Raw genomic sequence first — 110749 nt, forward strand, 5'->3', positions numbered from 1 at the left:
AACCACACGGGCGCGCGCGACATGCGCGGCAACTACGGCTCGATCGGCCGGTTCACCTTCGCCCCGCCGGCCGCCGCCGGGCAGCGCTGGCAGGTCACCAAGGCCGAGTTCGTCCCACAGATGATGGACCTGTCCGCGGGCCGGGTCGTGCACCTGCCCGACGCCCTCGCCAAGGACCCCGGCCGCGAGGACTACGAGAGCGCGCGCGACGCCATCAGCGAGGCCGTACTCAGCCGCGGCGCCGCCAAGGACGGCCTGACCATGGGCAAGTAGGGCCGGGGAAGGGAGCGGGGACAGGGACGGGGACAGGGCCGGGCGGGGCCGGGACCCGGGAAACCTACGGAACCACGGTGACGGGCCAGCGGCCCGCCTTGACCAGGCGGATCGCCACCGACCCCACGATGCGGTGGCCCGCCTGTTCGGAGGCGCCGACCACCACCGCGTCCGCCATCAGCTCGTCCGCCGCGCTCACCAGGCCGGCGTACGGGTCGCCGCGGAAGGTGTGGAACTGCCAGCGCACGTCGTAGATGCCCTTGAGCCGCTCCGCCGACGCGCGGATCTCGGCGACCAGGCCCTCCGCGATCTCCCCGGTGGTGTCCGACACCGGCGCGCCCAGCGCGGCGCCGGCCGGGATCACCGGCTGGACGTACACCAGGGCCAGCAGGGCGTTCTGCCGCCGGGCCAGCCCCGCCGCGTAGGCCGCGGCCCGCAGCGAGGACTCCGATCCGTCCACCCCGGCCAGGATCACCTTCGGGCCGTCGGTACCGCGTTCGAATTCCGTGTTCACGTGCTCCGTCACCCTGCCGAGGATAGGCCGTGCCCCGAACGCCCGGGGCAAGGCCCTGGCCTGCGCGTGGACACGGCCCGGGCCGACCGTGGACAGGGCCGGGCGAGCACCCCTCCCGCTCGCCGCGCGCACCGGCGCCGCCCTCCCTACAGTGCGAACCATGAGTGCCACCAGCGCCACCGTGGAGGAGAAGCACGGAACCCGGAACCGCTTCCTGAACCGGGTGCCCGACGGCTTCGGCGCGTTCTTCGGATCGCTCGGCCTGCTCTGCGCCCTGCTCGCGCTCTCTCCCACACTGCGGCGGCTCCTGCGGCCCATCGTGCGTTTCCTCGACCTGATCGTCGTGCCGGTCAGCGCGAACCTCGCCTACGCCGTCTTCCTCTTCCTCCTCGCCGCGGCCCTCGGCACCCGCAAGAAGGTCGCCTGGTGGATCGTCATCACCTATTTGGCCCTGCTGGTCCTCGACGACGTACTGGAGATGGCCGTCGGCGAGTACTGGATCGGCGTTCCCTCCATGGTCATCGCCGTCGCCGCGCTGGCCGTGCTGATCGCCGCCCGCGACGAGTTCTACGCCGCCTCCCGCCCCGGGGCGCTGTGGCACGCCCTGTTCGTGCTCGGCCTCGGCCTGCTCGCCGCCGTGCTCGTGGGCTGGGCGCTCGTCGCCCTCTTCCCCGGCACCCTGCCCAAGGGCCAATGGCTCGACTGGGCCGCCAAGGAGGTCTTCGGCGGCCTCTTCTCGGCCCGGGAGTTCGACGGCCACCCGCCCCGCCCGCTGTCCTTCCTGCTCGGCCTCTTCGGCGCCGTCGCCCTGCTGAACGCGGCCATGACCCTCTTCCGCTCCCAGCGCCTGACCGCCGCCCTGCACGGTGACGAGGAGCCCCGCATCCGCGCCCTCCTGGGCGCCTACGGCCGCAACGACTCCCTCGGCTACTTCGCCACCCGGCGCGACAAGGCCGTCGTCTTCGCCCCCAACGGCAAGGCCGGCGTCACCTACCGCGTCGAGGCCGGCGTCTGCCTCGCCAGCGGGGACCCGGTCGGCGACCCCGCCTCCTGGACCGCCGCCATCGACGCCTGGCTGGCCGTGGCCCGGCGCTACGGCTGGGCGCCCGCCGTCATGGGCGCCTCCGAGAACGGCGCCACCGCCTACGCCCGCTCCGGACTCGGCGCCCTGCAGCTCGGCGACGAGGCCATCCTGCACGTGGGCCGCTTCGACCTCGACGGCCGCGACATGCGCGTCACCCGCCAGGCCGTCAACCGGGTCCGGCGCACCGGTGCCACCACCGTCATCCGCCGCCATTCCGCCCTCTCCGAGGACGAGATGCAGAGGATCGTGGAGAGCGCCGACAAATGGCGCGACACCGAGACCGAACGCGGCTTCTCCATGGCCCTGGACCGGCTCGGCGACCGCGCCGACGGGGACTGCCTGCTGGTCGAGGCCTTCGACGGCCGGGGCGAGCTGATCGCCCTGCTCTCCTTCGTCCCCTGGGGCAAGGACGGCATCTCCCTCGACCTCATGCGCCGCGACCGCACCGCCCCCAACGGGGTCATGGAGTTCATGGTCGCCCAGCTCTGCGCCGCGGCCCCCGGCCTCGGCGTGCACCGGATCTCCCTCAACTTCGCCGTCTTCCGTTCGGCCTTCGAGGAGGGCGGCCGGATCGGCGCCGGCCCCGTCCTCAAACTGTGGCGCAAGCTGCTCCTCTTCTTCTCCCGCTGGTGGCAGCTGGAGGCGCTGTACCGGTCGAACGTCAAGTACGACCCCGAGTGGTACCCGCGGTACCTCTGCTACCAGGACGCCGGCTCGCTCGCCCGGGTCAGCCTTGCCTCCGGCATCGCCGAGGGCTTCGTCTCCGTACCCAGCCTGCGCACCCTCTGGGGCAACGGCCACCCCAAGGGCCTCACCGCCATCGCCTCCACCGAGGGGCTTCCCTCCATCGAATCCCTGGGCCTGAACGCGGTCGAGCAGGAGGAGGCCGGTGCCCCGGTCGAGCGGCTGCCCGAACAGGTCCGCGTCCGCCACGCGAAACTGGACCGCATCCGCGAAGCAGGCACCGACCCCTACCCGGTGGGCATCCGCGCGCGCACCCACACCGTCGCGGAACTGAAGGCCACCCATGAGGGCACCCCCGGCCGCCCCGCCCTCGCACCCGGTTCCCGAACCGGTGAACGGGCCACCCTCGCCGGGCGCGTGATGCTCGTGCGCGACCTCGGCGGCGTGGTCTTCGCCGTCCTGCGCGACTGGTCCGGCGACATCCAGCTGATGCTCACCCGCGACGAGGCCGGGGCCGAGGTGCTGGACTCGTTCACCTCCCAGGTCGACTTCGGCGACCACGTGCTCGTCAGCGGCGAGACCGGCGCCAGCAGGACGGGCGAGCTGTCCCTCGTGGTCCGTTCCTGGCAGCTCACCGGCAAGTGCCTGCGCCCCCTCCCCGACAAGCGCAAGGGCCTCGCCGACCCCGAGGCCCGGGTCCGGCGCCGCTACCTCGACCTCGTCGCCAGCCCCGAGGCCCGGGACGTCGTACGGGCCCGCTCCAGCGCGGTCCAGGCCCTGCGCCAGGGCCTGCTCGACCGCGGCTACCTGGAGGTCGAGACCCCGATGCTCCAGCAGATCCACGGCGGCGCCAACGCCCGGCCCTTCCGCACGCACATCAACGCCTACGACCTCGACCTGTACCTGCGCATCGCGCCCGAGCTCTACCTCAAACGGCTCTGCGTCGGCGGCATGGAGAAGGTCTTCGAGATGGGCCGCACCTTCCGCAACGAGGGCGTCTCCTACAAGCACAACCCCGAGTTCACGATGCTGGAGGCCTACCAGGCCTTCGCCGACTACGACGTGATGCTCGACCTCACCCGCGAACTGATCCAGGGCGCCGCCACCGCCGCCTTCGGCTCGCCCATCGCCCACAAGGCGGGCCCGGACGGGAAGCTCGTCGTCCACGACATCTCCGGAACCTGGCCGGTCAAGACCATGTACGGGGCCATCAGCGAGGCACTCGGCGAGGAGGTGGACGCCGACACCGAGGAAGGGGTGCTGCGCCGGCTGTGCGACCGGGCGTCGGTCCCGCACGGCCCCGAGGACACCCGCGGCGACGTGGTGCTGGAGATGTACGAGCGCCTGGTGGAGGAGCGCACCAAGCTGCCCACCTTCTACAAGGACTTCCCGACCGACGTCTCCCCGCTCACCCGCCAGCACCGCCGGGACCCCAGGCTGGCCGAACGCTGGGACCTGGTCGCCTTCGGGACCGAACTGGGCACCGCGTACTCGGAGCTGACCGACCCGGTGGAACAGCGCCGCCGCCTCACCGCCCAGTCCCTGCTCGCGGCGGGCGGTGACCCGGAGGCGATGGAACTCGACAACGACTTCCTCGACGCCCTGGAGTACGCGATGCCGCCCACCGGCGGCCTCGGCATCGGCGTGGACCGCCTCGTCATGTTCCTCACGGGCCTGACGATCCGCGAGACCCTCCCCTTCCCCCTGGTCCGCCGCGGCTGACCGGCCCGCCCGTCGGCGTGGGCCGAGCGGGTGAGGGGGAGGGGGTGCTTCCGCGCCTCTCGACAACTTCGGCGATGTCGTTGATACGTAGTAATAATGAAAAATGATGAGCCGACAGTAGGGCGGCGCACGGTCCTGCGTACCGCCGTCTTCCTCGGAGTCGCCGCGGCCTCCGGACTGCTCACCGTGGGTGGTGAGAGCGCTACCGGTGGCCAGAACCCGGGGCCGGGCGGTTCCGGGGCGCCGGCCGGGCCGGGGGCGCGCCCCGCTGCGGGTGCGCCGGGGCTGAGGGCGCAGGCGCTGCCCGAGAAGTCGTACCGGCTGCGGCCGATGACCGCCGATGCGCCGGTACGCGCGGCGGCCGTGAAGCCGGCCGTAAGGACCCGGCCCATCCTGGAACTCCCCGCCGCGGAAGCGGCTTCGGCCGGCATGGTGCTCACCTTCGACGACGGCCCGGACCCCCGCTACACCCCCGCCATCCTCGACACCCTCGCCCGCTACGGCGTACGCGCCATGTTCTTCGTCTGCGGGGAGATGGCCGCCGAGAACCGCAACCTCCTGCGCCGGATGGTCGACGAGGGTCATGTCATCGGCAACCACACCTGGACCCACCCGCTCATCCCGAGTCTCAGCCGGCCCGCCCTCGCCTCCGAGATCGGCCGCACGAGCGAAGTCGTACAGCAGACGGTGGGCGAGGCGCCCCTGTGGTTCCGGGCCCCCTACGGGGCCTGGAACCGGGCTGCCTTCGAGATCGGGGCCGAGCTCGGCATGGAGCCGCTCGCCTGGACCGTGGACACCCTGGACTGGAAGGAACCGGGAACCCCGACGATCATCTCCCGGGTGCTGGGCGGCGCGGCCCCCGGCGTGATCGTCCTCTCGCACGACGCCGGCGGCAACCGCTCGCAGAGCGTCCAGGCGATCTCCTCCTACCTTCCCCAGCTGCTCGCGCGGGGCTACCGGATGACCCTCCCGGTGCTGCCGCCCCGCTGAGCCGGGGGCCGGCCGCGGCGGATGCCCTCCGGCTCAGCGGGCCTCCACCATGCGGGCGAAGACGACCACGTTGCCGTCGTAGCCGCGGGCCTTCGAATATCCGCCGCCGCAGGTGATCACCCGGAGTTCCGGGTGCCCGGTGTCCCCGTACACCCGGGCACCGGGGAAGGCCTCCTTGGAGAACACCTCCACCCCGTAGACCTCGAACACCGCCGTGCGGCCGTCGTACCGCTCCACCTCGATGTGGTTGCCCGGCTTGACCGAGCCGAGGCCGTAGAAGACCGCGGGGCCCTGCGCGTTGTCCACGTGCCCGACGATCACCGCCGAGCCCCGCTGGCCGGGCGAGATGCCGTTGAGGTACCAGCCTGCGAGATTGCGGTCCTGCGGGGGCGGCGCGTCGATCCAGCCCTCCGCGTCCAGCCCGACCGTCATCACCGGCGCGTCCACGTTGATCGTGGGAATCCGGATGCGCTGGACCGACGAGTGCTCCAGCACCTCCATGTCCGCCGGGGGCGTGGGTGGATCCGCCGGCAACTGACCGGACGTCATCGCGACGGCCGAGGCCGCGGTGGGCTGCGGCGGCCCGTCGCCGATGTTCACACCGTTGCGCACCATGGCGAGGCCGGTGAGCATGACCAGGGCGAGCACGCCCCACGGTGAGCGTTTGCGCGACTGCCCGGTCTCGTCCTCGCCCATCGTTCTCCCTTCCCGACGCGGGGGTCCCGACCCGCGTTCCTGTCCCGCCCCCGTACGCCCTACTTCACGCACGCTAAGGCCGAGTCGGCGGGACGGCGAGGGGGGAAGGGCGAACGGGTGGCCGCCACCCGGAGGGAGCCGGAAGGGGTGCGCCCATCCAGGTAATCGTCACATAAATGCCTGACGGGTCGTGACCTGCGGATCCGTCAGTTGCATTTCCCGCGCTTCGGCGTGTCGCTCAACCGGGCGGCCCAAAGCCGGAAATGCGGAGATGGCGGGGCGACCCGAGGGTTCGACGTGGGAGGCGTTCTCGTCGATCATCCGGGGCCGACGCTCCGGGGCGCTTCCCGCTGGAGGTTCCACCATGCGTGTCTTGCGCGCTCTTACCGTGACGGCGGCAGCCTGCGCCGTGATCGGCCTCAGTGCCCCGTTCGCCTCCGCGAACCAGGACCCCGGGGGCCGGGGTGGGAATGGGGGTGGGAACGGCCCCAGCAACATCTCCGTCAACCCGTATTCCGTGCACCAGGGTTCCACGATGCAGGTGAGCGCGGCGGGCTGCGGTCACGGCGGTACCGTCACGTCGCACGGCAACTTTCCGCCGGCCAACCTGTCCGCCGGGTCGATCGGCTTCGCGACCGTCCGGATCTTCAACCACGCCTCGCCGGGCCACCACACGCTGTCGGTCAAGTGCAACGACAGCAATCTGGTCGCCACCCACCGCTTCACGATCCTCGAGGGCAACCCCTCGCAGGGCGGCATCGGTGGCTCCTTCGGCCCGTCCACGGCCGAGACCGCAATCGGCGCGGGCCTCGTCGGCGCCGCGGCCCTCGGCGCAGGCGCCCACGTGCTGCGCCGCCGCCGACCGTTGCGCAGCCGGGCCTGACCGGTCGCCCCGGACGCGGATCCCCGCTACCGCAGATCGCCCCGAGTCCTCGTCAGGACTCGGGGCGATCGACGTGGCGGGGGACGGGCGGCGGGTTCAGTGGCTACGGCCGGACCCCCTGCGACGCAGGGCGAACACGGTGCCGCCCGCGGCGGCGAGGAACAGGCCGGCGCCGGCGCCGAGCTCCAGGGGATCCATGCCGGCCACGCTGCCGCCCAGACCGCCGCGGACACCGAGGGCGGAGGACGGGGTCGGGAAGAGGGTCGCACCGGTGCCGGTCCGGGTGGAGCTCGTGGTGGGTGAGGTGGTGCCGCCGGCGATCGTCAGGTCGGCCGAGCCGGTCTCCCCGTTGCAGGTGAAGGAGACGGAGTAAACGGCTCCGCGCCGGGCGTCCCGGTCCACGGTGACCCGTACGGTCTGGCCGCGCGCGATGCTCACGGTGTCGAAGACCCCGGAGGAGGCGGTGGCGTAGGCGGCGTTGCAGCGGCTGACCGCGAGGACCGTCTGCCCCCCGGGGGCGACCGTCGAAGGCGTGAGGGTGAAGCCGAACGAGGTGATGGGCTGGGCCTCGGCAGCGGTCGCGGCGGGCGCGCCGAGGACGCCGAGTGCGAGGACGGCGCCCGTGGCACCGGCGCTCAGCAGGGCGGTGGCGGAGGTACGTATCGCACCCATGGTTGGTTCTCCGGATCCCCGAGGAGCAGCCGCGGAACGGTTTTCCGCACGTGGGGGGTCGTGCGCCTCGATGTCCGACACGCTAGGTCGGGGTGCGGTGACCCGCGATCAGGAACGGGCGAATGGGGCACGGGCCTGGGCCGAACCGGGGACGGGAGGCCCGTCCCCGGTTTGCGGGCGGCCTAGCCGCCGAGGTCCAGGTGGGGGAACTGGGTGAGGAACGGTTCGGCGGTGGCGGAGATGCCCCGCCCGAACGGCGCGTCGAAGTCCCAGATCAGGAACAGCAGGAACGCGATGAGGGCACTGAACAGGCCCGCCAGCAGCATCTCCCGGAACGACCGCCTGATCTGCAGGGTGAAGATCAGGCCCACGGTCACCAGGGCGCCGACGATCAGCCCGAACCACACCACGCCCGGCATGGTGGCCCCGGCACTCGAGCCGCGTGCGCTGCGGGCGTCGTCGACCACCGCGACCTGGTCGACCAGCGGCTGGTAGGCCTGTCCCTCGTGGTCGGTCTGCGGCTCGTAGTCGGTGACGTCCCGGCGGATACGTTCCAGCAGTTCCCCGCCGCGCTCGGTGAGCTCGCCGTGGTCGGCCATCCGCTGCCACTCCGTGTCCACGACGTGGCTCACGTACGCGTCGACATCGGACCGGATCCGCTTCCGCACCTCGACCGGGTAGACCTCGGAGCGGACACTGATCTCGTGCAGGGCCTGGGCCTCCTGGCGCACGTATTCCTGGGCGGCCCCGCGGCCCTCCCAGACGCCGGCGATCGCCAGGCCCAGCACGATCGCGTAGATCACCCCGATCATCATCGTCATGTACTCGATGACGTCCGGGGTCTCGTTCGGATCGTCGTCGTCGCCGATCCTCCTGTGGTTCAAGAAGGCGATGGACAGCACCACGGCACAGGCCGCGGCCATCGCGAGGGACAGGACGAGCCATTCCGACAAGATGACTCCCAATCGGTTACTGGTGGGGCGGAAGAAGCGCTAGCGCGGGCGCAGCGCGACGATCGCGAGCACCGCGGGAGCGGCGGTCATCAAGGTGAAAGTCACCGGTGAGATGTGGTGCTCGACGGGTTTGCGGGCCGCCGCGTGATAGGCGGGGCGGGCCACCGGTTTCGGGGGTACGGGTTTCACCTCTGGGGCGGGTGGTGGAGTTGGGGCGGGTGGTGCTGGTGGTGGCGGTGCGGGAGCCCTGACCACGCGGGGGGCCGCGGGTGCCGGCTTCGGCGGGGGCGGCGCGGCCAGAGCCGGCTTCGGTACGGGTTTCGGCGCCGGTGGCGGCGGCGTTTTCGGCGGTGCGGGCTTCGGAGGCGGTGTCGGCTCGGGCGGTGGCGGCGGGGGAGTCGGCTCGGGCGGCGGCGTGGGCTTCGGGGGTTTCGGCGGCTTCGGCGGCGGTTTCGGCGGGCAGGGCGGAGGGGGCGGCGGCGGTGGGCAGTGGGGGTGGCCGTGACGGCCCCCGCCGTGCCCGCCTCCACGGCGTTTCCCGTGGTCGGAGCCCTGGTCGTCATCGTGATGTCCGCCACGCGGGCCGCGTACGCGGTCGCTGCCACCGGCTGCCGCGGCCACCACGGCGGCGGCCGGGCCGTCGCCGGAGTCGGTCGTCGCGTAGGCGCGGCTATCAGCCACGGCCGGCGTGACGGACAAGGCCGCCCACAGCAGGACCGGGACTGCCAGCAGGCGCCTGGCACAGGCTCTGTTCACCCCGGGAGCATGGGCCCGCGCGCGCCCGGGCACGCGAGGCTCGGCCCCCGGTTCGCCTGAACGGGTGGACTGCCGACCAGAGAGGTTTGAGCCACCTGCGGGTCGGTAGTGTGGTGACTGCGATCGACCCTCGGTCAATTCTCATAAGGGACTTGTCGGTATCGGTCATTCCCTCGTCCGGCGGGACGGTGCCTTTGGTGTGTGACGAAGAACGGATCGCCAATTTCCGCTTTTGCTCGCCCTGTTGGGAAATGATCAGTAGATTCGGCTCGGACAGGAGTCCGACCTCACACGGACGACCGCAGGACCAACGCTTGGAGACCCCGATGGAGCGCCCCGCCTGGGCCCCGCCAGGCATCGACATATCGGTGCCGAGCGTGTCCCGCATCTATGATTACTATCTGGGTGGGTCCCACAATTTCGAGGTCGACCGCGAGACGGCTCGCCGCGCCATGCAATTCATGCCGGGACTGCCCAAGATCATGCAGGCCAACCGGGCATTCATGCGCCGCGCCGTCCGGCACGCCGTGGCCGAGGGCGTCACGCAGTTCCTCGACATCGGCTCCGGCATCCCCACCTTCGGCAATGTCCACGAGGTCGCCCAGGCCGCCAGCCCGCAGGCGCGCGTCGTCTACGTCGACCACGACCCGGTGGCCGTCGCGCACAGCCGGGCCGTCCTCACGGGGGACGACAACAGCGGCATCGTCGCCGCCGACCTGCGCAAGCCCAAGGAGATCCTGGCCGCCCCCGAGGTCGGCCGACTCCTCGACCTCGGCCGCCCGGTCGCCCTCCTGCTCGTCGCCGTCCTGCACTTCCTGGAGGACGCGGACGACCCGTACGGTGCCGTCGCCGAGCTGCGTGACGCGCTGGCCCCCGGCAGCCTGCTGATCCTCACGCACGCCTCGTACGAGGGGATCCCGCTCACCCAGGAAACCGCCGCCGGCACCGTCGGCGTCTACCGGGACATGCGCAACCCCCTCGTCATGCGGACCCGGGAACAGATCAGCGGATTCTTCGACGGGTTCGAGATGCTGGAGCCGGGCCTCGTGTCCATGCCCGACTGGCGGCCGGACCGGCCCGACGGCGGCGAAGAGGCCGAGACACCGGAAGACCCCTACGCCTTCTCGGGCTTCGGCGGCGTGGGACGCAAGGCGTGAGACTTCCGGCACAGACGGCGGGCGCGCCGAAAGCCGCCGCGGCCCCCGCAGCGGCACCGGCCACCGGGTCCGCGGCGGCCCCGCACGGCGGCATCGAGGACCGGATCGCCCGTTTCGCCACGATCTGGGGTCGGGCGATCTTCCCGGTGACGGCGACCTCGCTGACCCGCACCGAGTTCGAACGGCACCTCGTACCCCTCACCCGGACGCTCACCGAGGCCCTGCACGCGAGGCCCTTCGACGCCTCGGTCGCCCAGCAGGTGGGCGCGGAACTCGTCGCCGTGCACTGCACCGACCCCGAGGCCCTGGCGGGCACCCTCGGCGTGATCGAGTCGTACCTGGTGCTCTACTGCGGCCCGGACGGACCCGAGGGCTCCGGCGTGGAGGGCACCGAGGAGTACCGCTCCCGCTGCGCCCGCCTCCAGCACGCCATCGCGGCGGGATACGCCCGCGCGCTGCGCGAGCGCACGCTCAGGGAGCAGGAGGCCATCGCACGCTCCGCGCTCACCGCGCGCACCGACGCGCAGCAGGCCCTGCACGCGAGCGAAGAGCGCTTCCGGGCGGTCTTCGAGGGCGCGGCCGTGGGGATCGGCATCGCCGACCTCGACGGGAACGTCCTGGAGGTCAACGACACCCTGCTGCAGATGTTCGGCGGCCTGGAGGGGCACGTCCGCAGCCGCAACGTCAGTGAATGGGGACACCCCGACGACACCCCGCACGTCTGGCGGATGTACGGCGAGCTGGTGCGCGGCGAGCGCGAGAGCTACCGCGTCGAGAAGCCCTACTACCGGCACGACGGAACCGTGCTCTGGACCAATCTGACGGTGTCGCTGCTGCGTGACGCCGACGGGAAGCCGCAGTACCAGCTGGCGCTGATGGAGGACACCACCGAACGCCGCCTGCTGAACCTGCGCCTGCGCTACGAGGCCACCCACGACGCCCTGACCGGCCTGCCCAACCGGACGCTGTTCTTCGAGCGCCTGGAGAAGGCCCTCGGCGGGGCGGGCGGCGACCGCTACGGGCTGTGCTACCTCGACCTCGACGGATTCAAGGCGGTCAACGACAGCCTCGGGCACTCGGCGGGGGACCGGCTGCTGGTGGAGGTCGCCGACCGGCTGCAGAGCTGCGCGACCGGTCCCGGCGAGGTGGTCGCCCGGCTCGGCGGTGACGAGTTCGTCGCCCTGACCACCGGCTCCGACACGGAGCAGAAGGTGACCGACCTCGCGGTCCGCATACTGACCGCCCTGTCCACACCGATCCGGCTGGAGGGCCGGGAGCTGACGGTCCGGGGCAGCATCGGCATCGTCGAGGGCCGCGCCAAGGAACGCACCCCGGCGGAGGTGCTGCGCAGCGCCGACATCACGATGTACCGGGCCAAGGCGGCCGGCGGCAATCGCTTCGAATTCGCCGACGCCGAGGCCGACGCCCGAGCGATCACCCGCCACGGCCTGACCAACGCCCTGCCCGCGGCGCTGGAACGCGGCGAGTTCTTCATCGAGTACCAGCCGCTGGTCCACATGCGCGACGGCAGCGTGCACGGGGCCGAGGCCCTGGTGCGCTGGTCGCACCCGCAGTACGGGGTCCTCGGCCCGGACCGCTTCATCCCGCTCGCCGAACGCACCGGGCTGATCGTGCCGCTCGGCCGCTGGGTGCTGGAGGAAGCCGTCCGCCAGGCCCGCATCTGGCAGCGCGAGCACGGAGGTGCGGCCCTGCGGATCAACGTCAACCTCTCGCCGACCCAGCTGCACCACCCGGGCCTGGTCGCCGACACCGTGGCGGTGCTGGAGAAGTCCGGCCTCGCCCCGGGCGCGCTGTGCCTGGAGGTCACCGAATCGGCTCTGATAGGGGCCGACGACGAACTCCTGGAACCGCTGCGCCGGCTCGCGGCCCTCGGCGTGGACATCGCCCTCGACGACTTCGGCACCGGCTACTCGAACCTGGCCAACCTGCGGCGGCTGCCGGTCAGTGTCCTGAAGCTCGACCGCTCCTTCACCCAGGGGATGCAGCAGCAGCCGGCCAACCCGGTCGACGTCAAGATCGTGGAGGGGATCGTCGCCCTGGCGCACAGCCTCGAACTCGCCGTCACCGTCGAGGGGGTGGAGACCGGAGCCCAGGCCGCCCAGCTGCGCGCCCTCGGCTGCGACACCGCTCAGGGCTGGTACTACGCCCGGCCCGGGGCCCCGGACCGGATCCACACCCTCTCCCTCTCGGACGCGGTGCCCGCACCCTCCTGACGCACGTCCCGGTCGGGAGCCGGAGCCCGAACCCGGGCCCGCCGCCCGAACCCGAGCCGGGTGCCGGAGCCGGGGCCCGGTGCGGCCCGGGACACCTCGGGCTCCGGCGGCGCGGCACCGGTCACTCCAGGCCGACCTCCGTTCCCCGGCCGGGGGTCCGGACGGCGTCCACGACCCGCTCGTAGCGCTCAGCCGTGTCGGCGAGGACCGCCGCGGCCACCGGCAGCCGCTCCGCCTGGTACCCGTCGAGCACCTCCTCCCCGGCGGGTTCCGTGAGGGCGGCGGCCAGCGTCCGGCCGAGGGCGGCCGCGTCCTGGATGCCGGTGTTCATGCCCAGCCCGCCGGCTATGGGATGTACGTGCGCGGCGTCTCCGGCGAGGAAGACCCGGCCCTCCCGTATCCGCGTGGCCATCCGGACGTTGACCCGCCACGCCGAGACCCAGGTGGCGTCTTCGAGCCGGATGCCCGGCACCCCCGCATGGCGGTCGAAGATCCGCTGGAAGCCCTCCAGGGAGGGCGGCAGGGGTTCGCCCCGCTCGTCCCGCTCGGGCGAGGCCTGCAGCTGGAAGCTGTCCGTCCCCGGCATCGGGCAGAGCAGGATCCCGCCGCCCTCCGAGGTGAACCACTGGTGCCAGACGTCCCGGCCGAGGCCGGGTGCCCGCACATCCCCGATCACCATCGCGGTCTCCGTCTCCCCGCTCCCCTCGAAAGGGATGCCGAGCAGCTTGCGGGTCGTGCTGCGTCCGCCGTCGCACCCGGCGAGATAGCGGGCCGCGATGACCGTGCCGTCCGCCAGCTCCGCATGCACCCCGGTCTCGTCCTGGGTGATTCCGGTGAGCTCGGATCCGTACTCGACCCGCACGTCCAGTGCCGCGAGCCGGTCGCGCAGGGCCGCTTCGATCTGCCACTGCCCGATCAGCAGGCCGCCGTCCGTGGGGGTGTCGTTGATGTGTTCCCCGTCGAAGTACTTGCGCAGGGTCACGCTCGCTTCGCCGATGGCGGCCAGGGGCTCGAGCACGCCGAGCTCGCGGAAGATCTCGAGACTGCCCGGCCGCAGTCCCTTGCCCCGGGACTCGTGATGCGGTTCGGTGCGCCGTTCGATGACGCGGACGGAGATTCCGCGCTGTGCGAGGTCGCAGGCGAGCGTCAGTCCGGTCGGACCGGAGCCGGTGATCAGTACGTCGGTCATGGGATGTCCCCTCCTCGTCGATGCCTCAAGGAAAGCGCCCTCCGACAGAAAAAGCAACCCGGTTAAAAAAATAACTCGGTCACTAATTCGTGCTACGCTGTGCGCATGGAGAACACGACGGGCCTGCGCGAGAACAAGAAGCTCCGTACGCGTCACCGGCTGGCGGCGACGGCGTTGGAGCTCTTCCTGGAACGGGGCTTCGATGCCGTGTCGGTGGCGGATGTCGCCGCCGCGGCCGAGGTCTCCAAACCCACCCTCTTCCGGTACTTTCCGAGCAAGGAGGACCTGCTGCTCGACCGGTTCGCCGACCATCAGGACGAGGTGGCACGGATCGTGCGCGAGCGGGCCCCCGGCCGCACGCCGGTGGGTGCGGTGCACGCCCACTTCCTGGCGGCCCTGGCCGAGCGGGATCCGATCACCGGGCTGTGCGACCACCCGAACGTGATGGCCTTCCAGCAGCTGATCTACAGCACCGCAAGTCTGAAGAGCCGGCTCAACCGCTACACCGAGCTCGAGGTGGAACTGCTCACCGCCGGGCTGGAGGCGGAGGCGGTGTCCCCGCTCGCCGCCCGGCTCGCGGCGACGCATCTCGTGGCGGTCCGCCACGAGCTGGGCCGGGTGAACTGGCTGCGGATCGAGGCGGGGCAGAGCGCGGACGAGGCCCATGCGGCGGCGGTGGCCGATGCCGATGAGGCCTTCGGGATGCTCGCCGAAGGCCTCGACAGAGCCCTGCCGAAGGCTTCCACCCCGCCGATATCCCCGGCCCCGGCCCCGGCCCCGGCTCCGGTCGCGCACTGACGGCCGTCCCGGCCGGGGGCTCCCGGCCGGGGCGGGATCAGCCGGTCAGTATGCGCTGCAGTTCCCGGGCCGCACGCGGCGGAGCCACGTCGGTCCGGTGGGCCAGGGCGATCGTGCGGCGCAGCGGGGAGCCGGCCAGCGGGGTCACCCGCAGGCCCGGACCGGCGCGCTCCACCACCATCGCCGGGACCACCGCGACACCGAGCCCCGCCCGGACGAAGCCCAGGACCGCGTCCATCTCGCCGCCCTCCACGGTGAAGACCGGCTCGAATCCCTCCGCCCGGCAGGCCGTCACCGTGAGTTCCCGCAGGTCGTAGCCGTGCCGGAACATCACCATCGGCTCGTCCCGCAGCCCGGGAATGGTCAGCTCGCCGCCCCCGCCCGGCGCCGGCCGTTCCGCCGAGGAGACCACCACGAGGTCCTCCGTCAGCAGTTCCACCGTGGTCAGGGCCGGGGCCGACGGGGGCAGCGGCAGTGCGATCAGGGCCAGGTCCAGGGCTCCGCGCGCGAGTTCCCGTACGAGGTCGAGCGAGCCGCTCTCCTCGATCAGCAATTCGATCCCGGGATGGGCGTCGTGGAAGGCCCGCAGTACGTCCGGCAGCAGGCCCGTGCAGATGCTGGGCGTGGCGCCGAGCCGGACGCGGCCGCGCCGGAGCTGCGCCAGTTCCTGCACCTCCAGCCGGGCGGTGTCGGCGTCCGCCAGGATCCGCCGGGCCAGCGGCAGCAAGGCCTCACCCGCGTCGGTGAGCGCGATGTTTCCCCGTGCCCGGCTGAACAGTTCGGCCCCGAGTTCCCGTTCGAGCGCCTTGATCTGCTGCGAGAGCGAGGGCTGGGCCACGTGCACACGCTCCGCGGCCCGGGTGAAGTGCAGGGTCTCGGCGACCGCCACGAAGTACAGGAGCTGCTGGAACTGCATTCGCCCAGGCTATCGCCCTCGATAGACATTCCCTATCGATATCAGCTCCATCATGTCTTGGACCTTTCGGGATCCCCGTCCGTACCGTCGGGGACATGGCTCTGGCAACGCGGACGGATCGACGGCCGTCCATCACACGCACGATCTGGGACTCCTCCGTCGGCAAGAAGTCCGTGATGGCCGTCTCCGGCCTGATCATGCTCGGCTACCTCGTCGTGCACATGCTCGGAAACCTCAAGATCTTCTTCGGGGCGGACGAGTTCAACGGCTACGCCCACTGGCTGCGCACCCTCGGCTCACCCTTCCTGCACCACGAGTGGGCCCTGTGGCTCGTCCGCTTGGGACTGCTCGCCGCGGTCGTCGCCCACGCCGTGTCCGCGTACCAGCTCAGCCGCCGCGACATCAAGGCCCGCCCGGTCAAGTACGCCCACAAGCGCCGCCGCGCGAGCTACGCCACCCGCACCATGCGCTGGGGCGGCATCATCCTCGGCCTGTTCATCGTCTGGCACCTGCTCGACCTCACCACGCTCACCGTCAACGAGCGCGCCTGGTCCGGCCACCCGTACGAGAACGTCCTGTCCACTTTCTCCACCTGGTACGGGAACACGATCTACATCGTGGCCATGGCCGCCCTCGGCCTGCACGTCCGCCACGGCTTCTGGAGCGCCGCGCAGACCCTCGGCGCGGGCAGCGCCCGCCGCGAGCGGACGCTGAAGTTCCTGGCCAACGGCCTGGCCCTCGTCCTCTTCGCCGGCTTCGTGTCCGTCCCCGTAGCCGTCATGACCGGAGTGGTGAACTGACCATGAGCGCACCCCTGCACCACCGCGACCAGCACGAACCCAAGCAGCACCCCCACTACGCGGCCTACACCACCGGTGAGCCCGTGGCCGACACCAAGGCCCCCGAAGGCCCGATCGCGGACCGCTGGGACCGGCGCCGCTTCGAGGCCAGGCTCGTCAACCCGGCGAACCGCCGCAAGCACACAGTGATCGTCGTCGGCACCGGCCTGGCGGGCGGTGCCGCCGGCGCGACTCTCGCCGAGCAGGGCTACCACGTGGTCCAGTTCTGCTTCAGCGACTCGCCGCGCCGTGCCCACTCCATCGCCGCCCAGGGCGGCATCAACGCCGCGAAGAACTACCGCAACGACGGTGACTCCGTGCACCGCCTCTTCTACGACACCGTCAAGGGCGGCGACTTCCGCGCCCGCGAGTCCAACGTCCACCGCCTCGCCCAGATCTCCGTGGAGATCATCGACCAGTGCGTGGCCCAGGGCGTCCCCTTCGCCCGCGAGTACGGCGGCCTCCTCGACACCCGCTCCTTCGGCGGCGTCCAGGTCTCCCGCACTTTCTACGCCCGCGGCCAGACCGGCCAGCAGCTCCTGCTCGGCGCCTACCAGGCACTCTCCCGGCAGATCGCCGCGGGCAACGTCGAGATGCACGCCCGCACCGAGATGCTCGACCTGATCGTCGTGGACGGAGTGGCCCGCGGCATCGTCGCCCGCGACCTGATCACCGGCGGGATCTCCACGTACTACGCCGACGCCGTGGTCCTGGCGAGCGGCGGCTACGGCAACGTCTTCTACCTCTCCACCAACGCCATGAACTCCAACGCGACCGCCGTCTGGCGGGCGCACCGGCGCGGCGCGTATTTCGCCAACCCCTGTTTCACCCAGATCCACCCCACCTGCATCCCGCGCACCGGCGACCACCAGTCCAAGCTCACCCTCATGAGCGAGTCCCTGCGCAACGACGGACGCATCTGGGTCCCCAAGGCCCAGGGCGACACCCGCGCCGCGGCCGACATCCCCGAGGCGGAGCGCGACTACTACCTGGAGCGGATCTACCCCTCCTTCGGCAACCTGGTGCCCCGCGACATCGCCTCCCGCGCCGCGAAGAACGTCTGCGACGAGGGCCGCGGCGTGGGCCCCGGCGGCCAGGGCGTCTACCTCGACTTCGCGGACGCCATCCGCCGCATGGGCCGGGACAAGGTCGCCGAGAAGTACGGCAACCTCTTCGAGATGTACGAGCGGATCACCGCGGAGAACCCGTACGAGGTCCCCATGCGGATCTACCCCGCCGTCCACTACACGATGGGCGGCCTGTGGGTCGACTACGACCTCCAGACCACCGTCCCCGGGCTCTTCGCCATCGGCGAAGCCAACTTCTCCGACCACGGAGCCAACCGCCTCGGCGCCTCCGCGCTGATGCAGGGCCTCGCCGACGGCTACTTCGTGCTCCCCTCCACCATCAACGACTACCTCGCCCGCCACCCCCACCAGGACACCGTCGACGACAGCCACCCCGAGGCCGCCGCCGCCGTACGGGAGGTCCGCGACTGCCTCGCCCAGCTGCTGGCCGTCGACGGCGACCGCACCCCGGACTCCTTCCACCGCGAGATCGGCGAGCTCATGTGGGAGTACTGCGGCATGTCGCGCACCGAGGAGGGGCTGCGCAAGGCCCTGACGCGGATCCCGGAGATCCGCGAGGAGTTCTGGCAGCGCATCAAGGTCCCCGGAAGCGGCGAGGAGTTCAACCAGTCGCTGGAGAAGGCCAACCGCGTCGTCGACTACCTCGAACTCGCCGAGCTGATGTGCCTCGACGCCCTCGACCGCGCCGAATCCTGCGGCGGCCACTTCCGCGAGGAGTCCCAGACCCCGGACGGCGAGGCCGCCCGCCGCGACGAGGAGTTCGCCTACGCCGCCGCCTGGGAGTACCAGGGCACCGGCGCCGCCCCCGTCCTGCACAAGGAAGACCTCGTCTTCGAGTACGTCCACCCCACCCAGCGGAGCTACGCATGAAGCTCACCCTGCGCGTCTGGCGCCAGCGCGGCGCCGACGCCCCCGGTCACATGGTCTCCTACGAGGTCGACGGCATCTCGAAGGACATGTCCTTCCTGGAGATGCTCGACACCCTCAACGAAGACCTCATCCTGCGCGGCGAGGACCCGGTCGCCTTCGACCACGACTGCCGCGAGGGCATCTGCGGCGCCTGCAGCCTCGTCATCAACGGCGACGCCCACGGCCCGGAACGCACCACCACCTGCCAGCTCCACATGCGGTCCTTCGCCGACGGCGACACCATCGACGTCGAGCCGTGGCGCGCCTCCGCCTTCCCCGTGGTCAAGGACCTCGTCGTCGACCGCAGCGCCTTCGACCGGATCATCCAGGCCGGCGGCTACATCACCGCCCCCACCGGCGCCGCCCCCGAGGCGCACGCCACCGCCGTCCCCAAGGCAGATGCCGACTTCGCCTTCGAGCACGCCGAGTGCATCGGCTGCGGCGCGTGCGTGGCGGCCTGCCCCAACGGCTCCGCGATGCTCTTCACCTCCGCCAAGGTCAACCATCTGAACGTCCTCCCGCAGGGTTCGCCGGAGCGCGAGACCCGCGTGCTGGACATGGTGGCCCGGATGGACGACGAGGGCTTCGGCGGCTGCACCCTGACCGGCGAGTGCGCCACGGCCTGCCCGAAGGGCATCCCGCTGCCGTCGATCGCCGCGATGAACAAGGAGTGGCTGCGGGCGGTGCGCAAGAGCCCCCGCTGACCCCGGGGTCCAGGGACCCCGCCACCGCCCCCGGTGCCTGCGCCGATCGGCTGACCGGCGCGGCGCCGGACCGCGCCGCGTCCCGGCGCCGCCCGGAGCGTGGGGGACAGTGGCGCCATGCCAGAAGCCCCCGCCGGGTCCGGGCCGCGTCGCCGAGCCGTCCTGGCCGCCGCCCTCGCCCCGCTGGCCGGAGCCGGGGCCGGATGCATGGGCGGGCAAGCCTGGCGCACCCCCGCGCCCGGTGCGCCGGCCCGGCCCGAGGACGCCCTGATCATGCTGATCCGGCACGCGGAGAAGCCGTACGCCGGCGGCGTCGGCCGGGACGCGGAGGGCGAGGACGACCCCGGTTCGCTGGCGGGCCGCGGCTGGCGCCGGGCGGAGCGGCTCCCGCGCCTGTTCCCGCCGGCCCCCGGCTCCTCGCTGCCCCGCCCCGCGGCGGTCTTCGCGGCGGGCGGGAAGGGGGACGCCGCCCCCGCGCGGTGCCGGCAGACGGTGGCGGCGCTCGCCACCGCCCTGCGCACACCCGTCCGCGCCGAGTTCGCCGTCGGCGCCGAAGCCGCCCTCGCGCAGGCCGTGTCGGCCGCGCCCATGCCCGTACTCGTCTGCTGGGAGCACAGCGGGATCCCACACCTGATCCGGTCCCTCGGCGCCGACCGGGCTCCCGGCATCCCGGCGACCTGGCCCGACCGGCACGACCTCGTCTGGATCCTCGACCGCCGCCTGGGGCGGTGGAGCTTCCGCGAACTGCCGCAGCACCTGCTCCCCGGCGACGTCTGAGCCGCACCGGAGGCGAGCGGCCCGCCGATGACGCGCCGCTGCTCAGACCGCCGTCCGCTCCACGGGGATCCACAGCTGCGCAGTTGCCTCCGTCCCGTCCCCGGACAGCCGGGTGCGCAGGATCTCGGGCCCCGGCCGGCTCCGGTAGGGGTTGGACGGGAACCACTGCGTGAACACGTCCCGCCACAGGTACTGGAGCGTCGTCGGGAACGGGCCGGAGCTCTCGAAGACCGCCCAGGTGCCCGCCGGGACGGTGAGCGCGTCCATGTCCTCGGGCACCGCGGCACGGGTCACCACCCCGTGGTAATAGTCGAGTTCGGTCCCCTCCGCGCGGCTGTCGTCCAGGTCGTCGCTCGCCGAGATGATCCCCTCCGGCTCCTGGTCGGACAGGCCCTGGATGCGCTGCAGCGTCTCCTGCCCGATCCCCCGGACGAAGGCGGCGATGGCCGGGTTCATCCCCTCGTGCACGAGGGGGACCCGCGCCTTCCTGCCGACCACACGGAACTCGTCCTTCTCCACGACCTTGTACTCCATGCTGCTGTTCCCTTCGACGACGAGGCGGAAGGACATCCGTGGCTGGGACCGCAGGATCGCACCCGTGCGCCTGGCCTCGCCCGGACCGACGCCGTGCACGGCCCGGAACGCACGGGCGAAGGCCTCTCCCGAGGTGTAGCCGTAGCGCACCGCGATCTCCAGGAGCGTCCGCTCCCTGCCCAGCACCTCGGCGCCCGCGACCGTCAGCCGCCTGCGGCGGATGTACTCCGACAGCGGTATCCCGGCCAGGGCGGAGAACAGCCGCCGGAAGTGGTACTCCGACGTCATCGCGATCCGCGCCAGGTCGGCGGCCTCGATCGGCTGATCGAGGCGGTGCTCGATGTGCTCCATGGCCTGGTTCAACCGGTCCAGCATCCTGTGTCCTTCCCTTTCGATCGCTCACGTTAGGAGGGACCCGCCCCGGCGCACCCGACATCCTGTGCCCGGTCCGGTCGGGTCCGGTCGGGTCCTGACGCGGAGCCCGGAACGATCCACCGGCCCCCGCCCGGCGCACCGTCAGAAGGCGTACCGGATCCGCAGCCACGGGGCCCGGGCGGCGACGAGTTCGCGCATCGTCCCGACGGCCCCGGCCTTCACCCCGTTGCGGTAGCGGACGTTCCAGCTGCCGTTCTCGGAGCGCTTGGGCTGCTGGAGATCCGGCCGCCACAGCGCCTCCTCCGCGCGGGGGTGCCAGCCGAGGTTGAGCTCGTGCAGGTCCTCGTTGTGCGTCAGCATGATGATCTCCGCGGCTGCCTGGTCCTTGACCGGACCGGGCAGCACGTCGTCCATGTGCTCCAGCAGGAGGGCCCAGTCCCGCTGCCAGCCCGGGCGCAGGACGACGGGGGAGAGGTTGAAGTGGACCTCGTACCCCGCTTCCAGGAAGTCGCCGGCAGCGGCGATGCGGCTCTCCACCGGGCTGGTGCGGATGTCCAGCAGCCTGGAGTCCTCCTGCGGCATGACGGAGAACCGCACCCGGGTACGGCCCCGCGGATCCAGCAGGAGGAGGTCGGGGTTGACGAACTTGGTGGCGAAGGAGGCCTTCGCGGAGGGCCACCGGGCGAAGGCCCGGACCAGGTCCGCCACGTTGTCGCTGATCAGGGCGTCGACGGAGCAGTCGCTGTTCTCGCCGATGTCGTAGACCCACGCGGTCGGGTCGCACTGGTTCGCCTCCGCCTTGGGGCCCAGGCGCGCGACGTGCCGGGAGAGGTGGGCGATGACGCGGTCGGTGTTGGTGAAGACGGTGATCGGGTTGGCGTACCCCTTGCGGCGCGGCACGTAGCAGTAGGCGCACGCCATGGCGCAGCCGTTGGCCGTTCCGGGGGCGATCCAGTCCGCGGAACGTCCGTTGGGGCGGGTGGTGAGCGTCTTCTTCACGCCCAGGACCAGGACCTCGCTCTTGATCCGGACCCACCGGTCGACGTTGCCCTCGTTGCCGTGCAGGTGCGGGATCCGCCAGTGCGAGTCCACGGGGACGACCTCGGCACCGGGGAAGCGGGCGATGATCTGCCGGCCGCGCGGGGAGGCCGCGGCGGCCGGTTCGGCGTGGATCGTCCGTACGGACAGCAGCCGGCGAGCGGTCGCGCCGTCGCGGAACAGCGGGCCGGCGGCGCCGCCGGCGGCCGGGACGGGTGCCCCCGTGCCGATGTCCTCCAGGCCGAACAGGGCGTCCTGCTGCTCGGCGTCCGGCCGCTCGGCCGGCCGGCCCCCGTGTGGCTGGGCAGCCATCTGCGTCTCCTGTGCGTTCCGGTCGGGCCCACTCTAGGCCGGGCGTCGTCAGGGCGGTGTGTCACCCGCGGCGCGGTGCGCCCGGGCGACCTGCGCCACGTCGCCCAGCCGGTCCAGCCCGCGCACCGCCCGGGCCATCCGCGGATTGGCCTCCAGCCGGTCCCGGTGCCGGTCCAGGAAGGCCCAGTAGCCGACGGTGTACGGGCAGGCGCGTTCGCCGGTGCGGTCGCCGGGCCGGTACCGGCAGCCCCCGCACAGGTCGCTCATCCGGTGGATGTAGGCGCCGCCCGAGGTGTAGGGCTTGGTGGTCATCAGCCCGCCGTCCGCGTACTGGGACATGCCCACCACGTTGGGCAGCATCACCCAGTCGTAGCCGTCCACGAAGCACCGGTGGAACCAGTCCGTCACCTGCGCCGGGTCCCAGCCCCGCTGGAGGGCATGGCTGCCGAGGACCATCAGGCGGGGGATGTGGTGCGTCCATCCCGTGTCCCGGACCTGCGCGAGCACGGTGGACAGGCAGCGGGCCGCGGGCGCCTCCGCGTCCAGCTCCGCGAACCACGCGGGCACCGGAGCGGTGTGGCGCAGGTCGTTGCGGTGCCGGTAGTCCTCGCCGAGGTGCCAGTAGAGGCTCCACACGTACTCGCGCCAGCCGCACACCTGCCGGATGAACCCCTCCGCGCTGTTGAGCGGCACGTGCCCGGCCCGCCAGGCCTCCTCGGCCCGCACCACGCATTCCCGGGGGTCGAGGAGCCCGAGGTTGAGGGAGGACGACAGCAGGCTGTGGCTCATCACGGGGTCCCCGGCCAGCATGGCGTCCTCGTGCGCGCCGAAGCCGGCGAGGCGGTGGGTGACGAAGTGGTCGAGCGCGGCCAGTGCCTCCCGGCGGCTCGCGGGGAACAGCCGGGGGCCGTCGCGGCCCACGAAGGTGATCCCCTCCTCGCGTTCCCAGCGGTCCAGGTCACGCCGGACCCCTTCGTCGATCTCGTCCTCCCGGGGCCGGTACGGGGGTGGGGCGCCCAGGGTGTCCCGGTCGCGGGGCGGGGGCTCGCGGTTGTCGTGGTCCAGGTTCCAGCGCCCGCCCGTCGGCCGGTCGCCGTCCATCAGGATGCCGTGGGTGAGCCGGGTGTGTTCGTAGAGGTTCTCCTGGAGCAGCCGGTGACCCTTCTGCCGTGCGGCCCAGTCCGCGAACTCCTGGTGGCCCACGAGGAACCCGCGGGCCGGGTGGACCGTGACCTGCGGCAGTGAGGCCACGAGGGCGAGGGCGGCGCGGGAGGTCGGGTGGTGCACGGAGACGGGTGCGTCGCCCACGGCCCGTACGAGGCCTTCCCGGTAGGTCTCCGCCGCGATGTACCGCGCCCCCGCGCCGAGGTCCGCCGCCCGGTGGCGCATGGCGCTCAGGACCAGATGGGCCTTGGCCCGGTGGAACCGGCGGCGGCGGAAGACGGCCCGCGACTCGATCAGCAGCCACCGGGTGTTCCGCGGCGTCCCGCCGGCGGCGGTGGCCGTGAAGTGCGGGCCGAGCTGGTCACCGAACAGCCAGTGCACTGGACTCATACCGGCATCCAACCAACCCGGCACGGGGCGACGGCGGCCGACGCGACCGTACCGCGGGGTTCGAACGCCCGTACCGCCTCTCCCTCCGACCGCGGCCTGCCCGGCTCGATCCGTACACGGGCAGGACCACAAGGCCCTGCGCCGCCCAGGTATAGAACTGCCGGACCCGCGGCGCCCGGCACCGCACCCGGCCGCATTGCCGGGTACGGCACCGGACGCCGCGGGCCCGGCCGACAAGATCCGAAAGAGACGGCCTAGGCCCGGCCGAGGGCGCGCGCCAGGTACGGGGCCGTGCGGCTGTCCGGTGCGGCGGCCACTTCCGACGGCGTGCCCGCGGCGACCACGCGGCCGCCCGCGGTGCCGCCGCCCGGACCCAGGTCGATGACCCAGTCCGCGCCCGCGACCACCTCCATGTCGTGCTCCACGACCACCACCGAGTGCCCGGCGTCCACCAGCCCGTGCAACTGCCGCATCAGAACCCGGACATCGGCCGGATGCAGCCCGGTCGTCGGTTCGTCCAGCAGGTACAGCGTGTGGTCCCGGCGCAGCCGCTGCAGTTCCGTCGCCAGCTTGATCCGCTGGGCCTCGCCGCCGGACAGCTCGGTGGCCGGCTGTCCCAGCCGCAGGTAGCCCAGGCCGATCTCCTCCAGCGCCCGCAGGCTGCGCGCCGCCGCCGGGACATCGGCGAAGAAGGCGGCCGCCGACTCCACCGTCAGGCCCAGCACCTCCGCGATGTTCAGGCCCTCGTACCGGACCTCCAGGGTCTCGGCGTTGTACCGGGCACCCGCGCACTCGGGGCACGGGGCGTACGTGCTCGGCAGGAACATCAGCTCCACCGAGACGAAGCCCTCGCCCTGGCAGGTCTCGCAGCGGCCGCCCGGCACGTTGAAGGAGAACCGGCCCGCCTTCCAGCCGCGCGCCCGCGCCTCGGGGGCCGCGGTGAAGAGCCTGCGCACCACGTCGAACAGGCCGGTGTACGTGGCCAGGTTGGACCGCGGCGTCCGGCCGATCGGTTTCTGGTCCACCTCCACCAGCCGCCGCACGGGGAAGTCCGCCTCCGCGAGCCGCTCGCCGACCTCCCGCGCCAGCACCTGCCCCACCAGCGTGGACTTGCCCGACCCCGACACCCCGGTGACGGCCGTGAACACACCGAGCGGGAACCGTGCGTCCAGCTCCCGCAGGTTGTGCCGGTCCACCCCGGTCAGCCGCACCGCCCCGGTCTCCCGGCGCACCCGCCGGGGTGCCGCGGCGGGCTCCCGGGCCGCGAACAGGTGCCGGGCCGTCGCCGATCCCGCCACCCCGGCCAGTTCCTGCGGCGGCCCGCTGTGGAGCACCTGCCCGCCGTGCTCCCCGGCCAGCGGGCCCACGTCCACCAGCCAGTCCGCGTGCCGCACCACGTCGAGGTGGTGTTCCACGACGAAGACCGTGTTCCCGGACTCCTTCAGCCGGTCCAGTACGCCGAGCAGCGCCTCGGTGTCGGCCGGGTGCAGACCGGCCGACGGCTCGTCCAGTACGTACACGACCCCGAAGAGCCCCGACCGCAGCTGCGTCGCCAGCCGCAACCGCTGCAGCTCGCCCGCCGACAGGGTCGGTGCCGTCCGGTCCAGGCTCAGATAGCCCAGCCCCAGTTCCGTGACGGGCCCGATCCGCGAGCGCAGGTCCTCGGCGAGCACCCGCGCCGCCTCCCCGTCCAGGTCTGCGGAGGCCAGTACGCCGTCCAGGTCGGTCAGCGGCAGCGCGGCCAGCTCCGCGATGGTCCGCCCGGCGAAGGTGACGGCGAGGGCCTCCGGGCGCAGCCGCCGGCCCTCGCACACCGGGCACGGCGAGTCGGCGAGGAACTTCTCGGCGCGGGCCCGCAGGGTGGCGCTCTTGCTGTCGGCGAAGGTCCGCATGACGTAGCGGTGGGCACTCATGTACGTGCCCTGGTAGGGCCGTTGGATCCGCTCGGCGTCCCGCACCGGGTGCACGGTCACCACCGGCTGCTCCTCGGTGAACAGGATCCACTCGCGGTCCTTCGCCGGCAGCTCCCGCCAGGGCCGGTCCACGTCGTGGCCGAGGGTCTCCAGGATGTCCCGCAGGTTCTTGCCCTGCCAGGCACCCGGCCAGGCGGCGATCGCGCCCTGCCGGATCGACAGCTCCGGGTCGGGGACGAGGAGTTCCTCGCCGGTGCGGTGGATCCGGCCGAGCCCGTGACAGGACGGGCAGGCCCCGGCGGCGGTGTTGGGCGAGAAGGCGTCGGAGTCGAGCCGCCCGGCACCCGGAGGGTAGGTCCCGGCCCGCGAGTACAGCATCCGCAGGGAGTTGGACAGCAGGGTCACCGTGCCGACCGAGGAGCGCGAGCCGGGGGAGGAGCGGCGCTGCTCCAGCGAGACGGCCGGCGGCAGCCCGGTGACGGAGTCCACCTTCGGCGCGCCGATCTGGTGGATCAGGCGCCGGGCGTACGGGGCCACGGACTCGAAGTACCGGCGCTGGGCCTCGGCGTAGAGGGTGCCGAAGGCCAGCGAGCTCTTCCCGGAGCCGGAGACCCCGGTGAACACGGTCAGCGCGTCGCGCGGGATGTCCACGTCGACGCCGCGCAGATTGTGCTCCCGGGCGCCCCGGACCCTCACGCAGGGGTCGAGGGAGGCGGGGGGAGGGGCGGGGGTACCGGCGGCCTGATGCATTCGTCCTATTTTAGAGGCTCGCTCTCAGGGGCCCGCGATCCGGAGAGGCCCGCGATCCGGGCCAGGCGCGCGTAGGAGTCCAGCAGTGCCGTGCGGTCGTACGTGGAGGTGGTGACCAGCAGTTCGTCCGCGCCGGTCCGCTCCGCGACCTCCGACAGCTGCGCCGCCACCTGGTCCTCCGTGCCGTGGAGGTGGCCGGCGAGGGCGCCCTCGTAGAGCTCGCGCTCCTTCGGGGTCATCTCCAGCGCCTCGATCTCCTCCGCCGGGCGCAGCGGCGGGAAGCTGCCCCGGGTGCGGGAGTGCGCGAGGGCCCAGGCCTCCGGGACCAGGACGCGGCGGGCCTCCTCCTCGGTGGCGGCGACCGCCACCGTGCCGGAGACCACGACGTACGGCCGCGCGCCCCGGGCGGAGGGCCGGAACTCCTTGCGGTAGCCCTCGACGATCGCGCCCACCCGGTCGCGTGCCCGCAGGTCGCCCACGACCAGCGGCAGTCCGGCCCGGGCTGCGATCCCGGCGCCCTCGCCGGTGGCCAGGACGTAGGCGGGGATGCTCAGGCCTTCCGCGGGGCGGGCGTGCACCTCGGGGTGGGCCCGCTGGGTGCCGTCGAGCCAGCCGAGCAGCTCGTCCAGCTGTTCCTCGAAGCGGTCGGCGTCGCCGGTGTCGCGGCCCAGGGCCCGCCGGATGCCGCCCGTGAAGCCGACCGAACGTCCGAGGCCCATGTCGATCCGGCCGGGGAACAGCGACTCCAGGACCCCGAACTGTTCCGCCACCACCATCGGCTGGTGGTTGGGCAGCATGACCCCGCCCGTGCCGACCCGGATCCGGTGCGTCGCCGCGGCGACGGCGGCGGCCAGCACCGTCGGCGCCGAGCCCGCGACACCGGGCACGCTGTGGTGCTCCGAGACCCAGAAGCGGTGGTAGCCGAGCTCCTCGGCCGTCCGGGCCAGTGCCACGGTGTCGCGCAGGGCCTGCGGGGCCGGGTGGCCCCGGCGGGTGCGCGACCGGTCGAGTATGGAGAGTTTTCGGATCACACAGGTCTCAACGCCCGGCGGCCGTGAGGATTCCCCGTACGGCTCTCCTACGCTGGCGGGATGAGTGAGCACACCACCCGGCCGCTGGCCGTCTTCGACCTCGACAACACCCTGGCGGACACCGGCCATCGCCAGCGGTTCCTGGAGCGCCGGCCCCGGGACTGGGCCGGCTTCTTCGCCGCCGCCCCGGCCGATCCGCCGCTCGCGCGCGGGGTGGCGCTGGCCGCGGAGAGCGCGGCCGAGTGTGAGGTGGTGTACCTGACCGGGCGCCCGGAGCGGTGCCGCGCGGACACGCTCGACTGGCTCACCCGGCACGGTCTGCCGGAGGGACGGCTGTTCATGCGCGGCAACCAGGACCGGCGGCCGGCCCGCACGACCAAGCTGGAGGTGCTGCGGCGGATCTCCCGGGGCCGGGAGGTGCGGATGCTCGTCGACGACGACGAGCTCGTCTGCCGGGCCGCGCGCGCCGCCGGATTCCGGGTGGTGCTCGCCGACTGGGCGGCGGACGCGCCCGAGCTGGAGACCGCCCAGGAGGTCGAGGGCCGGACCTGATCCGGGGAGCCGGGGGCGCGGTCCCGCGGGTCGGGGCCGGGGCCGTTCCGGGGCTCAGTCCTCGCCTTCGAGGCGGAAGCCGACCTTCAGCCCCACCTGGTAGTGGGCGATCTCCCCGTTCTCGATGTGGCCGCGTACCTGAACCACCTCGAACCAGTCCAGGTTCCGCACGGTCTGGCCCGCGCGGGCGATCCCGTTGCGGATGGCCTGATCGATGCCCTCGTGGGAGGTGCCGACGATCTCGGTCACCCGGTACGTGTGATTGGACATGGAGGTCTCCCGACGGTGGGTGGCTTTTGCCTGGTTCTACGGTGCCCCAGTAAGTGCGGGTCCGCGAACTTTGGGCGAACAATCCCGAGCGAAAGGCCCTTGACCGGCCTATTGGTCTATGCCAATTTCGAGCCATCCGAGACCGATCCCGGAAGGTGACCCTCTTGAAGATGCGCTTCCTCGCCGTGTGCACCGCCCTCGCGGCAGCCACCGCCCTCACGGGCTGCAGCGGGTCGGCCGACCCGGCCGGAGGGTCGCAGAAGGTCACGCTCTGGCTGATGAAGGGCAGCGCCTCGGAGGACTTCATCGCCCGGTTCACCGCGGAGTTCGAGACGGAACACCCCGGCACCGACCTCGACGTCAGGATCCAGGAGTGGACGGGCATCGGCGACAAGGTCAACGCCGTCCTCGACGGCACGAGCAAGGAGAGCGCCGACGTCATCGAGGTCGGCAACACCCAGGTCGCCACGTACATCGAGAACGGCGGCCTCGAGGAACTCACCCTCGAAGGCCTGCGCGAATGGGGCAGCAAGGACTGGCTCAAGGGCCTCGCCGACCCGGGAACCATCAACGGCGCCCAGTACGGAGTCCCCTGGTACGCCGCCAACCGGGTGGTCATCTACCACAAGGACCTCTTCGCGAACGCCGGCATCAAGACCCCGCCCAGGAACCGCCAGGAGTGGATCCAGGCCACCCAGAAGCTCGACAAGGGCGACCAGCAGGGCATCTACCTCGCGGGCCAGAACTGGTACGTCCTCGCCGGCTTCATCTGGGACGAGGGCGGCGAACTCGCCGTCGAGACCAACGGCAAGTGGGTCGGCGCGCTCGACGACGACAAGGCCCTGGCCGGCATGGACTTCTACAAGCAGCTCCAGGCCCTCGGCGACGGACCCAAGAACGCCGACGAGGAGACGCCCCCGCAGTCGCAGGTCTTCGCCCGCGGCCAGGTCGCCCAGATCATCGCCCCGCCCGGCCAGGCCGCCGAGATCGAGGCGGCCAACCCCGCCCTGAAGGGCAAGCTCGGCTTCTTCCCCATCCCCGGCAAGACCTCCGACCGGGCGGGGGCCGTCTTCACCGGCGGCTCCGACCTGATCATCCCGGCGCGGACCGGACAGCGGAAGGGCGCCGTGGACGTGATCACGGCCCTCGTCAGCGAGAAGTGGCAGACCGAACTCGCCCGCACGATGAGCTACGTGCCCAACAAGACCAGCCTCGCGCGCGCCGTCGAGGGCAACGAGGGCGCGGCCGCCATGGCCCCCGGCGCCGCCCAGGGCCGTGCCACCCCCACCTCCGCCCGCTGGGCCGAGGTCGAGGCGAAGAACCCGATCAAGCCCTTCATGACGGCCGTGCTCACCGGCCGGGACCCCAAGCAGGCCGCCCGGGCCGCCTCCGAGGAGATGGGCAAGGTCCTCAGCGCCGACCGCTGAGCCGGTGCCCCGGCCGCCGCCGGGGGCGGGGGTACCGCCGAGTTCAGCGTCCGCACATCCGCGGGCCGCTGAGCGGTCATGTCGAATCCAGCCGGTCACGGAAGAAGTAAAGGAGCCAGGCCACGCACCTGCGGGCCCGGCCCCACGTGCCCGGATCAGGAGCCGCCATGACGATCGCACCCCTGTCCCCGTCCCCCCTCACCGCCCCGGCGCCGACCCCCTCACCCGCGCCCGCCACCCGCCTCACCCCCGTCGGGAACCGGGCCGCCGCACCCGGCGCGCCCGCCGAAGGGCCTCGCTACGCCGTCCGCCTCGCCCGCGACGAGGACGAGGTGCGCGCCGCCCAGCGGCTGCGCCACCAGGTCTTCGCCGGCGAGCTCGGCGCCCGCCTGGACGGGCCCGAGCCCGGCCTCGACGCCGACGCCTTCGACGCGTACTGCGACCACCTCCTCGTCATCGACGAGGACGCCGAGCAGGTCGTCGGCACCTACCGGCTGCTGCCGCCGGAACGCGCCGCCGTCGCCGGCCGCCTCTACTCCGAGGGGGAATTCGACCTCTCGGCCCTCGCCCCCATCCGCCCCGACCTCGTCGAGGTCGGCCGCTCCTGCGTCCACCCCGACCACCGCAACGGCGCCGTCATCGCCCTCATCTGGGCCGGCCTCGCCCACTACATGGACCGCACCGGGCACAACTGGCTCGCCGGCTGCTGCTCGATACCGCTCGCCGACGGCGGGGTCCTGGCCGCCGCCACCCGGGAGACCGCCCTCACCCGCAGCCTCGCCCCCGAGGAGTACCGGGTCACCCCGCACCTCCCCTGGAGCCCCGCGGGCATCACCTTCCCCGACCGCATGGAACTGCCCCCGCTGCTGCGCGGCTACCTCCGCCTCGGCGCCTGGGTGTGCGGCGAGCCCGCCCTCGACGCCGAGTTCGGCTGCGCCGACCTCTACGTCCTGCTCTCGCTGCGCCGGACCAACCCGCGCTACCTCAAGCACTTCCGCTCGCTCGTCCCGGGCGCATGAGCGTCTGGCTGCCCACCTCGCCCTGTACCCCCGAGGCCTGTGCCGGGCACGAGGGGGACACCGCGAGCGTTCCGCGGGCGGTGTTCAGACTCGCCGCCGCCGTGACCCTGATCCTGCTGGGGATCCTGGGCGCCCCGCCGGTCCGGCTGCTGCCGGCCGGCCCCCGGCACGCGGTGGTACGGGCCTGGTCGGCCGCGCTCGTACGGGCCTTCGGCATCCGGATCACCGTGCACGGCACCCCGGGTCCGGACGGCGGCCGACTGCTGGTCGCCAACCACATCTCCTGGCTGGACATCCCGCTGGTGGCCGCCGCGCTGCCCTGCCGGATGCTGGCCAAGAGCGACATCCGGGCCTGGCCGGTGCTCGGCCGCCTCGCCGGACGGGCCGGCACCCTGTTCATCGAGCGCGACCGGATCCGCGCCCTGCCCGCCACCGTGGAGACCATCGCCGGGGCGCTGCTCGCCGGGGACCGGGTCACGGTCTTCCCCGAGGGCTCCACGTGGTGCGGGCGGGCCCAGGGCACCTTCCGCCGGGCCGCGTTCCAGGCCGCCCTGGACGCGCGGGTCCCCGTACAGCCGCTGCGCCTCGCCTACCTGCGCCGCGACGGGAGTCCGGCCGGGGCGCCCGCCTTCGTCGGGGACGACCCGCTGACCGCCTCGCTGTGGCGGATCGCCCGGGCCCGCGGGGTGCGGGCCGAGGTCAGGCTGCTGCCGCGGATCCCGCCGGGCCGGTACGCGCACCGGCGGGACCTCGCGGCGGCGGCTCAGCGGGCCGTCACCGGGGCGTGGACCGCGACCCCCGCCCCGGACCCGCTACCGGGCGTCCCCGCTCAGCCGGCCACGCCGTCGGCGACCGACAGGGACAGCGCGAACCGGCCCGCCGCGTCCGTCCACCACTGGGTCAGCTCCAGTCCGGCCGCCGCCAGCTCCTTGCGCACGCCCTCCTGACGGAACTTCGCGGAGACCTCCGTCAGGATCTCCTCACCCGCCGCGAACGGCACCACCAGATCCAGCGCCCGGATCTTCACCACCAGTTCCGACCGGGCCCGCAGCCGCATCTCGATCCACTCCTGCTCCTCGTTCCACACCGCAACGTGTGCGAAGTCGGCCGTGTGGAAGTCCGCCCCCAGCTCCCGGTTGATGACCGCCAGCACGTTCTTGTTGAACTCGGCCGTCACCCCCCGCGCGTCGTCGTAGGCCGACACCAGCACGGCCTCGTCCTTCACCAGGTCCGTCCCCATCAGCAGCGCGTCCCCGGGCGAGAGCATCGCCCGTACGGACGCCAGGAACACCGCCCGCTCCGGCGGCAGCAGGTTCCCGATCGTGCCGCCCAGGAACACCACCAGCCGGGGCCCGGGGGAGTCCGGCAGGCGCAGCGCACGCGTGAAGTCGGCCAGCAGGGCGTGCACCCGCAGCCCCGGATGCTCCGCCAGCAGCGTCTCGGCCGCCCCCCGCAGCGCGCTCTCGCTCACGTCCACCGGCACGTACGTGTCCAGCGCGGGCATCGCCTCGATGAGGTGCCGGGTCTTCTCCGAGGACCCGGAGCCCAGCTCCACCAGGGTGCGGGCGCCGCTCTCGGTGGCGATCTCCCGCGCCCGCTCCAGCAGGATCTCCCGTTCCGCGCGCGTCGGGTAGTACTCCGGCAACCGGGTGATCTCCTCGAAGAGCTCGCTGCCCCGCGCGTCGTAGAACCACTTGGGCGGCAGCACCTTCGGCGCCTGCGTCAGCCCGTGCAGCACATCCGCGCGCAGCGCCGTCTCCGCGGCGTGCTCGTCCAGCGTCCGGGTCAACTGAAAGTCGTTCACAGGGAGTTCTCCTTGAGCGGGGTCAGTTCGACCCTGGTGCGGGTGGCGGTCAGGAGGGTCCGGTCGGGCACTTCGCGCCACCGGGTGTCGTCGTCGTACGGCTCGGAGGCCACCACGGTGCGCCGCCGTTCCGCGTCGGCCAGGTACCAGAGCGAATCGCCCCAGGCCGTCGCGGCGATCGTGACGCCGTCCGTGAGCAGCAGGTTCAGCCGGGAGCCGGGAGCCGCCGAGGCCAGTTCCCGGACCGGCTCGGCGAGCGCCGTGCCCAGGTCGTCCCCGGCCCGCAGCCGGTGCAGGACCAGTGCCCAGACCAGCGCCGAGTCGGTGCGCGCGGCCAACCGGAGCAGTGCCGCTGCCGGCAGCCCGGCGGCGAGCGGGGCGGCGGAGTCCGGCCAGTTCCGCACCGAGCCGTTGTGGCTGAACAGCCACGGCCCGTCCGCGAACGGCGCCGCGGCCGCCTCACCGTCGGCCCCGGGGTCCGTGGCGTCCCGTACGGCGGCCAGGACGGCCCCGCTGCGGACCACCCGGGCGAGGTCGGCGAAGGTCAGGTCGCCCCAGATCGGACCGGACCGCCGGTAGCGGGCGGGCACCGGGTCGCCCTCCGCGTACCAGCCGACGCCGAAGCCGTCGGCGTTGACCGTCCCGGACACCTGGCGGCGGGGCTCCCAGGACTGGCGCACCAGCGAGTGCTCCGGCTCGCCCAGCAGCTCCCCGAGCGCCACCACCGGCCCCAGGTAGGCCAGATGGCGGCACATCAGAGGTCCCTCGCGGTCCGGAAGCCGGCGAAGATCTGCCGCCGCACCGGAAGGTCCCAGTTGCGGAAGGTGCCCCGGCAGGCCACCGGGTCCACGGCGAACGAGCCGCCGCGCAGCACCTTGTGCTCCGGGCCGAAGAACACCTCCGAGTACTCCCGGTACGGGAAGGCCCGGAAGCCCGGGTACGGCAGGAAGTCGGAGGCGGTCCACTCCCACACGTCGCCGATCAGCTGGCGCACCCCGAGCGGGGAGGCCCCGGCCGGGTAGCTGCCCGCGCGCGCCGGGCGCAGGTGGCGCTGCCCGAGGTTGGCGTGTGCGGGGGTCGGGTCGGCGTCGCCCCACGGGTAGCGGGTGGAGCGGCCCGTCACCGGGTCGTGCCGGGCGGCCTTCTCCCACTCCGTCTCCGTGGGCAGCCGCCGCCCCGCCCAGCGGGCGTAGGCGTCCGCCTCGTACCAGCTGACGTGCAGAACCGGTTCTTCGGCGGGTACCGGCTCGATCACCCCGAAGCGGCGGCGCAGCCACTGGCCGGCCTCCCGGTGCCAGAACAGCGGGGCCTCGATGGAGTGCTCGCGGATCTGCTCCCAGCCCGGCGCCGCCCACCAGCGCGGATCGCGGTATCCGCCGTCGGCGATGAACGCCAGGTACGCGGCGTTGGTCACGGGAAGGGTGTCGATCCAGAAGGGTGCGGTGTCCCGGACGTGCGCGGGGCGTTCGTTGTCCAGCGACCACGGCTCGGCCGAGGTGCCCATCGTGAACGGGCCCCCGGGCACGAGGACTTCGGCGGCGGTCGGTGGATCGTAGGGACCGTCCGGCTCGGGGGCGGTCAGTACCGGCGCGCCCCGGCGGAGCTGGTGGGTGATCAGCATGGTCTCGTCGTGCTGCTGCTCGTGCTGGGCGATCATTCCGAAGGCGAATCCGTCGTCGAGGAGCGTGCTGCCCTCCAGCGGCGTCCGCTCCAGCAGGTCGAAGACCCGGCCGCGCACCTCGGCCGCGTACCGGCGGGCCTCCGAGGGTCCGAGCAGCGGCAGCTTGGGCCGCTCGGCGCGGGGGTGCTGGAAGGCGTCGTAGAGGGGCTCGATCTCGGGGCGCATCGACTCGCGTCCGGCGACGCGCTGGAGCAGCCAGAGCTCTTCCTGGTTCCCGATGTGCGCCAGGTCCCAGACCAGCGGCGACATGAGCGGGGAGTGCTGGGCGGTGAGGTCCTCGTCGGTCACCGCGTCGGTGAGGCCTGCCGTGCGTATGCGTGCCGCGGTCAGGGCGGCGGCCGCCCGCTCCCGCAGGCGGGAGTCGGAGCCGGAGGCGGGGACCGGGGGCGATCCGGTGGTCATCGGCGGACCTCTTTTCCGGTGAGCACCTGCGTGGACGGGTCGTCGGCCGGACATCGGCCGCGCAGTACGTAGCGTTCGGTGAAGGCGCCGACCGTGTCCCGGACGTGCGTGCTCGCGCCGAGCCGGGGCAGGGCCTCGGCCGCGGCCCGGAAGCAGGCCTTCGCGGACGCCCGCAGCTCCGGATCGGCCAGCCCGTGCCGGGCGGCCGACCGCCAGAGCGGATTGCGGGGTGCGGGGTGGCCGCCGTAGGAGTCGGCCAGCCCCTTGGCCACCCGGTACGCGGTCTCGGTGGCCTCCGGATCGTCGAACAGTGCGTGCACGACGGCCACGGGGACCAGCCAGCCGTCGTCGCCGGGCTGTGCGTCGATCATCCGCAGCTCCAGGTGGCCGCGCGGCCGGACCGGCGGGAAGAGCGTGGTCAGGTGGTAGTCCAGGTCCTCGGCGGTGGGCGGCCGCAGCGCGGGGTGCCCGCCCGTGCGCAGCCAGTCGCGGAAGGTCGTGCCCGGCGGGGTCTCCCACGGGCCGTCGTCCTCGTAGGAGCGGACGCACATCACCTCGGTGTCCAGGGCCTGCCGGGTCCACGCGGCGCGCGGCTGCGCGTCCAGCGGCGGGGCGAGCGCGCGCCCGGAGTCCAGGTCGCTCCAGATCCCCTGCCGGGCACAGCGCCACCCGGCGTACGGGCCCTCGTCCGCGGGGGAATTGGCGAAGGCGGCCACCAGGACGGCGCCCAGCAGGTGCGCCAGCCGCCAGCGCCGGCCGTGGCCGAGCACGCCCGGCTCCTCGTACCCGGCGTCCACGCAGACCTGCACGGAGGCGGAGGCGCACATCATGGCGCGCCCGGCCGGGCCGGTGCGGTCGAAGTAGGCCTCCATGGCGTCGTAGCGCGGGCTGCTGAGCAGCCGGCGGTACGGGAGGCGGGGGTCGCGGCCGAGGCCGCGCAGGACCAGGCCCTGGGCCAGCAGGGCGGCGCGGACGGCGGTGAGATCGGCCTGCAGGCCGTCCACGCAGCCGCTGAGGGAGGTGGCGGGGGCCGAGCTGAGTTCGAGCTGGCCGCCCGGCTCGACGGTCACCCGGGAGTGCAGGGGCAGTGCGCGGGCCGCGGTGTGGGCGGCCCGGAGCCGCTCGGGCGGCAGGGGCTGCTCCGGACGCTCGGCGTCCAGGACCAGCCATTCGAGTTCGGCGCCGAGGAGGCGGGGCGGGCCGGTCTTGAAACAGATGCCGTGGATCAGGTCCTCGGCCTGCGTCTCGCTGATCGAGGGCACGGGGGTCGGGCCGGGCGCGGGTGGGGGAGCGGTTGAGTCCTGGGACATGACCGGGTCCTCGTCTCCTGTCGTCGGTCGTGACATCACCCGTGCCTACCCCTCCTCGGGGCACAAAACCCTTTGCCGCCGGGAATCGGGGTGCGGAAGATGGCGGCGTGAGCAGCAGATTGCGCGAGATCGCGCGGGAGAACGCGGAGATCCTGGCGGCCGGGGGGTACCGGACGCGGTCGGGACGGCAGGTTCCGCTGGCCGCCGCCCTGGCGGACGCCAAGGCCGGAACCAGGATATATGGACCAAACCGGGTCATTCCAGACGGGAAGATCGCTTCCGGCGGCCGCGCGACCGCTGTCGAGGTCACGGCGGAGAGCAGCACGGTCGCCGCCCGCAGGCTCGCGACCGCCACCCCGGCCCCACCGGATCCGTCCCCCGTCGCGGTCCTGAACTTCGCCTCGGCCCGTAACCCCGGGGGCGGTTACGTCCGCGGGGCCAAGGCGCAGGAGGAGGCACTGTGCCGCGCCTCGGCCCTGTACGAGACCCTGCTCGAGGCCCCGGAGTACTACGAGGTCCACCGCGCGGAGCGGAGCACCTTCTACACCGACCGGGTGATTCACTCGCCCGGGGTCCCCGTCTTCCGCGACGACCGGGGCGATCTGCTGGAGGTCCCGTTCCGGGTGGGCTTCCTCACCTCGCCCGCGCCGAACGCCGGCACCATCCGGCGGCAGGAGCCCGAGCGCGCCGCCGAGATCCCGGCGGCGCTGGCGCGGCGCGCGGAGCTCGTACTGGAAGTGGCGGCGCTGCACGGGTACCGGCGGCTGGTGCTGGGCGCGTGGGGCTGCGGGGTGTTCCGCAACGACCCGGCCCAGGTGGCCGAGGCCTTCCGGGGACTGCTCGCGGACCGGTTCGCCGGGGTCTTCGAGCAGGTCGTGTTCGCCGTCCTCGATCGCGACCCCACCTCCCGGGAGGCCTTCGAGCGGGCCTTCCCGGCCTGAGGGGCCCGGTCGGCCCGGTCGGCCCGGGCAGTGTCAGAACGGCTGCGCCGCTCCCAGCAGGATCTCCGGCAGGTAGGGCGAGGAGACGCGGATCCGCCAGCCCCGGCGGCGCGCGTGGCAGGCCAGGGCCAGGATGTCGAAGTCGACCGCGGCGTCGGCCCCGGCACCGAAGAGCCGGTCGCCCACGGAGTGGTAGTCGCGGTGCGCCTCCAGGGCATCGGCCAGGGCCAGGTTGAAGCTCTCCTCGTCGCCCTCCACCAGCTGGGAGAAGAGCACGGCCGGCGCCGGGAGGAAGCCCCAGTCCAGGGCCTTCGCGACCTCGGCGACGGCCCGGTCCGTGGCGGGCTCCGGGTCCTCGCCCCGCAGGTAGTCGTGCAGGGCCTGCCGGTACGCGGCGGACGCGGAACGGTCTTCCTCCAGGGCGGTGGGGCCGCTGAGGACGAGCGGGGCGAGCTCCGCGCGGCTGCCGGTGATCAGGGCGCGCTTCACCGCCTCGTACCAGTACCCGGGGCCGAGCGGGCGGTCCGGACGGGCGGAGTCCTCGGACGCGCCCCCCGTGCGGACGGCCTCGTACAGCTCGCGCACGAGGTAGTCGGCGTGCCCCGCGGCATCCGGCATCTCGGGGCGCTCGACGACCAGCGGGCCCGCGGCCAGCGCCGCGACGGCGTCCGCCCGCCGCTCGCGTCCGTACGGGCCCACGCGCGGCGGCGGCGTCTCGAAGCCGGTGACCAGCGCCCACGGCAGGTAGCCCGACTGGACGGGCGGCCGCCAGCCCTCGCGGCGGTAGCCGAGCGCGGCCAGTGCCAGCGGCAGCAGGGGCAGCAGGGTGCGCGGCTCGGCCCGGGGATCGTCCAGATGGGAGTGGGGGAGCAGCAGTGCGGCCAGCTCGGCTCCGAAGGCCTCCCGGTCCCGGGCGGCCAGCGCGCGCAGGGCGCGCAGCGCGCCGGTGGCGGGGTCGGCCGCCCCGGACCCGGCACCGGCCCGGGCGTGCCGGTCGTCGATCCGGGCGAGCGCGGCATCCAGCGCGGCGAGCCTCTCCTGCTGGGAGGGCGGGACATTCTGGTACTCGACCCCGATGTCCCCGCTGACGTACGCCAGCAGGCCGTTGATCAGCTCCACCGGGGGGAGCCCCGGCCCGCCGGCCCGCTGCGGCGCCAGGCGGGCGAAGTGGAAGGCCTCGCCGTGCCGTTCGGTCTTGTCGGCGAGGATGGCGACACAGAACGCGTCGATCCAGCGGACGGCCGTGACCGGCTGCGGGGTGCCGTCCGGGTCGGCCTCGTAGTCGAGTCCGAGGTTGACGTAGTTGAGGAAGACGTGGAAGAACGCCTTCGGGTAGTAGGCGGCGAACGACACGGTGCCGACGGCCGCTTCGGCCGCGTCGCTCAGGATCGCCTTCGCCTCGGGGGTGTCGAGGTCGGGGTTCACCGCGGAGAACGCGCCGAGGCCGTCGAGGAACCGCAGTGTGATGTCCCACCAGTCGTACGCGTCGATCCGGCCGGCCCGGGACCTGGAGTACACGTCCGAGATCATCTTGTTCGCGAAGTCCTCGCGCACCGCAGCCAGGGCCGTCTCGCTCACCCTGTGTCGTTCTATTCGCATGTCCGCTACTCCCTGTGTCCGCCTACGGGGCTCACCTTAGGAGATCGCCGGGACGGTCGGGGCCAGGGACACGGGAGGCCGGGGCCGGTCCCGGACGGTGGCCGCGGGCCTCGCCGCGACCACCCCCCGGGCCCTCGGGTCACTGCCAGCCGTAGCGTTCGCGCAACCGGTCCACGACCAGGCCGAAGCGGCCGCGGTCGAGCGCGCAGGCCTCGCGGCGCATCCCCGACTCGTGCACCCGCAGCACCCGGTCCACGTCCACCCAGGACTCGCGCCCGGCGCTGTCCCACGGGCCCGTCCCGATCGCCACCCACTCCCGGTCGTGGTCGTGCCGCTTGCTCGACAGCTGCACGGCGAGCAGGGTCCGCCCACCGGGCTCCCGGGCCACGACCAGCACCGGACGGTCCTTGCCGCGCCCGTCGTTCTCCTCGAAGGGGACCCAGGTCCACACGATCTCGCCGGGGTCGGGATCGCCGTCGGGATCCGGGGCGTACTCGGTCCGCACGGGCCCGATCGCGCGCGGATCGGCCTCGACGGTGGCCGTGTCCCCGTCCCGGCCGGGCTGCTCGATGGGACCGCTGCTCTGATGCGAAAGTGCCGTCATCCGGGTGAGGCTACTGGTTGCCGGGGCCCCGGTGGAGGAGGCGTGCGCCCGCGCCCGCGCCGGGGGTCAGTCGGTGACCAGGGCCAGGATCAGCCCGTCGTAGCCCTTGCTGCCGACGGTCTGCAGGGCGGTGGCGGTCAACCGCGGGTGTTCGGAGATGAGTTCGGCGAACCGGCGCACGCCCTGGACGCGGGGGTCGGAGCTGTCCGGGTCGACGACGGCGCCGTCGCGGACGACGTTGTCGCCGATGATGACGCTGCCGGGGCGGGTGAGCTTCAGGGCCCACTCCAGGTACGCGGGGTTGGAGGGCTTGTCGGCGTCGATGAAGACCAGGTCGAAGGGTGCTTCGCCGACGAGGTCGGGCAGCAGGTCGACGGCGCGGCCGCGCCGGATCTCGACGACGTGCTCCAGCCCGGCCCGGGCGATGTTGGCGGCCGCGACCTCGGCGCACCGCTCGTCGACCTCCAGCGTGACCAACCGGCCGTCGGCCGGGAGAGCGCGGGCCAGCCAGATGGTGCTGTAGCCCCCCAGGGTGCCGATCTCCAGGATGCGGCGGGCGCCGCGGACGCGGGCGAGGAGGTTCAGCAGCTTGCCCTGGTTGGGGGCCACCTGGTGGGCGGGCAGTCCGGCGGTCTCGGTGGTGGCGGCCGCGGCGACCAGGGCCTCGTCCTCCTCGACCAGCAGTCCGTCGAAGTAGTCGTCAACGGCCGTCCACGTCTGCTGAACCATGGGTCGCGTCTGCCTTCCGGTTGTGTCCCACTCTATAGTTCCTTATGGGAACTTACATGCTCGGCGTCCGGATCCGCCACCTGCCCCGGGCAGTTCAACGCCCGGGGCGGGTACGCCGCGTCCCGCGTTCCGGCCTCGCCGTGCGTACTGCTCAGGTCGCAGTGCCGAGGGTCGGAAATCATCATCGGGACGCACCCGTCGCATGGGCCGACGCCGCCATGATGAACGGCATGGCACAAGAACTCGCAGCGCTGGCCCGGCGGACCGCGGACCGGCTGGCCGAGCAGCATCTCGGCGTCGTCGTGGCCGCGGTGGCGGACGACGCCGTGGAGATACGGGGCGCCGGCACCACCGGCGCCCACCACGGACGCGTCCCCGGTCCCGACACCCTGTTCGAGATCGGCTCGGTGACCAAGGTGTTCACGGCCCTGGCCCTGGCGCGCCTGGCAGTCGCCGGAACGGTGGACCTCGACGAGCCGCTCCGTGATCTGCTGCCCGCCGGAACGGCCGTTCCCTCACGGGGCGGACGACCGATCTCGCTGCAGCATCTGGCCACCCATACCTCCGGCCTCCCGCGACTGCCGAAAGGCATGTTGCTCCCGGCCCTGCTGCACCCGTCGAAGCCGGATCCGTACGCCGGCTGCACGGCCGGCGTCCTGCTGTCCGGGCTGGCCGGGACCCGGCTGCGGGCCACTCCGGGGCGACGGTTCCGGTACTCCAACCTCGGAGCCGGGCTGCTGGGACTGGCCCTGGCCCGCCGGGCGGGCACGGAGTACGAGACCCTCATCACCCGTGAGATCTGCGCCCCCCTGGGCATGACCGACACCGTCGTGACGGTGGACGCCACCCGCGCGCAGCGCTCCGCGCTGGGCCATGACCGCCGCGGCCGGCCCACCGCACCGTGGCACCTCGCCGACCTTGCGGGGGCGGGGGGCCTGCACTCCAGCGCGACCGATCTGGTGGCCTTCGTACGGGCCCAGCTGGACGGCGGCCCCGCAGGGCTCGCCGAGGCGATCCGGCTGAGCCGTGCCGTCGAGTACCGCAGGAACTCCTTCGCCCGGGTGCACCTCGGCTGGATGGCCCACCGCCTGCACCCCCGGCAGGGCGGCCACCTCCAGATCTGGCACAACGGAGGAACGGGGGGCTTCTCCTCCTTCGTGGGGTTCGATCCGGAGAAGCGCCTCGCCGTCATCGCCCTCGGCAACACCCGGCGCCCGGTGGACGGCCCTGCCGCCGACCTCCTGCGCACCCTCCAGGCCGAGCGTGCGGCCGAGTCGCACTGACCGCGGATCCGGGCCTCGCGGGCCCGGCAAGATCCGGAAGAGACGGCCTAGCGGCCCGGCCGCAGCGCCGCCCAGCCCTCCGCCGCCTCCACCTGCGCGGCCAGCCCCAGCAGCAGCGGCTCCGAGTCCGCCGGGCCCAGCAGCTGGGCGCCCATCGGCAGTCCGCCGGCCGTGAGGCCCGCCGGGATGTTCACCCCCGGCCAGCCCAGCACGTTCCACGTCCAGGCGTACGGGCAGGCCGCTATCATCGCCCGGTCCGTGGCCATGGCCCCCAGCCCGGCCAGGGCGCCGATCCGCAGGGGCGGGGTGGCCGTCGTCGGGGTCAGCACCACGTCGAAGCGGTCGAAGACCTCGCCGACCCGCCGCCGCAGGACCGCCTCCGCCCGGCGGGAGGCCCGCAGGGCGAGCCCGCCCAGGACGCGGCCCGTCCGCACGGCCTCGTGCGTGCGCGGGTCCAGCAGCGCGGGATCGGGCACCCGCGCCACCCAGTCCCGTACGCCACTGGTCGCGCGGGGTACGAAGGTCAGACCGATCGGGCCGTAACGCGGGTCCTCCGGGATCACCTCGTGGCCCAGCGACTCCAGCCGCGCGGCCAGCCGCTCCACCGCGGAACGGACCTCCGGGTCCAGGGACTTGGGCGTCGCCGTGAACGCCATCGCGAAGGAGAGGGCGATCCGCAGCCGACGGGGCGCGCGGCGGGTCGCCTCGACGGCCGAGATCCGCGCCGGGCGGTGCAGGTCCTCGGGGTGCGGGCCGCTCGCGGCGTCCAGCAGGAGCGCCGCGTCGGCGACCGTGCGCGCCAGGACGCCGTTGACCGTGAGTCCGTGGAAGGACTCCGGCTCCGGCCAGGTGGAGATGCGCCCGCGCTGGGGCTTCACGCCCACCAGATGGGTCCAGGCCGCCGGGATCCGGACCGAGCCGGCCCCGTCCGAGCCCAGCGCGGCCGGGACCAGGCCCGCCGCCACGGCGGCCGCCGAGCCGCCCGAGGAGCCGCCGGGCGTATAGGCCGGGTTCCACGGGTTGCGCGTCTCTCCGAAGGCCTCGCCCTCGGTGACGGGCCACTGCCCCAGCTCCGGTGTCTGGGTCTTGCCCACGATCACGGCGCCGGCCGCCCGCAGCCTCCGTACCGCCTCGCTGTCGGCCGTCTTCGGGGCGAAGGCTCCCGCGCAGCCGAAGGCGGTCGGCTCTCCGGTGACGTCCATGTCGTCCTTGACCGCCAGCGGTACGCCCAGCAGCGGCAGCCGCTCGCCCGCGGCCAGGCGCCGGTCCGCCGCGTCCGCCTCCGCGAGCGCGGCCTCGGCGCGTACGGTCCGGAAGGCGTTGAGCTCCGGCTGGGCCGCGGCGATCCGGCGCAGCGCCTCCTCGGTCAACCGCCGCGCCGACACGGTTCCTTCGGCGAGTGCGCCGACCATGTCGACCAGGCCGGAAGCCGTCGGAACAGCTGAATCGAGCATCGCGTACCACTCCCCATTACCGGTCGGTAGGGAAGACCGTAACGGGGAGCGGCAGGGGAGTTCTAGAGCCAGCCCGCCAGGGAGGCCATGAACCCGTCGAAGTCGTCGCGGTGGATGGTGTGTCCCGCGCCGGCGACCGAACGCACCTCGAAACCGCGGGTCTTGAGCAACTGCGCCCGCTCCTCGTCGATCAGGACGCTCGGATCGGCGAGCTGCACGAGGGAGGGGACCACCGGCGCGGGCGGCATCAGGTCGGTGCCGACCAGCGGCGCGAGGCTCAGCGCGGTCCGTTCGTCCCAGAGCGCCAGGGTCTCCAGCTCGATGTCGACGTCCACCTCCTCCCAGCGCGGGTTCATCGCCCGTATCTGCTCCCTGGTCGCCGTCCTGAACTGCGCGAGCACCTCGGGACCGATGCCGTCGGCGGGGGCGGCCAGGTGGAACGCGGGGTCGCAGAACACGGCACGGGCCGGCCGCAGCCGGTCCACCGCGAGCGACAGGGTCAGGCCGCCGAGGGAGTGGCCGATGGCGAGTTCGGCGCCGGCCGGGAGGGTCTCGACCACGTCGTCCGCGAAGAGCTCGGGGCTGTACGCGCCGCGGCCGCTGGCGCCGTGGCCCCGCAGGTCGACGGCGATGACGCGGTAGCCGTGGTCGGCGAGGGCGGGGCCGACCCGGCGCCAGGTCCGGTGGTCGGCCATGATGCCGTGGATCAGGAGGGCGACGCGGTCGCCCTCGCCCCAGGTTCGGGTGTGCAGGTGCACGGTGTGCCTTTCTCGGCGGTGGATTTCGGTCGGGTGGGGAGGCGCGAAAGGTGCGGAGGGCGCGGCCCCCGGTGCGGGGCGCCGGGGCACGCCGCGGATCGGCTTCGCGGCGAGGGCCCCCGCCGCGGCCGGGCCACCGCCGGGGATCCAGGGGTCGCGCCGTCCGCTGCGGTCGGAGAGGGCGCCGGCGACGGGGTCGAAGACCGTGGCGAAGACCGCCGAGACCCCTGCGATCAGGCCGAAGTTCGCCCCCTTGTCCGCCGGATCGATGTCCTCTGCCCGGAGCGCGAGCAGCACCCCGGCCGCGCCGGCGAACAGGGCGTACATGGCGCTGTTGCCGACGAGCAGCAGGGGCGGCGGACCGCGCCGCGCGGCTCCGGGGCCGGAGCCGGAGCCGGGTCCGGCGCAGGCCCCGGGGGGACGCGTCGGTGGAGGCGGCGGAGCCGGCCCCGGGGGAGGAAAGGGCCACGGTGCCCTCCTGGGCGGATGCGGGTGGACGGTGAGGAGGAGCTGCGGCGGGGGCGAGGAGGGGTGCGCGCCGCCCTGACGCGACGGCGGGGGTGCGACGGAGCGCGGCAGGACGGCGGCACGGCGGGGCGCGGCGTCGACACTTCGGCCGGAGTGGGATGTGACGCCGCAGTTACACGTGTCAATGACTCGTGTAATCACTGTGTAGCATCCGTTTCCGGCCATCCGCCAGCCCTCGGGCGTGATCGGTCTGGAAAAATGCCACGGCAATGTCTCAGTCATCGAAATCGCCGAAGCCGCCCGCCCCGGCCTCCGGACCGGCCACCCCGCCGCCGCCCCCCGTTCCGACGAGTGCCGACGTGGCCCGCCTCGCCGGTGTCTCGCGCGCGACGGTCTCGTACGTGCTGAACAACGCGGAAGCCGTACGCATCAGCGAGCCGACCCGCCGCAAGGTCCGCGAGGCCGCCGAGGAGCTCGGGTACGTCCCGCACGCCGCCGCCCGCAGCCTGCGCGCCGGGCACACCAGGATCGTGCTGCTGCCCACCTCCCACGTGCCGGCCGGGCCGCTCTACAGCACCTTCCTCAACGAACTCCAGTGGGCGCTGCGCCGGCTCGACTACACGGTGGTGCAGTACGGGAGCCTCGGACTCAGCGGCGACGAGGCCGTGCGGGCCTGGGCGGAACTGCGTCCGGTGGCCGTGATCTCCCTCGGCGAGATCACCCTCTCCGCGCGCAACGTCGCCACCCTCAAGCGGGCCGGAGCCCGCGCGGTGATCACGATGGGCCCCGTCGGCGTGCCCGGTGCGCACGCGCTCGTCATGGACCAGCAGGAGGTCGGCGTCCGGGCCGCCGCCCATCTCGTGGAACGCGGCCGCCGGCGGATCGGGGTGGTCGTCCCGGAGGAGGAGGGCCTGGAGCTGTTCTCCGTGCCCCGGCTCGCCGGTGCCCGGTCGGTGGCGGGCGCCGAGGTCACGGCCCTGCCGATGGCCTACTCCGAGGAATCGGCCGCGGCCCTCGCGGCCCGCTGGCGCGGGCTGGGGCTGGACGCGGCGTTCGCGTACAACGACGAGTACGCGATGCTGCTGATGCGGGCCCTCCAGGACGAGGGGCTCCGCGTCCCCGAGGACGTCGCCGTCATCGGGGCCGACGACCTGCTGATCGGGCGACTGCTGCGGCCCCGGCTGAGCACCGTACGACTGGAGATGCCGACCGGCGAGCATCTGGCCTCGCTGGTGGACCACGCGGTGCGCGAGCCGTCGGAGGTCACGGAGCGGCACGATCTGATGGCGGCCGCCGCCATCGGCCGGGAGTCGACCTGACGGTGCCGGGGTCCGGGTCCGGGGAGCCGTTGACAGGCGGTGACGTGCGGACGGAGACTGCGGGCGCGCCCCACCGGGCGTGCCCGGCGGCGTGCCCCGGTGTCCACACCGGCACCGACGCGCCACCGCCCGTACGGATCCGCCCAGGAGAGACCCCATGAGCATCCGCACCGTCCGCGACGTCTACGTCGTCGACGCCGTCCGCACCCCGATCGGCAAGTTCGGCGGCGCCCTCGCCGGGGTCCGGCCGGACGACCTGGCCGCGCACGTCGTGCGCGCGCTGGTGGAGCGTACGCCGGACCTCGATCCGGCCCGTATCGACGACGTCGTCTTCGGCGACGCCAACGGCGCGGGCGAGGACAACCGGGACGTGGCCCGGATGGCGGTGCTGCTGGCCGGGCTGCCGGTGAGCGTCCCCGGGGTCACCGTCAACCGGCTCTGCGGGTCGGGCCTCGAAGCCGTGATCCAGGCCGCCCGCGCCATCGCGCTCGGCGACGCCTCCGTGGCCATCGCGGGCGGGGTCGAGTCGATGAGCCGCGCCCCCTGGGTCGTGCAGAAGCCCGAGCGCGCCTTCCCGGCCGGGCACCAGCAGATGTGGTCCACCACGCTGGGCTGGCGCATGACCAACCCGCGCATGCCCGAGGAGTGGACCGGTTCGCTCGGCGAGGGGGCCGAACTCGTCGCGGACAAGCACGGCATCACCCGCGAGGCGCAGGACGCCTTCGCCCTGGAGAGCCACCGCAAGGCGGCGGCCGCCTGGTCCGCCGGGCTGTACGACGGCGAGGTCGTCCCGTACTCCGGTGTGGACCTGGCGCGTGACGAGTGCATCCGGGAGGGTTCCACGCCCGAGGCGCTGGCCCGTCTGAAGCCGGCCTTCCGGACGGACGGCACGGGCACGGTCACGGCCGGCAACGCCTCCCCGCTCAACGACGGCGCCGCGGCGCTGCTGCTGACCGACGAGGAGGGCCTGGCGGCCACCGGCCGGGAGCCGCTCGCCCGGATCAGCGCCTCCGCCGTCACCGGGATCGAGCCCCAGCTCTTCGGCCTGGGGCCGGTGGACGCCGTGCAGCGGGCGCTCGCCAAGTCCGGCCGCGGGTTCGCCGATCTGACCGCCTTCGAGTTGAACGAGGCTTTCGCCGCTCAGGCGTTGGGCTGCCTGGCTGCCTGGCCGGAGCTCGACCCGGCCGTGGTCAACCCGCGGGGCGGCGCCATCGCGATCGGCCATCCGCTCGGTGCCTCGGGCGCCCGGCTGGCCGGTTCGGTCGCGCACCAGCTGGCGGCCGCGGGCTCCGGCACGGGTATGGCGGCCCTGTGCATCGGGGTCGGGCAGGGCATCGCACTCGTCCTGGAGCGCTGACCCGGACCGGTGTGGCGCGCGGGCGTCGATCGTTTCCGGTCACCGCTCGGCGTCAACTGCCCAATAACTGAACAGATGTGGAGCCTCCGGTCTGGCACGATGGCGCGTGCTGCCGCCCCCCGCCCCGCCCATCCCCACCGGAGGCCCCGCGCCATGCCGCTCCTCGATCCGACGCTCTGGCAGGACGGACCCACCTTCACCGGCGGCTCCGCCCCGGTCGTCGAACCCGCCACCGGCCGCACCCTCGCCACGATCGACCTCGCCGCGCCCGCCGATGTGGCGGAGGCCGCCGTACGGGCCCTCGCGGCGCAGCGGGAGTGGGCGCGCACCACCCACCCGGAGCGGGCGGCCGTGCTGCGCCGCGCCGGGGACCTGTTCACCGACCACGCCGACGAGCTGCGGGAGTGGCTGGTCCGGGAGTCCGGCTCGATACCCGGCAAGGCCGACTTCGAGCTGCACGTCGCCGCGCAGGAGTGCTACGAGGCCGCGGCGCTGGCCTCGCGCCCCACGGGGCAGGTGCTGCCGAGCGAGGCGCCCCGGCTGTCCTTCACCCGCAGGGTGCCGGCCGGGGTGGTCGGGGTCGTGGCCCCCTTCAACGCCCCGCTGATCCTGGCGATCCGCTCGGTCGCGCCGGCGCTGGCACTCGGCAACGCGGTGCTGCTCAAGCCGGACCGGCGCACCGCCGTCTGCGGCGGCCTCGCGCTCGCCGCGGTCTTCGCCGCCGCCGGACTGCCGGGCGGGCTGCTGCAGGTCCTGCCCGGCGGCGCCGGGACGGGCGCCGCGGTCGTCGCCGACCCCGGCGTGCGGGTGGTGTCCTTCACCGGGTCCACCGCCGCGGGCCGGTCCGTCGGGGAACTGGCCGGCCGTCACCTCAAGCGCGTCCACCTGGAACTGGGCGGGAACTCCGCCCTCGTCGTGCTCCGCGACGCCGACATCGAGGCCGCCGTGGCCCAGGCCTCCTGGGGCTCCTTCTTCCACCAGGGCCAGATCTGCATGACCGCCGGGCGGCACCTCGTGCACACCTCGCTCTACGACGAGTACGTCGAGCGGCTCGCCGCGCGCGCCGACGAACTGGCCGTGGGGGACCCGTACCGCGAGCGGGTCCACCTGGGCCCGCTGATCGACAGCGCCCAGCTGGACCGCGTCCACGCGCTGGTGGAGGCCAGCACCGGGCAGGGGGCCAAGCTGGTGGCCGGCGGCACGTACCGGGACCTCTTCTACCGGCCGACCGTCCTGGCGGGCGTCGCCGACGACACCCCCGCCTACGCCGAGGAGGTCTTCGGCCCGGTGGCACCCGTACGGTCCTTCGCCACGGAGGAGGAGGCGGTGGCGCTGGCTTCGGCGGGCCCCTACGGCCTCTCCCTCGGGATCGTGACCCGGGACGCGGCGCGCGGGCTCGACCTGGCCGGGCGGATCCCGACCGGGATCGCCCACATCAACGACCAGACGGTCAACGACGAGGCCGTCGCCCCCTTCGGCGGAGTCGGCGCCTCCGGCACCGGCGCCCGCTTCGGCGGCGAGGCGAACCTCGACGCCTTCACGGAACTGCGCTGGACCACGGCCCGCAGCACCCCGGCCGGCCACCCCTTCTAGCACTCGTGCCCCGTACGGGCGGAATGCGGAATGCGGAAGGCACGACGTTCGTTCAACGAGCAGACGGCTCAATCAGGAGGTCTGGACACCGTGGCTACAGTCGAGCTCACCAAGGAAAACTTCGACCAGACGGTCAGCGAGAACCCGTTCGTGCTGATCGACTTCTGGGCGGGCTGGTGCCGGCCGTGCCTGCAGTTCGCACCGGTCTACGAGCGGGCCTCCGAGGCCCACCCCGACCTCGTGTTCGCCAAGGTGGACACCGAGGCCCAGCAGGAGCTGGCCGGGGCCTTCCAGATCACCTCGATCCCGACGCTGATGATCGTCCGGGACCAGGTGGCCATCTTCGCGCAGCCCGGCGCGCTGCCGGAGGCGGCCCTGACGGACCTCATCGGCCAGGCCCGGGCCCTCGACATGGACGAGGTCCGCGCGAAGATCGCCGCGGAGCAGCAGGGCTCCCAGGGTGCGCGCGGCGGGGAGCAGGGCACTGCGGAGGCCTGAGGTCCGCGGTGTGAGGCCCGAGGATCCGCCGGGCCCGCGAGCCCGGCGGATCAGCACCGGCTCCCGGCGCCTCAGCCCGCCGGGCACACCGGCTGCGCCGGGACGCGGACCGGCAGGCTCCTGCGCTCCTCGGCGGTGAACGTCCGGTTGCCGATGGCCTTGCACAGGTCGCGCTGCCATGACCGGGGATCGAGCGACAGGACACCGCCGGGGCCGGAGGGGGCGGCGTGGATCACCGTGCCGGCGTCCTTGGACATGTCCATGAAGGAATACGGGCGTGCCGAGGAGAGGGAGAAGGAGGCCTCGCCGGGCGGCTGACCGAATTCGTACGACTCCAGGAGGGCGCGTTCCTCGATGCCGTAGGTCCGCACGGCGTTGTTGGCGGCGATCAGGAAGTGGCCGTCGCCGTCCCGGAACCGGGTGACGGTAGGGGTGGCGGAATCCTCGGCGGTGCTGCGCAGCGGACCGATCTCCTTGCGCAGCGGGTCGCGCCGCCACAGCTCGACGATCGAGCCCCGGCGCATCAGCCCGAAGTAGCGGCCGCTGGGGTCGAACTGCACGGCGAGGACGTCCTCGGTGGTGCGGACGGTCTCCGTGACGGTGCCCGTGGTGATGTCGACGATGCGCACCGACGGATCGCCCCAGATGGTCACGTTCACCTTGTCCGGGGCCGGGTAGGGGCCGATGGCGGTGTGCGGCACGGTCCCCGTGGTGGGCAGCAGGGCCTTCGCGTCGTAGTGGGCGAGTTCCCGTCCCGTATGCGCGTCCCACTGCTGGACCATGGTCCCGGAGACGGTCAGGACGTTGCCGGCGGCGTCGAAGAAGTGCTGGAAGTCCGGTTCCTCGCCGCCTCCCAGGATCGGTGGCGTGGTGGTGGCCGGGGCCGGCGGCTCGGCCGCGGTGATGGTGGCCAGCCGGCGCAGGGTGGAGGCGTCGAGGACGGCCACCACGTTGGTCCCCTCCAGGTCCGCGAGCAGGCGGCCGTCCTTGCTCAGCCTCATGAGGTCGGTGCTCCTGGGCTTCCGGTACGGCGTCCGGCGCGGGGCCTCGGCGATGAGCTGGTCGTTGGCGCCCGGTGCCGCGGGCCGTACCTGCAGCGCGGAGCCGTCGGCGAGCAGGCTGATCGTCCTGCCGCCGTCGTGGGTGAGGATCTGCTGGCCCACCTGGAGCACGGATTCTCCGGTGGGGAGTTCGGTGTAGGTGATCAGGGAGTCCTGGTGTGCGACGTCGTAGAGCTTGCCGTCGGCCGATGCCAGCTGGTTCGACCGGCTGGTGAAGGCCGAAGGGACGGTGGAGAGCACTTTGTGCTGCAGCAGGTCGACCAGCCGACGCGAGTTGTTGGCCGACAGCGCCACCCGGGTGCCGTCCGTGTTGACCGCATGCGGAAGGCATATTTCGGACCTGTACCGTTTGTCCTGCTCGACGTAAGGCTTCCCCTGTGGGGTGCCGTCGGAGATCCGCAGCAGGCTCACAGCCGCGCCGTCGCCGTGCTCGGTGCACGCCACGGCTGCCGTCCGGTCTCCGGAGAGCTCGATGACGTCCACCCCGTCGGCGACGACGCGGCTCGCGTCGGTCGCCGGGTCGTAGACGAGCAGGCCCGTGTTGTTGGTGCCCGATCTGTGCCGCCGCAGCAACAGGGTCCGGTTGTCCGCGCCGATCCACAGGTCGTCCATACTGCCGCCGGGCTGGTCCTCGGGCGCACGCGTGGAGCGGGCGATGGCGCCGCTGTCCAGGTCCCACCAGACCAGGTGGTCCAGCACCCGGTGGACGATCAGTGTCCCGTCCGCCGACATGGTGGGGGCGAGCCCTTTGTCCGTGCCGATGGCCGCTCCCGGAGCGGGGGCGAGCTTGTGCAGCTCGCCCATCGGCTCCGCACGGTCGGCGTGCACCGGGAACCACGCGGAGACCCCGTCCTCCTGCACGTAGCCGGCCCGCTTCCCGTCGGCCGAGACCAACGGAAACTTCACCTGCCCGACCGAGGGAACCTGAGCGCTGCGGACCCGGCCGGTCGTGACGCCCGTGAAGAGCGTCGCCCTGCCGTTCCTGGAGGTGGCCAGCACCACGTTGCCGTCGAGGCTGCTCTGCATGCCCAGTACCGTTCCCAGCAGGCCCGAGACGACCCGGCTCTTGTCCGCGTACGCCAGGTGCTGGCGCAGCAGTTGGTTGCGCCTCCTGGGTCGGAGACGTCCGGTACGCCGCGAGCGCGAGCATCACGGACTGGGCGGGGTCGGTGGCCGCGACGTCCTGCGCCGCCTGCGTCAGGGCGCGCGAGGTGGCGAGCGCGTCGCGTTCGCGGCTCTCCCGCCGCGCGACCAGGAACAGTGACCCCAGCAGCACGGCCAGGACCACGATGAAGGAGACCGCGGACCAGGCGCCGCGCACCCGGCGGGTCCGGGAGCGCTGGTGGGCGCGGCCGGCATCCAGGTAGGCGCGTTCCCCGGGGCTCAGGTCGGCGGCGCGCCGGGGCAGCCACTGCGCGCCGCCCGCGAGGGCCACTTTCGTCGGCAGCAGCTCGGAGGTGCGCTCGGCCCGCTCCCAGCGGTCCATGTCGTGGCGCAGGGACTCCCGCCACACCAGGAAGGACCGGTCGGTCTCGACCCACCGCTCCAGCTTCTCCCAGCCGCCGATGAGGGCCTCGTGCGTGAGCTCGACGGTCTCGCCGCCCTCGGCGCTGCGGCCGGTCACCAGGAGCCGGGTGGCGGCGAGCCGCTGGGCCACGCGCCACTGCTCCTCGTCCAGGTCGGCGCGCAGGGCCAGCCGGCGCGTCGCGGCCGGTGATCCCACGGGGACCCGGACGAGCTGGGTGAACAGCCGTCTGGCCGCCGGTTCGTCCGCTTCGGGGACGTATTCGGCCCAGACCCGGTCGGCGTGCAGGCTGAGCGCCCCGGTGACGCCGCCGAGGCCCTGGTAGGCCTCGTAGGTGAGCAGCCCCCCGCGCTGTTCGCGCCACAGCAGGTCGAGGGTGAACCCCAGCAGGGGCAGTGCGCCCGGCTCGGTGCCGGTGTCCTGCAGGATGCGGTCCACGAGGCCGGTCTCGTAGCGCACCCCGGGTACGGCGTCCACGGGTGCGGTGACGACCTCGCGCAGCCGTTCCGGGCCCAGGGGGCCGAGGGCGTGGACGCGGCGGCCGATGACGGCGCCGAGCCGGGGATGCGCCAGCGCCATCTCGAGGAAGTCGGCCCGTAGCGTCGTGAGCACCCGGACCGGCTGCGGCAGGGCGTCGTCGAACAGGACATCGGCGAGTTCGTCGACGGCTTCCGGGTCGAGGGCGAGGAGTTCCTCGAACTGGTCGACCACGACGAGCAGCCGACGGCTGCCGGACAGGTCCAGTACCCGGGCCACGACGTCGGCGAGGCCGCCGCGGCGCAGTACCCCGGCGAGTTCGGAGATCTGCGCGAGGCGCCCCGCCTCGGACAGCCCGGACTCCAGCAGCGGCAGCAGCGCGGCGGCGAGGACGGCCAGGGGACTGCTGCCGTGGGTCGGCCGGACGGCGACGGCCGCGGCCCCCGATCGCCGCAGCCGGGGGAGGACTCCGGCCAGGGCCAGGGAGGACTTGCCGGATCCGGAGGCGCCGACGATGGTCACCCACCGCTCGCCGGCCAGCGCGAGGTCCAGTTCGTCGCTCTCGGCCCGTCGGCCGTAGAAGTGCGGGGCGTCGCTCTCCCGGAACGCCGTGAGGCTGCGGAACGGTGACGGCGGGAGGGTCAGCGGGCGCAGCTCGGGGAAGGCCTGGAGGATGCCGGCCGTCGGGATCAGATAGCTGACCGGGGGCCGGCCCGACTCGGCGACGGCGATCATGCCGACCACACCGACGCCGTTCTCGTCCCAGACCGGCGTGCCGCTGAAGCCCCGGGAGACGGGATAGCCGCCGTCGGCCAGGTCCGCCTGTATCCATCCGTAGGCCTGCGCTTCCCGGAGGACTCCGGAGTGCCAGACGCCGCCCGGGCGGCCGGCGGGGAAGCCGAAGGCCCGGACCGGATGCCCCCACACCCGCTCGGTCTCGATCAGCCGCACCGGGTGGGCGCCGGGCAGCGGGGCGTCCAGCCGGAGGACCGCCATGTCGCCGCCGCCCGGTTCGCGCGGCGGCAGCCAGCGTTCGACGCTCGCGCCGACTCCGGCGGCGGTGTCCGGGGCGGAGCCGGACGCCGGGCCGGACATCGGGCCGGACATCAGGGGAAGGTCGACGCGGATCCGGGAGGCGGGCGCGGGCTCCTCGTCCTGCGGCGTGCCGAGCGCCGCGGACACCACGTGGGCGCACGTGAGGGCGAGCTCGGGGGAGATCAGGAAGCCCAGGCCGACAGGATCCCCGCGCAGGTCGCGGATCCGCAGCACCGCCGCGTTCAGCGCCTTCGGGCCGACGCCCTCCGAAGCCTGAGGCCCCGTCACGACGCGGGCTCCGCCGCGGCGGGGCCGGGCGGCGGGCCCGCGGCCGCGCCGGGCGGCGGGCCGTCGGACGGGGAACGGGTCCAGGTGAGCGAGATCTTGAAGTTGGCCTCGGCCGCCGTGCTCGAGATCACGACGTCGGCCTCGGCGGAGACCGACAGCCCGAACTCCAGGTTCAGTTCGTCGGGAGCCTGGGCCATGCCGCGGAAGCCGTCGACGAAGCTCTGCGCGACCGGCCGGATCCCGGTCACCATCTCCCCCAGCGTCCGTGAGGCGCGCGCCATCACCTGCCCCGGACGGGCCACCCGGACCAGTCCGTCCTCGCCGGTCGCCACGACCTCGACCCGCACCACGTCCTGCGGCCCGGCCGTTCCACCGATCGGTAACTCCACGTGATACACCACGTCTCCCCCTTCTCCGGCACGCGGCCCAGTGTGGACCTCCCGTCCGAAGAATGGAAAGTCTTTCTAGAAAGAAATCTAGTAATGGCGCTTTGGGGCGATCCCGACGAGGATCGACGGGATCCGCCGCAGCTATGAGACCGAGGACGCCTGCCCGATGCCGAAGCAACAACGCGGCGAAGCCACCGTCGAACAGGTCCTGGACGCGGCGCTGCGCCTCTACGCCTCGTCCGGGGAGGCGGGTCTCACCCTCGGAGCCATCACCAGCGCCAGCGGGGTCAGTTCCGGGAGCATCTACCACCACTTCGGCAGCCTGGACGGGGTGGTCGCCGCCCTCGCGCTGGGCGCCCTGGAGCAGCTCCTGGCGGAGCTGGGGGCGGCGCTGCTCCAGGCGGCCGACGCCCGCTCCGGCATCCGGGCCGTCGTCCTGGCCTACCTGGACTTCGTGCAGGCCAATCCCGACGCCGCCCGCCTCGTCCACTCCGTCACCGCGGACCGCCTGGGCATGGCCCACGCGCGCGAGATCCGCGACACCCAGGAGGCCCGGCTGACGCCGATCACCCTCTGGATCCACGCGCACCAGGAGTCGGGCGAACTCGTCCCGCTCTCGGCCCCCTTGGTCGAGTCGCTCGCCATGGGCCCGGTGGTCGGCGTCGTCCGGCGCTGGCTCACCGTGGGGGACGTCGATCTGGAGGAGGCCGCCCGCGAACTGCCCGACCACATCTGGCGGTCGGTCGGCAGGTGACCCGGCCCGGCCGGCACGGCCGACGCGGGGCAGCCACCACGCCGAAGCCGCCCGTCATCCCGGCCACCTCTCGCGGACCACACGTAGAGTGACGGAGCATTAGCCCCGACCGGGATTCCCATGGGTCCTGGTGGACCCTCTGGAACCCTTGGACGGTGTCGGTGTCGGAAGCGGTGGAGTACGACGTGGTGGTCCTCGGTGGGGGGCCGGCCGGTGAGAACATCGTCGACCGGACCCGCGCCGCCGGTCTCAGCACGGCGCTCGTCGAGAGCGAACTGGTGGGCGGCGAGTGCTCGTACTGGGCCTGCGTCCCGAGCAAGGCGCTGCTGCGCCCGGCGCTGGCCCGGGCCGACGCCCGCCGGGTGCCGGGCCTGGCCGGCGCCGTCCGGGGCCCCCTGGACACGGCGGCGGTGCTCGCGCACCGCAACTACTGGACCGGCGACTGGAAGGACCAGGGCCAGATCGACTGGATCGACTCGATCGGCGCCCACGTGTACCGGGGCCACGGCCGGCTCTACGGGGTCCGCAAGGTCGCCGTCACCAGCCCCGAGGGCGAGCACCACATCCTCGCGGCCCGGCACGCGGTGGTCATCGCCACCGGTACCCGGGCCGTGATCCCGGACCTCCCGGGGATCGCCGGGGCGCGCCCCTGGACCAGCCGCGAGGCGACCTCCGCGCAGGAGGCCCCCGGCCGGCTGCTGATCGTGGGCGGCTCGGTGGTGGCCGTCGAGATGGCCACCGCCTGGCAGGCCCTCGGCTCGCAGGTCACCGTCCTGGCACGCGATTCCGGGCTGCTGCCGCGGATGGAGCCCTTCGCGGGAGAACTGGTCGCCGACGCGCTGCGCGAGGCCGGGGCGGTGGTCCGTACGGGGGTGTCCGTCGAGGCGGTCGTTCGGGACGGCTCGACGGGCCCGGTCAGCGTGGTCCTGGAGGGCGGCGAGACGCTGGAGGGCGACGAGCTGCTGATGGCGACGGGGCGCGCGCCGCGGACCGAGGACATCGGGCTGGACACCGTCGGACTGCCCGCCGGCCGGTGGATCGAGGTGGACGACACCTGCCGGGTGCCCGGGCACGACTGGCTGTACGCGGTCGGGGACGTCAACCACCGGGTGCTCCTCACCCACCAGGGCAAGTACCAGGCGCGGATCACGGGCGCCGTGATCGCCGCCCGCGCGGCCGGCACTCCGCTGGACACCGCGCCCTGGGGCGCGCACACGCCGACCGCCGACACCCGCGCCGTCCCGCAGGCGGTCTTCACCGATCCGGAGGCCGCCGCGGTCGGCCTGACCCTCGCCGAGGCCGAACGGGCCGGGCACCGGGTGCGCGCGGTCGACTACGACATGTCCAAGGTCTCCGGAGCCGGCCTGTACGCCGACGGCTACAAGGGCCGGGCCCGGATGATCGTCGACCTCGACCGCGAGGTCCTCCTCGGGGTGACCTTCGTCGGCCCCGGCGCCGCGGAAATGATCCACGCGGCCACCGTCGCGGTCGTGGGGGAGGTCCCGATCCAGCGCCTGTGGCATGCGGTGCCGTCGTTCCCGACCATCAGCGAGGTCTGGCTGCGGCTGCTGGAGACCTACCGGGGGTGAAGGCCGGCCCCGAGGGGAATGGCCGGACACGGCCCGGGCGCGCCGCATGGCGCGCCCGGGCCGTTCTGCGTCGCCGTCCTGTCCCCGCCGTCCGCGCAACGGCTTGTGGGGAAACAGAGTTGACCGATCGTCACTGCGGGGGAGATGGCGCGAAGTAGGCGTGCAACCTTGATCGATATTAGGTTAGCCTTACCTCAATTCCGCGACTTCCTGTGCCTGAAAGGTGCTCCAGTGATGCGTGCTGCCTCCCTGCCCCGTACCGCCGCCCGCGCGGCCGTCGCCGCCTCCGCCGCCGTCGCGCTCGCCGTCGGCGCGGCCGGCTCCGCCTCGGCCGCCACCTCGACGCGCACGGTCACGGACGGCGGGACCACCTACAACCTCAGCCTCACCGCGCCCTCCACCGCCGCGGCCGCCGGTCAGAACGTCACGGTCACCGGCAGCGGGTACAACACCTCCAAGGGCGTCTACGTGAGCCTCTGTGCCGTCAGCGGCGCACCGGGCGCGAGCAAGCCCACCCCCTGCCTGGGCGGTTCGGACCAGTCGGGCACCACCGGGGCCTCGCACTGGGTCAACAACGTCTTCGGCGGAACCCTCGCCAACACCTCCAAGTTTGGTACGGGCGGCACCTTCAGCGTCACCATCCACGTCAAGGCCGACCTCGGCGGCGGCCAGATCTGCGGCGAGACGGTCGAGTGCGCCATCGTCACGCGCGCCGACCACTTCAACTCCTCGAACCGCAAGTACGACGTCCACGTCCCGGTCACCTTCAACTGAGCCCGCTCCGGCCGATTCCCCGACCCGTCGACGAGGAGCCATGAAACCCCGACACCCCCTCACCCCCGGTCGTGCGGGCGGCGCCTGCGCCGCGCTCGCGCTCGTACTGGCCTCGGCCGCCACCGGAAGCCCCGTATCGGCAGCCGGGGGCGAGGGGGCCGACGTACCGCAGGGCACCGTCGCGTACCGGGCGGTGGCGCGGTTCGCCATGGCGGGCAAACCCCGTGACCTGCTGCTGCACCCGGACTCGAAGAAGCTCTACGTCGGTTCGGACGACCTGCCCGAGACGGCCGACGTCAACGAGAGCGGGCTGCACGTCCTGGACCCCGCCGACGGCAAGCTGCGCAGCACCGTCGGCCAGGCTCCCGGACCCACCGGCACGCTCGGCCGGCGGGCGGTGCGGCAGCTGCTCGCGCCGCTGCCCGGTGACGGGGCGGTCTTCTCCTATCCGCTGCGCGGCATCGGTACCGCGAAGGACGGCGACACCGCCGCGGCGGGCGCGTGGGTGCCGGGTGCGGCCGTCACCCACGCCACCGCCGGGCTCACCCCCTCGACGGTGCTGGTCGCGCAGGGTCCCGTCCTGTCGGAGGTCGACATCGCGACCGCCGCCGTCAAGCGCTCTCTCACGCTGGAGGGCGGGGACGGGTTCGCGGTCGACGCGGCGCGCGGCACGGTGTGGTTCACCGACATCGGCAACCGCCGGATGTACCGGATCGACGCGGCCACCTTCCGGGTCACCGCGACCGTGGACCTCCCGGCGGGCGAGGGGTTCGGCGGTTTCACGGAGGTGGATCCCGAGACCGGCGCGGTGTGGGTCGGGCTGGACTCCGCCGTCGTCGTCCACGACGCGACGGGCAAGCGGCTGGGCACCCTGCGGGGCACGGGCAGCGACATGCCCCGCGCGGCCGCTTTCGACGCGACCACGCACGAGGCCTTCGTCGTGTGGCAGGACGCGGGGGACACCGCGCAGCCCGGCAGCGACAACGACGGAACGCTCACCGTCCACCGCACCCGCGACCTCCAGGAGGTCGTCGAGCCGGTCGTACTCCCGGGGATCCACGTGCAGTTGGGCAGCGCGGCCGTCGCCGTCGAGCCCGGCGGCGCCGCCGTCTTCGTATCGGACCCGGTCGCGGGCAGGATCATCCGGCTGGAGCGGTCCACCTCCCCGCGCGTCACCCGGGGACCGGCGGACCGGTCGGTCGCCGCCGGGACCGAGGTCTCGTTCACGGCGGCGGCCGAGGGGACCCCGCGGCCCGCCGTCGCCTGGCAGGTCAGTACGGACGCGGGCCGGACCTGGCAGGCCGTGGCGGGCGCCACGTCGCCGGTGTACACGTTCACGGCGGCGCTCTCCGACAGCGGCCGCCGCTACCGGGCGGAGTTCAGCAACGAGGCCGGTGCGGTCCGTACCGCCGCGGCCACCCTCACCGTCAGCATCCCGCAGACCACGACGGGCGGCAGCGGCGACGGCGGATCCGCCACGGCCGGGGGCACCGGCGGGACGGGCTCCACCGGTTCGACCGGTTCGACCGGTTCGACCGGGAGCACGGCGGGCGGCTCCGACGGCGGATCCGGTGGCACGTCAGGTACATCCGGTACGTCCGGCACCCCGGGGAGCGTCGGCGGCGGTTCGGCCGGTGCGACGGTCGGCGGCGGCGGTCACACCACCACCGTCGGCGGCGGCGCGCTCGCCTCCACCGGAGCGGCGGTGGCCTCCCTCGCCGGGAGCGCCGTCGTGCTCACGGCGGCCGGGTGGGCGCTGATGCGCCGCGCACGGCCCCGCAGCACCGGCTGAGGACCGGCAACCCGCAGCGGGTGGGCGGTGGTTCGGCCTGTTGAATGGGTGTCCACCACATCTCTTGACCGGAGACGAAGGAGACACCGCACGTGATCGTGATCGCCCACCTCAGCGACGTCCATCTCGACGGTGACCGGCGTGCGGCCGACCGCACCCGCGCCGTCATGGAGTACCTCGACGCCCTTCCGTACGACCTGGACGCCGTACTCGTGAGCGGGGACATAGCCGACCACGCCGAGGACGCCGAGTACGAGGAGGCCTCGAAACTGCTCCGCTCGCGCCACCCCCTGGTGGTCTGCCCCGGCAACCACGACGAGCGCGCCGCCTTCCGCCGCGGCCTGCTGGGGGAGCGGTCCGGAGGGTCCCCCTCCACCGGGCCCGTCGACCAGGTGCTGCGGGGCGAGGGTTTCGTGCTGGCCGTGTGCGACTCGTCCGTTCCCGGCGAGCACCACGGCTTCCTGGAGGAGTCCACGCTGGCCTGGCTGGACGGCGTACTGACCGACACTGCGCCGCAGGTCCCGGTGCTGGTCGCCTTCCACCACCCGCCGGTGCCGCTGCACACCCCGTACGTGGACGAGATCCGCCAGTTCGGGGAGGAACGGCTCGCCGCCCTCGTCGAGCGCCACCCGCACCTGACCGCCTTCCTGTGCGGGCACGCGCACACGGCCGCGGCCACCACCTTCGCGGGCCGGCCGGTCCTGGTCGCGCCCGGGGTGGTTTCCACGCTCCGGCTGCCGTGGGAGGCGCCGACCGGGTCCTCCGAGCACGTCCACCTCGACGAGCCGCCGGCCGTCGCCTTCCACGTGCTCGGCGACGACGGCCGGCTGACGACCCATTACCGGGTCGTCGCCGTCCGCCGGTAGGTACGTCCGTCACGGGTCCGCGCGAGCCGGCCGGATTCGACCAGATAGCGCCGCAGCGCCGAGCAGTCCTCGTGCACGGTGCGCAGCGCGTCGTTCACCTCGGGCTCCGAGTACTCCCGGTCCGCCGCGAAGAGGGTCTGCGCGAGGTGGGTGAGCAACTGCTCGCGCCGGGCGGCCTTGCGCGGGATCACGGTGAGGCGGCCGCCGGAGAAGAGGTCGAGGACGTCCCGCCGCGGCGGGCGCGGGGCGGAGTCGGCGGACTGCGACGGCTGGGGCTCGGTGCTCTGGGACATACCGGCGAGCCTGGCCCGTCCGCGCCGGTGACGGCAACGCATTTTCCGCGCGGGGGCGGACGGGATCCGCCCGGCACCGGACGTACCGGGGCCGGGCGGGCTCTTGCGGGACCTGCGGCCGGGGACCGGCGGAGGTCAGGGGCCGACGGTGATCTGCTGCGCCGGGTCGGTGGTGTCGGTCACCTTGTAGACCGCGTTGAAGACGGACGTGGTCGCGCTCGTCGGGCAGCCGAACCCGCCGGTGACGGTGACGGGAACCGAGACGTTCGTGAAGGTCAGCGTCGACGGAGCGCCGTTGGCCCAGGTGCCGCCGACGTTCGCCGGAGCGGTGGGGGCGGCGGTGACCGTACAGGAGGCGAGCCCGCTCGTCTGGACCACCAGACCGCCGACCGGCAGACCCATGGTGGCGGTGATCGGGGCGCCGTTCTGCATCGACACCGACCAGGCTCCGCTGGTGGTGACCGTGGGGGTCACTCCCCACGTGCTGGAGGTGCACGAGCTGTACGTGGGCGCGGAGATCGGCGAGGACACGGGCCCGGCCGGGTTGCTGTTGCCGGGGGCGCCCGGCACGCTGCCGGTGGCGACGGAGACCGTGCAGGTCACGGTGACCGAACCGGCCTTGAGGGTGGCCTTCCCGCTGAGGGTGGCCTTGAACGCGTGCCCGGCCGGGGTGACGGTGGTCGACCCGGCCAGGGGTAAGGGTGCGGCGGAGGCGGTGACCGAGGCCAGCGTGATGGCTCCGGCGACGGCCGTGCCGAGGGCGAGCGCGGTGCGCGTGCGGCTCATGGCTGTGCTCCTTGGGGATCGTGGTGCGGGGTGGGGGGAGGGGGTGCGGCCACGGCGGACTCCGCGGTCCCGGCTTCGTCGGGCCCGTCGGGCCCGTCGGCCACGTCGGCCACGTCGGCCCCGTCGGGCTTCCCGGCCTTACCGGCACGCCGGGCGGCGTCCGGCTGCCAGGCGAACATCAGGCCGCCGCCGAGGATGCCGAGCAGGGTGCCGACCAGGAACCCGCCGAGGTTCGACAGGACCAGGGCGGCAGTGGCGATCAGGGTGGTGAGGACACCCGCGAGGGAACGCTGAGAGGGAGAGAACCAGGCGGCGAGCCCGAGGACGATCATCACGATGCCCATCAGGACCGACGGGATCCCCGCCACGCCCTGCTGGAGCATGATCTTCAGCGGTGCCAGCGGCAGGACGCAGATCCACGCCCCGGCCAGGACCGCGAACAGGCCGCCCCAGAAGGGCCTGCTGCGCCGCCAGTGCCGCCAGCGCCGCAGCAGGTTCAGAAGCATTCCTTCTTGCCCTTGCTGACGTTCATGCTGAGCCCGGAGAGCTTGAAGGTGCCGGCGTTCGTCGCCCACGCCGTCTGCTGGAGACCGGTGATGCTGACCGTGTCGGCCTGCTGGGCGAAGAGGTCCTGCATCCCCTGGGCCTCGGCCGGACCCTTGTCGAGGGTGGAGGCGTCGCGCCCGATCTCGATGTTGCTGAAGACGGCGTCGCCCGCGAGCTGGGTCGCGTCGACGAAGAGGTTGCTCGCCTCGACCGGGGCCTTGCGTCCGGCGGTGAGGTTGAGCGAGATGTCCCCGATCACCGGGAGCGAGGTGACCACGGACTGGCACAGGCTGTGGAGCTTGGCCTCCCGGATGGCGGTGACGGCCACGGGGATGAGCTCCTGGCGGGCGTTGACGTCCACGCTGCCGTACTGGGCGAAGCCCTCGCCCTCCAGGCTGCTCGCCGACACCTTGAACTGCTGCCCCGACACGGCGAAGGACGCGGCCAGCACGCCCTGCGCGAGGGCGATGCCGAGGCCGGCGGTCACGGCGACGGCGGGGATGGTCAGGACGGCGAACCGGCGCCAGCGCACGCGCCCGGAGTCGTCGTCGGAGGGGTCGGATAAATGCGGGGAACCGGTCATGAGGTCGTCCCTTATTTCGGCTGTGCACCGTTGTTACCGACGAGTTGAATGTAAGAGTGCCAATGGGGGTTGGCAAGGTTGTGCGAGTGCACCCTTTGAGCCGACTCCTACTGCTCCGTACGCAGCAGTTCGGCGACCTCCGTCTCCACCCGCCGGGCCATCGCCCGCGCGAACTCCATGGCCACCACCTCACCGGCCACCGGGCGCAGAGCCGTCACCGCCGCCGTGATGTGCTGGAGCTGCGTGGCCGAAAGCCGCTCCAGGCCCTCCGGGCCCGCGGCGTCGATCACGTGCCGCCGGAAGAGCCCCACGAACCGGTCGGCGACCGCCGCCGCCTGCGCCTGTACGAACTCCCCGGCGTCCAGGACCTCCGCGAGCGGTACGCCCTGCCGCACCAGCGCCAGCGTCGCCTCCAGCAGCCGTCGGCTCGGGTACGTGACCAGGTCCCCGTCGACCGTCACGTAGCCGAGGTCCGCCGCGCGCCGGGTGTCCGCGGCGGTGGCCGTCGGACCGAACAGCTCCCGCAGTTCGCCGCGGGACAGCGTCACCGGCTCCTCCTGCACCCAGTCCCGGGTCATCTCCCGTTCCAGGCCCAGCAGTTGGGACAGTCCGCCGCCCTGCTCCCAGGCGTTCAGGAGCTCGGCGATGCCGTTGACCGTGTAGCCGCGCCCCAGCAGATCGCTGATCAGCCGCAGCCGGGTCAGGTGGTCGTCGGAGTACCAGGCGATCCGGCCCTCCCGGCGCGGCGGCGGCAGCAGCCCGCGCTCCTGGTAGTAGCGCAGGTTGCGCACCTTGACCCCGGCCGCGCGGGCCACGTCCTCGCGGCGGTAGCGCCTGCCACCGCTCCCGTCCTCCACCTGGCTGCTCACGCGCCAGAGTGTAGGAGCTACCGGCAGGTCACATGGGCCGCGGACGATCCTGCTTGACCGCCCGCAGGACCACGAACTTCGGCTCGCTCGCGACGACTTCGCTGTTGCCGAACAGCCGGCGCAGATGGGTGTGGTAGCCCATGTGCCGGTTGGCGACGATCCACAGCTCGCCGCCCGGCCGCAGCACCTTGCGCGACTGCGCGAACATCCGCAGCGCCGTTGCGTCCGTCGTGGCCTGGTGGGAGTGGAAGGGCGGGTTGCTCAGCACGAGGTCCACCGAGCCGGGGGGAAGCATCGCGACCCCGTCGCCGACGTGGAACTCGGCCGTGCGCCGGCCCTCGCGGATGTTCGCCCGGTAGGTCGCCCGCGCCGAGGCGACCGCCTGGTACGACTCGTCGGTGAACACGACCTCGGCGTCCGGGTCGTGGACCTGGACGGCCGTGCCGACGACGCCGTTCCCGCAGCCCAGGTCCACGACCCGGGCACCGTCGGTGTTGGTGGGCAGGTTCTGCAGGAAGAAGCGGGTGCCGATGTCGAGCCGGTCGGCACAGAAGATCCCGGCGTGGTTGACGACGGACAGGCCGGAGGCCGACCCGGCGTCCTCGTCCACCGTGTACGTCAGCGGCCACGGCCCGGCGGACGCGGGGCGGGTCGCCCCGGGGGTGCCCGGCGTGCAGAAGATCAGCCGGGCCTTCTTCTCCGCGAGCGACGTCCTCGTAGGGCCGAGGATCTTCTCGAAGAGGCGCAGCGTGGAGGTGTGGATCTCCTTGACCATGCCGGTGCCGACGACGACGGTGCCCGCGTGCACGTGCGGGGCCAGCCGGTACAGCTGGTCCTCCAGCAGCGCCAGGCTCTTGGGTACGCGCACCAGCAGGACGTCGATCCGCTCGGGCGGCGGGTCCTGGGTGGTCAGCAGGGTCACCGTCGACTTGGACGTCCCGATGCCGGCCCGGTCCAGGTTCGCGGCGGTGGCGGCGCGGGTGAGGGCGGAGTCGGTGATCTGCGTCGGGTGGTACGCGGCGAGCGCCGTCGTCAGCGTTCCCCAGCGGTCCCCGAGCACGACGACCCGGCCGGCGGCGGCCAGGTCCACCGGCCCGCGTTCCCCGGTACCGGAGTCGAGGTGGCGCAGCAGGTACTCGTCGGCGGCGTCCCAGGCGCGGAGCCGGTCGCGCGGGTCCTCGGGGAAGCGGGTGAGCTCGTAGGAGCCGAAGGGTGTGGTGAGGCGGTTCATATGGGCCCCAGGCTATCGGAGCCGGAGCCCCGACCCCGCATGCGCGGGGCCGGGCGGCGCGCTACTCGGGGAACTCGCCGGCCATCGCGGCCGCCATCCGCAGGTAGGGCCGGGCCTCGGTGGCCCGGCCGAGGCGCTCCAGGGTGCGACCGAGCATCAGCTGTGCGTAGTCCTCCACCGGCCAGCGCTCCAGGACGGCGCGCAGCTCGCGCTCGGCGCGGGAGAGCTGGGCGGAGTGGTAGTAGGCGCGCGCCAGCAGCAGCCGGGGCGCCAGCTGCTCGGCGGCCTCGCCCGCCAGAGTCTCCAGGATGCGGGCGGCCGTCGCGTACTCCTTCGCGTCGAAGAAAAGCTGGGCGCGCGCCCAGCGCTCGGCTGCCGTCCCGTGCTCGAAGTACGTCGTCGGCGCGCTCATCGTGTCCCTTCCATCGTTCGGGTGATCTGTCCGCTGCCTCCAACACGCCTCGGCCGTGGAACATTCCGCCCTCCGCCGCCGCCCTCTCGGGGCTAGGTTGTCCACATGAGCAATCTCGATCGCCAGCCCGCTCTCTCCGCGTGCGGCGGCCGCGGCTTCGTCGTGGCCGAACCGGTGCGCGAGCTCCTCAGCCCGCGCACGGTCAAGCTCGGAGAGTCCACCGAGGTCCGCAGGCTCCTGCCCAACCTGGGCCGCCGCATGGTGGGCGCCTGGTGCTTCGTGGACCACTACGGCCCGGACGACATCGCCGACGAGCCCGGCATGCAGGTCGCGCCGCACCCGCACGCGGGGCTCCAGACGGTGAGCTGGCTGCACGAGGGCGAGGTGCTGCACCGCGACAGCGTCGGCAGCCTGGAGACGATCCGGCCCCGGGAGCTGGGCCTGATGACCTCCGGCCGCGGCATCAGCCACTCGGAGGAGAGCCCCCGCCCGCACGCCCGCTTCCTGCACGGCGCCCAGCTGTGGGTGGCCCTGCCGGACGCCCATCGCAACGTGGAACCGCACTTCCAGCACCACGCGGACCTCCCGCGGGTGACGGCCCAGGGACTGACGGCGACGGTCATCCTGGGCACCCTGGACACCGCGACCTCGCCCGGGACGGCGTACACCCCCATCGTCGGCGCGGACCTCGCCCTCGCGGCCGGCACGGAGACCCGCCTCCCCGTCGACCCCGACTTCGAGTACGCGGTCCTGTCGATGTCGGGCGAGGCCCACGTGGACGGCGTCCCGGTCCTCCCGGGCTCGATGCTCTACCTCGGCTGCGGCCGCACCGAACTCCCCCTGCGGGCGACCTCGGACGCCTCCCTGATGCTCCTGGGCGGCGAGCCGTTCGAGGAGGAGATCGTGATGTTCTGGAACTGGATCGGACGGTCACACGATGATATCGCGCAGGCCCGAGAAGACTGGATGAACGGGTCGCGGTTCGGTGAGGTCAAGGGCTACGACGGCCCTCCGATTCCCTCCCCGGAACTGCCTCCGACGCACCTGAAGCCCAGGGGAAGGGTTCGTTGACCTGCTGCTTTATGCGGATGGGGGCTGGGGGTGGCACTCGCACCCAGCCCTCCGCTTCTCCTGATGGAAGAGAGGCTCCCGGGCATGGTCCGACAGCCCCCGGTGCCGGTGGTCGAGTCTCATCTGTCGCAGGCTGTAATCAGCTTTGCTCAGACGAATGCTGACCTTTTGCTGACTTTACTGACTAGTAGTTAGATTCGCTCGGGGGATGTGTCGAGTCCAGATGTCCGCAGTGGGCAGCGGGAGCTGCCCACTGCGGACACCGGCGCCTGGGACCTGGCCGGCGGAGCAGCCCAGGCGTGCGATCCTTCGCCGGAGTGTGTGCGTGGCCACGCAGCAGGCATTGTGGACAGGTGACAACAGCCTTGCCGGAACGCCCCGACCGCCAGGCGGCCGCGGAACACCGCACGGGCGCGCGAGACTTACGGCTCGGGGGCGACCGGACGTTCCAGGGGAGTGCCCTCTTTGAGGAATCGGGTGACCGCGTCCATGCGGTCGGAGAACCCGACCGGTGTGTGGTCCGCCAAGAGGTCGAGATGGTCGGCGGGCCACGCCTGGGGGTTGCCCTTCAGCAGTACGAGGCGCTGGTCGAAGGCGTAGTCCGCGCGTTCGATGCGCTGCACGAGGGACAGGGCGTGTTCCAGGCCCTGCTCGGAGCCACCGACGGCCTGGACCAAGACGGTTCGTTTGGGCAGGTTGATGCGGGCGGTGGGGCGTACCTTGGCGCCGCGGGGGAGCTCTACGGTGGGGCGGCGGTCGTAGGAGATGCGGACAACGTCGAGGTACGCGTAGAGCTGACGTACGAGCCTGCTGTCCCGGTCGGGAGCTGCGAGCCATCGCAGGCCGTCGGTGGTCAGCATGGCGCTGCTGATGTCGGATACGAGCGTTGCCGCCTGTTCCAGAGGCCGACGGCCGACGATTCGTCCGTCGACCTCGCTGAGGTGGAACGCGTTGAGTGTCTCGTTCCAGGCGTTCGCCGCCCGAGTCGTTCCCCAGACGTCTACTCCGGCATCGGCCAGGCGGGTCACCATGGAGCCTCCGTCGCTGGCCAGTGCGTCGTCTCCTGACACCCGCAGGAGGACGGTGACTCCGTCCCCATCGGCGAAGTACGAGCGTCCTGTGAGTGCAACGGTTCCCGGGCGACCTGCCGGTGTGATGTGCCAGCAGCGCAAGTCCTCTGCCAGGCGCGGGTCGAGGGGAGAGGTGCTCATGGGTACTCCTCGAATCCCTCTAGCGTCGGGGTCGGTATCGGCGGCGCGGGCGGAACCCAAACGTAGCCCGCGGAGATGCCCATCTTGCATTCCAGGACGAAGTCCCTGACTACGCGGTCGTACTCTTCGTCCATAGAGGTGAGGGTCGCGTCGGCGATCGGGTCCGGCGCGTGGCGGATATCGTCGGGGGCATAGACGTCCTTGTTGCCTCGCCGCTCACTCCACTTGTGTTTGTGTGTGCGATTGATGAAGCGCTCGCCCGTTTCGCGGTCGAGGTGTGTACCTCGTACATCGAGGCGGCGCAGGATCGTGCCGCTTCCGGGGTGGAGCAGCATCAGGCTGTACTCCCACGGCTTGTCCAGCCCTATTCGGAAGCGCAGGTCGAGACGGCAGGAGAGATCGGTCTGGACGGGTGTGCTGGCCTCGACGTGAAAGGGGGAGGACAGGCGACGTGGCGCATTCTTCTGCTTCCACCGGAACGGCAGGTGGAGAGCGCCTCCGACCTTGCCCCCGAGGATTTTTTCCGCCAGGGCGTCGATCATCACCTCGCAGGGCCCATCCATCCCCCTCAGCGTCGAGGTGACGAACATAGCCCCGGTAACCGCGTGATTCATAGGGCAGAGGATCAGCGTCTTGCGCCGAGCGGCGGCTACGACGCGAGGTCGATCCCGATCTCCGGCGGCTGCTGGAGCGTGTTGTGGACGGTGCAGTGCGAGGCGACGGCGAGAAGAGCTTCGCGCCGCGTTTCGGGCATCTGCGGGGGCGGCTCGATCACCAGGCGCACCGCGGCCACCCGGGCGGGTCGGTCGGTGGCCATGGCGAACTCTGCCCGCACGGCCAGGCCGTCGCTCGACAGACCGTGGCGGAGCAGGTAGCGCCCCGCGTAAAAGGCGACGCACGTGGCCAAGGAGGCCGCGAACAGTTCGGTCGGCGTGGGCGCGGTGTCCGTGCCGCCCGCGTCCGTGGGCTGGTCGACACGGAAGCTGTGGCCGCGCACGTCGACCACATAGACATCGCCGTCGACGTGGGCGACATCGAGCCGGTGGGCAGCCTCCGGCAGCCGAGTACCAGACCTTCCCGGTGCAGTGTCGGTCATGGCCGTACCTCCGGATCCGGTGGGTGCTGCCACTGTGGGCGATCCGTCGGCCTCGGGCATGGGTCTTTCGGGCAGCTCTTCGGCCCAGTCGGCCCCTCACGCCACCGAAGTCGGAGCGCGAAGCTGGAGACCGCGCTCGCTCGGACGCTTCCGGTCGTTCCGGGCCGACGTGTCTGGGAGGAGGTACGAAATGACGGTTCAGGTCACAGCGGGTCTGGACGGATCCTCCGAGAGCTTCGCAGCGGCCGCCTGGGCCGCGCGCGAGGCCGTACGGCGCGAGGCCCCTCTGCACGTGGTCCATGTGGAGGAGTGGCCGGTCGCGCCCGCGATTCCCTACCCGATCACCGCCTACGGTGCGGAGCGGTCCACGGGACTGCTCCGCGACACGGCCGAGCAATTGCGCAAGGACCACCCGGGGCTGGAGGTTACGACCGAAGAGGTGCGTGGGCGCGTCGGCTCCCTGCTGAGTGCGGCCGCCGACGAGTCGGATCTCATGGTGCTCGGCTCCCGCGGGCTCGGAGGACTCGTGGGGTTCCTGGCCGGGTCTGTTTCTCTGGCCGTCGTTCGCCGCTCCCACCGGCCGGTCGTGCTCGTACGCGCAGACCGGGCGGACGCCCCGGCCGCGGGAGAGGTGCCCGGACCGGCTGTCGGCGAGATCGTCGTGGGCGCCGACCTCCGACACCCGAACACGCCCGTGCTCGCCTTCGCGTTCCTGGAGGCGGCGCGTCGGGGCGTGAGGGTTCGCGTCGTGCACGGCTGGACTCTGCCCGGTCCGTCCGTGTACGCGATGGTGGCCGATCCGGGCATTGGCGAGACGGTCGGTGGCCACGTCGCATCTGCTCTGGCAGAACTGGTCCGGCCCTTGCGCAGGAGCTACCCGGACGTCCAAGTTGTCGAGGAAGCCGTCATCGGAGCGGCCGCAGTCCAGCTCGTGGACGCCTCGGAGGGCGCGGAACTCGTGGTGGTCGGGCGCCGCAGGCACCCGGCGCCGATGGGGCCCCACATCGGTCACGTGCCGCACCGGTCGCCGTCGTGCCCTTCGGCTAGTCCCGAGATCCGGCGACGAGGGACAGGCAGGTGCGGCGAGACCCTGTTCAGCCGCGGCGGGCGGTCCGCACCTGTGGGCGGAGGGACCGGGCCACCTCCACGTCGAACGGTTCGGTGCCGGGGGTGAGCATCGCCGCGGCGGCCGTGGCCACCCCCAGCGCGCAGGCGCTGACGGGGTCCTCGCCGGCGGCCAGCCGCGTGGTGAGGGCAGCGACCATGCTGTCTCCCGCTCCGGCGTCGCTCAGGGGCTCACCGGGCAGCGGCGGTGCGTGGAGTTCGGTGTGGCCGTGCACGGTCGAGCACAGCGCGCCCAGCGCTCCGAGGGTGGTGACGGCGATCTCGGCGGCCCCCGTGGTGAGAAGGCGTTCGTTGAGGGCTCGGGCGTCGTCGAAGCCGCTGACGGGGTGGCCGGTCAGGCTCTCGGCCTCGGTTCGGTTGCACCTGAACAGGAACACGCCCTCGGCGAGCGCTGCCGGGAGCGCCGGCCCGGAGGTGTCGAGGATCAGCCGGGATCCGGCTCTCCTGACCCGGCGGGCGACGGTCGCGTAGAAGTCGTCCGGCAGTCCGGCGGGCAGGCTGCCGCTGGCGACGACGTACGAGGGACTGCCGGCCACGAACCGCTCCAGCACCTCCAGGCACCGCTCTCCCTCGCGCCGGTGCAGGCGCGGGCCGGGCGGCACGATGTGGAAACTGCGGTGCGATTGCGTTTCGAAGAGCACGAGTGCTTCGCGGGTTTCGTCGTCGATGTCGACGGCGACGTGGTCGATGCCCTCTTCGTCCAGCAGTCGGTTCAGGCGCAAGCCGACCTCGCCTCCGGCGGTGTGGAAGGCGGTGGCTCGTCCTCCGAGCCGTACGACATGACGGGCGACATTGATCCCTCCGCCCCCGACGGCCACCGACCTGACCCGCGCACGGTTCTTTCCGATGCCCTCCAGGCGATCGACCTCCCAGCAGAGATCGATTGCGGGATTCATCGTCAGGGTGAGGATCGACGGTCCGGAGGCACTCCCCGATCCCCCCGCACCGTCGGTAGTCTCGGCTGTGGAGGGGGACGGAGTCGCGGCCGTACTCATCGCGGTGCCCTGGAGGCCGCGCCGGCCCATACCTCGCGCACCACGTGCTGGGCACGGCCCCGCTCACCGCAGCCTGAGGAGACCGGGCCCTGATCCCACGCGCTGAGGTCAATCCCGACCGTGGCCGCGGCCTGGGAGAGCTTCGAGTCCTGACGATCGTGCCGACCGTTGATCGGATGAGGCATTGCCATGCCCGCTGTCCTCTCGCGCTGGCTGCCGGAGGCCGTTCTCAGCCTGGTGCTGTGGCTGCTCGGGCCTCAAGTACGGTGATCGTGAGGCCACCGGTCGGCCAGGGACGCGCTGCTGTCTTCAGCCCTCACCCCGAGGGGAGTACGGCCCGGCATCTGAACAGGCCGGAACGGCGCATGACGTACCCGTGGCCCACCCGGGAACTGGTCCGTGCGGCCGAAGGTCTCGTTCAGCTCCACTGGCCCGGCGCCGCCCGGGCGAGATCAACGTATTCACCTCCGTGGACAGCGACACGTCCGACCCGGCTCCCATACTGGAACAGTCTGACGTCTCCTGCATTCCGGCTCACGGCTGGGTCTGCTCCTCGGCCGGTAGTTCTAACGGGAACATCGGGTAGCCGGTGACCGCTGCGGCATTCGGGCAAGATCCTGGTGAACTTGGTCGGACCGGTCTGGGGCGAGGCACCCTGGGACCGGGCAGGCAGCTCGGGTGGGCGCAGCGGCCATCGGTCGACTTCGCCATCGACTCGTCGACCTCGCTCTCGCCCTGCTCCACGACCCCGTCCGCGGCGATCTCCGCCCCTGGACGGACAAGCAGTAGGCCCTTGGGGCGAGGTCCGGCAGAGCACGGACGACATCGTCGGCGACGCTGCGGCACGCTTCTCGAACCCGTGGCCGAGCAGGACGAAGGACTCCAGCACGGTGGCGGCCTCGTTAGCGGATTCTCGCCAGCACGCCGATGCCCGCCGGCGAGCGAGGGCCGAACGGTCCCATCCGGGGGCCGGGAAGGCCATGGCCCTCGGGCGGAGCGGCGGCGCGCGGGACGACGGGGACCTTTGGTCCCGATCGCGGTCCTGGGCGGCCCTCGCCCGGGCGCGTCGGCAGTGCCACAGTGAGTGGTGTCTCCCGTGGGCTTATCGGTTGGGAGGAACCGTGGAAAGCACCTTCCGCACCCCGGATACCAGTTCAGTGGTTGTTGGCGTCGACGGCTCGAACGCGGCACGTACGGCCGCCATGTGGGCAGCAGCAGAGGCCGCACGCCGCGACCGCCCCCTGCACATCGTCTACGGGGCCGACACCGACGGCAGGGCCCTCTACCTGTCGGCGGAAACCATTGAACGGGTCCGCGCCAACGGCCGGGAACTCCTGGACGAAACGGCGAAGGCTGTTACCGACCAGTACCCCGGTCTGCGCGTGAGCACGGAGTTCAGCCGAGCCGACGCCGTCAGCACCCTCCACCGGGCCGGCGCCCTGCACGGCACCATCGTGGTGGGCAATCGCGGCGTCGGCGGATTCGACTCGCTCATGCTCGGCTCGGTCGGCCTGGACGTCGCGGCTGCCGCCATGACCCCGGTCGTCATTGTCCGGGGCCTCGACGGGGCCAAGGAGACCGGAACCGTCCTCGCCGCCATCCGTGACGAGCACGACCTCCTGTACGCCCGCTACGCCGCGTGCGAGGCCGTACTGCGCAAGGGATCGCTCCGACTCCTGCACGTCTGGAACATCCTGCAGTCCGTAGGCCTGGTTGTGAGCATGCTCGACGACGTCGACGAGATCGCGGCCACGCACGCAGAAGCCTTGCGTGCCGTCACCGACGCGGTCCGCGACGAGTTCCCCGACCTCGGGGTGCGGGCCGACGCCGAGAAGAGCATCTCCGTGGCCGGCGTCCTGGTCGAGGCTTCCCGCCGCGCCGACCTGCTCGTCATGGGCGGCCGCCGGGTCCCCGGCGCCCTCGGGATTACCCGCAGCCTGGGCAGGGCCACGCACAGCGTCCTGCACCACGCGCACTGCCCCGTCCTCCTCATTCCCCGGATGGGCAGCGACTTCGGGAGCAGGCCATGACCGGCCGCAAGGGCCGAGACATCGTCGTCGGGATCGACCCAGCCAGGGACTGGCATCTGCCCCTCGCCTGGGCCGCCGACGAGGCGCACCGCCGTCGGCTTCCCTTGCGCCTGGTGCTCGCGGTGGCGCCGCAGCACGACACCCACCACGTCGACGACACCCCCGGCCACATGGCCCTGCGACGGGCGGGAGCCGACAGACTCGAGCAGGCCCGCAACTGGGTACACGCCCGTCACCCGGAGGTGGACGTCACCGACGACCTACTCCACGGGTTCCCCGCCCCTGTCCTGGGCAGGGTGGCCAAGGAGGCCCGGCTGGTCGTGCTCGGCTCGCGACACCTGAGCCGCACCGCGGAGTTCTTCAGCGCGGGCTCCATTGTGGTCCCCGTCAGCGCCCAGGCCAGTTGCCCAGTCGTCGTCGTGGGCGAGGGGGAGCACATCAGCCGGCAGCCGCCCTACGTGGTCGTCGGCCTCGACGGAAGCGCATCGGCCACGGCCGCGCTGACATTCGCCTTCGACGAGGCGGACCTGCGCGGAGCGGCGCTCCGGGTCGTCTGCGTGTGGCAACCAGCCCTGTTCATGCCGAACGACGAGGAAGTCGCCCTGCGGGCACAGCGCGCACTGCTTTCCGAGGCCACCGCAGGCCTGTCGGACAAGTACCCCGACGTGCACGTCACCCACGAGGCCATGACGGGCCACCCGGTCGAGGAACTGGCGCGGGCGGCCGAGCACGCCCTGGCCCTGGTGGTAGGCCGCCGGGGTCGCGGCGGATACACCGGAATGCGCCTCGGTTCCGTCGTCCACGGCCTCCTGCACCGTGCGCACTGCCCTGTGATCACCGTGCCGAGCGAATGATGCCGCCATGACCATACGTACGACCACCACGCGGCCTGTCGGCTTCCCGGCGGGACCGGGGCTCACCCAGGCCGAAGCCAAGCGCCGCCTGGCCCGGTACGGCAGGAACGAAGTCGCACCCCCACGGTCCACGCCGCTGCACCGACGGGTGCTGGCCCAACTCCGCGACCCGTTGATCATGGTGCTCCTCGGGGCCATGGTGCTGACCATAGCGATCGGGGACCACCCGGACGCCGTCGTCATCGGCCTGGTGGTCGTCTTCAACACGACCGTGGGAGTGGCGCAGGAAGTCCGGGCGGACCGCGCTGTCGCCGCGCTCTCCGCCCTCTCCGCCCCGCACGCGAGAGTGCTGCGCGACGGCACCCCGCACGAGGTTCCGGCGGCACTGGTGGTGCCGGGTGACGTCCTGCTGCTGGGGGAGGGGGACATCGTCGCCGCAGACGCCGACCTGACCGAGGCATCCGCACTCCTGGTGGACGAATCCATGCTCACGGGCGAATCCGAGCCGGTGGACAAGACGGCGGACGACACGGTCAGCGCAGGCACCGTCGTCGTCCGTGGCCGAGGGTCCGCTACCGCGACCGCCACGGGGCCGGCGAGTGCCCTCGGGCGCATCGCGGCTCTCCTCGACACGGGCCGGGACCTCACCCCGCTCCAGCGTCGCCTCGCATCACTGGGCCGGATCCTGGCGGCCGTCACCATCGCCCTGTGCGTGCTGTTCTTCGCCCTGGGCCTGGCACGCGGCCTCCCGTGGAGCACGATGGCCGTGACCTCCATCAGCCTGGCTGTCGCCGCAGTGCCGGAGTCCCTCCCCGCCGTGGTCACCCTCGCCCTCGCGCTCGGAGCGCGCCGGATGGCAGCCCGCAACGCCCTGGTCCGCCGTCTGCCGGCCGTGGAAACCCTTGGCTCCGTGAGCATCCTGGCCACGGACAAGACGGGCACCCTCACCGAGGGGCGCATGGTGGTCCAGCACCTGTGGACGCCCTCCGGCACCGCAGATGTGACCGGCAGCGGCTACGAGCCGCTGGGAAGCCTGACCCGAGAAGGGCAGCCCCTGGCGGCAGACCAGCTCCGGCCACTGCAGGAACTGCTCACGACGGCGGCCCTGTGCAACGACGCCGGCCTGCGGCCCCCCGGAAAGGGCTCGGACATGTGGACGGCTGTGGGCGATCCGATGGAGGCCGCGCTGCTGGCGGCAGCCGCGAGAGCGGGTTGCCCGGACCAGGCCGCCCTGCACCGGGACTGTCCCCGGTTCGCGGAAGCTCCCTTCGACAGCCTCCGCAAGCGTATGACCACACTGCACCATCTTCCGGACGGAAACGTCCTGGTATGCCTCAAGGGCGCGCCGGAGGCGGTACTGACCGCCGAGGTGCTTGCCGCACCGCAGGAGCTTCTGGACGGGGCCCGCCGTCAGGCCGCTCTTCTGGCCGCGCAAGGCTTTCGGGTCCTGGCCGTGGCAGGAACCGAGCGACTCGTGTGGGACCGGCCGGCTCCCGAGGCCGAGCACGGACTGAGCCTCCTGGGCCTCGTCGCCATCAGTGACCCGCCCAAAGCGTCGGCCGCCACGACCCTGGAAGCATGCCGCGCGGCGGGCATCACCCCCGTCCTGATCACCGGCGACCATCCGGCGACGGCCCGTGCCATCGCCGTGCGTACCGGCCTCGTCGAGGACGGATCCGCCAGTGAGGTCCTCACCGGGCCGGAACTGGCCGCGGCCCCGGACACCGACCTGACCCGGATCCGTGTCTTCGCCCGGACCGACCCGCAGCAGAAGCTGGACATCGTCCGCGCATGGCGCGCCCGGGGCGCCGTAACGGCCATGACCGGGGACGGCGTCAACGACGGCCCCGCCCTCCACCAGGCTGACATCGGTGTGGCCATGGGCGCCCGCGGAACCGAGGTCGCCCGCCAGGCGGCGGACCTCGTGCTCACCGACGACGAGCTGTCCACCGTGGTGAAGGCCGTAGAGGAAGGCCGCCGCGTCTACGACAACATCCGGCGCTTCCTCGTCTACGCCATGGCGGGCGGAGCCGCCGAGATACTGGTGATGCTGGCAGGCCCGGTGCTCGGCCTGGCGTTGCCCCTGCGGGCAGGCCAGATCCTGTGGATCAACCTCCTCACCCACGGGCTGACGGGCGTGGCCATGGGCGCCGAACCCGTCACTCCGCAGGCCATGCGACGCCCACCGCGCCCGCCCGGACAGCACATCCTGGCCGCAGGCGTGTGGCAACGCCTCCTGGTACTCGCCGCAGTCGTGACGACCTTGAGCCTGGCCGCCGGCATCGTCGCACGTGCTATGGACCTGCCCTGGCAGAGCGTGCTCTTCCTGGCCCTGCTCGCGGCCCAGCTCGGAGTGGCCCTGGGCCTGCGCGCCCGACTGCTCACCGCACAGAACCTCTTCCTCCCCGCCTCCGTGGCGGTCTCCGCGCTCCTGGCGACAGCCGCTCTGTACGTGCCCGCACTCCAGTCCCTGCTCGACACCGAGCCCGTGGGCTGGTCCGGTGCGGGGCTCGCCGCCGCGGCCGGTCTCGGGGCGTTCATCGCCGCCCGGATCCTCCGGGGCGCGTTCCACAGAAAGGCATGATCATGAAGACGTACGTACCGGGAACCGGAGTGCACGCCGAGGTGGGCGACCAGATCGTCGTGGGCGGCCCCACCGTCGGAAGGCCAGGCCGCGACGGCGAAGTCATCGCCCTCCATCATGAGGACGGCACCCCGCCCTACGACGTGCGCTGGTCCGACACGGGTCGTACCACCGTGTTCTTCCCCGGCCCGGCCGCCCACGTCCGGCACCTGCATGCCGAGTCGGGCAGGCCCCGCCATACGGAGCAATAGCACCCAGACCGGAAGGGACATCCTGCCGAGACTACCGTGGAGGTGGTCGCCCGGCACGGCCTCCGATGGCCGGAGGGCTCCTCGAAGAGCGCCAAGTCCGCATCGACGAGGTCCGGGGCACTCGCGACCGGCTGAACGGCCTGCTGGAGGCCGTCATGTCGGTCGGCCGTGAGCTCGACCTGCCCCACGTTCTGCACGGTATCGTCGAGGCCGCCGTCGTCCTCGTGGACGCCGAGTACGGCGCACTGGGTGTCAACGGTGACGACTGGAGGCTCGCCGGTTTCGTTTCGGCGCTTCGCCCAAACTGCGCTCCCGCACCGTCCAGGCCGTGGCCGAAGCCGCGGCAGCCCTCGGCTTCGCCCTGGCCCTGCGCATGGAGGGCCACATCGACACGGACGCATCACCCGAAGTCGCGGACGAGATGCCCGCCGTCATCGGGGAGGCCCTGACGAACCACCGCCCGTCACGCCGAGGCCACCCGTTCTGAGGCGTCGATCGTTGCCGCCGACGGTGTCCTCACCGTCACCGTGCCCCCCGTCGGTCGCGGGTCAGAGGAAACTGCCGCTGCCGTAGGGCGCGTACAGATCAAGCAGGCGGATCCGAGCGGCTTGTAGCCGATGGGCGAGGACCTGCCCCACCCAATGGCCCAGGGCCGAGCCGAAGGTGGTATCGGAATCCATCAGGGATCGGACCTCCACCGCGTCGAACTCGTAGGCACGGACCGGTGTCATCGCCTCGGCGCCGAGGCGCCACGTGTAGGGCTTGAACAGCCACGAGCAGCCGACCAGCTCCCCGGCCCCGAGGGTCTCGATGACAGCCGCGCGTCGACCGGGAACGTGCACGTCCAGGGTCACGGTGCCCGACCGGACGATCCAGAACCGGTCCGCACGACCCCCCTCGTGGAAGAGGCGGGTCCCCTCGTCGAGGTTGACCTCGCGGGCGAACTCCATCAAGCGCGAACGGCAGTCGGCCGGCAGCGCGGCATTGATGCGGATGGGAGAAGGAGTGCTCATGAACGGCCTCCTGATTCGGGTCCATATCCAGTCTTGGCGAGTGTGTCTGCCCGGGGTATGGGTCCTGTGGGCCCATGCAGGGACCGAACGGCCTATGCCTGGGCGCGTCGGGAACGGGGACGCTGGAGAGCACACCGCGACCCCGCCCCGGTCCCATGGACGGAGGGTGCCAACGATGGAGAACCGCCCGGTCGGCAGCGCCGCCGTCGCTCCTGCCGGCCCTACGCCCCGGAGGCGAACGGAAGAGATCGGCACCGAGGAAGCGCTCCGGCTGCTCGGAACCGTCGGACTGGGCCGCATCGTGTTCACCCGCCATGCTCTGCCTGCCGTGCGCCCCGTTAACCATCTCCTTGACGACGGCGACATCATCGTCCGCGTTCAGGACGGCTCGACACTGGCGGCCCTGCTCACGGCCCCGGACAGTCCGGACGTGGTCGTGGCCTACGAGGCCGACGCCATCGACCCTGACACCCGTCTGGGCTGGAGCGTGGTGGCCACCGGCTATGCCAGCGCCGTCACCGACCCGACCGAGCTGAACCGCTATGCGCAGCGCCTCAAGTCCTGGGCCGACGCACCGTCATCAGATGCCGTTCGGATCAGACCGGGCGTGGTCACCGGCTTCAGGCTCCGGGCAGTCAATTCGTAGCCGCCCCGATCAGGATCCGCGAGAAGCGGGCGGGCTCTTTCCTTGCTTTCGTGCGCGCGGGCCGATCTCGTCCCGGGGGCCGGGGGGCTCCTCGAGGACGCTCCAGGCGACCGGGCCGAGCAGATCCGCCACCCTGCGGAAGACGTCCATGAGCAGGTCGTCCACGGTCAGCATGCCCACTACTCGATGCCCGTCCAGGACAGGGAGGCGCCGGACGCCGCTGTTGCGGAACGTCCGGTACGCCGCCTGGATGTCCTGGGCGGCATCGACGGTGACAGCCGGAGCCGTCATGACCGCTCCCACAGGATCATCGCGGTCGAACTCTCCGGCCACGGCGCGCACTGCGATGTCACGGTCGGTGACAATGCCGCGCAATACTGTTCCCTCCGTCACGACCAAGCAGCCGACGCCGTGGAGGTCCATGCATCGGGCCGCCTCCCCGATCGTCGTGGTGGCGTTGACGGACACGGCGGGGGCGGACATGTACGCGGACACGTTCATCGTCCGGCTCCTTCCCACTGGATCCATGTGGTTGACCGTAGGACGGGGTGCCGGAGTCGGCGAGGGCCGAGCGGACCCCCGTTGTGGGACCGCATGGCCCTGTGCTGCTCCGCCCCGGCGGCGGACCATGACATGAGGACAGACCATGCCTGTTCCGAGGTGATCTGACATGGCATCCACAACATGGACCACCCCAGGGGTGTTCACCGGCTCCGGCGGGGTGCTCACCGCCGAAGCAGGATCCCTCACCGGGGAACTGACGGTCCGCACCACCTGGGACGCAAGGCAGGCACATGTTGCCGTCCAGTACGCGGGCGCGTCGAAGTGGTGCACGCTGGTCGGCAGTCCCGTGCCCTGCCCGTCCGCCGAGGAGGCTCGCTCGGTACACCAGTGCGCGGTGGAGGCCGTGCGCACCAGAGGACCTGTCCCCTTCGCGCCGTGGCCGCTCACCCCCGCGGTTCACCGTGGAACGGACGAGGTGCCGGCTCACGCAGCAGGATGAGCGCACGTCGATGAGCCGACTTGACCGCGCATGCCTGGCCAGGGTCGGCCATGGACCGTGGGGAGATTCCACGGCAGGCTCCTGTCGGTCCTGGATGCATGATCCTGAGCGTCGCGCAGGCGCGGCCTGCCCTTGCCTGGGGTCGGACTGCCTGCGGGGACCTAACGCGAACGACGGCCCTTGCCGCCGGGCACGGTAGGCAGGGCCGTCACACGGATCCGGCCCCAGATGGCGGGGCCGGGACACGCGCCGGTACCTCCGACGCGAACCCGCGGCCGCCGGTCACATCCGCTGGGCCGTTCAGGTGTGCAGGCGGCTGTTGATGCCGTCGTGGCCGTCGGCGCCCTCTTCGTCGAACCAGTAGTCACCGGCGGCCAGGTAGCGGAAGGAGTGCTCACTGCCTTCGGGCAGGGCAACGGTCACGGCCCGGGTGCCGTCACGGCGCGGCGCCAGCGTATGGGCGCCGGGCTGCCAGTCGTTGAAGTCGCCGACCACGCTGACCGGGCCGGGCGGGGAATCGGCGGGCAGGACGAAAGTGACCTCGGTGCGGTTCTTGCGCGGCTTTCGCTCCAGCATGGAAGGAACTCCTCACAGCGGGGATAAGGGGCCGCATTCATCCTCGGGGCCCGCCCAGCCCTGCGCCTCTCGACGCGTGCCGCTCCTCTGCGGGCATCACCCGTCCGCCACGATCTGCCATTGAAATGATGCGATCGGTGACAGTGCGTGTGAGCGTGGACGGGAGGAAATCCCAGGCATTGAGGAGCCGCAGGGTCATGGGCGGTATGCACGACAAGCGCCGGAAACCCGGCCTGGGGCGCGAGTAGACGGAAGCCATGCGCCGCCCCGGCCGGGACCGGGTCCATCCTGGGACCGCCCAGTCCTCCCGGAGGAAGCGCGGTGAGGACCCGGAACGCGAGCACCGCCGCGAGGAAGAGCAGCTCCGAGACAAGCGCGACCTGCCGGAGGAACACTTCTGAGCCACGCTGGACCCCACGCACGCAGGGCTCGGCCGGGAGGTACCACCCGGCCGAGCCCTGTCATGTCCGGCGCCGGAATGCGACACCGAAACGACATGGCCGAGAAGACGGCAGCCCGGGGCTCGACGCTCGCCGGCTGCCGCGCACGTCGGCTGGTGAGGTGGCTCGGGGTGCGGGTCACGTGCTGCGCTGGTCGTGGGTGTCCTGGCGGAGCTGGTCGGTGTGGCGGGTGAGGGCGTCGAGGCGTTCGGCGAGGGCGGCGTCCTCGGGTCTCAGATGGGGCCGGGTGTCGGTCAGGGGGCGAACGAGGCGGGCGGCGTCGTTGTCGGCGAGGGCCAGGTTCAGGTCTCCGATGGCAGTCTCGGCGCCGCCCGGAAGGCTGGTGAGTGCGGTGATCTGGCCGGCGAGGCGGCGAAGGTCGGCAGCGTTGTCGCGGGCCCAGGCGTTCACGCTGCGCTCTGCCGCGCGGGTGTCGCGGGTGGCCTGGACGCGTTCCTCGCCGGTGCTGCCGTCCCTGCCGGGCCGCAGGCGCAGGTAGCGCCGTTCGGCGGCCTGCCGGCTGGCGACGCCGAGGGGGCCGGCGAGGTCGGCCCAGCTGGCCCCCCGGCCGCGGGCGGTTTCGATCAGGCCGCTCTCCCAGCCGGAGAGCTGCTCGCGAATCTCGCGCAGCATCAGCAGCGCGGCCAGGGCCGGGTGTGGGCCCGGGTCCGGCTCGGACGCTGCCGTCGTAGTCCTCGGTGATCCCGCGTTTGATCCCTGCGCGTCCTTGAGGGCCCGGTCGATGGCCTCCAGCGCCGCGGCCGCGGCGAGGAAGGGAACCGGTGCCGGCGGCTCGACGGCCTCGTTCATGGCACTCTCCGTCGCATGTCATCCTCCAGATGACCCCTTGCTTGTCATCGTTCCGATGACATGCTACAACGGGAGCACGTTGAAGCGCATGGGCAGTTCCTGCCTGAACCAACTGGAGGTGTTTCGCGATGCTGATGCGCACCGACCCGTTCCGCGAGATGGACCGGATCTTCCAGCAGCTGTCCGGTACGACCGGGACCTGGTCCAAGCCGACCGTGATGCCGATGGACGCCTACCGCGAGGGCGACGCGTACGTGATCGCCTTCGACCTCCCCGGCGTGAGCACCGAGGCGATCGACATCGACGTCGAGCGGAACATGCTGACCGTGAAGGCCGAGCGCAGGCCCGCGGCGAGCGGTGACACCGTGCAGATGGAGCTTTCAGAGCGGCCCCTGGGTGTCTTCTCCCGCCAGGTCATGCTGGCCGACACCCTCGACACCGAGCACATCGAAGCCGACTACGACGCGGGTGTCCTGACCCTGCGCATCCCGATCGCCGAGCGCGCCAAGCCGCGGAAGATCGCCATCGGCGGCGAGTCCGGCCGCAAGCAGATCTCCGGCTGAACCCGCCGTACCGCGGAGGACGGGAACCCCTCCCTCCGGTACCCGTCCTCCGCACACACACGCTCCCTTGGAGGTGACGTGATGCCGATGCGCCAGGAGGCGTTCCTCGACCACGTCCAGGAAGGCGGCGAGTACCAGACCCGGGAAGAGGCGGAACGCACGGCCCGCGTCGTCCTGGCCCTGCTCGGTGCCCACCTGGTGGGCAACGTGCGGGCCGAACTCGCCGCACGCCTCCCCGAGACGTACGCCCTGATCCTGCTCAACCCCCTGCAGGCCGCGGAACCGCTTTCCCCCGAACGCTTCGTCCGCGCGACCGCGGCCTGGATCGAAGGCGCCACCGAGAAGACGGCCCTGTGGGACATCGGCGCGGTCCTCTCCACCGTGGCCGCAGCGGCGGGAGACGCCCTCCTGCACGAGGTTCTGCTGCAGCTCCCGCCCGGCTACGACCTCCTCTTCGGCCACCGGCCCACCTGATCCCCGACACCGCCCGCCCGAATGGCGGGCCCTTCACGAGAAAGCCGCTGCACCATGTACGACCAGCCTCGACCGAACCCGTCCGCCGTGGCCATGACGTTCGACCAGATGCTGGAACGTGTGCGCTACGAAGGCGCCTACCCCACCCGGGAACGCGCCGAGGAAGCCGTCCGTACCGTCCTGGTCGCCCTGGGCCGGCAGGTCACCGGCAAGGAACGCGTCGACCTTGCCCAGGCCCTGCCCGCCGAGGCCGCCCTCGCCCTGACCGCTCAGATTCCCGACACCGAGCACCTCACCGGCTGGGGTTTCGTCAAAGACATGGCCGCACGATCCGGTGCCACCCCCGCCATCGCCCGCTGGGACACCGGAGCCGTACTCGCCGTCGTCGCCCGCCTCGCCGGGCCCGACCTCCTCGCCCGCATCCTCCAGCAGCTTCCCGGCGGCTACGCCCTCCTCTTCGGCCAGGCAGAACTGTGCCAGCCCCAGCACGCCGCCTGACCCGGCCTCCGAGCTCCCCGGGACCGGCTTGCGGACGGTTTCGGGGCAGCGGGACCATCGACGCGGCCGCGCCGGGTCGTATGCGTCAGGCGTGCACCGAACCAGCCGATCAGGGCGAGGTGAGACGACATGGACTTCCGCATGCCGATCAGGCGCTACGGGCCGATCGTGCACCTCACCCCCGCCGGTGAGCTCGACCTCGACACCCGGTCTGCTCTCGACGAGACGCAGGCCGCCCTCGACGACGGTGTCGTGATGGTGGCCTGCGACATGCGGAGCCTGAGGTTCATCGACGTCACCGGCTTGCGCGGCCTCCTCGAATTCGTCCGCCGTCTCGACGGACGCGGCATCGCGTTCTTCGGCGACAACTGGCAGCCACAGCCCCGCCGCCTCCTGGACCTGCTCGACAGCCTGTACCCGCCCGCCGACATCAACGGAAACCCGCGCTGTGCACCCACCAGCATCCTGCGCCGTGGCCTGCAGGCATGCGCCTCAGCCCGTCGCACCGCGGGGGCGCGGGTACGGGTCGGTGAAAGCACGGCAGGCCGGAACCCTGCCGCATCACGGCCTCAGACCGGCAGTTCAGCAGCCCGTGATTGAGAGCGCACCCGGCCCGGCGTCCGAGTACAGCCGCAGCCGTTCTCTGCCGGGTGGCGCACACCAGGCCCCGTACATCCAGCACCGCCGTGCTGTGCTCTTTGCCCGTCGTGTGGCGCTCTACGGGGTGAGCCATGCCCGGTTCGCCTCCGGGATGGGTTCGGCTCCGCCCGTAGAGCGGCCTGCGCTCCTGGTGAGGGAGCCGCGACGGATGCCGCGACGCCGGGGCCGACGGGCTCCGCTGCGGTTGGCTCTGCACCGGCAGGGGGAGATTCGGCGACTGCGGTGGTGGCCTCGCTGGTCTCGGTCCGCGACGAGGGCGGCGTGTTGTCAACCGGGTGGGCGTCGCTCCGGGCGGACACTTCTCCCATGCCCGAGGAGCAGACGGCGTCCATCCCTCCTGAACCGTTGTTGCAGGTGATCGTCAACCTGGCCCGGTTCCATCGCGAACACGAGCAGTTCTACGCACAGGCTCCGCTGCGGCAGGCGGGCGAGCTTCAGGCGCGGTCCCGGGCGCTGAAGTCGCTGGCGGACAGATGGAGTGTGACCGACGTCGGTGAGTCGGCACGGAATCCGTTCGCAGGTGCGGAGGATCTGAATGCCCCCGGACTTGTCGCGGAGTCGGGGATCCTCTTCATGGAAGGGGCGGACGAGCCCGTCGAGCTTCAGCGGCTGAAGCGGGATGTCAGGGAAATCGCGGAAGACAGTGAGCAGACCGGAATCTGGCTGGCGCACGCGATGGAGCAGGCATGGGAGGCCGTCGGCCTCTTGGCTGCCTATCCAGTGCTTGCCGATCTGCTCGGGGAGCGGCACCGCATCGTCGCCAACGACTGGCAGTCGGCGGGGTTGCTGGCGCTGGTTGCCCATCTGCTGCGCCGCTCCATTGACTTGTTGGATCGGGTCAAGTTCTCTCCCGCGGCGCTGCGAGCTGACCTGGGGTCCGAGCGGAACGCCCCTGCTTACCTCTTCTCGGCGTCCGAGCTGCTCGACCGGGCGGCGGACCTCCTCGCGGAATCGGCAACGCTTGTGCGCGACAATGAGCGGCGGTGGCGTGTGTTCGGAGCTCGCGTCCGCCGGCTGCCGTCCGACTGAAGCGGCTACGTCGGCTCCGTCGTGCAGCGCATCCGCTCATCTCGTAGAGACGGCAGACGATGCGCAGGCCGACATGCGACCAGGTGTCAGGTGGTGACAACCGCAGGCCGACGTGCGGTCGACCCGTTGGGCGGACTCTTGGAGCACGGCCCCGTATGCGACCTCCGCCGGAGTCCGGGCCATGCGCTGCGCCCGGCGGAGGCCCGCGTGACACCCGAGCCGTGGCGCAGAACGGCACGGGTGTCTTCGGGTGCCGCGCTGTCCCGGGGAGGCTCCCTGCTCGCTGCGCGTCGGCCTGGGCCAGGGCACAGACTGGTGGGGTGGGTGCCATGGATGCGATTGAGCTCAGGGGACTGACCAAGCGATACGGGGCCGTGGTCGGGGTGGAGGAACTCACGCTCGGCATCGGTCGGGGCGAGGTGTTCGGCTTCCTCGGGCCCAACGGGGCGGGCAAGACCACCACGCTCAGGTGCCTGACGGGTTTGCTGCGCCCAACCGCCGGACACGTCCGGGTGCTGGGGATGGACCCGCTCGCCGATCACCGCCGGGTGGCTCGGGAACTCGGCTATCTCCCGGGTGAGCTGCGGCTGTACCCGGAGCTCACCGGGGCGCAGACCCTCGACCTCCTGTGTTCACTCCAAGGCCGGCCCTGCACGAGGCGAGCTGAGCTGTGCGAGCGGCTGGGGCTGACGCCCGCGGTCCTGCGGCGCACGGTGGGCGGGTACTCGCGCGGCATGAAGCAGAAACTGGGCCTGGTGCAGGCGCTGCAGCACGATCCCCAGCTGGTGGTCCTGGACGAGCCGACCGAGGGGCTGGACCCTCTGGTGCAGGAGACGTTCTTCGAGCTGATGGAGCAGGCAGCGGCCGACGGCCGCACGGTGCTGTTGTCCAGCCACGTGCTGCCGGAGGTGCAGCGGGCCTGCGGACGAGTGGCGATCGTCCGGGAAGGGCGCCTGGTAACCGTGGAGAGCGTGGCCGCCCTCCGGGAGGCGCGTGCGCGGCGGATCCGCCTGGCCTTCGATGACGGAAAAGGAACGCGCCGTTTGGGGCGCGCGGAGCAGTGGGCGCCCCGCTGGGAAGGCGACAGGGTGGAGCTCCTGGTACCCCCGAGCGAGGTCGTGGGGGCACTGCGTGAGCTGCTGGCCCTGGGGGTGGCCGACGTCATCGTGGAGGAGGCGGGTCTGGACGAGGCGTTCCTGGATCTGTACCGCAACGGCAAGGCGGAGGAGGCCGCGCCGTGAAGACGCGGTGGCCCCTGCTGTGGCTGGCACTGCACCGGCGTCGGCGGATGCTGGTGGCCCTCATGGTGGGGATGGTCGCCTTCGAGGCCCTGATCGTGGTGGTGGCGAACACGATCGCACCCGGGCAGCTCTTCTCTGCGGGCGGGAAGGGCCCTCCGTCGGCGTACCGTGCGTTCAGCGGTTCGGGCGGAGACGTATCGATCGCCAGCTACCCGGGGCTGCTCGGGGCCGGATTGGTGCATCCCTTCTGGATCGCCATGCAGCTGACCGCTATCGGGGCGCTGGCCGCGGCCGCGGTGGCGGCCGACGTGGAATCCGGGACGATCGAGCTCATCGTGGTGCGCCCCGTGAGCCGCAACCGGCTCCTCGCCGAGCGGACCGCCGCCGTGGTGATCGCCGCCCTCGCCCTCAACACCTCAGCGACGCTGACGGTGGCGGCGGGCGTCTGGCTGTCGCCGGACATCCACCGGGACGTGCCGTTGAGCGGTGTCTTCGCGGCGGGACTGATGGGGTGCGGCTTCGCACTGTGTCTGGCCGGACCGGCCCTGGCCGTATCGGCCTGGGGGAGCCGACGCGCGCAGGTGATCGGTGCGACGATCGCCATCGGGGCGGTCGGCTTCGCGGTGAACTTCATCGCGCTGGCCTGGTCGAAGGCGGCGCCCCTGCGGTTCATCAGCCCGTTCCATTACTACACGCCAGGTGACGCACTGGCACAGGGCCACGTGTTGTGGCCGCAGCTGGGAGTTCTGGTCGGGGTCGGAGTCGTGGGGCTCGTTCTCGGCCACGCGTTGCTAATGAAGCGGGACCTGGCCCCGTAAGGCTGACATGACGCTTACACAGAGGCGGGGCCTTCGAGCCGGCAGTGCACGCCGACCACACCTTCGACGGCCCGGGCGAGGCGCGTGGCCACGGGGATGAGGTGCGGGTCGCGGGTCCTTCCCGACAGGGTGACGATCCCGTGCGTGACGTCGACCGTGATGTCACGGTGCGAGAGGGGGAAGAGACGGTCGACGACCTCGCGGCGGACCTCGGCGGCCAGGTCGTCGTCGGCGCGGAGGAAGACCTTCAGGAGGTCGGCGCGGCTGACGATGCCGAGGAGGGTGCCGTCGGTGTCGACGACTGGAAGCCGTTTGATGTGGCGGTCGGCCATCAGGCGGGCGGCCTGGGGGAGCGTGGCGTCGGGGCGGATCGTGACGGCGGGTGTGGTCATCAACTGCTCGGCGCGGACCGATCCGGCCTTCGCGGTGTCGCCGAGGCGGCGCATCTGCTCGATGAGGCTCGGTCCGTGTTCGTGGAACTCCTCCTTGGTGAGGAGGTCGGCTTCGGAGACGACGCCGACGACATGGCCTTCGCCTTCGATGACCGGGACCGCGGTGACCTTCCAGCGCTCCATCGCGGTGGCGATCTCCTTGAACTCGGCGGCGGCGGTGACAGTGACGACGGTCTTCGTCATGACGTCGTTGACGGTGTACGGGGTGGAGGTCATGGCTGGTCCTCAGCGGGCGTAGGCGAGCGGCATGTCGCTGTGGTGGGGCGCGAACAGGTCGAGGATCCGGGTACGGGCCGAGTCGAGGCGACGGGCGATGACTGCGGCGACAGCGGTCGAAATGCAACGGCCCACGGCGGCGTTCTCGTCGCAGAGCTTCCGTACGGCCTCGGCGTCGAATTCGAGCGCCCGAACAGGGTGGGTGGTGACGGCGCCGAGGTGCCAGGAGTAGGGAGGGACCATCCATGACCAGCCGAGGAGCTCTCCTGAACCGAGGGTGTCGACGACGGCGGCCTTGTGGCCGGGGACGTGCAGGTCGAGGTCGACGGTGCCGTTCTCGATGACCCAGAAGCGGTCGGCCCGCTGCCGTTCCTTGAAGATGCGGGTTCCGGCGGGGATGTCCACGCGGCGGGCGTGGGCGAGCAGAGCCTGGCGTGCTTCGGGTTCCATCTCGTCGAGGAGAGTGCTCATGGCGGTCATGGTGTGCCTCCAGCCGTTCCCCTTCAGGGTCGCGCCGGTCTCCTGGGGTGCGGGAGGGCCTCGCGGTGCATACCGCAGGGCCCATACGGCCCGGGTCAACGGACCAGCACGGCCTCGCCGGATTTGGGTACGACGGCCGTCCAGCCCAGCTCGTGGTTGATGCGGTCCCGCAGGGTCTCGGCAGCGGTCTCCTCGCCATGGACGAGGTAGGTGGTGTGCGGGGGCGGGGCGTCGCGCAGCCAGTCGATGATCTGGTCGGCGTCCGCGTGGGCGGAGAAGTGGGGTACGTCGGCCACCTCGGCGCGTACGGGAACGTACTCGCCGAACATCTTGAGGGTGCGGACTCCGTCGACGAGGTCACGCGCCCGGGTGCCTGCCGCGGCGAAGCCGACGATCACGACAGCGTTGCGGGGGTCGGGCAGCAGCCGGTGCAGGTGGTGCAGGACCCGGCCGCCGGTGGCCATGCCGGCGGAGGAGACGATGACCGCAGGGCCTGTGGTGCTGTTGATATCGATGGACTCCTGGACGGTACGGGCGGCCAGGAAGGGCTCCGGGCTGAACACCGCCTCGCCCTGGGCCAGGATCTCGGGCCGCAGTTCGGGAGCGCGGGACCGCAGGGCGTCGCGGTACACGTCCAAGGCGGCCAGGGCCATGGGGCTGTCCACGTAGACGGGCACGTGGCGGGGCAGCGTGCCGTCACCGCGCAGCTCGGCCAGCTCGTGCAGGACGACCTCGGTCCGGTCGATCGCGAATGCCGGGATGACGACGGTTCCTCCTCGCGACAGCGTTCGGGTGATCACGGCAGCGAACTCGCGCCGCGCCGTCTCGTGGTCGTGGCGGCGGTCGCCGTAGGTGGACTCCATCAGCAGCACGTCGGCGCCGGTGAACGGCTCCGGGGGCAGCAGCAGGGGGTGCCCGGGACGACCAAGGTCGCCACTGACGGCCAGGGTGTGGCCGTCCTCCAGCGTGAGGTGGGCCCAGGCTGAGCCGAGGATGTGTCCGCCGTGGTGCAGCTTCAGCTTCGTTCCGGCCATGATCTCGATCTCGCTGCCGACCTCGACCGGGTCGAAGAACTTCAACGTGTTCTCGACGTCCGAGTCGTCGTAGAGCGGCTTGGCGGGGCGGTGCTTGGACCAGCCGTGACTGTTGGCGTGCTCGGCGGCCTCCATCTGGAGGCGGGCACTGTCGCGGAGCACGATCTCGGCGAGGCGGGCCGTTCCGGGGGTGCAGAGGATCGGACCACGGAAGCCGTGCCGGACCAGGCGCGGCAGATAGCCGCAGTGGTCCAGGTGAGCATGGGTCACGACCACGGCGCGGAGGTCGGAGGCGTCGAAGCCGGGCTTGTCCCAGTTGCGACGGCGCAGGTCCGCGAAACCCTGGAAGAGCCCGCAGTCGACCAGGATGCGGGCGTGGTCGCTCTCGACGAGGAACTTGCTGCCGGTGACCGTGCGTACCGCACCGAGCAACCGGAGGAGTGCAGGTCTGGGCGAGGCGGTAGCGGGGCGCGGGGCTGTCTCGGACATGACCCGCCCTCCCTTCGATAAGGGGATCCGGTTCTCACCATTGCACCGTGTGTAAGGGCCGACAGGGGGCCGACAGGCCCACGCAGGGGACCGACCGGCCCATGCGCGGGCGGTCGAGCCCGGTCCAGCCTGGCGGTGCAACCTCCTTAACGTATGCAAGGGAAGAGGGGAGCGTCGTGAAGACACTCGCCTTCCAGGGCCCGGACAGACGCAGCCAGCGCGATCGTCCGTGCCGACGCCGTCACCGTCCGCGGCCTCGACGAGCGCATCGCCGAAGGCGACCTGCCCGAGGTGAATTCGGTCAGGATCCTCGGCACGGGACGTATCGGCCTGGCCCCCATCGTGACCGCCGGTCTCCACAGCCCCGGCACACGTTGCCACGGTTCCGGCCACCCAGCCCTGACACCGAGAGGACGTGAAGACAATGAGGAGAACCCAGCACGGGCCGGGCGCCACAGAGGCGCCGGCCGGACGTACTGACCTCGGGCGGCGGATCGCCATGCACCGTGAGGAACTCGGCCTCACCCGGGACGAACTGGGTGAGCGCTGCGGCGCTGACGGCGCGTACATCACCTACCTGGAGGAACACGCGGCAGCGCCGGCGATCGGCTCCCTTCTGCGACTTGCCGACGCGCTCGGGACGACCGCCGCGGAACTCTCCGGCGCGATGACGGAGTACCCGCCAGGCAGAGGCACGGCCGTGCGGGATGCCGAGCTGGTCGAGTTGTCCGACGGCGAGTGCCGACGACTGCTGTCCACGCACGGCGTGGGCAGGGTCGCCGTCTTCACCCCGGAGGGTCCGGCGATATTCCCGGTCAACTACGTGGTGGCGGGCCGCGACATCGCATTCCGGACCTCGGGTGACGCGGTGCTCGCGCGGGCCGCCGGCACCGAGGTGGCCTTCGAGGCCGACCACATCGACGACGCCACGCGCCTGGGCTGGAGCGTTATGGTCGTAGGCGAGGCGGGAGGCGTCACTGACGCGGAGGAGCTCGGTCGGCTTGACGCAGTCGCGTACTCCCTGCCCTGGGCCGGCGGCCCGAGGACCCATTGGATGAAGGTCACCGCGATCCGGATCACTGGGCGCCGGGTGATCAGGCAGTGAGTCCGCTTCGAGCCGTCGTTCTGGACACCGACGGGGTCCTCCTCGATTCCGCCGCGCTGCATGCTGTTGAGTGGAAGTCCGATTTCGACAGATTAACGCCGCGGATCCGCCGGCGTGCGGCACTGCATGGACGGTCGCCGCCCGAAAAGAGCACGCGTTCACGGAAGCGCTCAGGGACGGAGCGGTCGAGACGTTCGACGAGGTCCGGCCCGCACACAACGACGCCGCCCGGCCGCATCCTTGGGGTTCCAGGAGGCCGACGGACCACGAGAAAACCGAGGCTGAGCGCAGGCTATTTGCCGGCAACGGATATTGGCCATGACTGTGCCGGTTGCGGCTCGCTCGCTGCCTGCCCCGACAGCCCGTCGCCACGCCGGGCATCCTTCGATTACTTACCGTGCATCCCACTTAACATTGAGTGAGGAAGTGATCGATGCCCTCGGGCTGCAGAAGGCGAGAGAGATGATCGCGCGAAGAGACCTGCTCGTAGCCGGGGCCGTTGGTGGAGCGGCCCTGGTCCTTCCGGCCCCTAATGAGGCGGTGGCACTCCCGAACGAGACCGCGGTGGTTCCGGGGGCCAGGTCTGTCGGGAAATTCGCAGTCTCCACCCTGGACCCCACGACCATCCCGAAATACGTCACCAACCTGGTGATCCCGCCGGTGATGCCGAAGGCCCGGCACCCGGAGCGGCACGGCATCGATACGTATGTCATCGGCGTCCGGCAATTCAGCCAGCAGGTATTGCCTCCCACTCTGCCGTCCACCACCCTGTGGGGATACGGCTCGCTCGGGGACAACAGCACGTTCAACTACCCGTCGTTCACCATCGAGGCCAGCGTAGACAGGCCTGTCCGGGTCACCTGGGTGAACGATCTCGTCGACAGCCAGGGCCGTTTCCTCCCGCACTTGCTGGCGGTCGACCCCACCCTGCACTGGGCGAACCCGCCGGGCGGAAATGCCGGGCGGGATTCGCGGCCGACCTTCACATCGACGCCGGGTCCGTACACCGGCCCCGTACCGATCGTCACGCACCTGCACGGTGGGCATTCCACCGAGGAGAGCGACGGCTACACGGAAGCGTGGTACCTGCCACGCGCGAACAACATTCCTCCGGGATTCGCCACCGTGGGCTCGTTCTACAACGAGTTCCGGGACAAGTTCGCCGATGCGCACCGCCTGAAGTGGGATCCGGGTACCGCGACCTTCCAGTACGCCAACGACCAGCGGGCATCGACCCTCTGGTTCCACGACCACACCCTGGGTCTGACCCGGCTCAACGTCTACGCCGGACCCGCCGGCTTCTATCTGCTCCGCGGCGGTGAGTGCGACCTGCCCAAGGGGGCCCTGCCCGGCCCGGCGCCCGCCTCCGGAGATCGGCCGGGTACCCGATACCACGAGATCCCCCTGGCCATCCAGGACCGCTCGTTCAATTCGGACGGCTCGCTGTTCTACCCCACGACCCGGGAATTCTTCGACGGGTTCGCGGGTCCGTACATTCCCACGACCGATGTGTCCCCCATCTGGAACCCCGAATTCTTCGCCAACACCATGGTGGTCAACGGCCGGACATGGCCGAAGCTCGAAGTCGAACCGCGTCGCTACAGGCTGCGCTTCCTCAATGGATGCAATGCCCGGTTCCTCATCCTGAAGATCGCGGACGGTCCGACCGTCAGACCGGCCCGGTCGGCCGTACCGTTCTGGCAGATCGGCAACGAAGGCGGGTTCCTGCCCGCACCAGTGCGGCTGGAGCGGCTGCTGCTGGCCAATGCGGAGCGGGCCGACGTAATCGTCGACTTCACCGGGATTGCGGAAGGTACCGAGCTGTACCTCATCAACGAGGGCGCGGACGAACCCTTCGGCCGGGGCGAACCGGGCGTGGCCTTCCCTGTGGCGGATCCGGCCACCACTGGGCAGGTGATGAAGTTCGTGGTCGGCCCTCTGGCGAGCAAGGACACCAGCGTCCCGCCGGATCGGCTCAGGCTGCCCAGGATCAGGCCACTTGGCTCGGCGAGCGTCACCCGTCGGCTGTCCCTCAACGAGGCGAACTCCAGCAACCCCTTGGTGCCACCGGGAACGCCCGTCCAGAACCTGCTCGGGACGGTCGACTCCGCCGGCAATCCGGTCTCGCTCGCCTGGGACGACCCGGTCACGGAGAACCCGAGGCTGAACGCGACCGAAACATGGGAACTGCACAACTTCACTGTGGACGCCCACCCGATCCACATCCACGAGGTGGCGTTCGAGGTGGTGAACCGGCAGCCGTTCAACGGGGCACCCATTCCGCCGGAGAGCTGGGAGCTCGGTTTCAAGGACACCGTGATCGCCTATCCGGGAGAAATCACCCGGGTGAAGGCGCGGTTCGATCACCCCGGTCGCTTCGTCTGGCACTGCCACATCGTCGAGCACGAGGACAACGAGATGATGCGGCCGCTCCAAATCGGAGGCAGGCGCAAGGAGGGCCACTGACAGGCCGGCGCCAGCGACTGCGGACCGGCCGCCTCGGCCGGTCCGCGTCCGGCACCTCCTTCTTCCCCCGGATGGACTGAAGCCCCGTTACGGCACTTGGGGCACGAGAATGGCAGCGGGCCCTGAGGGGTTTGGACAACAGCCCCAGGTTGCTGACCTGGGGCTCTGTCTTGGAGCGGAAGACGGGAATCGAACCCGCACGATACGCGTGGGAAGCTCTGTGCACGCTCGGCAACGGTCGGCTCGCCACGCGCGCACCCCTTCTCCCGAATAGCCCCTCCCCTTCCGCTGTACCTGCCCGGTGGACGGGCCGCGTCCGTGGCCTTGGTCGGCAGCGGTGGTTCCGCATGGAAGTCGGCCGATCAGCGGATCCCGCTCATCCGCTCCTGTCAGCGGGGGCGGCGGATGCTGCTTTGAGACGGTCCCTCACCACCGAGGTCAGGGCCTTCAACTGCGGGGAACCTGTTGGCACAGGGCTCTCGGGGCGATGGATGAGGCGTGCTGCCTCCGGCAGGTCCACGAGGTCAGCCTCGAAGCGGGCTCCGGCCGAGGCGAGGGTGTCGGGAGGGCCGGTCCGGCGGCCGTCGCGCATCACCGTACGGAGCAGGGGCACCGTACCGTCAGGCGGTTGCTCGTCGGACAGACCCTTCACATCCGTGCGGCCGGGGCCGCGGAACACCTGCTTGGGAGCCGGGGCGGTGACCTTCGCGGAGGACAGCTTCATCACCGGGCGTCCGTCGTACTGGACCAACTTGTACGCCGCGTCCAAGTAGGGAGCGTCGGCGGCGACGCCCACCCGGGTTCCGACCGCGAAGACGTCGATCGGTGCCCGAGTGCACACGAGTTCGGCGACGGAGTATTCGTCCAGACCGCCGCTGGCGATGATGCGTACGTCGGCCAGCCCTGCCGCATCGAGCAGCTGGCGTGACCGTTCGGCGAGCTCACCCAGATCGCCGCTGTCGAGCCGGATCGCGCAGCCCGGCCCTCGCCGGAGCCCGGCGAGAACACGGCCGGCGGTCGCGACGCCACGCTCGGTGTCGTAGGTGTCGACGAGGAACGTCAGCGGGCCCGGATGGGTGCGGGCGAAGGCCCGGAAGACGTCCTCCTCGCTAGGGAAGCACTCGATGTAGGAGTGAGCCATGGTTCCGGCGGCGGGGATGCCGTATCGGGTGGCGGCGGCAACATTGCTGGTCGCGGTGAAACCGACCATGGCGGAGAGCCGGGCGGCCTGCAGCCCGGCCTGGGGGCCGTGGTCGCGGCGCAGAGAGAAGTCCACCAGGGGCCGGCCCTCCGCGGCGATCACGCAACGGGCCGCCTTCGAGGCGACGGCGGTCTGGTGGCAGATCTGGCTGAGCAGATACGTCTCGACGAGCTGGGGGAGCGGGGAGGTGACCTCCAGCAGGGGCTCCCCGGCGAAAACGAGGTGGCCCTCCGGAATCGCGCGGACTTCCCCGTCAAAGCGCAGGCCGAGCAGGCCGGACACTTCCTCGGGCGGTCTGTGGAGCGCGACGGCGAAGTCGCGGACGTCATCCGCGCTCACCCGGAAGTGGGACAGGTAGTCCAGGGACGGCTCCAGCCCGGCGGAGACGAGGAATCCCCGGCCGGGCGGCAGATCCCGGACGAACAGGCTGAAGGTGGCCGACGCGAGCATGCCCTCTCGCAGGTAGGACATCGCCATCGTCACCTCGTAGAGGTCGGTGGTCGTCGTCTCGGACATACCCCCAGCCTGCACGCTCTGCGCCTGTCGGGCATGAGCCCTTCGGTTCCCTGCTCGGCCTGCCATGGGCCGGTCGGCCCCTCCCCGGTAAGGCCCGGTCGGCCCCTTGCCGCTGCACCTCTCGGCACTGGGGTGCAGCCACCTCCCGGTGTGATCGTGGAATCCGGATGCCGATACGGGCTCCGTTTCCCCAGGAGGTGGGCATCATGCAGCGCATCCGGATCCAGTCCTGCCAGAAGCAGCCCCACAAGCTCGAGCCGCTGGACCTGCGAACCCCGTCCGGCCGCCCGCTCCCCTATTGAGCCCGGAGGTCGTCATGGCAAGCACGCGGCGCGTCATACCGTTCGCGGAACTCGGCCGGCAGGAAGTCGGCAGTGTCGGGGGTAAGAACGCCTCACTGGGTGAGATGACCGCCCACCTGGCCGATGCCGGCGTGCGCGTCCCTCCGGGGTTCGCAACGACGGCCGCCGCGTACGGAGAGCTGCTGGACGGACACGGACTCCGGGGGCGGATCGAGGAACAGATCGCGCGCCTGCACGAGGGCGCCGCGCTCGATGAGGTCGGGGCCGCGATACGGTCGATGACCCTCGCCGAGCCGCTGCCCCCAGGGCTGCGGGCCGAGATCGTCTCGGCGTACGAGCAGCTGGGGCGCGACGAAGGCCGCGCGGACCCTGAGGTCGCCGTACGCAGCAGCGCCACCGCCGAGGACCTGCCGGAGGCGAGCTTCGCAGGCCAGCAGGAGACCTACCTGAACGTGCGCGGGACCGCCCAATTGCTGGAGTCGGTGCATCGCTGCTATGCGTCCCTCTACACCGACCGAGCCATCGACTACCGGGAGCGGATGGGCTTCGACCACCTCCAGGTCGCCCTCTCGGTCGGTGTTCAGATCATGGTCCGGTCGGACCTGGCCGGTGCCGGGGTGATCTTCACCCTCGACCCGGAGAGCGGCTTCCCCGAGGTCATCGTCATCAGCGCGGCGTGCGGACTGGGCGAGACGGTCGTCAGCGGGCAGGTCGACCCCGACGAGTACACCGTCTTCAAGCCGAGCCTGAAGGACCCGGATCTGGACCCGCTGATCGACGTACGTGTCGGAGCGAAGCGGCGGAAGGCGGTCTATGCGGAACATGGACTGACGCGGACCATTGATACCACCGACGAGGAGCGCTTGCAGAGGGTCCTGAACGACACCGAAGTGAGGCTCCTCGCCGACTGGGCGCTGACCGTCGAAGGGCACTACGGCTGCCCCATGGACCTGGAATGGGCCAAAGACGGCCTCACCGGCGACCTGTGGATCGTGCAGGCCCGGCCCGAGACCGTTCAGTCCCGCCGCGCCGCCTCCACCCTGCGCCGCTGCCGCCTGACGGCCGTGCCAGGTACGCCTCTCGTGGACGGCATCGCTGTCGGCGAGGCCATCGGCAGCGGGCCCGTCGTCGTCCTGGACTCGCCCGTCGACCTCGACCGCTTCCCGTCCGGCGGGGTGCTCGTCACGGGTATCACCGACCCGGACTGGGAACCGATCATGAAGCGCGCCTCCGCCATCGTCACCGACCACGGCGGCCGCACGTCCCACGCTGCGATCGTCAGCCGCGAACTCGGCGTCCCCGCCGTCGTCGGTACCGGCCGTGCGACTCAGGCCCTGTACGACGGACAGAAGGTGACCGTCTCCTGTGCCGAAGGCGGACGCGGCAAGGTCTACGACGGGGTGCTCGCCTATGAGGAGACCGAGACCGACCTCGCGGACATCCCCGCCACCCGGACGCACGTCATGCTCAATCTCGCCGACCCGGCCGCCGCCTTCCGGTGGTGGCGCCTGCCGGCCGATGGCGTCGGCCTGGCCCGGCTGGAGTTCATAGTGGCGCACCAGGTCAAGGTCCACCCGATGGCCCTGCTGCACCCCGAGCGCCTGGATCCCGCCGACCGCTGCGCCGTCGACCAGCTCACCGAGGGATACCTCGACCGTACCCGCTACTTCACCGATCGCCTGGCGTACGGCATCGCCCGGATCGCCGCCTCCCGGTGGCCCGCCCCCGTCATCGTACGGACCAGCGACTTCAAGACCAACGAGTACGCGCGCCTTGTCGGCGGTCGGCCGTTCGAGCCGGTCGAGGCCAACCCGATGATCGGCTGGCGGGGCGCGAGCCGCTACTACAGCGACGGATACCGGGAGGGCTTCGCCCTCGAGTGCCGGGCCCTGCGCAGGGTCCGCGACGAGATGGGCCTGGCCAACGTCGTCGTCATGATCCCCTTCTGTCGCAGCCTCGAAGAGGCCGACCGGGTGCTGGGTGTCATGGCTGAGGAAGGCCTCCGCCGTGGGGAGAACGGGCTGAAGGTCTACGTCATGGCGGAGATCCCCGCCAACGTCATCCTGGCCCAGGACTTCGCCGAACGCTTCGACGGTTTCTCCATCGGCAGCAACGACCTCACCCAGCTCACCCTGGGTGTCGACCGCGACTCCGAAGCCCTCGCCCACGTCTTCGACGAGACCAACCCGGCGGTCACCCGGAGCATCGAGATCCTCGTCCCTCGTGCTCAGGCAGCGGGCCGCCCCGTCGGTCTCTGTGGCCAGCGCCCGAGCGACGACCCCGCCTTCACGGAGTTCCTGGTCAAGGCCGGGATCGACTCCATCTCCGTCGCCCCGGACAGCTTCGCCGCGGTCAAGCACCACGTGGCCGCCGCCGAATCGGTCCGGTACGGGGAGGGCCGAACGGCCCCATCAGGGACCCGATGGTCCCAAGCGGAGCAGCCGTCCGTCTCGTGAAAGTGGAGGAAGGCAACGCATGAAGGCGCTGATCGGGCGCCGGAACGGAGCACACCATGTCAGGAACGCACCTGGAGCGCAGGCGCAGCCCGTTCCCCGATTTCAGGGACTGGTTCGGCACCGAATTCCCACGGTTCCCGCTGTGGCGGTCGTCGTTCGACACCTTCCCGATCCCGATCGAGGTGACCAACAAGGAGGGGCAGTACACGCTGCGCGCCGAACTTCCCGGGATGGACCCCGACAAGGACATCCAGATCACGGTTGAGGGGGACACCCTCACCGTCAGCGCCGAGCACACCGAGAGCAAGGAGGAGAAGGATCACTCGGAGTTCCGCTACGGCTCCTTCCAGAGAGTGGTGCGCCTGCCCGGGCCGATCCCCTCCGACGAAGTCGAGGCAGCGTACGAGGACGGCATCCTCACCGTGCGCGTGCCCATGCCGGCCTCGCCCGAGGAGTCCAGGCGCAGCATCCCCGTCAAGCGCACCACGGCGGGCGGCAAGGGAGACTCGTCATGACGTCCAAGCGCGTCCTGGTCGCCTACGGCACCAAGCACGGTGCGACCGCCGGAATCGCGTCCGAGATCGGCAGGACCCTGCGTGAGGACGGCCTCGACGCCGTCGTGGTCCCCGCCGACGACGTGGACGACGTACGCGGGTACGACGCAGTGGTGCTCGGCGGCGCCCTGTACGCCGGGCACTGGAGCGGCAAGGCCAAGCGCTGCGCCGAACGCAACGAGCACTACCTTCAGCACCGCCCGGTCTACCTGTTCAGCAGCGGCCCCGTGGACAGTTCCGCCGAGCAGCACGACATCGCGCCGGTGCCGGCGGTGGCCCGGGAGATGGAGCGCCTCGGCGCACGCGAGCACATCACCTTCGGCGGCAGTATCACCGCCAGTACGCCCGGCTTCATCGCCCGGGCCATGGTCCGCGCGGGCAAGGGAGGAGACTTCCGCAATCCCGAGCGGATCCGGACGTGGGCCCACCACATCAGCGCCGAACTCGCCGCTCCCCACTGAGCGGCCGGGCCGTACCAGAGCGCGGAGGTGCACGATGTTCGAGCCCGGCACGCCCGGAGACGGGCCCACCCGATCGCGCCCGGCGACGGCCGACCGCGTGCGTCGGCTGTTCGGCGGACGTCCGAACGAGCTGCGTCGTCCGGCCGACCGGACCCGGCGCCGCTGGAACATCGCCTTCGTGCTCTCCTTCCTGATCGCCCTGTCCTGCGGCGTCGTCGTCACGACGGCCGTCTGGGACGCCGAAAGCCGCACTGCCCGGGAAGCGGCCCGCCACCGGCACCGGATCGAGGCGACGACGGTCGGTGCCGTGGGGCGCGCGGTCTCCAACCGTTCCGGCGGCACCTCCCGGACGGTTGCTCGGGCCGTCTGGGAGTACCCGGCCGCTCACCAGCACTCCGACACGATCTCCGTCCCGTTCGGCACTCCGGCAGGCCGGACGGTCACGATCTGGGTCGATGACGCGGGCAGGGAGGCGCAGGCGCCGTCGGCCGAAGCCCGACGCGTCCTCACGGCCGCAGTCGCGGGAGTCGGATCCTTCAGCCTGCTCGCCCTCGCCACAGGGGCAGTGGTCCGCCTTCGTCTGCTTCTCGTCGAGACCCGCAGCCTGGCCCAGTGGGAGCACGAGTGGGAGGCCGTGGAGCCGCGCTGGTCCGGCAGGCTGCGGCGCGAAAAGGGACCTGGCGATGACTGAGGCAGCCACCCGGCCCCCCTCTCCGGCCAAGGGGCTGCCCCTGAGTCCTGACCCCCTCGAACCGTTGCCGCTCCTGAGGCGCGAGCTCGGCACCGGGCCGAGTGGACTCTCCGCGCGCGAGGCGGCCCGCCGCCTCGCCGTCTACGGCCCCAACGAGGTCCGCCGCAAGGCCCGTACCTCGGTGGGCCGGGAACTCGTCCGCCAGCTCGTCCACCCGCTGGCCATGCTGCTCTGGGCGGCTGCCGCACTGGCCTTCGTGGCGGACATAGCGGTCCTCGGCTGGGCCATCGTCGCCGTGGTCATCGTCAACGCCGCCTTCGCGCTCCTGCAGGAGCGCCAGGCGGAGCAGGCAGTGGAGACCCTGGCCCGGTATCTGCCCGAGCACGCATGGGTGATCCGCGACGGCCAACCGTCGGCCGTCGAGTCGCGCGAGCTCGTGCCGGGCGACCTCATCGTCCTCGAAGAGGGCGCCAAGGTCCCCGCCGATGGACGCCTCACAGACGGCGGTATCGAGGTCGACCTGTCGATGCTGACAGGGGAGTCCGCCCCCGCCGAACGCGTCGCCGGCCCCGGTCTCGCAGGGGCTCCGCTGCTCCAGGAGCCGAACCTCGTCTTCAGCGGTACTGCCTGCACCGAGGGCCAGGCCCAGGCGATCGTGTTCGCCACGGGCGACCACACCGAACTCGGACGGATCGCGGCACTCAGCCAGCGCACCCAGCGCGACCCCAGCCCCTTGGAGCGGCAGGTCAAGAAGGTCGCCTGGCTGATCGCCGCCGTCGCGGTGGCCATGGGCGCGGTGTTCCTCGTGGCAGGCGTGGCCGTGGGACTCCCGCTGACCGACTCGCTGATCTTCGCCATCGGCCTGCTGGTCGCCAACGTGCCCGAGGGCCTGCTGCCGATCATCACCCTCGCCCTGGCCGTCGGGGTACGGGCCCTCGCCCGTCAGGGGGCTGTGGTCAAGCGGCTGAGCGCCGTGGAAACTCTCGGGTCCACCAACGTGATCTGCACCGACAAGACCGGCACCCTCACCCGGAACCGCATGCGGCTCCAGACTGTGTGGACCCCTGAACACGGTACGAGCAAAGGCCCCTGGGCAGGCGAACTCGCCCGTGCAGGGGCCCTGTGCACCATGGTCACGCGGGATGCCCAGGGCCACCTGCACGGGGACCCGACCGAGATCGCCCTGGTCGAAGGAGCCGGCGCCTACGGCGCCCCCATCGACCTTGACAGGAGGGACGCCGACCGCCAGGTCCTCTTCCGTTTCGATCCCCGCTTGCGCCTGATGTCCGTCGTGCAGCAGGCGGAACCGGACGGCGCCCGCGTCATCGTCAAAGGCGCGCCGGAGTCGGTGGTGGGCGCCCTTGACGGCGGGGAGTCCACCGCCGCGCTCGCCGCCGCGGACCGGCTCGCCCACGACGGCATGCGTGTCCTGGCCGTCGCCGTGCGCGACCTGCCGAAGGGGGCCGCGACGCCGGCGCGGCGCCACGACGCGGAGAGCGGTCTGCGCCTTCTGGGGCTCGTCGGCCTGTACGACCCTCCGCGGCCCGAGGTCGCGGAGGCAGTCCGCCGCTGTCACGACGCGGGCGTCCGGGTCCACATCGTCACCGGCGACAACGGCGCCACCGCGGCCGCCGTCGCGCGGGAGGTCGGCATCGGAGTACCGCGCCTCACGGTGGTGGCCCAGTCCGAGACGGTGGGTGACCAGGAGCTCGACCAACTCCTGGCACAAGGCGATGCCGAGGTCGTTTTCGCCCGCTCCTCTCCGGAGACCAAGCTGCACGTGGCCGACACGCTGCGCGCACACGGGCAGATCGTGGCCATGACCGGCGACGGTGTCAACGACGCCCCGGCACTTCACCGTGCGCACATCGGGGTCGCGATGGGCCGGTCCGGCACCGACGTGGCACGCGAAGCGTCCACGATGGTGCTGACCGACGACAACTTCGCCACCATCGTCGCCGCCATCGAATCCGGGCGCCGCGTATACGACAACGTCCGCAAGTTCATCGTCTACATCTTCGCCCACGCCACCCCCGAGGTCGTGCCCTTCCTGGTGTTCGCACTCTCGGCCGGCACCATCCCCCTGCCGCTGACCGTCCTGCAGATCCTCGCCATCGACCTCGGCACCGAGACCCTCCCCGCCCTCGCCCTCGGCCGGGAACGGGCCGAGCCGGGCGTCATGAGCCGTCCGCCGCGACCGAGCTCGCAGGGGGTCATCTCCCGCGACATGCTCATCCGGAGCTGGGGATGGCTCGGCACGGTGTCCGCCGCCCTGGTCATGACCGCGTTCTTCTACGTGCTCTGGCGGGCGGGATGGCACCCCGGCGACCCCACCGGCCCCGGCACACCCCTCCACCACGCGTACGTCACCGCGACCACCGCCACGTTCGCCGGCATCGTCACCTGCCAGGTCGGCACGGCCATGGCCGCACGCACCGACCACGCCGCTCTGCGCGAGATCGGCCTGTTCACCAACCACCTGCTCCTCGCAGGCATCGCCTTCGAGCTGGTCTTCACCGCGGCGCTCGTCTACGCGCCGCCGCTGCAAGACCTGTTCGGCACCGCAGCCCTCTCCCTCGATGTCGTCGCGCTCATCGCCACCTTCCCGGTCCTCGTGTGGGGCACCGACGAACTCCGGCGCTGGGCCCGACGCACTCGCCGAAGCACGAACGCCTGAACCCGTCCGGAGGCTCCCATGTCACACACGGCCGAATGGAAGGTCCGCCTCTACCTCTTCGAGGAGGACCACACGACGAAGGCACGCCTGGAACTCGACACGGGCACGAACAGGCTCACGGGCCACGGCACCGCCCGTTGCGCACCCCAGGACGACGACGTCCCGGAGATCGGCGAAGAACTCGCGGTCGCTCGTGCCATGGAGGATCTCGCCCTCCAGATGAAGCGAGCCGCCTACGGCGACATGCAGGCTGCCGGAGCTCCGTCCCTGCAGGAGTCCCTCAAGCCGTACAGCGGGTGGCTGGACACCACAGCGTGACCACGGAGGAGGCCCGACCGGGACCTTTGGCCCCCATGAAGGTCCTGAGCGGCCCTCTTCCCAGAGGGGCATGCGGTGTCACTGTGAGGTCAGACCCTCACTGGCCCTGGGCGAGGAGGAATCATGGAGCACACCGTCAGCGGTTCCGAACTCGGCTCCGTCGTCGTCGGCGTCGACGGCTCCGAGCCCGCCCGTCAGGCCGCGCTCTGGGCAGCGGGAGAGGCCGAACGCCGAGGGCGTCCGCTGCACATCGTGTACGGCGCCGACACGGACGGCCGGGCACTCTACGCATCCGTCGACACCATCGAGCGCGTCCGTGTCGCCGGCCGCGAACTGCTCGACGACATCGCTGCTGCGGTCAAGAAGCAGCACCCCGGCCTGGTCGCCACCACGGAATTCGGTCGTGGTGACCCCGTGGCCAGCCTGCACCGGGCCGCTGGTCGTCGCGGCACCATAGTGGTCGGCAACCGGGGGTTGGGCGGATTCAACTCCCTCTTGCTCGGATCCGTGGGCCTGAAGGTGGCGGCCGGTGCGAAGACGCCCGTCATCATCGTCAGGGGAACCGAAAGCGGCGCCGAGAGCGGGACGGTACTCGCCGGGGTCCGTGACGAGCGAGATCTGGACTGTGTGCGTTACGCGGCGCGCGAGGCCGAGCTGCGCAAGGCCGAGCTGCGGCTGCTCCAGGTGTGGAACGTGCTCCAGTCCGTCGGCGACATGATGACCATGATGGACGACATCAAGGAGATCGCCGACGAGTACGTCCGGCACCTGACCGCGCTGACGGAGCGAATCCGCCGGGAATTCCCGGACCTCACCGTGCGGGCGGATGCCGAGAAGAGCGCGTCCGTCGCCGGTGTTCTCGTAGAGGCTTCCCAACACGCCGACCTGCTGGTCATGGGCGGTCGCAGGGCGTCCGCATACCTGGGACCCACCCTCGGGCGGCACACCCACAGCCTCGTACACCACTCGCACTGCCCTGTGCTGCTCATCCCGCGCCACCCGGACGAGCACGGGAGTGGATCGTGATGGCCACCGCCGAACGCCGCGAGATCGTCGTAGGCATCGACCCGGCCAGGGACTGGCACTTGCCCCTTGCCTGGGCGTCGGACGAGGCCCACCGTCGTGGGATCGGGCTCCGACTCGTCGTGGCTGTGCCTCCGCCGCAGCGTACGCGGCAGGTTGATGACACACCCCGCAGGACGGCTCTGCGCCAGGCGGGCTCTGAAGCCCTCGCGGCAGGTTACGACTGGGCGCGGGACCGACACCTGGGGCTTGACGCGGCCACTGATCTGATCGAAGGATTCCCCGTTCCCGCCATCGGACGCCTGTCTCACCAGGCCCGCATGCTCGTGCTCGGATCCCGTCACCTGAGCCGGACCGCGGAACTCTTCAGCGCCGGTTCCACGGTGGTCCCGGTCCTGGCCCAGGCGCATTGCCCCGTCGTCGTGGTGGGAAACCCCGAGCACACCACCCAGGACACGCCCTACCTGGTCGTCGGCATCGACGGCAGTGAGTCCTCGAAGGCTGCGCTGGCGCTTGCTTTCGAGGAAGCCGACCTGCGCGGCGCAGCACTGCGCGCCATCGCAGTGTGGCAGCCGCCGGTCTTCCTGCTCCACGACGAGGAGGTCGCATTGCAGGCTCAGCGGCGGATGCTGTCCGAGGCCACGGCCGGCTGGTCGCAGAAGTACCCGGACGTGGTGCTCTCCCACGAGGTCCCGATCGGGCACCCGGTGGAAGAGCTCGCGGAAGCCGCCGAGCACGCCCTGGCCGTGGTGGTGGGCCGTCGCGGACGAGGAGGCTACTCCGGCATGCGCCTGGGCTCCGTTGTCCACGGACTGCTCCACCGGGCGTTCTGCCCGGTGATCACGGTTCCGGCCGAATAGGACCGCCATGGCGATGACCCCGGCCCCCGCAGGGGTACCGGTGCGCGCGCCCGGCGGGCTCACCGACCTCGAAGCGGAACGCCGACTGGCCGAGCATCAGCCGCCCTCACCAGTGGCTTCGCGGCGGCCCGACTCGCACGGCACGCATTCCGAAGGAGATGATGATCATGGAGACGCGCACGTCCGAGCACGGACCCCACGCTCGCGTCGGTGACGAGATAGTGGTGGGCGGGCCGACGGTGGGCAAAGCGGGTCGCGACGGCGAAGTCGTCGGACTGCACCACGACGACGGCACCCCGCCCTACGACGTCCGCTGGTCGGACACCGGCAGGACCACCCTCTTCTTCCCGGGACCGGACGCACACATTCGGCATCTCGGCGCGGACGACTCCGGATGATGCCTTCAGCCTGAGCGGGAAGGTGGGGGCAGGGATACGGTGAAGAGGCAGGCCGAACTTCCCCGGGGCGCCGCTGGAGGTACGCATGGGCGGGGACGAGCTGGGTCCCGTGCGTCCTGGGCTTCCGCGGCTCCGGCTGGACGAACTGCTCGAGGAGCTCCAGGTTCGTATCGACGAGGTGCGCGGCACCCGGGACCGGCTGAACGGGCTCCTCGAGGCTGTGATGTCCGTCGGTCGGGAGCTCGATCTGCCACAGGTCCTGAGTGGCATCGTCGAAGCCGCTGTCGTCCTGGTGGACGCGGAGTACGGAGCGCTGGGCGTCATCGGTGACGACCAGAAGCTCGCCCAGTTCCTTCCTGTCGGCATCAGCGACGACCTCCGGGCCGAGATCGGCGACCTGCCCTCCGGCCACGGCATCCTCGGCCAGCTCATCCGGCACCCCGAGCCGCTCCGGCTCTCGGAATTGTCCGGTCACCCCGCCTCCCACGGCTTCCCTCCCCACCACCCCCCGATGCACTCCTTCCTCGGCGTCCCCATCCGGGTTCGCGAGGACGTGTTCGGCAACCTCTACATGACCGAGAAGCGGGGTGGTATCGACTTCGACGAGGAGGACGAGGCGGTCCTGTCCACGCTGGCGGTGGCGGCCGGCATTGCCGTCGAGAACGCCCGCCTCTTCGAAGAGGTACGCCTCCGGGAGCGCTGGCTGGCCGCCAGCTCCGACTTCACCAGTGCTCTGCTCTCCGGCTCGGCCGAGACGGAGGTGCTGGAGGGGATGTTGGAGCGAGCTCGCGACATCACGGTCGCCGACATCGGTGTGTTCTACCTCGTGGGCCAGAGCGGGGAGCTGCGCGGCTCGCTGGCCCTGGGGGAGGGCGCCGAGGCACATCGCGGCATCGTGTTGCCCAGCAGTGAAGGCACCCTGACCGCCGCTGCCCTCGGCGAGGAGGACGGACTGATCACCGTGGCCGACGTCGGGGCCGACGACCGGATCACCGTGCAGCCGGAACGGTGGAAGGGTTTCGGCCCCGCCGTCGCCGTCACGTTCGGCACCAAGGAGAAGCTGAGCGGCGTCCTCATCCTGGCCCGCAAGCGCGGCCGCCCGGCGTTCGCCCGCGCCGAGCTCGCAGCCCTGCCCGGCTTCGCCGGCCAGGCCGCCGTGGCCCTGGAGCTCGCAGACCGGCGCCGGGACACCGAGCAGATGAGCATGCTGGAGGATCACGACCGCATTGCCCGCGACCTGCACGATCTCGCCATCCAGCGCCTCTTCGCCACAGGTATGACCCTGCAGAGCGCGCAACCCTTCGTCGAGCATCCCGAGGCTTCGGAACGACTTGCCCGGGCGATCGACGACCTGGATGCCACCATCAAGATCATTCGGTCGACGATCTTCGGGCTTCGTGAACACGAAGTATCCGGGGTGCCGCCGAAGCTGCGGCTCCGTGCCGTTCAGGCCATCGAGGAGGCCGCCCAGGTACTCGGTTTCGCCCCGGCCCTGCGGATGGAGGGCCTGATCGACACCGACGTACCCGCCGAGACCGCGGACGAGGCACTCGCCGTGGTCGGGGAGGCGCTCACCAACGTCGCCCGGCACGCGAGGGCAAGCCAAGCGGAAGTGTCCATCGCAGCCGTCGAGGGCGTACTGACCGTACTGGTCAACGACGACGGAGTGGGAATGGCGGAGGGAGGTCGTCGCAGCGGGCTGCGTAATCTCAGTGAACGGGCCGAACGCCTGGGTGGTGAACTCTCCGTTTCGGCGCACGGGCCGACCGGGCAGGGCACAAAGCTGGAATGGCGGGTCCCACTGGGCGGTGGAGGCCACTGCCCACCCTCCAGGTGAGCACGCCCCGTAGTCACTCAGCTCCGGCCCTTGCCGCGCTCCGGCTCGTGTTCATGGACCTGCGTGGCGATGACAGCGGCCTGCACCCGGCGCTCCACCCCCAGCTTGCCCAGCAGCCTTGAGATGTGGTTCTTGACCGTCTTCTCGGACAGGTACAGCCGCTTGGCGATCTGCGCGTTGGTGAGGCCCTCGCCGATCAGTTCGAGTACGGAACGCTCCCGCTCGGAGAGAGCTGCCAGCCGATCGTCATCCGGAGCCTTGACGGCCTCCGGGTCCCGCAGGGAGTGCATGAGGCGGGCGGTCGTCGCCGGGTCCAGCATCGACTGCCCGGTCGCCACCGTCCGTACGGCCGAGACGAGGTCGGACCCCTTGATCTGCTTGAGGACGTAGCCGGCCGCACCAGCCATGATCGCGTCGAGCAGCGCGTCTTCGTCATCGAACGAGGTCAGCATCAAGCAGGCGAGTTCCGGCATGCGCGAGCGCAGCTCGCGGCACACGGTGATCCCGTCGCCGTCGGGCAGCCGGACGTCGAGTACGGCGACGTCCGGGCGCAGCGCCGGTCCGCGGGCCAGCGCCTGCTCGGCGGTGGCGGCCTCGCCGACGACCTCGATGTCCGGCTCCGCGTCCAGCAGGTCGTACAGGCCGCGGCGTACGACCTCGTGGTCGTCCAAGAGGAAGACCCGGACGGTTCCCTCGTAGGAGGCTGCCGGTACGTCGGACATGTACGCCCCTGTGATCGATCCGCATTGTATGTTTCATGCGAATTGTCTCAGGGGATCAGGCGGACGCACCTGGGCGGCGCCCCCGGGTTCCGGGGCGGTAAGAGGCCTCAGGAGGCCCCGGTGGGCTGCCCTTCCAGTTCCATCCGCACGTCCACCACGCCTTCCACGGCACGGACCGCACGGGCCATCAGCGGCACCAGTGCGCGATCACGGAGCGATCCGCGCAAGGTGACGACGCCCTCCTTCACCGACGCCTGCAGATGTACGGGAGGAGCGAGCCCGGCGAGAACCGAGTCGCGGATCTCCTCGCCGATCTCCTCGTCCGGTCGCAGAAACACCTTGAGCAGGTCGCTCCGGCTGACGACTCCCTCCAGCATCCCCACACCGTTCACCACGGGGAGGCGTTTCACGTGCTTTCGCGCCATGATCCGGGCAGCCTCGGCGAGTGTGGCGTCGGGGTGCACAGTCACGGCTGGGGTCGACATCAGTTCCTCGGCCAGCACACCCCCTGCCTTGGAAGCCTCTTCCAGCTGATCAGGAAGCACGGGGTCGTCCCGCCGGAACTCCTCCTTCGGCAGCAGGTCCGCCTCGGAGACCACTCCGACGACGCGCCCCTCGCCCTCCAGGACGGGAACAGCACTGACTTTCCACTGGTCCATCAGCTCGACGATCTCCTTGTAGGAAGCCTCGCGGCCGATGGCCACAGCCGTATGGGTCATGACGTCGCTGACGGTGTACCGGGACGCGGGCATGACGGACTCCTCACTGCTGGTGGTTGGGGTGGACGACACCGGCTGTCAGAGATAGCTGCCACTGCCGTGAGGGGCGTAGAGGTCGAGCAGCCGGACACGGGCGGCGTGCAACCGGTGCGCGAGCACCTGCGCGACCCAGTGGCCCATCGCGGCGCCGAAAGCAGGGTCGGTATCCATCATCGTGCGCACCGTCGCGGCGTCGAATTCGTAGGTGCGAACCGGCGTCGTGGCAACGGCCCCCAGTCTCCAGGAACTGGGCTGCAGCATCCACGAGCACCCCACGAGTTCGCCGGGTCCCAGGCTTTCGATCACCGCCGGCTGTCTGCCGGGCACATGCACGTCCAATGCCACGATGCCCGTTCGGACGATCCAGAACCTGTCAGCCCGGCCGCCCTCGTTGAAGAGACGGGCCCCCTCGGGGAAGTTGATCTCTTGGGCGACGCCCATCAGCCGGGGACGGTGCTGAACCGGCGGCGCGCCGGCGATCTTCGTAGGGGGAGTGGTCCTCATGGCGGCCTCCGGTCGATTCCGATTCAAGTCTGTGCGGCACTCCGGGTGCCGGGGATGGGCCGACCGGCCCCCGATTCCGCAGGACAGGGGACCATTCGGCCCTGGCACGGCGTGCGAGACGGGAAAGACGCTGGGTGAAGCCGAGGCCGACAAGACGGGGTCGGAGCGGAGGGCTGTGGGATGGATCATGAAACTGCTTGGAGACCGGACCACGGCCCCGTCCCGAACCCGGTGCGGTCCACGGAGCAGCTGGACCGCTCCGAAGCGCTGCGGCTCCTGGGTACCGTTTCGCTCGGCCGCATCGTCTTCACCCACCAGGCGCTGCCTGCCATTCGGCCGATGAGTCACGTCGTCGACGGCGAGGACGTGCTCGTCCGGCTGGACGAAGGCGCTTCACATGCGTCGCTGGTGGCGACGCCGGGCGAACCAGGCATCGTCCTCGCATACGAAGCCGACGCCATCGACCCCGACACGCATCTCGGCTGGAGTGTCGTGGTGGTCGGCTACACCGAGCTCATCGTGAACCGCGACGAAGCCGAACGGCTTGCGGCGCTGCTCGACCCGTGGATGAAGCAGCCGATGGCCGACGTCCTGCGTATCCGGTCCGAACTCGTCACCGGGTTCCGCCTGGGACCCGGACCACGGTCGACTAACGGCCGCCGGTGAGGCCTGGCCCTGCTTCTGACACCGGGGGACGGCGTGGGCTGCGATCAGCTACCACGGAGGTGCGCGAACCTGGGCGAAACGCGGTGGAAAAGGGGTTCCGGATGGATTGGCTGGTGACGGTCACGGGCGCCGCCCTGGTTCTGCTGATCCTTCGGGACGTGTTCCATACGCTGTGGCACCCGACGCGTCACGGCGGGCTGAGCCGCCTGGTCATGACGACACTGTGGCGGCTGTCCTCGGTCCTGGGCACCCGTCGCACGGCGGCCGGCCTGGCGGGCCCGCTTGCCATGGTGTCCGTCGTCGCCCTGTGGGCCCTGACCTTGGCGGTGGGGTGGGCGCTGATCTATTGGCCTCACATGCCCGACGCGTTCGTGTACGCGGGCGGGTTGCAGCCCGACGACCATGCGGGCCTGCTGGACGCGACGTACATCTCGCTGGTCACGCTCTCCACGCTCGGTCTCGGTGACGTCGCACCTGCCGAGGGGTGGTTGCGTCTCCTCGCACCCTTGGAGGCGCTGGTCGGGTTCGCCCTGCTGACAGCGACGGTCTCCTGGATCCTCGGCATCTATCCGGCTCTGGCCCGCCGCAGGGCGCTTGCGCTGCGACTCTCCCATCTCTCCCGTACCCATCCCTCGAAGGAACAGATCGACTCGCCGGCCGGGGCGGCCGTCCTGGACAGCCTGGCCACGTCACTGTCCGTGGCAGCGGTCGACTTCCTCCAGTACGCGGAGTCCTACTACTTCCACGATGGCGACGACCGGACCTCCCTGGCCCTCCAGATCGGCTACGCCCTCGACATCGCCGATGAGGCGTCGGAAGCCGGGCATCGGGATGTCCGGCTCGCCTCCACGGTGTTGCGTTCCGCCCTGGAAGACCTCGCGAGCATCCTGGACGAGCGCTTCCTGCACACCCAGGGCCCGCCCAGGCAGGCTCTCGAAGCGTTCGCGCGCGACCACGGACGGCAGGCGGGCACCGGTGACCGCGCCCTGCCGTGATCTCCGGCGTGGTCGACCTCGCCCGTCCGCGCGTCCGACGCCGCGTTGCCCGGAAGGCGTCGTTCGTGCGCAAGCCTGTCGTTGTTGACCGGAGGAGGGCTCGTGCCGCCCCGGGATTTCGTCTGGAAGCCGCCCTTTCTGACCGGCTGCCGGCGTGGCTGGCTGCGAGGGGACGCGCTCGCAGGTGTCACTGTCGCCGCGTACCTCGTGCCCCAGGTCATGGCGTACGCGGGCGTCGCGGGCCTGGCGCCCGTCGCCGGGCTGCGGGCCGTGCTTCCGGCCATGGTGTTGGACGCATTGTCCGGCACCTCCCGTCTGCTCTCCGTCGGACCGGAGTCGACCACGGCGCTGATGACCGCCGTCGCGGTCGGCCCTCTGGCCGCCGGGGACCCTGGCCGCTACGCGGCCCTCCCAGCGGCGATCGCCGTCGTGGTGGGAGTGCTGTGCCTGGCGGTCTGGGCGTTGCGGCTGGGCTACCTCGCGGATCTGCTGTCCCGGCCCGTGCTGGTCGGCTATCTGGCCGGTGTCGCCCTGATCATGATCGTGGACCAGCTGCCCCGCCTGACTGGCGTTTCCATCACGGGCTCGGAGTTCTTCCCGCAGCTGCTCTCGTTCTTCCGGGAGGCATCCCAGGTGCACTGGCCCACAGTAATCCTCGCTGCGGTCGGGCTGGCTCTGCTATTCGCGTCGCCGCACGTATCGCGACTGCTGCCGGGCCCGCTGCTCGTGCTGGCGACGGCTGCCGTCGCCGCCTTCGGACTCGATACTGGTGGAGAGGCGGTATTTCGACTGTGCGCTATTCCTCAGCTTGGGGCTGGGCTCCTGGACCTGTTGGGGCCGCATGTTGAGGTGCCAGCACTCCTGGCTCGCCGCTGTCAGCCGCGCGACGGCGCCTCAGCGATCCTGGCGCAACGAAAGGCCCGTTGCGAGTATGTGAACCGCGCCAGAGCTCTCGACCAGTGACCAAGCCATCGAGTCCGGCTACATCACGTTGCCGCGCCACCGGTTGCGGCTTTCACAGCGCATCGCTGCTGCGGTGGGGTGGACCTTCAAGGACGTCGAGTTCCTCCCCGAGGCGTTCGAGATCAGGGGCCGGGAGCAGAAGGAAGCCTCCGCGATCCTGATGGGCCGGACCAGCTATGAGGCGTTCAGCCCGGTGTGGCCCGACATGGAGGACTTCGCCGGCTACAAGGTGATGCCGAAGTACGTCGTCTCCACCACCCTCGGCGAGGGTGACCTGGTGTCGAAGTGGGGCGAGACGACGATCCTGCGCTAGCTCGACGAGGTCGCCGCGCTGAAGGAGACCGAGGGCGGCCCGATCATCATCCACGGCAGTGCCTCTCTCAACCAGGCCCTGTCGGACGCCGGCCTGATCGACAGATACCACCTGGTCGTCTTCCCGCTGCTGCTCGGCGCGGGCAAGCGGCTCTTCAGTGCCACGGACAAGGGCACGCAGAAGCTGAAGCTCGTTGAACACGAGGCCTACGCTAACGGCCTGCGGAAGAACGTTTTCGACGTCGTCCGCTGACGAAGGCTCCCGCATTCGCCCCGCCGACGCGGCACTCGTCGTGGCGGGCACGCCGCTTACCGCTCGACCGTGGGGCGCTGTCTGTATGCCGCACGGTCGACGGTGGGTGGCCTGCCGCAACGGCTGCCTCGACGCGGTCGGTGGCCCCGCTGATCCGGGGGAACAGGGATCATCAAGCGGATACCGCGCTTACGCGCGGACGGCGTGCGATGAGTAGGCCGAAAGGGGTGGTTGCTGTCAGGTCAAGACGACGCACCCTAGCCGCTCCAGCTCGCTGAGGAGCGGTAGGGAGGGATCGACCTCGTTCCAACGCAGATCCAGCTTCTCCAACGATGGCATCAGGGCGAGCCAGTCGGGCAGCTGGCCGAGGTGGTTGCTCCGCAGGTCGATCTGACGCAGTCGTTGGAGGCCGGCCAGTGACTCCGGCACCTCGGTCAGGGAGTTCTCGCGCAGGTCCAGGTGGCGCAGTTCGTGCAGCTCGGCAGCTGACGACGGCAAGTGCTCGATCGCGTTCCCTCGGAGCCATAGCTCACGCAGGCAGCGGAGCTGGCCGATGGCATCGGGCAGGGCGGTGAGCCGGTTGTGCTGTGCCCTGAACTCGATGAGGCCGCTCATCCCACCGATGGTCTCCGGCAGGGTGGTGAGCGAGTTCTCGCCAACGTTGAGGTAACGCAACCGGCGCAGGTTCCCCAGAGAGTCGGGAATCCGAGACAGTTGGTTGTCGTGCAGGTAGAGGCAGTTGCTGAGCTCGGTCAGCTCGCCGAGTTCTTCGGGCACCGACGTCAGCGCGTTGTGGCCCAGGTCCAGGGTGTTCAGCCGGTGGAGCTGCCTGATGTCCGGTGAGAGGGCCGTAAGTCCGTTGTCCGCGAGGATCAGCACCTGGAGCTCGGTCTGTCGCCAGACCGACTCGGGCACATTTCCGAGCTCTTGGCGCCACAAGTTGAGTGCGTGCCTCACGGCCATCTCCCCTTCGTCGGCGGTCCTGGACTTCGATTCTCGCCCGGGACCTCCCTCGGCGACGACGGGGCCGGCAGACAGTTGGGATGAGATCAACCGGCCTCCGTGGGTTCGGCTCGGGGCCGGATGCTGGCGAGGCGATGGGACTCGGTTCCGGTTTCGATGATGGTGCCGTTGAACGTGAGGCGGTTGCGGTGGGCGAACGATCAGGTGATCCGAAGGAAACGATCTAGTGCCGCATCAGACAACGTTCGCCCCGTGCGTCGCACCGGTGAGGCGGGGTGGAAGATAGCCCCGTGAGCTTCGATCTTGCGGTTCTGGCGATGGACGAATCAGCCGACGTTGCGGCGGTGCGTGCGATGTTCGATCGGTGCACCTCCGACCACCACGACGAGGGCGAGTTGGATGAGCG

The 110749-nt window shown here is 71.7% G+C and carries 103 protein-coding genes and 7 pseudogenes (2 of these 110 only partly in view); 60 read left to right on the plus strand and 50 right to left on the minus strand.

Annotation, left to right across the window (positions count from 1 at the left end):
* Positions 1–273, plus strand: the end of a protein-coding gene (locus ACXNSR_RS32945; RefSeq protein WP_458639001.1) for a CapA family protein. Its footprint begins 930 nt before the window's first position; only the last 273 of its 1203 coding nucleotides appear in the window; the start codon falls outside the window, past its left edge; it ends in the stop codon at positions 271–273.
* A gap of 64 nt (positions 274–337) precedes the next feature.
* Here the strand turns inward: ACXNSR_RS32945 and ACXNSR_RS32950 are convergent, their stop codons facing one another.
* Entirely contained in the window at positions 338–799 is a 462-nt protein-coding gene (locus ACXNSR_RS32950) for a universal stress protein (RefSeq protein ID WP_458639002.1), read from the minus strand.
* Between the two features lie 148 nt (positions 800–947).
* On the opposite strand from ACXNSR_RS32950, the gene lysX reads away from it, so the two are divergent.
* A complete protein-coding gene (gene lysX, locus ACXNSR_RS32955) occupies positions 948–4277 on the plus strand; it encodes a bifunctional lysylphosphatidylglycerol synthetase/lysine--tRNA ligase LysX (RefSeq protein ID WP_458639003.1) in 3330 nt (1109 codons plus the stop codon).
* A 96-nt stretch (positions 4278–4373) separates the two neighbouring features.
* Positions 4374–5267 carry a polysaccharide deacetylase family protein gene (locus ACXNSR_RS32960; RefSeq protein ID WP_458639004.1) on the plus strand — a complete coding sequence of 298 codons (894 nt, stop codon included), beginning with the start codon at positions 4374–4376 and terminating at the stop codon, positions 5265–5267.
* A gap of 33 nt (positions 5268–5300) precedes the next feature.
* On the opposite strand, the gene ACXNSR_RS32965 is transcribed toward ACXNSR_RS32960, so the two are convergent.
* Together ACXNSR_RS32965 and ACXNSR_RS32970 are read right to left on the minus strand one after the other, a co-directional pair.
* The gene (locus ACXNSR_RS32965; RefSeq protein WP_458639005.1) at positions 5301–5963 is read right to left on the minus strand and encodes a class F sortase; all 663 of its coding nucleotides are present in this window, start codon (positions 5961–5963) and stop codon (positions 5301–5303) included.
* A 168-nt stretch (positions 5964–6131) separates the two neighbouring features.
* Positions 6132–6284, minus strand: a complete 153-nt coding sequence (locus ACXNSR_RS32970) for a hypothetical protein (RefSeq protein WP_458639006.1) — start codon at positions 6282–6284, stop codon at positions 6132–6134.
* Positions 6285–6327: 43 nt separating this feature from the next.
* Here ACXNSR_RS32970 and ACXNSR_RS32975 point away from each other — a divergent pair, with 43 nt between their 5' ends.
* Entirely contained in the window at positions 6328–6846 is a 519-nt protein-coding gene (locus ACXNSR_RS32975; RefSeq protein WP_030012611.1) for a hypothetical protein, read from the plus strand.
* Positions 6847–6942: 96 nt separating this feature from the next.
* On the opposite strand, the gene ACXNSR_RS32980 is transcribed toward ACXNSR_RS32975, so the two are convergent.
* The 3 genes from ACXNSR_RS32980 to ACXNSR_RS32990 form a co-directional block, all read right to left on the minus strand.
* Entirely contained in the window at positions 6943–7518 is a 576-nt protein-coding gene (locus tag ACXNSR_RS32980) for a hypothetical protein (RefSeq protein ID WP_458639007.1), read from the minus strand.
* Between the two features lie 182 nt (positions 7519–7700).
* Complete coding sequence (locus ACXNSR_RS32985; RefSeq protein ID WP_458639008.1) at positions 7701–8471, minus strand: bestrophin-like domain; 771 nt, start codon at positions 8469–8471, stop codon at positions 7701–7703.
* 39 nt (positions 8472–8510) lie between these two features.
* A complete protein-coding gene (locus tag ACXNSR_RS32990) occupies positions 8511–8660 on the minus strand; it encodes a hypothetical protein (RefSeq protein ID WP_329096635.1) in 150 nt (49 codons plus the stop codon).
* An 893-nt stretch (positions 8661–9553) separates the two neighbouring features.
* Here ACXNSR_RS32990 and ACXNSR_RS32995 point away from each other — a divergent pair.
* Complete coding sequence (locus ACXNSR_RS32995) at positions 9554–10384, plus strand: SAM-dependent methyltransferase (protein WP_458639009.1); 831 nt, start codon at positions 9554–9556, stop codon at positions 10382–10384.
* Positions 10381–12618 carry a putative bifunctional diguanylate cyclase/phosphodiesterase gene (locus ACXNSR_RS33000; RefSeq protein ID WP_458639010.1) on the plus strand — a complete coding sequence of 746 codons (2238 nt, stop codon included), beginning with the start codon at positions 10381–10383 and terminating at the stop codon, positions 12616–12618. Before ACXNSR_RS32995 ends, ACXNSR_RS33000 begins: the two co-directional genes overlap by 4 nt.
* A gap of 121 nt (positions 12619–12739) precedes the next feature.
* Here the strand turns inward: ACXNSR_RS33000 and ACXNSR_RS33005 are convergent, their stop codons facing one another.
* Positions 12740–13807, minus strand: a complete 1068-nt coding sequence (locus tag ACXNSR_RS33005; RefSeq protein ID WP_458639011.1) for an FAD-dependent oxidoreductase — start codon at positions 13805–13807, stop codon at positions 12740–12742.
* 105 nt (positions 13808–13912) lie between these two features.
* Here ACXNSR_RS33005 and ACXNSR_RS33010 point away from each other — a divergent pair, with 105 nt between their 5' ends.
* Positions 13913–14605, plus strand: a complete 693-nt coding sequence (locus tag ACXNSR_RS33010; RefSeq protein WP_458639012.1) for a TetR/AcrR family transcriptional regulator — start codon at positions 13913–13915, stop codon at positions 14603–14605.
* A gap of 37 nt (positions 14606–14642) precedes the next feature.
* On the opposite strand, the gene ACXNSR_RS33015 is transcribed toward ACXNSR_RS33010, so the two are convergent.
* On the minus strand, positions 14643–15521 hold the full coding sequence (locus ACXNSR_RS33015; protein ID WP_458639013.1) for a LysR family transcriptional regulator: 879 nt from the start codon (positions 15519–15521) through the stop codon (positions 14643–14645).
* A 95-nt stretch (positions 15522–15616) separates the two neighbouring features.
* On the opposite strand from ACXNSR_RS33015, the gene ACXNSR_RS33020 reads away from it, so the two are divergent.
* The 4 genes from ACXNSR_RS33020 to ACXNSR_RS33035 all read left to right on the plus strand — a co-directional run bounded on the left by ACXNSR_RS33020 (position 15617) and on the right by ACXNSR_RS33035 (position 19838).
* Positions 15617–16321, plus strand: a complete 705-nt coding sequence (locus ACXNSR_RS33020) for a succinate dehydrogenase (RefSeq protein ID WP_458639014.1) — start codon at positions 15617–15619, stop codon at positions 16319–16321.
* A 2-nt stretch (positions 16322–16323) separates the two neighbouring features.
* Entirely contained in the window at positions 16324–18318 is a 1995-nt protein-coding gene (locus ACXNSR_RS33025) for a fumarate reductase/succinate dehydrogenase flavoprotein subunit (RefSeq protein WP_458639015.1), read from the plus strand.
* Positions 18315–19061: a succinate dehydrogenase/fumarate reductase iron-sulfur subunit gene (locus tag ACXNSR_RS33030; protein WP_458639016.1), complete on the plus strand. Its 747-nt coding sequence runs from the start codon at positions 18315–18317 to the stop codon at positions 19059–19061. The genes ACXNSR_RS33025 and ACXNSR_RS33030 overlap by 4 nt, the downstream gene beginning before the upstream one ends.
* A gap of 117 nt (positions 19062–19178) precedes the next feature.
* Positions 19179–19838, plus strand: coding sequence for a hypothetical protein (locus tag ACXNSR_RS33035; protein ID WP_458639017.1), 660 nt, complete (start codon positions 19179–19181; stop codon positions 19836–19838).
* Between the two features lie 42 nt (positions 19839–19880).
* Here ACXNSR_RS33035 and ACXNSR_RS33040 read toward each other — a convergent pair whose 3' ends face one another.
* The 5 genes from ACXNSR_RS33040 to ACXNSR_RS33060 all read right to left on the minus strand — a co-directional run bounded on the left by ACXNSR_RS33040 (position 19881) and on the right by ACXNSR_RS33060 (position 27345).
* The gene (locus tag ACXNSR_RS33040) at positions 19881–20747 is read right to left on the minus strand and encodes an AraC family transcriptional regulator (protein ID WP_458639018.1); all 867 of its coding nucleotides are present in this window, start codon (positions 20745–20747) and stop codon (positions 19881–19883) included.
* A 141-nt stretch (positions 20748–20888) separates the two neighbouring features.
* Positions 20889–22097, minus strand: coding sequence for a spore photoproduct lyase family protein (locus tag ACXNSR_RS33045; protein WP_458639019.1), 1209 nt, complete (start codon positions 22095–22097; stop codon positions 20889–20891).
* A gap of 48 nt (positions 22098–22145) precedes the next feature.
* Positions 22146–23651 (minus strand): cryptochrome/photolyase family protein, encoded by a 1506-nt coding sequence (locus tag ACXNSR_RS33050; protein ID WP_458639020.1) that lies wholly within the window; start codon positions 23649–23651, stop codon positions 22146–22148.
* Between the two features lie 254 nt (positions 23652–23905).
* The gene (locus ACXNSR_RS33055; RefSeq protein WP_458639021.1) at positions 23906–26314 is read right to left on the minus strand and encodes an excinuclease ABC subunit UvrA; all 2409 of its coding nucleotides are present in this window, start codon (positions 26312–26314) and stop codon (positions 23906–23908) included.
* A 5-nt stretch (positions 26315–26319) separates the two neighbouring features.
* Positions 26320–27345 (minus strand): LLM class flavin-dependent oxidoreductase, encoded by a 1026-nt coding sequence (locus ACXNSR_RS33060; RefSeq protein ID WP_458639022.1) that lies wholly within the window; start codon positions 27343–27345, stop codon positions 26320–26322.
* 60 nt (positions 27346–27405) lie between these two features.
* Between ACXNSR_RS33060 and ACXNSR_RS33065 the strand changes: the two genes are divergently transcribed.
* Positions 27406–27897 (plus strand): phosphatase domain-containing protein, encoded by a 492-nt coding sequence (locus tag ACXNSR_RS33065; RefSeq protein ID WP_458639023.1) that lies wholly within the window; start codon positions 27406–27408, stop codon positions 27895–27897.
* A gap of 54 nt (positions 27898–27951) precedes the next feature.
* Here the strand turns inward: ACXNSR_RS33065 and ACXNSR_RS33070 are convergent, their stop codons facing one another.
* Positions 27952–28167: a dodecin gene (locus tag ACXNSR_RS33070; protein ID WP_030663252.1), complete on the minus strand. Its 216-nt coding sequence runs from the start codon at positions 28165–28167 to the stop codon at positions 27952–27954.
* Between the two features lie 164 nt (positions 28168–28331).
* On the opposite strand from ACXNSR_RS33070, the gene ACXNSR_RS33075 reads away from it, so the two are divergent.
* The 3 genes from ACXNSR_RS33075 (at position 28332) to ACXNSR_RS33085 (ending at position 31560) form a co-directional block, all read left to right on the plus strand.
* Complete coding sequence (locus ACXNSR_RS33075) at positions 28332–29594, plus strand: extracellular solute-binding protein (RefSeq protein WP_458639024.1); 1263 nt, start codon at positions 28332–28334, stop codon at positions 29592–29594.
* Positions 29595–29761: 167 nt separating this feature from the next.
* A complete protein-coding gene (locus ACXNSR_RS33080; RefSeq protein ID WP_458639025.1) occupies positions 29762–30613 on the plus strand; it encodes a GNAT family N-acetyltransferase in 852 nt (283 codons plus the stop codon).
* Positions 30610–31560, plus strand: coding sequence for a lysophospholipid acyltransferase family protein (locus ACXNSR_RS33085; protein WP_458639026.1), 951 nt, complete (start codon positions 30610–30612; stop codon positions 31558–31560). Before ACXNSR_RS33080 ends, ACXNSR_RS33085 begins: the two co-directional genes overlap by 4 nt.
* Here ACXNSR_RS33085 and egtD read toward each other — a convergent pair.
* From egtD to egtA, 4 genes are read right to left on the minus strand one after another with little or no spacing between them, the layout of a single operon-like run.
* On the minus strand, positions 31443–32417 hold the full coding sequence (gene egtD, locus ACXNSR_RS33090) for an L-histidine N(alpha)-methyltransferase (protein WP_458639027.1): 975 nt from the start codon (positions 32415–32417) through the stop codon (positions 31443–31445). The genes ACXNSR_RS33085 and egtD overlap by 118 nt on opposite strands.
* Positions 32414–33172 carry an ergothioneine biosynthesis protein EgtC gene (gene egtC, locus ACXNSR_RS33095; RefSeq protein WP_458639028.1) on the minus strand — a complete coding sequence of 253 codons (759 nt, stop codon included), beginning with the start codon at positions 33170–33172 and terminating at the stop codon, positions 32414–32416. The genes egtD and egtC overlap by 4 nt, the downstream gene beginning before the upstream one ends.
* Positions 33172–34500 (minus strand): ergothioneine biosynthesis protein EgtB, encoded by a 1329-nt coding sequence (gene egtB / locus ACXNSR_RS33100; RefSeq protein ID WP_458639029.1) that lies wholly within the window; start codon positions 34498–34500, stop codon positions 33172–33174. Before egtB ends, egtC begins: the two co-directional genes overlap by 1 nt.
* Entirely contained in the window at positions 34497–35810 is a 1314-nt protein-coding gene (gene egtA / locus ACXNSR_RS33105; protein WP_458639030.1) for an ergothioneine biosynthesis glutamate--cysteine ligase EgtA, read from the minus strand. The genes egtB and egtA overlap by 4 nt, the downstream gene beginning before the upstream one ends.
* Positions 35811–35917: 107 nt before the next feature.
* Here egtA and ACXNSR_RS33110 point away from each other — a divergent pair, with 107 nt between their 5' ends.
* Positions 35918–36751, plus strand: coding sequence for a TIGR02452 family protein (locus ACXNSR_RS33110; RefSeq protein WP_458639031.1), 834 nt, complete (start codon positions 35918–35920; stop codon positions 36749–36751).
* A gap of 33 nt (positions 36752–36784) precedes the next feature.
* Here ACXNSR_RS33110 and ACXNSR_RS33115 read toward each other — a convergent pair whose 3' ends face one another.
* From ACXNSR_RS33115 to ACXNSR_RS33125, 3 genes are all read right to left on the minus strand, one after another.
* Complete coding sequence (locus tag ACXNSR_RS33115; protein ID WP_458639032.1) at positions 36785–38329, minus strand: immunity 49 family protein; 1545 nt, start codon at positions 38327–38329, stop codon at positions 36785–36787.
* A gap of 160 nt (positions 38330–38489) precedes the next feature.
* Positions 38490–38954 carry a type II toxin-antitoxin system PemK/MazF family toxin gene (locus ACXNSR_RS33120; protein ID WP_458639033.1) on the minus strand — a complete coding sequence of 155 codons (465 nt, stop codon included), beginning with the start codon at positions 38952–38954 and terminating at the stop codon, positions 38490–38492.
* A 66-nt stretch (positions 38955–39020) separates the two neighbouring features.
* A complete protein-coding gene (locus ACXNSR_RS33125; RefSeq protein ID WP_458639034.1) occupies positions 39021–39683 on the minus strand; it encodes an O-methyltransferase in 663 nt (220 codons plus the stop codon).
* Between the two features lie 230 nt (positions 39684–39913).
* On the opposite strand from ACXNSR_RS33125, the gene ACXNSR_RS33130 reads away from it, so the two are divergent.
* Positions 39914–40966: a serine hydrolase domain-containing protein gene (locus ACXNSR_RS33130; RefSeq protein WP_458639035.1), complete on the plus strand. Its 1053-nt coding sequence runs from the start codon at positions 39914–39916 to the stop codon at positions 40964–40966.
* A 47-nt stretch (positions 40967–41013) separates the two neighbouring features.
* On the opposite strand, the gene ACXNSR_RS33135 is transcribed toward ACXNSR_RS33130, so the two are convergent.
* Positions 41014–42420, minus strand: a complete 1407-nt coding sequence (locus ACXNSR_RS33135) for an amidase (protein WP_458639036.1) — start codon at positions 42418–42420, stop codon at positions 41014–41016.
* A 62-nt stretch (positions 42421–42482) separates the two neighbouring features.
* Positions 42483–43178, minus strand: coding sequence for an alpha/beta fold hydrolase (locus ACXNSR_RS33140; protein WP_458643464.1), 696 nt, complete (start codon positions 43176–43178; stop codon positions 42483–42485).
* 737 nt (positions 43179–43915) lie between these two features.
* Here ACXNSR_RS33140 and ACXNSR_RS33145 point away from each other — a divergent pair.
* The 4 genes from ACXNSR_RS33145 to ACXNSR_RS33160 all read left to right on the plus strand — a co-directional run bounded on the left by ACXNSR_RS33145 (position 43916) and on the right by ACXNSR_RS33160 (position 48413).
* Positions 43916–44965: a LacI family DNA-binding transcriptional regulator gene (locus tag ACXNSR_RS33145; RefSeq protein ID WP_458639037.1), complete on the plus strand. Its 1050-nt coding sequence runs from the start codon at positions 43916–43918 to the stop codon at positions 44963–44965.
* A gap of 157 nt (positions 44966–45122) precedes the next feature.
* Positions 45123–46322, plus strand: coding sequence for a thiolase family protein (locus ACXNSR_RS33150; RefSeq protein ID WP_458639038.1), 1200 nt, complete (start codon positions 45123–45125; stop codon positions 46320–46322).
* 153 nt (positions 46323–46475) lie between these two features.
* Positions 46476–47915, plus strand: coding sequence for an aldehyde dehydrogenase family protein (locus ACXNSR_RS33155; RefSeq protein ID WP_458639039.1), 1440 nt, complete (start codon positions 46476–46478; stop codon positions 47913–47915).
* A 90-nt stretch (positions 47916–48005) separates the two neighbouring features.
* Complete coding sequence (locus tag ACXNSR_RS33160) at positions 48006–48413, plus strand: thioredoxin family protein (RefSeq protein WP_458639040.1); 408 nt, start codon at positions 48006–48008, stop codon at positions 48411–48413.
* 71 nt (positions 48414–48484) lie between these two features.
* On the opposite strand, the gene ACXNSR_RS33165 is transcribed toward ACXNSR_RS33160, so the two are convergent.
* The 3 genes and pseudogenes from ACXNSR_RS33165 to ACXNSR_RS33175 form a co-directional block, all read right to left on the minus strand.
* The gene (locus ACXNSR_RS33165) at positions 48485–50500 is read right to left on the minus strand and encodes a hypothetical protein (RefSeq protein ID WP_458639041.1); all 2016 of its coding nucleotides are present in this window, start codon (positions 50498–50500) and stop codon (positions 48485–48487) included.
* A gap of 487 nt (positions 50501–50987) precedes the next feature.
* Positions 50988–52799: pseudogene (locus ACXNSR_RS33170) on the minus strand (S1 family peptidase); the annotation flags it as partial.
* Complete coding sequence (locus tag ACXNSR_RS33175) at positions 52796–53188, minus strand: CU044_2847 family protein (protein WP_458639042.1); 393 nt, start codon at positions 53186–53188, stop codon at positions 52796–52798. The pseudogene ACXNSR_RS33170 and the gene ACXNSR_RS33175, both read right to left, overlap by 4 nt.
* A 166-nt stretch (positions 53189–53354) precedes the next feature.
* Between ACXNSR_RS33175 and ACXNSR_RS33180 the strand changes: the two genes are divergently transcribed.
* From ACXNSR_RS33180 to ACXNSR_RS33200, 5 genes are all read left to right on the plus strand, one after another.
* Positions 53355–53942, plus strand: coding sequence for a TetR/AcrR family transcriptional regulator (locus ACXNSR_RS33180; protein WP_458639043.1), 588 nt, complete (start codon positions 53355–53357; stop codon positions 53940–53942).
* A gap of 161 nt (positions 53943–54103) precedes the next feature.
* The gene (locus ACXNSR_RS33185) at positions 54104–55531 is read left to right on the plus strand and encodes a dihydrolipoyl dehydrogenase family protein (protein WP_458643465.1); all 1428 of its coding nucleotides are present in this window, start codon (positions 54104–54106) and stop codon (positions 55529–55531) included.
* Between the two features lie 234 nt (positions 55532–55765).
* Positions 55766–56305 (plus strand): hypothetical protein, encoded by a 540-nt coding sequence (locus ACXNSR_RS33190; RefSeq protein WP_458639044.1) that lies wholly within the window; start codon positions 55766–55768, stop codon positions 56303–56305.
* Positions 56306–56345: 40 nt separating this feature from the next.
* On the plus strand, positions 56346–58097 hold the full coding sequence (locus ACXNSR_RS33195) for a hypothetical protein (RefSeq protein ID WP_458639045.1): 1752 nt from the start codon (positions 56346–56348) through the stop codon (positions 58095–58097).
* Between the two features lie 92 nt (positions 58098–58189).
* A complete protein-coding gene (locus ACXNSR_RS33200; RefSeq protein WP_458639046.1) occupies positions 58190–58963 on the plus strand; it encodes a metallophosphoesterase in 774 nt (257 codons plus the stop codon).
* On the opposite strand, the gene ACXNSR_RS33205 is transcribed toward ACXNSR_RS33200, so the two are convergent.
* The 7 genes from ACXNSR_RS33205 to ACXNSR_RS33235 all read right to left on the minus strand — a co-directional run bounded on the left by ACXNSR_RS33205 (position 58936) and on the right by ACXNSR_RS33235 (position 63683).
* A complete protein-coding gene (locus tag ACXNSR_RS33205; protein WP_458639047.1) occupies positions 58936–59256 on the minus strand; it encodes a DUF2087 domain-containing protein in 321 nt (106 codons plus the stop codon). The two genes, ACXNSR_RS33200 and ACXNSR_RS33205, sit on opposite strands and share 28 nt — an antisense overlap.
* 135 nt (positions 59257–59391) lie before the next feature.
* The gene (locus tag ACXNSR_RS33210) at positions 59392–60042 is read right to left on the minus strand and encodes a hypothetical protein (RefSeq protein ID WP_458639048.1); all 651 of its coding nucleotides are present in this window, start codon (positions 60040–60042) and stop codon (positions 59392–59394) included.
* Complete coding sequence (locus ACXNSR_RS33215; RefSeq protein WP_458639049.1) at positions 60039–60548, minus strand: DUF6114 domain-containing protein; 510 nt, start codon at positions 60546–60548, stop codon at positions 60039–60041. Before ACXNSR_RS33215 ends, ACXNSR_RS33210 begins: the two co-directional genes overlap by 4 nt.
* A complete protein-coding gene (locus ACXNSR_RS33220) occupies positions 60539–61171 on the minus strand; it encodes a DUF6230 family protein (protein WP_458639050.1) in 633 nt (210 codons plus the stop codon). The genes ACXNSR_RS33215 and ACXNSR_RS33220 overlap by 10 nt, the downstream gene beginning before the upstream one ends.
* Before the next feature lie 107 nt (positions 61172–61278).
* Positions 61279–62040, minus strand: a complete 762-nt coding sequence (locus ACXNSR_RS33225) for a MerR family transcriptional regulator (RefSeq protein ID WP_458639051.1) — start codon at positions 62038–62040, stop codon at positions 61279–61281.
* 28 nt (positions 62041–62068) lie between these two features.
* Positions 62069–63271 (minus strand): methyltransferase, encoded by a 1203-nt coding sequence (locus tag ACXNSR_RS33230; RefSeq protein ID WP_458639052.1) that lies wholly within the window; start codon positions 63269–63271, stop codon positions 62069–62071.
* A gap of 61 nt (positions 63272–63332) precedes the next feature.
* On the minus strand, positions 63333–63683 hold the full coding sequence (locus ACXNSR_RS33235) for a tetratricopeptide repeat protein (protein WP_458639053.1): 351 nt from the start codon (positions 63681–63683) through the stop codon (positions 63333–63335).
* 105 nt (positions 63684–63788) lie between these two features.
* Between ACXNSR_RS33235 and ACXNSR_RS33240 the strand changes: the two genes are divergently transcribed.
* The gene (locus ACXNSR_RS33240; protein WP_458639054.1) at positions 63789–64754 is read left to right on the plus strand and encodes a pirin family protein; all 966 of its coding nucleotides are present in this window, start codon (positions 63789–63791) and stop codon (positions 64752–64754) included.
* Positions 64755–65176: 422 nt separating this feature from the next.
* On the opposite strand, the gene ACXNSR_RS33245 is transcribed toward ACXNSR_RS33240, so the two are convergent.
* The 3 genes from ACXNSR_RS33245 to ACXNSR_RS33255 are packed head-to-tail and all read right to left on the minus strand — an operon-like array spanning position 65177 to position 67061.
* Entirely contained in the window at positions 65177–65965 is a 789-nt protein-coding gene (locus ACXNSR_RS33245) for a hypothetical protein (protein WP_458639055.1), read from the minus strand.
* Positions 65962–66579 (minus strand): hypothetical protein, encoded by a 618-nt coding sequence (locus ACXNSR_RS33250; RefSeq protein ID WP_458639056.1) that lies wholly within the window; start codon positions 66577–66579, stop codon positions 65962–65964. The genes ACXNSR_RS33245 and ACXNSR_RS33250 overlap by 4 nt, the downstream gene beginning before the upstream one ends.
* Before the next feature lie 35 nt (positions 66580–66614).
* Positions 66615–67061: an OsmC family protein gene (locus ACXNSR_RS33255; protein WP_458639057.1), complete on the minus strand. Its 447-nt coding sequence runs from the start codon at positions 67059–67061 to the stop codon at positions 66615–66617.
* A 190-nt stretch (positions 67062–67251) separates the two neighbouring features.
* Here ACXNSR_RS33255 and ACXNSR_RS33260 point away from each other — a divergent pair, with 190 nt between their 5' ends.
* Positions 67252–68235, plus strand: coding sequence for a universal stress protein (locus ACXNSR_RS33260; RefSeq protein WP_458639058.1), 984 nt, complete (start codon positions 67252–67254; stop codon positions 68233–68235).
* Here ACXNSR_RS33260 and ACXNSR_RS33265 read toward each other — a convergent pair.
* Positions 68156–69211 (minus strand): 1-phosphofructokinase family hexose kinase, encoded by a 1056-nt coding sequence (locus ACXNSR_RS33265; RefSeq protein WP_458639059.1) that lies wholly within the window; start codon positions 69209–69211, stop codon positions 68156–68158. The two genes, ACXNSR_RS33260 and ACXNSR_RS33265, sit on opposite strands and share 80 nt — an antisense overlap.
* Before the next feature lie 1091 nt (positions 69212–70302).
* Between ACXNSR_RS33265 and ACXNSR_RS33270 the strand changes: the two genes are divergently transcribed.
* The 6 genes and pseudogenes from ACXNSR_RS33270 to ACXNSR_RS33295 all read left to right on the plus strand — a co-directional run bounded on the left by ACXNSR_RS33270 (position 70303) and on the right by ACXNSR_RS33295 (position 75387).
* Complete coding sequence (locus tag ACXNSR_RS33270; RefSeq protein WP_458639060.1) at positions 70303–71211, plus strand: universal stress protein; 909 nt, start codon at positions 70303–70305, stop codon at positions 71209–71211.
* Entirely contained in the window at positions 71208–72065 is an 858-nt protein-coding gene (locus tag ACXNSR_RS33275) for a universal stress protein (RefSeq protein WP_458639061.1), read from the plus strand. Before ACXNSR_RS33270 ends, ACXNSR_RS33275 begins: the two co-directional genes overlap by 4 nt.
* A 7-nt stretch (positions 72066–72072) precedes the next feature.
* A complete protein-coding gene (locus tag ACXNSR_RS33280) occupies positions 72073–74649 on the plus strand; it encodes a cation-translocating P-type ATPase (RefSeq protein ID WP_458639062.1) in 2577 nt (858 codons plus the stop codon).
* Positions 74650–74678: 29 nt separating this feature from the next.
* A pseudogene (locus ACXNSR_RS33285) lies at positions 74679–74882 on the plus strand (DUF1918 domain-containing protein); the annotation flags it as partial.
* Between the two features lie 83 nt (positions 74883–74965).
* Positions 74966–75187, plus strand: a pseudogene (locus tag ACXNSR_RS33290) (histidine kinase); the annotation flags it as partial.
* Between the two features lie 41 nt (positions 75188–75228).
* Positions 75229–75387, plus strand: coding sequence for a hypothetical protein (locus tag ACXNSR_RS33295; protein WP_458643586.1), 159 nt, complete (start codon positions 75229–75231; stop codon positions 75385–75387).
* A 61-nt stretch (positions 75388–75448) separates the two neighbouring features.
* On the opposite strand, the gene ACXNSR_RS33300 is transcribed toward ACXNSR_RS33295, so the two are convergent.
* Positions 75449–75913 (minus strand): Crp/Fnr family transcriptional regulator, encoded by a 465-nt coding sequence (locus ACXNSR_RS33300; protein ID WP_030648648.1) that lies wholly within the window; start codon positions 75911–75913, stop codon positions 75449–75451.
* 175 nt (positions 75914–76088) lie between these two features.
* Here ACXNSR_RS33300 and ACXNSR_RS33305 point away from each other — a divergent pair, with 175 nt between their 5' ends.
* Complete coding sequence (locus ACXNSR_RS33305; protein ID WP_458639063.1) at positions 76089–76559, plus strand: pyridoxamine 5'-phosphate oxidase family protein; 471 nt, start codon at positions 76089–76091, stop codon at positions 76557–76559.
* Between the two features lie 9 nt (positions 76560–76568).
* On the opposite strand, the gene ACXNSR_RS33310 is transcribed toward ACXNSR_RS33305, so the two are convergent.
* Entirely contained in the window at positions 76569–77060 is a 492-nt protein-coding gene (locus ACXNSR_RS33310) for a CBS domain-containing protein (protein ID WP_458639064.1), read from the minus strand.
* Between the two features lie 169 nt (positions 77061–77229).
* Between ACXNSR_RS33310 and ACXNSR_RS33315 the strand changes: the two genes are divergently transcribed.
* Entirely contained in the window at positions 77230–77562 is a 333-nt protein-coding gene (locus ACXNSR_RS33315; protein ID WP_458639065.1) for a hypothetical protein, read from the plus strand.
* Positions 77563–77862: 300 nt separating this feature from the next.
* On the opposite strand, the gene ACXNSR_RS33320 is transcribed toward ACXNSR_RS33315, so the two are convergent.
* On the minus strand, positions 77863–78138 hold the full coding sequence (locus ACXNSR_RS33320; protein WP_326747019.1) for an isoamylase early set domain-containing protein: 276 nt from the start codon (positions 78136–78138) through the stop codon (positions 77863–77865).
* Positions 78139–78716: 578 nt separating this feature from the next.
* On the minus strand, positions 78717–79388 hold the full coding sequence (locus ACXNSR_RS33325) for an HSP18 transcriptional regulator (RefSeq protein WP_458639066.1): 672 nt from the start codon (positions 79386–79388) through the stop codon (positions 78717–78719).
* 128 nt (positions 79389–79516) lie between these two features.
* Here ACXNSR_RS33325 and ACXNSR_RS33330 point away from each other — a divergent pair, with 128 nt between their 5' ends.
* The 7 genes from ACXNSR_RS33330 to ACXNSR_RS33360 all read left to right on the plus strand — a co-directional run bounded on the left by ACXNSR_RS33330 (position 79517) and on the right by ACXNSR_RS33360 (position 84671).
* Positions 79517–79951: an Hsp20/alpha crystallin family protein gene (locus tag ACXNSR_RS33330; protein WP_458639067.1), complete on the plus strand. Its 435-nt coding sequence runs from the start codon at positions 79517–79519 to the stop codon at positions 79949–79951.
* Positions 79952–80032: 81 nt separating this feature from the next.
* Positions 80033–80425 carry a DUF2267 domain-containing protein gene (locus ACXNSR_RS33335; RefSeq protein ID WP_458639068.1) on the plus strand — a complete coding sequence of 131 codons (393 nt, stop codon included), beginning with the start codon at positions 80033–80035 and terminating at the stop codon, positions 80423–80425.
* Positions 80426–80479: 54 nt separating this feature from the next.
* Positions 80480–80923, plus strand: coding sequence for a DUF2267 domain-containing protein (locus ACXNSR_RS33340; protein WP_458639069.1), 444 nt, complete (start codon positions 80480–80482; stop codon positions 80921–80923).
* 129 nt (positions 80924–81052) lie between these two features.
* On the plus strand, positions 81053–81523 hold the full coding sequence (locus ACXNSR_RS33345) for an STAS domain-containing protein (RefSeq protein WP_458639070.1): 471 nt from the start codon (positions 81053–81055) through the stop codon (positions 81521–81523).
* A gap of 366 nt (positions 81524–81889) precedes the next feature.
* Complete coding sequence (locus ACXNSR_RS33350) at positions 81890–82612, plus strand: hypothetical protein (RefSeq protein WP_458639071.1); 723 nt, start codon at positions 81890–81892, stop codon at positions 82610–82612.
* A 329-nt stretch (positions 82613–82941) separates the two neighbouring features.
* Positions 82942–83853: an ABC transporter ATP-binding protein gene (locus ACXNSR_RS33355; RefSeq protein WP_458639072.1), complete on the plus strand. Its 912-nt coding sequence runs from the start codon at positions 82942–82944 to the stop codon at positions 83851–83853.
* Complete coding sequence (locus ACXNSR_RS33360; RefSeq protein WP_329096311.1) at positions 83850–84671, plus strand: ABC transporter permease subunit; 822 nt, start codon at positions 83850–83852, stop codon at positions 84669–84671. The genes ACXNSR_RS33355 and ACXNSR_RS33360 overlap by 4 nt, the downstream gene beginning before the upstream one ends.
* A 14-nt stretch (positions 84672–84685) precedes the next feature.
* On the opposite strand, the gene ACXNSR_RS33365 is transcribed toward ACXNSR_RS33360, so the two are convergent.
* The 3 genes from ACXNSR_RS33365 to ACXNSR_RS33375 all read right to left on the minus strand — a co-directional run bounded on the left by ACXNSR_RS33365 (position 84686) and on the right by ACXNSR_RS33375 (position 87342).
* Positions 84686–85339, minus strand: coding sequence for a CBS domain-containing protein (locus ACXNSR_RS33365; RefSeq protein WP_458639073.1), 654 nt, complete (start codon positions 85337–85339; stop codon positions 84686–84688).
* Between the two features lie 9 nt (positions 85340–85348).
* Positions 85349–85810, minus strand: a complete 462-nt coding sequence (locus ACXNSR_RS33370) for a Crp/Fnr family transcriptional regulator (RefSeq protein WP_458639074.1) — start codon at positions 85808–85810, stop codon at positions 85349–85351.
* Between the two features lie 104 nt (positions 85811–85914).
* On the minus strand, positions 85915–87342 hold the full coding sequence (locus tag ACXNSR_RS33375) for an MBL fold metallo-hydrolase RNA specificity domain-containing protein (protein ID WP_458639075.1): 1428 nt from the start codon (positions 87340–87342) through the stop codon (positions 85915–85917).
* Between the two features lie 424 nt (positions 87343–87766).
* Here ACXNSR_RS33375 and ACXNSR_RS33380 point away from each other — a divergent pair, with 424 nt between their 5' ends.
* The gene (locus ACXNSR_RS33380) at positions 87767–88447 is read left to right on the plus strand and encodes a helix-turn-helix domain-containing protein (protein WP_458639076.1); all 681 of its coding nucleotides are present in this window, start codon (positions 87767–87769) and stop codon (positions 88445–88447) included.
* Between the two features lie 426 nt (positions 88448–88873).
* Positions 88874–90913: a multicopper oxidase family protein gene (locus tag ACXNSR_RS33385; RefSeq protein ID WP_458639077.1), complete on the plus strand. Its 2040-nt coding sequence runs from the start codon at positions 88874–88876 to the stop codon at positions 90911–90913.
* 376 nt (positions 90914–91289) lie between these two features.
* Here the strand turns inward: ACXNSR_RS33385 and ACXNSR_RS33390 are convergent, their stop codons facing one another.
* Entirely contained in the window at positions 91290–92630 is a 1341-nt protein-coding gene (locus ACXNSR_RS33390) for a nicotinate phosphoribosyltransferase (protein WP_458639078.1), read from the minus strand.
* 316 nt (positions 92631–92946) lie between these two features.
* On the opposite strand from ACXNSR_RS33390, the gene ppsA reads away from it, so the two are divergent.
* The 10 genes and pseudogenes from ppsA (at position 92947) to ACXNSR_RS33440 (ending at position 104207) form a co-directional block, all read left to right on the plus strand.
* On the plus strand, positions 92947–95388 hold the full coding sequence (ppsA, locus tag ACXNSR_RS33395) for a phosphoenolpyruvate synthase (protein WP_458639079.1): 2442 nt from the start codon (positions 92947–92949) through the stop codon (positions 95386–95388).
* A 56-nt stretch (positions 95389–95444) separates the two neighbouring features.
* Positions 95445–95903: an Hsp20/alpha crystallin family protein gene (locus tag ACXNSR_RS33400; RefSeq protein WP_458639080.1), complete on the plus strand. Its 459-nt coding sequence runs from the start codon at positions 95445–95447 to the stop codon at positions 95901–95903.
* A complete protein-coding gene (locus ACXNSR_RS33405) occupies positions 95900–96403 on the plus strand; it encodes a flavodoxin domain-containing protein (protein ID WP_326747003.1) in 504 nt (167 codons plus the stop codon). The genes ACXNSR_RS33400 and ACXNSR_RS33405 overlap by 4 nt, the downstream gene beginning before the upstream one ends.
* A gap of 34 nt (positions 96404–96437) precedes the next feature.
* Positions 96438–97094, plus strand: coding sequence for an Rv1733c family protein (locus ACXNSR_RS33410; protein ID WP_458639081.1), 657 nt, complete (start codon positions 96438–96440; stop codon positions 97092–97094).
* The gene (locus tag ACXNSR_RS33415; protein ID WP_458639082.1) at positions 97087–99771 is read left to right on the plus strand and encodes a cation-translocating P-type ATPase; all 2685 of its coding nucleotides are present in this window, start codon (positions 97087–97089) and stop codon (positions 99769–99771) included. Before ACXNSR_RS33410 ends, ACXNSR_RS33415 begins: the two co-directional genes overlap by 8 nt.
* Before the next feature lie 18 nt (positions 99772–99789).
* Complete coding sequence (locus tag ACXNSR_RS33420) at positions 99790–100089, plus strand: DUF1876 domain-containing protein (protein WP_389806729.1); 300 nt, start codon at positions 99790–99792, stop codon at positions 100087–100089.
* Between the two features lie 123 nt (positions 100090–100212).
* Positions 100213–101115 carry a universal stress protein gene (locus ACXNSR_RS33425; protein ID WP_458639083.1) on the plus strand — a complete coding sequence of 301 codons (903 nt, stop codon included), beginning with the start codon at positions 100213–100215 and terminating at the stop codon, positions 101113–101115.
* Positions 101115–101972: a universal stress protein gene (locus tag ACXNSR_RS33430; protein WP_389806903.1), complete on the plus strand. Its 858-nt coding sequence runs from the start codon at positions 101115–101117 to the stop codon at positions 101970–101972. The genes ACXNSR_RS33425 and ACXNSR_RS33430 overlap by 1 nt, the downstream gene beginning before the upstream one ends.
* 167 nt (positions 101973–102139) lie before the next feature.
* Positions 102140–102349 (plus strand): annotated as a pseudogene (locus ACXNSR_RS33435) (DUF1918 domain-containing protein); the annotation flags it as partial.
* A 106-nt stretch (positions 102350–102455) separates the two neighbouring features.
* Positions 102456–104207 carry a sensor histidine kinase gene (locus tag ACXNSR_RS33440; RefSeq protein ID WP_458639084.1) on the plus strand — a complete coding sequence of 584 codons (1752 nt, stop codon included), beginning with the start codon at positions 102456–102458 and terminating at the stop codon, positions 104205–104207.
* A gap of 17 nt (positions 104208–104224) precedes the next feature.
* Here ACXNSR_RS33440 and ACXNSR_RS33445 read toward each other — a convergent pair whose 3' ends face one another.
* The 3 genes from ACXNSR_RS33445 to ACXNSR_RS33455 all read right to left on the minus strand — a co-directional run bounded on the left by ACXNSR_RS33445 (position 104225) and on the right by ACXNSR_RS33455 (position 106191).
* A complete protein-coding gene (locus tag ACXNSR_RS33445; RefSeq protein WP_053613052.1) occupies positions 104225–104929 on the minus strand; it encodes a response regulator in 705 nt (234 codons plus the stop codon).
* 107 nt (positions 104930–105036) lie between these two features.
* A complete protein-coding gene (locus ACXNSR_RS33450; protein WP_458639085.1) occupies positions 105037–105681 on the minus strand; it encodes a CBS domain-containing protein in 645 nt (214 codons plus the stop codon).
* 45 nt (positions 105682–105726) lie between these two features.
* Positions 105727–106191, minus strand: coding sequence for a Crp/Fnr family transcriptional regulator (locus ACXNSR_RS33455; protein ID WP_458639086.1), 465 nt, complete (start codon positions 106189–106191; stop codon positions 105727–105729).
* A gap of 231 nt (positions 106192–106422) precedes the next feature.
* On the opposite strand from ACXNSR_RS33455, the gene ACXNSR_RS33460 reads away from it, so the two are divergent.
* From ACXNSR_RS33460 to ACXNSR_RS33475, 4 genes and pseudogenes are all read left to right on the plus strand, one after another.
* Positions 106423–106857: a pyridoxamine 5'-phosphate oxidase family protein gene (locus ACXNSR_RS33460; protein WP_458639087.1), complete on the plus strand. Its 435-nt coding sequence runs from the start codon at positions 106423–106425 to the stop codon at positions 106855–106857.
* Between the two features lie 101 nt (positions 106858–106958).
* The gene (locus ACXNSR_RS33465; RefSeq protein WP_458639088.1) at positions 106959–107852 is read left to right on the plus strand and encodes a potassium channel family protein; all 894 of its coding nucleotides are present in this window, start codon (positions 106959–106961) and stop codon (positions 107850–107852) included.
* 102 nt (positions 107853–107954) lie between these two features.
* Positions 107955–108713 (plus strand): annotated as a pseudogene (locus ACXNSR_RS33470) (SulP family inorganic anion transporter); the annotation flags it as partial.
* A 178-nt stretch (positions 108714–108891) separates the two neighbouring features.
* A pseudogene (locus tag ACXNSR_RS33475) lies at positions 108892–109380 on the plus strand (dihydrofolate reductase family protein); the annotation flags it as partial.
* A gap of 237 nt (positions 109381–109617) precedes the next feature.
* Here the strand turns inward: ACXNSR_RS33475 and ACXNSR_RS33480 are convergent.
* Both ACXNSR_RS33480 and ACXNSR_RS33485 read right to left on the minus strand, forming a co-directional pair.
* Positions 109618–110343 (minus strand): leucine-rich repeat domain-containing protein, encoded by a 726-nt coding sequence (locus tag ACXNSR_RS33480; RefSeq protein ID WP_458639089.1) that lies wholly within the window; start codon positions 110341–110343, stop codon positions 109618–109620.
* Between the two features lie 86 nt (positions 110344–110429).
* Positions 110430–110528, minus strand: a pseudogene (locus ACXNSR_RS33485) (IS21-like element helper ATPase IstB); the annotation flags it as partial.
* A gap of 105 nt (positions 110529–110633) precedes the next feature.
* Between ACXNSR_RS33485 and ACXNSR_RS33490 the strand changes: the two are divergent.
* A protein-coding gene (locus ACXNSR_RS33490; RefSeq protein WP_266602311.1) for a hypothetical protein crosses the window boundary here: on the plus strand, positions 110634–110749 show its 5' end (the start). It continues 238 nt past the right edge of the window; only the first 116 of its 354 coding nucleotides appear in the window; it begins with the start codon at positions 110634–110636; its stop codon lies beyond the right edge, outside the window.

This window comes from Streptomyces sp. NC-S4 (assembly GCF_054353315.1).

What these genes read in the sequence shown, in the direction of transcription:
- ACXNSR_RS33035 (WP_458639017.1), top strand. Translation starts at nt 19,179, where the DNA reads ATGCCAGAAGCCCCCGCCGGGTCCGGGCCGCGTCGCCGAGCCGTCCTG.
- ACXNSR_RS32975 (WP_030012611.1), top strand. Translation starts at nt 6,328, where the DNA reads ATGCGTGTCTTGCGCGCTCTTACCGTGACGGCGGCAGCCTGCGCCGTG.
- ACXNSR_RS33215 (WP_458639049.1), bottom strand. Translation starts at nt 60,548, where the DNA reads ATGCTTCTGAACCTGCTGCGGCGCTGGCGGCACTGGCGGCGCAGCAGG.
- ACXNSR_RS33275 (WP_458639061.1), top strand. Translation starts at nt 71,208, where the DNA reads ATGACCGGCCGCAAGGGCCGAGACATCGTCGTCGGGATCGACCCAGCC.
- ACXNSR_RS33400 (WP_458639080.1), top strand. Translation starts at nt 95,445, where the DNA reads ATGTCAGGAACGCACCTGGAGCGCAGGCGCAGCCCGTTCCCCGATTTC.
- ACXNSR_RS33330 (WP_458639067.1), top strand. Translation starts at nt 79,517, where the DNA reads ATGCTGATGCGCACCGACCCGTTCCGCGAGATGGACCGGATCTTCCAG.
- ACXNSR_RS33120 (WP_458639033.1), bottom strand. Translation starts at nt 38,954, where the DNA reads ATGACGGCACTTTCGCATCAGAGCAGCGGTCCCATCGAGCAGCCCGGC.
- ACXNSR_RS33320 (WP_326747019.1), bottom strand. Translation starts at nt 78,138, where the DNA reads ATGCTGGAGCGAAAGCCGCGCAAGAACCGCACCGAGGTCACTTTCGTC.
- ACXNSR_RS33070 (WP_030663252.1), bottom strand. Translation starts at nt 28,167, where the DNA reads ATGTCCAATCACACGTACCGGGTGACCGAGATCGTCGGCACCTCCCAC.
- ACXNSR_RS33405 (WP_326747003.1), top strand. Translation starts at nt 95,900, where the DNA reads ATGACGTCCAAGCGCGTCCTGGTCGCCTACGGCACCAAGCACGGTGCG.
- ACXNSR_RS33315 (WP_458639065.1), top strand. Translation starts at nt 77,230, where the DNA reads ATGGCATCCACAACATGGACCACCCCAGGGGTGTTCACCGGCTCCGGC.
- ACXNSR_RS33205 (WP_458639047.1), bottom strand. Translation starts at nt 59,256, where the DNA reads ATGTCCCAGAGCACCGAGCCCCAGCCGTCGCAGTCCGCCGACTCCGCC.
- ACXNSR_RS33450 (WP_458639085.1), bottom strand. Translation starts at nt 105,681, where the DNA reads ATGCCCGCGTCCCGGTACACCGTCAGCGACGTCATGACCCATACGGCT.
- ACXNSR_RS33350 (WP_458639071.1), top strand. Translation starts at nt 81,890, where the DNA reads ATGCCCGAGGAGCAGACGGCGTCCATCCCTCCTGAACCGTTGTTGCAG.
- ACXNSR_RS32995 (WP_458639009.1), top strand. Translation starts at nt 9,554, where the DNA reads ATGGAGCGCCCCGCCTGGGCCCCGCCAGGCATCGACATATCGGTGCCG.
- ACXNSR_RS33370 (WP_458639074.1), bottom strand. Translation starts at nt 85,810, where the DNA reads ATGAGCACTCTCCTCGACGAGATGGAACCCGAAGCACGCCAGGCTCTG.
- ACXNSR_RS33430 (WP_389806903.1), top strand. Translation starts at nt 101,115, where the DNA reads ATGGCCACCGCCGAACGCCGCGAGATCGTCGTAGGCATCGACCCGGCC.
- ACXNSR_RS33425 (WP_458639083.1), top strand. Translation starts at nt 100,213, where the DNA reads ATGGAGCACACCGTCAGCGGTTCCGAACTCGGCTCCGTCGTCGTCGGC.
- ACXNSR_RS33245 (WP_458639055.1), bottom strand. Translation starts at nt 65,965, where the DNA reads ATGAGCACCTCTCCCCTCGACCCGCGCCTGGCAGAGGACTTGCGCTGC.
- ACXNSR_RS33150 (WP_458639038.1), top strand. Translation starts at nt 45,123, where the DNA reads ATGAGCATCCGCACCGTCCGCGACGTCTACGTCGTCGACGCCGTCCGC.
- ACXNSR_RS33015 (WP_458639013.1), bottom strand. Translation starts at nt 15,521, where the DNA reads ATGCAGTTCCAGCAGCTCCTGTACTTCGTGGCGGTCGCCGAGACCCTG.
- ACXNSR_RS33030 (WP_458639016.1), top strand. Translation starts at nt 18,315, where the DNA reads ATGAAGCTCACCCTGCGCGTCTGGCGCCAGCGCGGCGCCGACGCCCCC.
- ACXNSR_RS33085 (WP_458639026.1), top strand. Translation starts at nt 30,610, where the DNA reads ATGAGCGTCTGGCTGCCCACCTCGCCCTGTACCCCCGAGGCCTGTGCC.
- ACXNSR_RS33055 (WP_458639021.1), bottom strand. Translation starts at nt 26,314, where the DNA reads ATGCATCAGGCCGCCGGTACCCCCGCCCCTCCCCCCGCCTCCCTCGAC.
- ppsA (WP_458639079.1), top strand. Translation starts at nt 92,947, where the DNA reads ATGGCAAGCACGCGGCGCGTCATACCGTTCGCGGAACTCGGCCGGCAG.
- ACXNSR_RS33265 (WP_458639059.1), bottom strand. Translation starts at nt 69,211, where the DNA reads ATGGGCCGGCGCGGCCTCCAGGGCACCGCGATGAGTACGGCCGCGACT.
- ACXNSR_RS33065 (WP_458639023.1), top strand. Translation starts at nt 27,406, where the DNA reads ATGAGTGAGCACACCACCCGGCCGCTGGCCGTCTTCGACCTCGACAAC.
- ACXNSR_RS32960 (WP_458639004.1), top strand. Translation starts at nt 4,374, where the DNA reads ATGAAAAATGATGAGCCGACAGTAGGGCGGCGCACGGTCCTGCGTACC.
- ACXNSR_RS33210 (WP_458639048.1), bottom strand. Translation starts at nt 60,042, where the DNA reads ATGAGCCGCACGCGCACCGCGCTCGCCCTCGGCACGGCCGTCGCCGGA.
- ACXNSR_RS33340 (WP_458639069.1), top strand. Translation starts at nt 80,480, where the DNA reads ATGTACGACCAGCCTCGACCGAACCCGTCCGCCGTGGCCATGACGTTC.
- ACXNSR_RS33025 (WP_458639015.1), top strand. Translation starts at nt 16,324, where the DNA reads ATGAGCGCACCCCTGCACCACCGCGACCAGCACGAACCCAAGCAGCAC.
- ACXNSR_RS33255 (WP_458639057.1), bottom strand. Translation starts at nt 67,061, where the DNA reads ATGACCGACACTGCACCGGGAAGGTCTGGTACTCGGCTGCCGGAGGCT.
- ACXNSR_RS33300 (WP_030648648.1), bottom strand. Translation starts at nt 75,913, where the DNA reads ATGAGCACTCCTTCTCCCATCCGCATCAATGCCGCGCTGCCGGCCGAC.
- ACXNSR_RS33440 (WP_458639084.1), top strand. Translation starts at nt 102,456, where the DNA reads ATGGGCGGGGACGAGCTGGGTCCCGTGCGTCCTGGGCTTCCGCGGCTC.
- ACXNSR_RS33365 (WP_458639073.1), bottom strand. Translation starts at nt 85,339, where the DNA reads ATGACCTCCACCCCGTACACCGTCAACGACGTCATGACGAAGACCGTC.
- ACXNSR_RS33305 (WP_458639063.1), top strand. Translation starts at nt 76,089, where the DNA reads ATGGAGAACCGCCCGGTCGGCAGCGCCGCCGTCGCTCCTGCCGGCCCT.
- ACXNSR_RS33455 (WP_458639086.1), bottom strand. Translation starts at nt 106,191, where the DNA reads ATGAGGACCACTCCCCCTACGAAGATCGCCGGCGCGCCGCCGGTTCAG.
- ACXNSR_RS33260 (WP_458639058.1), top strand. Translation starts at nt 67,252, where the DNA reads ATGACGGTTCAGGTCACAGCGGGTCTGGACGGATCCTCCGAGAGCTTC.
- ACXNSR_RS33145 (WP_458639037.1), top strand. Translation starts at nt 43,916, where the DNA reads ATGTCTCAGTCATCGAAATCGCCGAAGCCGCCCGCCCCGGCCTCCGGA.
- ACXNSR_RS33390 (WP_458639078.1), bottom strand. Translation starts at nt 92,630, where the DNA reads ATGTCCGAGACGACGACCACCGACCTCTACGAGGTGACGATGGCGATG.
- ACXNSR_RS33230 (WP_458639052.1), bottom strand. Translation starts at nt 63,271, where the DNA reads ATGAACCGCCTCACCACACCCTTCGGCTCCTACGAGCTCACCCGCTTC.
- ACXNSR_RS33005 (WP_458639011.1), bottom strand. Translation starts at nt 13,807, where the DNA reads ATGACCGACGTACTGATCACCGGCTCCGGTCCGACCGGACTGACGCTC.
- ACXNSR_RS33465 (WP_458639088.1), top strand. Translation starts at nt 106,959, where the DNA reads ATGGATTGGCTGGTGACGGTCACGGGCGCCGCCCTGGTTCTGCTGATC.
- ACXNSR_RS33415 (WP_458639082.1), top strand. Translation starts at nt 97,087, where the DNA reads ATGACTGAGGCAGCCACCCGGCCCCCCTCTCCGGCCAAGGGGCTGCCC.
- lysX (WP_458639003.1), top strand. Translation starts at nt 948, where the DNA reads ATGAGTGCCACCAGCGCCACCGTGGAGGAGAAGCACGGAACCCGGAAC.
- ACXNSR_RS33335 (WP_458639068.1), top strand. Translation starts at nt 80,033, where the DNA reads ATGCCGATGCGCCAGGAGGCGTTCCTCGACCACGTCCAGGAAGGCGGC.
- ACXNSR_RS33220 (WP_458639050.1), bottom strand. Translation starts at nt 61,171, where the DNA reads ATGACCGGTTCCCCGCATTTATCCGACCCCTCCGACGACGACTCCGGG.
- ACXNSR_RS33130 (WP_458639035.1), top strand. Translation starts at nt 39,914, where the DNA reads ATGGCACAAGAACTCGCAGCGCTGGCCCGGCGGACCGCGGACCGGCTG.
- ACXNSR_RS33375 (WP_458639075.1), bottom strand. Translation starts at nt 87,342, where the DNA reads ATGTCCGAGACAGCCCCGCGCCCCGCTACCGCCTCGCCCAGACCTGCA.
- ACXNSR_RS33125 (WP_458639034.1), bottom strand. Translation starts at nt 39,683, where the DNA reads ATGGTTCAGCAGACGTGGACGGCCGTTGACGACTACTTCGACGGACTG.
- ACXNSR_RS33050 (WP_458639020.1), bottom strand. Translation starts at nt 23,651, where the DNA reads ATGAGTCCAGTGCACTGGCTGTTCGGTGACCAGCTCGGCCCGCACTTC.
- ACXNSR_RS33410 (WP_458639081.1), top strand. Translation starts at nt 96,438, where the DNA reads ATGTTCGAGCCCGGCACGCCCGGAGACGGGCCCACCCGATCGCGCCCG.
- egtB (WP_458639029.1), bottom strand. Translation starts at nt 34,500, where the DNA reads ATGACCACCGGATCGCCCCCGGTCCCCGCCTCCGGCTCCGACTCCCGC.
- ACXNSR_RS33195 (WP_458639045.1), top strand. Translation starts at nt 56,346, where the DNA reads ATGAAACCCCGACACCCCCTCACCCCCGGTCGTGCGGGCGGCGCCTGC.
- ACXNSR_RS33310 (WP_458639064.1), bottom strand. Translation starts at nt 77,060, where the DNA reads ATGAACGTGTCCGCGTACATGTCCGCCCCCGCCGTGTCCGTCAACGCC.
- ACXNSR_RS32970 (WP_458639006.1), bottom strand. Translation starts at nt 6,284, where the DNA reads ATGATCGACGAGAACGCCTCCCACGTCGAACCCTCGGGTCGCCCCGCC.
- ACXNSR_RS33155 (WP_458639039.1), top strand. Translation starts at nt 46,476, where the DNA reads ATGCCGCTCCTCGATCCGACGCTCTGGCAGGACGGACCCACCTTCACC.
- egtC (WP_458639028.1), bottom strand. Translation starts at nt 33,172, where the DNA reads ATGTGCCGCCATCTGGCCTACCTGGGGCCGGTGGTGGCGCTCGGGGAG.
- ACXNSR_RS33235 (WP_458639053.1), bottom strand. Translation starts at nt 63,683, where the DNA reads ATGAGCGCGCCGACGACGTACTTCGAGCACGGGACGGCAGCCGAGCGC.
- ACXNSR_RS33420 (WP_389806729.1), top strand. Translation starts at nt 99,790, where the DNA reads ATGTCACACACGGCCGAATGGAAGGTCCGCCTCTACCTCTTCGAGGAG.
- ACXNSR_RS33445 (WP_053613052.1), bottom strand. Translation starts at nt 104,929, where the DNA reads ATGTCCGACGTACCGGCAGCCTCCTACGAGGGAACCGTCCGGGTCTTC.
- ACXNSR_RS33040 (WP_458639018.1), bottom strand. Translation starts at nt 20,747, where the DNA reads ATGCTGGACCGGTTGAACCAGGCCATGGAGCACATCGAGCACCGCCTC.
- ACXNSR_RS33240 (WP_458639054.1), top strand. Translation starts at nt 63,789, where the DNA reads ATGAGCAATCTCGATCGCCAGCCCGCTCTCTCCGCGTGCGGCGGCCGC.
- ACXNSR_RS32980 (WP_458639007.1), bottom strand. Translation starts at nt 7,518, where the DNA reads ATGGGTGCGATACGTACCTCCGCCACCGCCCTGCTGAGCGCCGGTGCC.
- ACXNSR_RS33190 (WP_458639044.1), top strand. Translation starts at nt 55,766, where the DNA reads ATGCGTGCTGCCTCCCTGCCCCGTACCGCCGCCCGCGCGGCCGTCGCC.
- ACXNSR_RS33345 (WP_458639070.1), top strand. Translation starts at nt 81,053, where the DNA reads ATGGACTTCCGCATGCCGATCAGGCGCTACGGGCCGATCGTGCACCTC.
- ACXNSR_RS33355 (WP_458639072.1), top strand. Translation starts at nt 82,942, where the DNA reads ATGGATGCGATTGAGCTCAGGGGACTGACCAAGCGATACGGGGCCGTG.
- ACXNSR_RS33380 (WP_458639076.1), top strand. Translation starts at nt 87,767, where the DNA reads ATGAGGAGAACCCAGCACGGGCCGGGCGCCACAGAGGCGCCGGCCGGA.
- ACXNSR_RS33250 (WP_458639056.1), bottom strand. Translation starts at nt 66,579, where the DNA reads ATGAATCACGCGGTTACCGGGGCTATGTTCGTCACCTCGACGCTGAGG.
- ACXNSR_RS33020 (WP_458639014.1), top strand. Translation starts at nt 15,617, where the DNA reads ATGGCTCTGGCAACGCGGACGGATCGACGGCCGTCCATCACACGCACG.
- ACXNSR_RS33280 (WP_458639062.1), top strand. Translation starts at nt 72,073, where the DNA reads ATGACCATACGTACGACCACCACGCGGCCTGTCGGCTTCCCGGCGGGA.
- egtA (WP_458639030.1), bottom strand. Translation starts at nt 35,810, where the DNA reads ATGTCCCAGGACTCAACCGCTCCCCCACCCGCGCCCGGCCCGACCCCC.
- ACXNSR_RS33010 (WP_458639012.1), top strand. Translation starts at nt 13,913, where the DNA reads ATGGAGAACACGACGGGCCTGCGCGAGAACAAGAAGCTCCGTACGCGT.
- ACXNSR_RS33480 (WP_458639089.1), bottom strand. Translation starts at nt 110,343, where the DNA reads ATGGCCGTGAGGCACGCACTCAACTTGTGGCGCCAAGAGCTCGGAAAT.
- ACXNSR_RS33080 (WP_458639025.1), top strand. Translation starts at nt 29,762, where the DNA reads ATGACGATCGCACCCCTGTCCCCGTCCCCCCTCACCGCCCCGGCGCCG.
- ACXNSR_RS33135 (WP_458639036.1), bottom strand. Translation starts at nt 42,420, where the DNA reads ATGCTCGATTCAGCTGTTCCGACGGCTTCCGGCCTGGTCGACATGGTC.
- ACXNSR_RS33180 (WP_458639043.1), top strand. Translation starts at nt 53,355, where the DNA reads ATGCCGAAGCAACAACGCGGCGAAGCCACCGTCGAACAGGTCCTGGAC.
- ACXNSR_RS32965 (WP_458639005.1), bottom strand. Translation starts at nt 5,963, where the DNA reads ATGGGCGAGGACGAGACCGGGCAGTCGCGCAAACGCTCACCGTGGGGC.
- ACXNSR_RS33165 (WP_458639041.1), bottom strand. Translation starts at nt 50,500, where the DNA reads ATGCAGAGCAGCCTCGACGGCAACGTGGTGCTGGCCACCTCCAGGAAC.
- ACXNSR_RS33325 (WP_458639066.1), bottom strand. Translation starts at nt 79,388, where the DNA reads ATGAACGAGGCCGTCGAGCCGCCGGCACCGGTTCCCTTCCTCGCCGCG.
- ACXNSR_RS33045 (WP_458639019.1), bottom strand. Translation starts at nt 22,097, where the DNA reads ATGGCTGCCCAGCCACACGGGGGCCGGCCGGCCGAGCGGCCGGACGCC.